The organism is Niastella sp. sgz303648, assembly GCF_059587045.1.
This window is the reverse complement of the sequence record NZ_JCAPSW010000001.1, coordinates 115,343-230,685: the sequence shown is the minus strand read 5'-3', so window position 1 is coordinate 230,685 and position 115,343 is coordinate 115,343. Positions and strand designations below refer to the sequence as shown.

Below are 115,343 nucleotides of genomic sequence, written 5' to 3'. Positions count from 1 at the left end.
GGCTGTAGCGAAGGTTTTTTCGGGGAACATAACCTTCAATCCACGGCTTTCCAGTCCGAGAAATGCAACAGGACTGGTTACTTCATGAATAAAATGCCGGTCGATAAACAACACATCGGGGCCATCTTCAATATGCCTGACCACATGTGAATCCCATACTTTGTCGAATAATGCAGCGGGGTTTTTACTCATTTTATATAATTTATAATCGAGCCGCAAAATTCTTAAAATATAGCCAGATAATAAGGTTTTTATGTGTATTTTTTCAAATAGATAGGTTAAAAATGTAAAAATCTCAAAATTCCGGCTGTATATGATGAAAGTTCAGCCAAATGGCTCATTATCATTAAAAATTTTGCAATGGAGTGTTGTATGGGTTGAACGGAATAATTGGGTTGATTGCCTTTGATAATCAGTTTTTTGCACATAAAAGGAAAAAATTCCGGCATTCGTCTGTTATCTTAGCGTTTCAGCACTATCTGATCAAATACGTAGTTAAACCATGCGACAGCTTTTACAGGAAATCTCTGAACGGGTTCTTTTATTGAACGAATCAGACTTTACCCCGGAGCAACTGCAATCAAAATGGCTCGGAGAACCTCCGGCTACCGATGAAGAGATCAACAAAGCCAAAGCGTTGCTTCAAACAGAATTGCCGGAAGATTATATTGAATTTTTGAAGATATCAAACGGTTTTAATCGACGCGATGAACTCCGTGTATCATTTTCACCGGTTTCGCAAATTGATTATTTAAGAAATATTGATGAAGATCTGGTTGAGCTATACAGTGATTCCCCGGTAACCGGACAGTTTCTTTCTGAGGGTATATTAATTGGCGGAGCATCGGAATATTTATTTATAGCAATTCCTCCCGATGCCGTTGAAACAAAATGGCGGTATGTGAAGTTTGCCACGTGGATGATGGGAGAGCTTGTGTTCAAAGATATCAGGGAATTTCTTGAATACCAGCTGGCCTTTATGAGAGAACTAAAAAAACAGTAAAGAAACTGCGCATCTGCTATACTGTTTATTTACACACCCACCGCTGGCGCCGTTTTTAAACGACACGCTTTTACATGTTATGGATAAAGAGTTCTCAAAGAACATCATAGATACCTATAAAAAAACAATTTGAAAACCCTTAATCGCATAAAATAAGGATTCTCAAAATTTTCCTATCTTCATGCCCTTCTAAGTTTCTCCCAACCAGCAACTTCATATGTAGCCCGTATTCCTTTTTCTCTTTTAAAACATTCAACTGTTTAAAACATGAAGTGTATTACGCTTGTCGTTAGCTGTTTTATCTTTTGTGCTACGCAAATTCATGCGCAACAACCCGTTTATAAAGATCCCAAACAACCGTTGGCCAAACGGGTGGCCGACCTGCTGTCGAAAATGACGCTCGAAGAAAAAGTGGCCCAGTTGCAAACCATGCATGCCGGCCGGCCGAAATTAAACGATCAGTTATTCAGCAACCCCGGCAAACTGGATTCATTATTTAAAAACGGCATGGGTATGATGAACCCGGCTTTTGATGAAACCATGGAGCAAACCATCAATGCCAGAAATAAATTGCAGGATTATTTCATAACCAAAACCCGTTTGGGTATTCCCATCATATTTATCGACGAAGCGCACCACGGCCTCGTGGCGCGCGAGGTTGATGTGTTTCCCCATGGCATCGGGCTATCCTGTTCATGGGATAAAAACCTGCTGGAGAAAATATATTCCCATGCTGCCAAACAGGCCAGTGTAAGAGGTACCAGTCTGGTGTTGGCGCCCGTGGTAGATGTTTGCCGCGATCCGCGCTGGGGCCGTACCGGCGAAACGCTGGGCGAAGATCCTTATTTATGCGGTACGCTCGGGAGTGCCATTGTAAAAGGTTTTCAGGGAAGCAGCAATGGTTCCATTGCACCGGGACATGTGGCTGCCACGCTGAAGCATTTTTCGGGACACGGACAATCGGAAAGCGGCAGTAACCAGGCGCCGGCAAACTATTCGCTGCGCGTTATTCGCGAAGCGCATATGGAGTCGTTCAGACTTTGTATAAACAATGCAAAACCCGCTGCCATCATGGCCTCGTACAACGAGATCGACGGCATGCCTTCTCACGCCAATAGGTGGTTGCTGAAAGATGTGTTGCGCAAAGAATGGAATTACGGCGGCGTAGTGGTGAGCGACTGGTTTGGCATCGACCAGTTATGGAATAAACATTTTATAGCGCCCGATCAAAAAGCGGCCGCGCTCAAGGCATTCAATGCCGGTGTAACCACCGATCTGCCCTATGGAGTCAATTACAGGCACCTGGTTGATCTTGTAAAGGAAAAAAAGATCAGCATGGCCTCGCTCGACAGTGCGGTAGCTACCATACTTGAATTGAAATTTAAACTGGGTTTGTTTGAACAGAAACCCATTGACCTTGAACTGGCCAAACAAAATGCCGCCAATACCGACGGACGGCAGCTGGCATTGAAAATAGCCGAAGAATCGATGGTGTTATTGAAGAATAGTCCTTTTGGCAATACCTCCTTCGGCGCCGCTCAGGGCAATTTACTGCCCGTTAAAAAAGATCAGTATAAAAAGATAGCCGTGATCGGCGCTTTGGCCGCCGCCAACTTACTGGGCGATTATTCGGGCCTGCCGGTAAAAAATGTTTCCCTGCTGAACGGAATCAAAAACAAAGTGGGCAATATGGCCGAGGTGTTGTATGCCAAAGGTTGCAACATAACCATGAATGGCGATACCATAAGTCAGAATAACTACCAGTATATTGATACCATCATTTTACCTTCGAAAGAAGAAAATGCACGCCTGATCGATGAAGCGGTAAAAACAGCGCAGCAGGCCGAACTGGTGGTGGTAGCAGTAGGAGAGAACGAGCAATTGTCGCGCGAAGCCTGGGGCCCCAATCACTTTGGCGATATGCCCGACCTGCGTTTGCAAAGCCAGCAGGAAGATCTGGTAAAAGCGCTTGTTGCTACGGGTAAGCCGGTGGTGGTTTACCTGATGCACGGACGTCCGCTGGCCATACCCTGGATCGCGCAAAATGTACCAGCCATTGTAGATGGCTGGTTTATGGGCGAAGAAGCCGGTAATGCTTTTGCAAATATATTGTTTGGCGACGCCAATCCATCGGGAAAGCTTACCATCACTTATCCCAGAAACACAGGGCAGATACCGGTTTATTACAATCATAAACCCAGCGCTCAGTATTTTGATTATGTTACTGAAGATAAAAAGCCATTATTTCCTTTTGGATATGGCTTAAGTTATACCTCGTTCGAATATTCAAAACCACGCCTTATATTACCTCCGCCCCCCAAAAAAACAGGACTGGCCTCATCGGAACCAACCGATGTATATGGTACCATTGAAGTAGATGTAACCAATACCGGTATTATGAAAGGCGATGAAATTGTGCAGCTTTACGTTCATCAAAAAGTAAGCAGCGTAACCAGGCCGGTAAAAGAATTAAAAGATTTTACCCGCATTACACTCGATCCCGGACAAAAGAAAACGGTAGCTTTTACCATCGACGCCTCGAAGCTGGCCTACTGGAATGCCGATATGCAATATGTTGTTGACGATGGCATTTTCGAAATCATGACCGGCAAAAATTCGAACGATGTGCAGAAAGTGGATCTGAAGGTGGGGAATTAAGATGTAAGGCACAAGGCCCAGGAAAAAAGTGTAATTATTGTAATTAGTATTTTTCAGCAAATAATTTTTTTATGTAACCCCGGTTGTTGCCGGGGTTATTTTATTATAGGCTGAATAATATAAATAGGCGCATCATATATCGCACAGTATCAATTACGAAAACGTTTTCTTAGATTTATAAACAGCCAGTGTAGTTGATCAGGTAATTTCATTGACGTTTTCACCAATTTTGATCTGTAATTGTCAAATCGGCAATTAATATAAAATCTGCTATAACGATACCCTCAGAAATTTTTTGTATTTGTGACACATAAAAACCCTTAGTGAACGTTATTTATTTAAACATAGCGCAATCGATTGCATTACAAAGGAAGCCCTATGGGCACCTTATAATAAATAGCAATTCGTACCCAATCTGCTACCATTACCACCAACCTGTTCCACCTTTATTCTATAGATTTTTCCAATACCTGTTTGATGTAGCAACAGCCGGATGCATCATTCAGGGGTTAAACAGCAAACCACCGTAATTGCCTGCGGATATGAAAAAGCGATAACGGTTTTGCCATCAAACCCCTAAAAACTAACCAAATGAAAAGATGCCTGTCTGTACTGGTTTTTGGCCTGATTGTAATTTTAAAATCCACCGGAACCTATGCTCAAAACACAATTGCAAAACAAGACGTAAGCTCTTTGATGACCTCGGTAGCGCCGGTGAATCCGATGGCCGCCTTTAAAGATGTTCACATCAGGGCGGTGAGAGATTTCAAAACCACCTATCATGAAGTAGACTATGAATCGTGGTATTTATTACAAAATGGTTATCGCGCCAGATTTGTAAGTGATAGCACCATTAATCTGATAACCTATAACAAAAGAGGCAAATGGTTGAACACCATTCGTCAGTACTATGAGTCGAAGCTGAACCGGGATGTAAAGGAGTTGGTGAAAACTGTTTATGCTGATTACAAAATTATTCTGGTAGAAGAAATTGAACAACCCAACAAGCCGGTAATATGGCTGGTACACCTTGAAGACAATGTGAGTTTGAAAAATATCATGGTCCGTGACAGAGAGTTGCAGTTAGTGCTTGATATTGTCAAACTGTAGCCCGTACCCGTGAAAACATTATTAGTAAGGTATAGGGCACTCTGTCAACGTCGGAAAAATATAATCCTGTGAAAGCCGACAATTTGAAAATGAAAACGATTGATCCGGATCTTCAAGGTAATGAACACGTACCTACCTTGTAAAACCTGATGGTACTACAGAAAACGGTATAACCTTCTGGTTTTTGAATGGTGATCCTGCCCTTGAATTTATTAAGCAGCCGGAACCGGCATCGAATGATGCCATGGTTCCGGCTCTTTTTTTGTCATTCCTTCAATCAGCTTTTGCGTATCTTGGCGCCCGAATTAAATTTTAACAACTGATGATCATTGATCTGTTGCAAAATGCCCCCCTTTATTATTCACTGGGCTCGCGGTTTAAAAAAGCATTCGAATACCTTGTCCAAACCGATTTTACAAAAGTTGAAAAAGGCAAATACGAACTTGACGGCACCAACCTGTTTGCGATTGTGAATGAATACGACACGGTAGACCCTTCGAAAGAACAAATGGAGTCGCATAAAAAATATATCGATATTCAATATATAGTGAGCGGCGCTGAACAAATTGGTCATGATTTATTGCAGCAGCAAATTCCTTCAAAAGCATATGACGCCGAAACAGATTATATGCTGTTTGCCGATAAGCCATCATTTTTTTCGACATTGCAGCAAAATATGTTTGCCATTTTTTTCCCACACGACCTGCATATGCCCAATTTAAAAATTGATAAACCCGGGCCGGTGAAGAAGGTGGTAATTAAAGTTGCGGTGAATGGATGATATTGAATTGATACTGACAGATTCGGATCATACAGAATTTCAACGGCTTGCTGCCGAACTGGAAAAAGAATTGTTTGATCGTGATGGCGACCTTGCCAACTTCAACCAGGAATTGAATAAAATTGATTTTCTTCCCGTTGTTGTATTGCTCTTTTCGGGTGATACAGCAATGGCCTGCGGGGCTTACAGGGAATATGATTTTGAAACTGTTGAGATCAAGCGCATGTATGTTATGCCGCATTGCCGCCGAAATGATTACGCTTCAAAAATTTTAGCTGCGCTTGAGTCTTTGGCGAAAGGCAACGAATACCGGTATTGTTTGCTCGAAACCGGAAAGAACCAACCCGAAGCCATTGCCTTTTATACAAAACACGGATATAAACAAATACCCAACTTCGGAAAATATACAGAAAGCAGTAACAGCGTGTGTTTCAAAAAAAAGGTGTAGCTTTTTTCACAATTCTCTCGCCAACTTTTTGGCCTTGTATTAATCCGTTTTCTATAGCATCCATAAAATGAATGCCACCATAAAAGCGACTGATGGCGGCTTCCTGAGCTGCCTGTTGAAAGGATGCGAAATGCCTGGGTGGTAATCCATATGATACCTCCACACTATCAGTATACGAAAATGAATTGCCGAAATAGTGCGACAAAATAGTGGCCGAACAGGATGATATAACCGAATGTCCGCTCAGGTATTCGGGAAACGGCGGTGTTTGCAGCAACGGCTGCCAGGCGGGATCGATGTATTTACGGATGGCCGTTTCAGGACGAATGCGGTTACTGCGGAATTTTTCGTCCCAGCAGCAAATAAAAGCATCCATTAAACCAACCGAAACAAGGGTATATATCTGCATGGACTGGTCAAAACTCTTTTTCGCTTTTTCGCAGGCAATACCGGTAATACCCAGCCAGTGAGCGCCCGGTGATATTTTTTTCTGACTTAGAATAAGATGGCCGTCGTCCTGCACGGCAAACGGATTGCAATCCCAGAATGCGGCAATGGCGCGGTATTCAACAGGCATTTGTTTACTGGTTTCATAATTCTGCAGCATCAGTTTGTAAAAGGCAGAATTTTTTTCTTTTGAGAATGGCGTAGGGGCCGGCGACAAAAACTGTGAACAGGAATCAAGCATAAAAGGCCGCACTGTTTTGAAATAAGGTTCTACTGCCGGCAGGTAAGCGGGTGGAGTAGGGTACCAGCATCCTTCGCGGTTAACCGGTGTGTACCGGGCATAATTACTGATCTTATTATAATTATCGGCTTTTGCATAGGCCAGTATTTTTTTACTTACGGCCATGGCATAGCGCTGCGAGTTTTGTACAATTTCATCAGTAAAGCCCGGCAGGCGGCTGCATGAATCGATCAGCTGTTGCTCATATGTATCCAGCAGCTTTCCCGAAGGCTGCATTTTCTTTGCCGTTTCGAGCATGGCGAGCACGGCAGATAGCGTTACGGAATAGTGTTGTATAGAATCAGGCTTTTGCAGGTGCGGATAACCGTTCAATACACCAATCATACTTTTAAGCGAAGGATTATTTTGCGCCACTACTTCATAACCCGATAAACAGGCATACGAAAAAAAACGCGTCGCCAGGGGAGGATTGGTAATGTCGTGTATCATTACATCTGTCATTCGGGTAATGACATTGCTGATGGCAGCAGGCGATAATTCAGGTTGTTTATGATGGCGGGAAGTACAGCCTGCGGCAATTATAAATAAAGCTACAATTAAACTGATTGTTCTTTTGTTCATTTCGTTCGAATAATTCGATTTCCAATGATTGAGCGTTTAACTTCAGATCATGCCGTTATGCATTGAATGTTGGTAGAAAAATCATTGCATGTTATTGACGTCCCGTAGGGACGATACGTTGGCGATTATGCGTTTCGTCCCTACGGGACGTTCTCATTATTGAATTTTTTCTACCTATATATTGCCCTAACGGAACATATGCTTTTACTGCCTGTTCATTGATGCCAAATAACAGCATCTGGTTGATGGGGAGAACACTGCGCACATCGCCACGTATATGAAAACCAGATTGCTGCTGGCTGATATAACTAAATTGTCCCTTTCCATTGCCCTGTAACAATATGCCGTAGCTGGCATCGTATTTTCCGGGCCGCAAACGCGCCCGGTTCATGTTGCCGCATAACAGCAGATCGTCGAAGCCATCGTGGTTGTAGTCGAGCCGCGTAATGGTATAAACCGGACTGTACTGCGCCTGTATGGGCAATTCTTTCAAATGGAATTTTCCTTTTGCGTCGCTTTCAAAATAAGCTGTTTGCAGATAATTGGCCTGCAGGCGACCGGCGGTTTTCAGGTCTGCTGAATTAAAAATATCGTTGATGCTCGCGTCTGCATAACTTTTATAATCAACGAAACGGGTGCGCATGATGCTGATCTGATCTAATAACTCGTCGCGGGTAAGATAGGGATACGATTTACCCTGTATGTAAAAGCAAAACACCGGGTCAACGGCGCCATTGTCGTCAAAATCTTTATAATACAGTTCGGCAGGTTCTTTATCGCTTACTCTGCATTGGGTATTTAAACCGAGGTTGCCAATGATGAAGTCGGGATGGCCGTCTTTATTAAAATCGCCGGTGATCAGTTTGTTCCACCAGCCTTTGTATGCCTTATCGAAATAATTATTGGTTTGGTCCTGCAGCGTATTGTTCACGTTTACAAAAACTTTCACCGGCATCCATTCGCCGCAAACAACGAGCTCTTTTTTAGCATCGTTATTCATATCAATCCAAACGGCATCTGTTATCATGCCTGCTTTTTGCAATTGCGGCGCAATAGCAGCCGTTTGATTGGTAAAATGTCCTTTGCCGTCGTTGATAAGTATAAAGCTTTCGGGTGTTTCGGGATACCGCCCCGGTATTACACGGCCGCCTACGAATAAGTCGGGATGCCCATCGTTATTGATATCGTTTACGCGCACACAGCCTTTGCTAACCGGCATGGGTGGCAGGGCGTTGTTGCTTTTGGTAAAATTGCCTTTGCCATCGTTCAGGTATAATCGATCGTTCAACAGGCCGTCGTTGGGCAAATAATTGTGATAACCGCCGCTGGCAACATAAATATCAGTAAACCCATCGCCATTGGCATCAAAGAAAACGGCATCGGCATCTTCGCTTTGTTTATCGGCTTCAAAGGCAGGTTGTGGTTTTTGTATAAAGCAGCCATCTTTTTGTTGCAGGTATAACATGGCTGCCTGTCCGCTTCCGCCGCCTGCATATATATCTTCCAGTCCGTCGCCGTTTACATCGCCTTTGGCAATACAGGGCCCTGCAGCCGACAGCGGATTGATCAATAATGGCTGCCGCTTAAAATCGTTCACATTGCTTACGGGTGCGCTGTATTTAATGGGCGATGTAATTTCTTTAAACAGAGAGGGCGCGGCTGCAGGTGTTTTGTATCTGGTAGTAGCGGCGCTTTCATTAATTAACAACAACTGATCGGCCTGCAGGTTTTGCAGCACCTGTTGTTTACCGCTGAGCCAGATGATGCGCAAAGAATCGATTTGGGTGGTGGCACCCAAACCAAAATGTAGTGTTGATGATACCGTAGACAAATATCCTCTTGCAGGCATTTGTTCAAGGTATTGTTGCCCTTTGTTGCTATACAAAATTACTTTGGCGCCGATGCCCTGTGTATTTCCGGGCAGGCCCTGCAGCATTACCTGCAGAAAATGATTACCGGTTTGCTGCCTTGCTTCGTTGCGGTATATAAAGGCGGGTTGATTGATGTTGTTAATAACAAGATCAAGATCACCGTCATTATCCAGATCGGCATAGGCCGCGCCATTGCTGTTCGACGGAATGGTGAAACCCCATTGTGCCGATACATTTTTAAAGGTGCAATTGCCGTTGTTTGAAAAAAGATAGTTTACCACATTTGAGGAGGGTATATGGTGTACCAGTTCCAATACATCTTCGCGCCGCAGTCTTCCCTTGCTTTGCACATAGTCGTTCATGTATTTGATGAAATCGAGATTCGTATAATCACGCAGATAGCCGTTCGTTACAAAAAGGTCTTTCCAGCCGTCGTTGTTGTAATCGGCCAGTAAGGGCGCCCAGCTCCAGTCGGTGTTGGAGACACCCGCAAGTTGACCCATCTCGGAAAAAAAGGCCGAACCGACCCTGCCGGCTCTACCGGCCCAACCTGCCTCCCCCTTTCCCCCTCCGGTGGAGGGGGGATTGGATACACCCCGAGTACTTGTGACAGGCTCTGTTTTTGAACCACCGAATTGACCGTTATTCAGATGCAACATGTTACGCATGTACTGATAATAAAATCCTGAACGCAGATTCAGGTCGAACTTTTCGTAATTGTCGGGAGCAAATAAAAGCTTCTGCCGGTGATTGTCTTCGGGCAGCATATCGAGGGTATAAATATCGGGCAGGGCATCGTTGTTGATGTCGGCAATATCGTTGCCCATCGAAAACTGACTGCTATGACCCAAACTTGTTTGCAGCCGATCGGTAAAAGTGCCGTTGTGGTTGTTGATGTACAGGTAATCGGGCACAGCATAGTCGTTCGAAATGTAAATATCCTGCCAGCCATCGCCGTTCAGATCGGCAATGCCGGCGCCAAGTCCATAAGTTAATGATGAACTGCTGATGCCTGCTGCATGCGTAATGTCGGTAAAATGGTTGTTGTCGTTGCGGAAAAGCCGTACGCCAATGGCCGGATCATCTTTTTTCAGTATGGCGGCAGTACTGGCTTCGTCGAGTACCGGTAACGAATTTGGATTGTGGTTTAATAAAAAAACATCGAGATCGTTGTCGCGGTCAAAATCGAAAAAATATGCCTGTGTGCTGTACGCTGAATCGGCCAGTCCATATTGCTGTGCCTGTTCGCTGAAGTGCGGGTAGCCTTTGGGGTCATTTCCTTCATTGATGAACAACTGGTTCATTCTTTTTTCGCCCCGCAGCTTTCCCGAATAACAAATGTATACATCCAGCCGGCCATCTCCATTTACATCTGCCATGGTTACACCGGTTTTCCAGGGGCCGGGCCGACCTGCGATGCCGGCGGCTTCTGTTATATCCTCAAAATGCAGGGCGCCTTTGTTAAGGTATAGCTTGTTATCGCCCATGTTGGCGGTGAAATAAATGTCAGCGAAACCATCGCCGTTTACATCACCGGTGGCCACACCACCGCCGTTGTAAAAGTATTCATACATCAGCACGTTGGTATTTAATCCTTCGGTCAACACGTTGCTGAATGTAACATGCGTACTATCTGGCGGCAACAGGGTAAACAAAGGATGGCCGGGCACGGATGGATTTTTTTTGTCATTATTGTTTTTACATGATACGAGTAAACATAAAATGCCTGTAATAACACAACTACAAAACAGTAAAGAATATTTAACGGGCATATTGTTGAATTAAATCATAGTCAGGAAGTCGGAGGTCTGAGGTCTGAGGTCAGAAGTCGGAAAGAACCCGTTAATTTATCCCCCTTTGCTTATTTGCACCTCATCCAATTACAATCTTCGGACTTCCTGCTTCTGACTTCCGACTTCGATATTTAATTATAACCTGGGTTTTGTATCAGCTTCAGGTTTGTATTCATTTCATCATCTGGTATGGGCCTGAAATACATTTTATCGTCCCATTTTCTGTTTTCCTGCGTGTTGTTCTCAACAGGGGTGTAGGTGTAATTATATTTTGTTTCATCGTGTTTGTAAGGAGCCGGTGAGGTAGCGCCGGGTTTCAGCATGGCGGTAACATCAATATATACCAGTTTCCGGCCAAGGGTGGCGGGCGCTATCATCCAGCGGCGGCAATCGTGGTAGCGCTGGTCTTCATAGGCCAGCTCTACTCTTCTTTCATTACGATACCGTTCTCTCAATGCGGCGCCGGTTTCGGTAATGGCGGGCATGCCGGCCCTGAAGCGAATTTTGTTCAACCAGGTAAGCGCTTCGGCGTATTCGCCTAATTCAATGCATGCTTCAACATAATTCAGCACCGCTTCGGTATACCTGAAAAATGGCCAGGGTATGGTTTGGCGGGTGGTATTGTCAACAATAGTGGGGTCGGGGTCGATGAACTTGCGCACATAATAACCCGTCCAGCTTCCGTTCCAGTTTTCAATGGAACTGTTTCGTGTATCCAGTCCTGCAAGGAACACACCGCCTCCCTGATCGTATTTACCGGTTTGTATCTGGTTGGCGGGGTCTACATTACCCGATATCTTGTCACGTGGTTTCCAGTCGGCCCCGTCGTACAATATGGTAGCATAAAAACGCGGATCGCGGTTGTCGTATGGTTTAGCCTTTTGGGTGGCATTGTTCCAGTCGAATTTTGTTCCATCCATCATTTCATAATCATCTACCAGTTGCTGTACCGGCGTATTGCCGGCCCAGTTATGATAACCATTAGGCCCATTGGTTAAACCCTGGTACATACCTGCATATTCATCTTTACTGCTTGTCCAGTAGCGGCCGAATAATATTTCGCTTTCTGCTGCTTTATCTATTTCGCCGAATTTACTGCCACCGCCCATGGCAAGTGACATATAATTCTTTTTTCCTTCTGCCGCCGAAACAGGCGCATTAAGATTTAGTTTGTAGCCTCTGGTTGAACCGGCATCCAGAACGGCTTTGGCTGCATTTTTAGCGGCCGTCCACCGGGTCGTACGATCGCCGCTTACCGAACCCAGTAACTCGGGATGTGCATAGCCGGCTATCACCGTTGATTTTGATTTGGCTGTTGGAATATCGTGCAGGTCGCTGGCAACGTACAACAATACACGCGACTTCAGCGCCAGCACAGCCAGCTCATTGGCCCTGCCTGCGGCCATGCTTACGCCTTTCAGCAGTAACAGGGCGCTGTCGCAATCTTTTAAAATAAAGTCAACGCATTCGTCCCAGGTATTGCGCGTTACACTGTAATCTTCACCAAGGCCATAGGTTCTGCTGATGATGGGCACGGCGCCGTAATACCGTATCAGCTGGTGATAATAGAAGGCGCGTAAAAAGTGCGATTCACCCTGTAAGCGGTTGTTCAGGCTTTTATCTTCAAAAGTAGCTGTGCGCAGATTTTCGAGGGCCAGGTTGGCCTGTCTGATCTTTGCGTACATATCATTGTTACCACCATCTTTACCCCAGCGGTAATTGGTATTTACCCATCCGATGTTCGATGGGTTTAAGGTGCCTTCATTTACGATGTTGATACCGCGGCCGGGGTGGGTGAACACGGCTTCATCCGATAAGGCGGCCAGCATCTGTTCATCAAATCCACCCTGTCCCAGGCCTGCATAAATGCCGGTTACAAATGCTTCTGCGAGCGCTCCGTCTTTCCATGCGTCGGTTGAATTAACCTGGTCAAGTGGTTTGGTATTTAAGAAGTCGCGGTCGCAGGCAGATAAAACATGTATTGAAAGTACTATGATTGCAAAACGTATGAGGATCTTTGTCATGGTCTTTCGGTTTTAAAAAGTTACTCTGGCGCCAAAGTTTAAAATTCTTGCCTGTGGATAATACTGGCCGTCGCTGCTGGTGCTTTCGGGATCCCAGATCTTCATTTTATCGAAAGTTATCAGATTGGTACCGTTTACATATAATCGCAGATTGCTGATGCCTGCCTTCTGGCCCAGCTTAGCGGGTAGATTATAACCAAATTCAAGGTTCTTCAAACGCAGGTAATTGCTGCTGCGCAACCAGTAGGTATTTACACCAAAGGCGCCGCCGGCATAATAGGTATTGCCCCGGTTGGCCAAACGCGGATCGCTGCTGCTGGGGTGTTCAACCGACCAGCGGTGATCGTATGAGTATTTTAAAAAGTTGCCGATGGTGCCCGATTCGGTACCGATGAACAATAAGCCGCCGGTTGCTCCCTGAAATAAAATAGAGCAGTCGAAGTTCATATATTGTAAATTGATGTTGACGCCGCCTGTAAACCAGGGATCGCGGTTTTTATCGAGCCGTATGCGATCGTCGGCATCAATTTTACCATTGCCATCCACATCTTTGATCTTCATATCACCGGGCAGCAGCGTATTGGTAGCAGCGCTGTAGTCGATTTTGTTTTTGTCGATATCTGCCTGATCAACAAATACGCCGTCGTATTCATATACAAGAAAAGCTGCTCCGTTGGTTCCGAACGTATGTCCTTTCGAAAACTGATGCGGAGCAAGACCCGGACTTTCGGGCAGCGTAATAATCTTATTTTTTGCATAGCCTCCATTCACGCTCACACTGTACCTGAAGTTGCCTGCCTGATCGTTGTAACCTATGTTGAATTCAAATCCGCGGTTCTTTACCTTGCCGAGGTTTTCAGGCGGCAGGTTCACACCTACCGACGCAGGCACTGCAGCAGAATTCTGCATCAAAATTTTGGAGCGTATATTATTGAAGTAGTCCGCTTCAAAAGTGATTCTGCCGTTCAAGGCCGATCCTTCGAAACCTACATTTGAATTGTTGGCAACTTCCCAGGTATAACCAGGATTGGGAAGACCCGATTCGATGAGCGTTTTTACCACATTATTGCCAATAATATAACTGTTGAATCCGTAAGTGCTCAGGTATTTGTATTCCTGCAGCACGTCATTGAAGATGATATTATCATTACCCATTTGCCCCCACGAAGCCCGCAGCTTCAGGTTGTCGATAAACTTTACTGTCTTGAAGAATTTTTCTTCCGAGATTCTCCATCCCACCAGTATTCCGGGGAAGAAACCAAAGCGATCGTTTTCGGGGAACATATACGAACCATCGTAACGCCACAAAAATTCGGCAAGGTATTTTTCCCGGTAGTTGTAATTCACCCGGCCGAAATAGCTTAAGCGGGCACGGTTAAAAGAGCTTCCGGTATTGTTCTTCTGGGCATCATCACCACCCGCGAATAACTGGTCGAGTGCGGTTGAAATATAATTTCTTCTGAAGGCATTGAAGTTGTTGTTTTCGATTGTTTCGCGTGTTACCGCTGCCAGCAGGTTGATGGTGTGCGGACCGATAATTTTGTCGTAATTAATAAAACCGCTGAGGTTGATATTCAGCTGATCTTCTTCCGACTCGGTTAAGCGTGGATCGGTGAATGTGGAACGTACCGATTTGGTTAATTTGGGAGTAACGCCATCGGCTTCATAGCTCACTTTATCCCAGAAATATAAATACCACGGCGTTTCCCATTTTTTATTGCGCTTTATGAATTTATCAATGGCTGCAAAACCGCTGAGCTTTAAACCGGGTACGCCGGGCACCAGCAATTCGAGGCGTCCGTTGGTTTGAATATAATCGCGTTTATCCCTGTTGAAACCGGTTTGGTTGGTGGTGATCACGATGGGGTTTTGTCCGTTTTCGATATCGGGCCCCGGTAAACCGTTGGGCCATACTTCCTGCTCGGTAGGTTTACCGCGCATGAGCATACGAAATATAGGTTGTGCGCCCACTGTAGGGAAGAAGCGGTATTCTTCGCGGGCTGTTATGCCTAAACTGGTGTTGATGTATTTGTTTACCCTGGCATCGAGGTTAAGCCGCATATCGTACTGTTTGTAGCCGGTGGCGGAATTTTTATAGTACCCATCCTGGTTTTGATATCCCAGCGATGCGAGGTATTTTACATTGTCTGATCCACCTGATAACTGCACATTATGTTTGGTTTGGGAAGACCATTTCTTCAGGGCTGTGCCAAACCAGTCGGTATTCGGATGGCCCCAGGGATCAGATCCGTCTTTAAATTTTTGTACATCGGCAGGATTGTAGGTGGCATCTACTTTCACATTATTATCTGTGCGGGTATAGGTTCCGGTTTGTTTAAAGGCATTCCATCCGGCTGACCACTGATTGGCCGGAACTTTTTCGAATAAGGTAAGTTCGTTAATGATTTCGGCGTATTGGGGTGCATCAGACATTTTGGGTATGCGGGTTGGTTGCGACCATCCCTGGTTGAAGTCGTACGACAATTGCGGCTTGCCGGTTTTGCCTCGTTTGGTGGTGATGAGTATAACGCCGTTTGCAGCACGCGAACCGTAAATGGCTGCTGCTGCATCTTTCAACACCGACATACTTTCTATGTCCTGCGGACTTAACCGTTCCAGGCCGCCGGCCCTGTCGGGAACGCCGTCTATTACGATCAGCGCGCCGCTGTTGTTGGGTGTGTTGGAGCCACGGATACGTATAGTTGAACCATCGTATCCCGGCTCACCGGTTGCTTGTATGGCGGTAACGCCGGGCATGCGGCCGGCCAGTGCGTTCGACAGGTTTATCGAAGGCGATTTGGCCAGTTCAGATCCTTTTACCTGTGCCACCGCTCCTGTTACGGTTACTTTCTTTTGAGTGCCATAACCTACCACCACAATTTCGCCTAATTGTCCGGTGCTTGCCACCATGGCTATAGTAACATTTGTTTTGCCCGATATATCAATTTCCTGTGTTTGAAACCCCACAGAAGAAATTACCAATATGGTTTTGCCTTCGGGAACATTTAAGGTAAAGGAACCATGTCCATCGGTATTGGTACCGGTGTTGGTGCCTTTTACGATAACACTTACGCCCGGCAGCGGATTGCCTTTTTCATCAGTTATTTGTCCTTTTATTTCCTGATCGGCCGCCGAAGTTAATTGTACCGATAAAACGGGTTCATCGGCATTGTCGGCCAGTGTAGTTGTTTGCGGCTTGTATAAAACGATGCGGTCTTTTATTAATTTATAGGTAATGCCAAAGGGTGATAATAATTCCTCCAGCACCTCGCTCAATTTTTTCTGGTTGGCTTTGATGGTTACTTTGCTGCCTGCCTGAATTGTTTTTGAACTGTAAACAAACCGGGCGCCGGTTTGATATTTTAAGGAAGAAAACACATCTTTCAACTGTCCTTTTTCAACAGATATGGTTACTACACGATCCAATATGCCCTGTGCTTCGGCAGCATAATCATAGGCATAGGAGCTCAGGAATAATGACAGAAACACCTGCAGAAACCCTATTCTCATTGCAATAGAAGTTTTTCTCATGCGACAATCGTTTTGGTTGTTACTAATAAAGTTGGTGTTCTCAGGATACGGGATGGTGAGGTCCGAAGTCTGAGGTCTGAGGTCAAAAGTCAGAAGAACCTAATTTTGGTACCTTGTTTATTATTACTCTGCTGCTATGCGAAGTTTCTGACTTCAGACATCCGACTTCAGACTTCCTGCTGCTCATTCGCAGCCTGTACCTTTTATAAGTATGCGTGTACCTCTTATTTCATACGTAGCCTGCACTGATGCGCAAATAATTTCAAGCTGGTCGTACAGGTCCTGGCCTTTGATATCGCCCGAGAAAAGGCATTTGGCCAGTGATTCATTTTCCAAAACCATTTCAATATGGTATGCCTGCTCAAGATGCTCCAGCACTTTTGCAATGGGTGTTTCTTCAAAAACAAAATTCAGTTCTGTTATTTTGTCTTCTGCATTTTTGCCGGTTAAAACCGGCAATGGCAGTTCAATAAGCGTAGTTCTGAAGTGATGGTCTTCACTGTTATAAATTACTTTCTGATTGGGTTTCAGAATTACGCCGTTCGATTCCTGGTTTTGTCTTTCTTTTATTGTTTCCTGTCCGTATTCATATACTGCCACTTTACCCGTTCTTACTGCTACTTCCACATTTTTCGTCAACGGATTACTCTTAACAAAAAAACTTGTGCCAAGTACCTGTGTAACAATGTTCCTGCTGTATACATAAAAGGGACATTTCGGATTACGGGTTACTTTAAAAAACGCATTTCCTTCAAGAAATACTTCGCGTTTTGAACCTTTGAAGTCTGCAGGATAATATAACCGGGCCTGCGGCTCAAGAACTACCATGGTGCCATCGGATAACAATAAGGTATCGTTAGCGGTAGTGCTGGTATTCGTTTTTTGCAATCTGGCTATATCGTGATGATCGTTATATGCATTACTGCTTTTTTTGTTGCCCGGCAGCCGGTACAACATCATGCATACTGCGCCGGTCACAATTGCTGCACCTGCCCACCGCAACCACATAGGTATAATGGCAGCTTTAGGCTGTTTATAGTTTTCAGTAAGTTGGGTTTGTGCCTGGATCTTTGGCCATAAACGTTGAAGGGTTTCTTTTATCTCGCCCGCAGGCATGGCAGGGTCCTGGTCTTCATCATCTCCCAATAATTCGTACCATTGCTCAACTAATTTTTTCTCTTCCTCCGTGCAATCCTCCTCTACATACCGTTTCAGCAAATGATAAAAGGCCTTTCGGTTCATGTAAAAAAAATTTGGGTTCTCCGGCCTGAAGGCCGGAGCTATAAATTAGTCGGTTCTGCGACCCGATACCCTAAATGATTGAAAAAAAATTTAAAACACTGTGGCGGAGAGCATGAATAACTCCATGATAATAAAATCTTTTAAATGCAGGCGCATGAACTTAAGTGATTGCGTTACGTGGTATTCAACGGCTTTTTCGCTCAGGTTCATGTATTGGGCTATTTCTTTTACCGAGCGTTTTTCGTAGCGGCTTAGCCTGAATATTTCCTGTGTTTTTTGCGGCAGCTTTTTAATGGTATTATCAATAGCGATAGAAAGCTCGTGCAATAATAACCTCGATTCGGATAAGTTTTCCTGCACTGCCATATGCTCGCGGGCCGACTGATAATATCGTTCCCTGATCATTTGCGACCTTATATAATCAATAACCTGATAGCGAATAGCGGTTTGTAGGTAAGATTGAAGATGTTGTATCTGCAAAGTTTCGCGTTTTACCCAAAGGCTGATAAAAAGATTTTGAACCAGTTCTTCGGCTATGGCTTTTGAGCGCAGTTTTTTTAAGGCGGCCAGAAAAACAGGTTCGCTATAGCGGACATAAATTTCCTGCAAAGCTGCTCCATCACCGGCTTTGAGTAATTTCAGCAGAATGGCATCGTCGAAAATTGTATAGTTCATATGGCTGGCAATACAAATATAATTAACCAATGCGAAAAAGTATTAAAGCAAATGTATACCGTACAATTTATCGTATTTGCACTTTCTCATTTACAGTAAGATGCAACCGTTGAGTGGTTAATTTCTGATAAACACCGGTGAATAAAAGTTTAAGTAGTTGAAAAGTTAACGGGTTGACAAGTTAACTGGTTAACTTGTCAACTTTCAACTTTATTATAAGGTGTGGCTCACAGTAAGATGAATTTCAAATTTCAGCGCATATTACCAGGTGATGCCTTTTTTCCCCATTATTCGCGTGGTATCGTGTTTGTAGGTATAGTGGCAAGCAAGGAGGTAATTATGAAAAGAACAGTGAATAATATCGATAAAGATAACGACAACGCTCCTGTATACACCTGGCCGAAATTCATTACTCAGGTTTTCTGGATCTTCATCATGTTGTTTGCGATGGGCTGGATAGTTAATAAGTTAACCGGTTAACAAGTTTACAAGTTTACACGTTGACTGGTTAACTTGTTAACTGATTAACTGATCAACTTTTCAACTCAGTACACGTTATATTAAAATAATTACTATATTAGTTGTCCTTTCGCGCTTCCCCGCTCTATTAAAACAAACAGTGCCCTGTTTATTTCATCACACTAAAACAACTACATATGAAAAGAATATTGCTTTTCGCATCGGCTCTGTTTATGCTTTCATTTCTTACGGCCGACAACAGCATTACGAAAAAAGAAAGGAACAATGCTGCCAAACTATTAAAAGACACTGAAAATGATGTTTTCAGTGAGGTAAAAGGACTCAGTGAAGCGCAATTGAAATTCAAACCCGGGCCCGATCGCTGGAGTGTGGAAGAATGTGTAAAGCATATTGCCATCAGCGAACAGATGCTGCGACAAATGCTGGATGGGGCGCTTAAAGAGCCGGCCGCTCCTGCCAAGCGAAGCGAAGTAAAGGTTACTGATGACGAGCTGATACAACGGATCGAAGACCGTTCGAAGAAAGTTAAAACCACCGAAAAACTACAACCTGAAAATACGCCCTATAAATCATGTGACGAAGCGCTCAATTCCTTTAAAGCCGACAGGGAAAAACTGATTTCGTATGTGAAGTCGACCGATGAAGACCTGCGTAATCATTTCGGTACTTTGCCTTTCGGGCCAATAGATGGCTATCAGCTGATACTGTTTATTGGCGCTCACAGCAACCGCCACACACAGCAGATAGAGGAAGTAAAGGCGGATCCGGGTTTTCCGAAAGAATGAGAAATAAAGGCACAAGGTCCAAGTTACAAGGCACAAGGTGCAGAAAATAAAGTTAAAAGGTCAGGGAGTTGCTCCTTTGACCTTTTTATTTTAATTACAGGGAAGGATTTTTTATTAATCCGGTAAATAAAATGGCGCCACTTGTTTTTTCGGTAATCACATACATGAAAGGACGATTGCAATTCATATAATTTATCTGCACAGCAGTAGTCCCTACTCCAATAGCTGTTACAGCTGCAGCTTCTGTTCCTTCTTCATTAACTTCAATAAAGGTTTTATGCAGGGCTTTGGTAATGTGTACCCCCGGTGTTGCATACATTTTTGTAAAATCAGCATCTTTTGTGAATGCAATACGCATGGGCCACAGCAGGTTTGCCATATCTTTCACCGCATACCCGTATTTGAACCTGGGTAAATTAAGCATAACATCAGCCGGCTTTAATAGCGACAGATAGTTTTTAAATGTTGGCTCATTGATGGCATATACAAAACCAGAGAAGTTAATATCGGCACGGGGTAATAACGCATACATATTAAAATTACCCTGGCCATAAGGCAACTGCACCATTTGCAATAAATTGTCCTGGTAATAATTCAATTTATCGCTTTGTAATTTCATAAAAGGTGTTGATACGGTATTGCCATTTGACAAAGTAAAGAGGGCATTCACCGTTGCATTTTTATCAAAGGAGTATTTCCAGGGCGCTTTGAAATATATAGTATTGATCAAATACATGAGGTCATACGGGTCGATCCTATCCAATATTCCGGTAATTTTTCCTTTTGTATTATCCGACACCCACTTGTTGATAGTTGATACCGCATTCGCGCTTTCGAAGTTAAGCGGGGTAACAGACGCATGATAAAATTCCTTGTTGGTATTTAAAAAGCTTTGCAAGGGCGAAACATCCTGTTTGTACCAGATTGAATTGGCAATGGCAAGGTTTACTTTACTGTCGGCATCAGGCATTTGTTCTATCAGCGCCTGGCAGGTTTTATTTAAATCGTCTATACCTGAAGTGAAGTCATCCAGCCATAGTGTAGCTCGTATGGCTTCCCGGGTAGTACTATCAGCGCCATTATATACCATGCTCAATGCCAGGTAAATGCTAAGGGGGGAAATGAGTTTATTGGTTTCGGTAGTATCAGCGTGATTAGCCAGATCTAATATGCTAAGCGCAAACCGGTTATGGGCTGTTATTATAGTTTGTCCGTTTTGAGGAAGGTTGATAGGGTTTACAAAATCGGGTTTTGCGTCATTGGATTTTTTGCAGGAAATAGCCGATATACAAAATACAACCAGTAACAGGAAAAGGGGTGTTTTCATTATTGTTTTTTGAAATGACAATCATCGCTTTTCAACCGTTGCCTGCTAAATGAAATAGTCAAGGCAACGAGGCATAAAAAAGGTCAAAGAAGAATTAACTCCTTCGACCTTTGGCTTGCATTACCCTACGTCTGGCTGTTATAATTTATATGACTACGTTTTCACTATTTCCAACCTGCATTTATTGCTGAGCCGGGGCGGGTAGCACAGGCGCCGGTTTCGGCTGTTCTGTTTTCAGCGGCTGCTCACTGGGCAATGGCTGACTACCTGTTGTGGTTGCCTTTCGCAAACTGCCTGTTGCAGGCCGGGTATTGCCGGTGCCGGCTTTAAATTTCATGCCTGCTGCCGTTCCCTTCCTGATCTGTGCAATCAGGCTTTCAGATTTATTAATGGTATTATTGCCGGCAGCCGCAGGCGTTGCAGGTGCCGTACTGAATTTCAGACCGGGAGCAGTTCCATTCATTAATTGAGTAACTAAACGGTCGCGGGTGTTTTCGGTTTGTGCCTGCGTTATATAACCAACACACAGCAAACCGAATAACAATATAACGGCTTTTGATTGTAGCATTTTCATGTTAAAAGCTTTTGGGGTGATTACTTACAGTTTACAAATACCTTTATTTTTTCAATTGCGTTTGCGTTATAATTCTCCAGCGCTTTGCCAATAACCTGACCGGGTTTTACTTTTTCTATATCGGCTTTCATAGCTACGCCCGGTGTTGAGGATGTTACCAGCAGATCGCCTTTTGTAATGGCGCCACCTTCGAGGCATACTTTGGTAGGAATAACGCCTATAACGCCCATCGGAACTTTATTGTTCATGTTGTTATCGATGTGTTCTTCGGTAAGCAATACGCCGGGTTGGGTGGCATAAACGCCCAATATAAGGGTAGAGTAGGGCCCGGCTGATTTGGCAACTGCTCTTTCTTTATCAATAGAAATCACCAGCACATCACCGGGTTCGTAATTATTAATGTTGCCTTCCACATCAAATGCTTCGGCAAGGTCAGCGCCGCTGTTCTGCGTACCTCCATTAAAAAAGCCTTTGCCGGTTGCATCGATTCGTGCCACATTTACGCCTGGGTTGCCTGCTTTAAAAAGGGCGATGCTGCCGGCGCTGTGTTGTTCTACTGTTAAAACCGGGTTTGTATTGGTAGTATTGTAATTTACAAGCCGTGCAGCCCGTCCTGTAGCAAAGCTGGGCGTCCACGCATACAGGGCATTGCCCGAACCATCGGCGCTTGTTTCAACGCCATCGCCCATATTGGTAGCATTGGCGGTAACACCATTGCCATTTCCGTTAGCAACAGCTATTAAAGCGGGCCCATTACCTGCCGGGTTAGATGCATAGAATAACCCGCCAAAACCGCCTGTGCCTGATGAAATGCCATAAATGCCGGCTGTGCCCCAGTTTGAGAATTGGGAATTTACTTCACCTTTTACAGCAGGCGAGGTACCGTTAACATTGTCTACCTTAAAATTACCCGCAGTACCATTTCCCACAGTGGTCACTGTTATTACATCGCTTGTGTTGGAAGAATTGTAAATATTGAATCGTCCTGCACGACCGGCAGCAAAGGAGGGTACCCATGCATACAGGGCATTTCCTGCACCGTCGATGCTGGTTTCTACTCCATTTCCGTTTTTAGCAGCATTGGCGGTGACGGCGTTGCCATTGCCTTCGGTGAAGGCCACCAGGGCAGGTCCATTGCCCGAAGCGTTGGATGCATGGAATAATCCGGCGAAGCCACCGGTGCCTGATGATTTGCCAAAGATGCCGGCTGCGCCAAAATTACCGAAGATGGTATTTACTTCTCCGCGCACTGCCGCAGCTACGCTGTTGCTGTTGTTTACCAAAAAAGAAGCGGCATTGCCCTGTGTATTATCAGGTATATTTCCATTGCCGTTGGTTTCTACTTCCAGCGTATTACCGGTAGTGTTAGTAGCATTGAGATTTTCAAAGCGTCCGGCACGACCTGTACTGCTATTCAAACCTACCTGACCGTACACGCCAATGGCGGTTCCCGCTGTGCTGGTAGAAATAAAGCCCCTTACACCATAGCCGCCTCCATCATTACGGCCTACTACTGCACCGGCGATATCGCTGGTGGTACGGCCAACCACTGCTTCGCCATTACCAGTGTTGTCGCCTACAATACCGGCCGAAGTTTGCGCGCTGGTAATGCCATGTACCGAAAACCCGGTGCCCGTACTGCTCAACACACCTGTACCACTACCCGAACCGGTAACGTTTATTACCGTGCCATTGCCCATTGTGCCGGCGCTAAGTACGTTGTTATTGTTGGCGTTATTATAAATTGATATGTTGGCTGCTGTTCCCGTGTTACTGGTGGCCTGTAGTCCTGTACCGGTGCTGCTGTTGGCATATACACCGAAGCCTCCGGCGCTTGAATTTCCATAAACGCCTATGCCGTTTGGTGTAACACCATACACGCCCCATCCGCCGCCGGCCTGTGATCCCCAAACACCAATGCCCAATCCGCCGGTGCCATTATTGACCCCTCTTACAGCTGTAGAAAAACCGCCGGGCGAGCTGGAAGACACAATGCCGCGTAAAGAACTAATGCTGCCGGTGGTGCTGTTGCTAACGCCTTCGAGTAAGGTGCCATCGCCCTGGTTGGTGATGGTAAATACAGTGCCCGGTTCATTCACCGTAGCACTGAATGGCAAACCCAATACACCGCCGCCATTATCAGTGCCGGGCGCCCAGTTGGTGCCGTCGAATTTCAACACTTGTTCGGCTACCGGTGCCGTGTTGGTAACCGGGCGGTTTTGAATGCCAATAACAGCAGGATTGGGATAGTTGCCGCTCAGATCGCCGCCGGCGGCGCCCGAAGGTGGTAGCGAAGCGGGAATAACCCCGGGTGCTAATTTAGCTGCTGTAATGGCTCCGTTTGCAACTGTTGGATTGGGGTAAGTGCCGGTTAAATCGCCGCCGGCCGGGCCATTGGGCGGCAATGCGGTTGGAATAACACCCGCCGCTATTTTAGCCGCCGTTACTTTTCCGTTGCCGATAGTTGGATTGGGATACGTACCGGTTAAATCGCCACCGGCAGTGCCGCCCGGAGCTGCCGATGCTGCGAATAAAGCATAAGGTACCGACTGCAACTGACTGGTACCCATATTAGTAAAGTTGTTGCCGTTTTCGGGGTCAATTTCTACCTGCAAAAATTTATTGCTGCTGCCCCAGTTAACGCCGGCCATGGTGCCGGTTACCGAAGTAGCGCCCGAACTGCCGATGGCCACGTTAAACAAACCAAAGCTATTGGTAGTTACCGAACGGGTTTCGCTGTATGCAGTGATACCGGTAGCGGTACCATCATGAATGGTTAATCGAAGTTTTATATTTTTAAACGGAAGGGCATTGCCACCGGGGTTGCGGGCCAGGCCCTGGTAATTGATTACTGCAGGGGCCTGCGCCAGTGTTATTGAAATGGTTGCAACACACGCTATGAGTGTTGTAAATAAAGATCTCATTGTTTGATGTTTACAGGTAATTAAAAAGTGTATGTGGTAATAGATCAGCGGGTTAAGTGTACGAGTTTGTAGGTGCCTTTACGCTGGGGCGCCGATGGGTCGGCCGGAGTAAGTACAATGCGAATAAAGTAAGTGCCGGCCGGAAAGCCCTGCAGATCGAGCTTTTCGATACGACCCACCCCGTTATATTCAAATTGCTTTGAAAATATCAGTTTGCCGGGCACATCGGAAAGCTTTATTTGTACAGTACCCGGTTGAGGTACCTGTACATCAACTTCGGTTACCGTGTATACCGGATTGGGAAAGACCATAATATCGCCGGTAGCAAAAAAATTGTTGGCATTGGATGGCTGCCCCGTGCCGGGATGCAGAAACCCGTTTTCGAGTATAAATGAGGGTTGGTTATAGCTATCGGTCAGGCACATTTCACCTACGCTCCAGTCGAACCGGTAATACCCGCTCATTGCCGAACCGCCTGTTACATTGATAACCCGGGGTGAAATATCCTGGGCATGCGATAGGAACGGACATAGTGATAGCATTAGAATCAATCGTGTAAAAGATCCTTTCATAATGAATGATGTTTGAAATTATTTAAACAATACTTTCCTGGTCGCGCTTCAGCGCGCGAAACAGAAGACTACGCTTCCAGAGTAACCGGCTTGTTAATGGATTTAATTTGTAGTAATTGCCGAACCTTTAATCAACGTAACATTGGACTGGCTTTTTCACGAGATGAATTCTGAAGAATGATTGGGCTGATAGCAACAGCATTGATGGTACAAAATTATCGTTAACCTGCTTATCAGCAATACTCTTTTAGTAGTATGAAATAATTTCTTAAAACATAACGTATTCTGTTTGTAGACAAAACAATGGGTCCGCAATACCCATATGAGTGATGTGTCTGTTACACTAACCGGGTATATGTTGCTTACCACAAGCTTCCCTGAATGTATGCGGGTATGCTTTTGCGTGCATTCTTTACCGGTATGTCTGTTGGTAGTGGCAGATTTGTTTGTGCATGTTCGCTTTTTGCCGGATGCACCTGGTAAACGGCTGTTTCTTCAAAACGGGAGGCAATAATGATCTGTGTTTCACCGGCATGGGCATTGAATAAATCCTGCACCAGCGTGGGTGAATTGTTGTCGCGCGATAAATGCGATAAAAAAAGATGGCTCATGAACGAAGGCCGGTGCTTTGTAAATATTTCGAGGGCCTGTTTGTTGGAGAGGTGACCCTGACCGCCGCGGATGCGGTTTTTTAAATGACGGGGATAGCTGCCCTGTTCAAGCATTTGTTCATCGTAGTTAGCTTCGAGAAAAGCAGCATGGCATTTTTGAAAATGCATGACCAGGTGATCGCAGGGAGCGCCGATATCGGTAAATACGCCAATATTTATGTTATTGCTGCTCACCACAAAGCTATGCGGTTCGGCTGCGTCGTGAAACTTGGGAAATGCTTTAACGGTGAGATCGCCAACCTGCACCGGTTCATATGCTTTAAAAGATAATACCTGCTCTTTGTTCAGCTGCAAACTGCCATGATGCATGGTGGCATCGGTGATGTATACCGGCAGTTTGTATTTTTTAGCCAGCACCGGAATGCCTGAAATATGATCGGTATGTTCGTGCGATACAAAAATGGCTTTTACCTTTTGCATCGACAGCCCGATGCGTTGCATACGCCGCTCTGTTTCGCGGCACGAAATGCCGGCATCTACCAGAACAGCTTCCTGGTCGTTGCCCACATAATAACAGTTTCCATTACTTCCCGAATTTAATGATGCAATAAACAGCGACATGGTGCGGCAAAATAACCGCATTTTATTCATTGGGCAATGGCGAATCGTCGATGGTGAATAATTAACTTTACATGCAGAACGCCGAATCTTGACGCTGAACGCCGAACGCAAAACGCAAAACGCTGAATCCTGAGGTGCGTTTTGCATTTAGCGTTAAGCGTTGCGCGTTCAGCGTTGGGCATTTTTATCATTAATCACTTAAACCTGCTTGCTATGGATGCTATTAATAACATTTCCGATACGGCGCTTTGGGTTGCCGTGTACAGGGCCGATGAAAGCGACCGGCCCGATGCTGTTTTTGTTGATCCTTTTGCGCGGCTGCTTGCCGGCGAACGGGGACAGGAAATTGCCAATGCCATTGAATTTGGTAAAAAGATCAGCTGGTCATTTGTTGCCCGCACCTGGTTAATCGATCAGTACATACTTCAACATGTTGCTGAAGGATTCGATATGATCATCAACCTCGCTGCCGGTTTGGATACCCGTCCGTACCGGATGCAGTTACCTGCCACTCTTACATGGATTGAAGTCGATTTTCCTGCCATGATTGTTTACAAAGAAAAAATGCTGGCCGATGAAATGCCGGTTTGCGAATTAAAAAGAATATCGCTCGACCTTTCGCAAAGGGATGCCCGGACTGATTTGTTTAAAGAATTGAATGATCTGAACAAAAAAACGCTGATTATAGCCGAAGGGCTGATCGGTTATCTGAGTGAAGAGCAGGCTGCCGATTTTTTTATTGATCTGTCGGCGCAGCCGAATTTCAAACGCCTGGTATTTGATCTTATTTCACCGGCCGTGCTGGCGGTGGCCAAAAAAGAAATGGGCGCATTTTTAAAAGACACTACCGAACTGAAATTTGCACCGAAAGAAGGCGAAGCATTTCTGGAACATTACGGCTGGAAATGGCTTGAATCGAAATCAATGTTAAAAACAGCTGCTGCGTTAAACAGATTATCGGGCGACATGCTGGCCTTTTCCGCCCTTCCCGAACCCGAAGGCCCCAACAAAGGCGATATACCGTGGTCGGGCGTTTGTTTGTTTGAAGCTAAGAGTTAATTAATCAAGTTAAGAAAATTTCGCGCCAAGGCGCAAAGCCGCAATGCTTTTTCTTTGCGCCCTTAAAGATCGCGAAGCGATAAACTTTGCGTCTTCTAAGATCAAATTTTATTAGTAGTTGGGTCATCTGCATGCGGGCAGGTGGCCCATTTTTATTGTACTACTTTATGCATAAAATGCCTGTAAGCGCAGGATGATAGTTTTGGCGCCCCTCCATTATTTTCCGACCGGCCGGTTTAATTCACCGATACAATTCCCAAATTCACCGAGGAACAGGCCTGTATGCCTGATTATCAATTAAACTTTACATAGAAATACGGTCAGAGGAATTAATCAGAGCTAAACAACTTAAACAATTTATTATGGAAAGAAAACATTTTTTGAAAAATGGATTAGCTGCTTTAGGTCTTGCCGCGATTGCGCCATTAGCCAATGCATGCAAAAAAGACACATCAGACAGTAGTTCAGATTCATCTTCCAGCTCGGGTACCGATTCCTCATCCGGTTCAGGTACATCAGGTTCAGGTACCTGTACTGCAACCTCATCCGAAACCGAAGGACCATTTCCCACCAAATCGCCCAGTACCCTTGTTCAAAGCAATATCGTAGGCGACAGAACCGGTGTTGCCTTTACTATTAAGATATATATAATGAATAAGAACAACAGTTGCGCTGCCTTATCGGGCGCCCTGGTAGATATATGGCATTGTGATAAGGATGGTTATTATTCCGAATACGGTGGTACCAGCATGCAAACTGTTGATTATACATCGTATCACTTTTTGAGAGGAAGACAAACTACCGATTCAAACGGACTGGTAACCTTTACTTCGATATTTCCCGGATGGTACACAAGCCGTGCAACGCATATTCATGTGCACGTTTATAATTCATCGGGCACTTCGTTGCTGGTTACACAAATCGCTTTCCCCGAAGGCAGCAGCAGCGCCGTGGCAACCGTGAACGGAAGCGGTGGTACTGCTTATGGTTATACCAAGGGTATGACCGGTTATACCTATAATGCATCTGATACTGTATTCACCGATTCAGTGAGTAACGAATTGGCCAGCAGTGTATCGGGCAGCCTTTCGGGCGGATATACGCTTACGCATACCATTTATGTATCAGCATAAAAATGTTACCGGTTACCAGTTACCGGTTTCCTGGCAACAGGGGGCTGGTAACCGGTAACAAATAAAAAAAGAAGCGCTATGCAAAAAGCCTTAATACGGTTGTGTTACCGCAAAATCATTGACAGCAGTGCTACGCGGCCCTGGGATAAATTTGTGTTTAATGATTCGTATACCGAATTTTTGATGCAATCGCAGTTGTATAACCAGGAAAAGAAGTATACCTCGTTCGGCGAGCTGATAACGCATGTGCCCAATGCCGAAAAACTGCATTTTCTGGTAAGCGCCGCCGTTATAGGCTATTTGCAACAGCTGCATGGCAAAATACCCGATCTTACTAATAATCTGGGCAGATTATTCCTGCCGTTCAAAAATTTCCGCTTCGAGATCATCAACTCTGATATAAAAGATAAATCAAAACATCAGGTTGCTATTAATTTTTTTACCGATCACCTGATTTGGCACGATACGATCAATAACCAGTTGCTGTTATCGGTTCCCGGCAATACCGAGAATGGCGAAATATTAACAGAGTTGTTTACACTGCCCCCGTTTGTGAGCATTTATTCAATAAAACCCGTTGACTGATATGATACAGCAAACAAAAGGAAAAATATTTCTGTCAGATGATCGTGGCCACAACGAAATGGACTGGTTCAGAAGTTATAACACCTTTAACTTCGGAAATTACCAGCATGAGCATAAAACCCCTTTTGGTCCGCTGTATGTATTGAACGATGATACGCTGGCAGGGGGCAAAAGTTTAACGATGACGCTCGAAGATGATTTCGACGTTCTTTTATTACCTGTGGTAGGCGCTGTTTCGTATAAGGATAGTTTAGGTAATAACAACATAGCTGAGGCCGGAGAATGCCTGGTAAGTTCGTTGCCAAAAGGAACAACCCTACAAATAGTCAACCCGTACAAAGATGAACTGGTTAATTTTTTACAGATCTGGATCAAAAGAACAACGGCCATCGTTGACACCAACCCTCAGGTACAGGCTTTCGACATCAACAACAATAAGAACCGGCAGATGTCAATTGGTTCCACGAACACGGCGGTAAAATATTCCATTGGTAAATATGCCGGGCGCGAAGAAGCGGTTTATGAATTGCAAAAACCCGGTAACGGATTGTTTACGTTTGTTATTGAAGGTGTTTTTGAAGTGCAATACCGCCTGTTGCATCCCCGTGACGGGCTGGCCCTGTGGGAAACCTCAGCAGCAGAGTGGGAGGCCTTATCGAATGATGCGATCATCCTGGTCATTGAATTTCCATTATAAAGAACCAAGGCACAAGGTACAAGGCACAATTCGTTAAATTCAGTCAGTCTGACTAAACCGCAAGACCTTGTGCTTTGTTTCTTGTATCTTGTGCCTTAAAAAAGCATGGGAAAGTTTTTTACAAGCATACAGGAACATCATAAAACATTTATAGAAAAACAAAAGCTGTTTTTTGTAGCAACAGCTCCTCTTAGCGATAAAGGTCATGTAAACCTTTCACCGAAGGGCTTAGATAGTTTCCGCATTCTTTCACCTACGAAGGTGGCTTATATGGATATTACAGGCAGCGGTAATGAAACATCTGCCCATATACTTGAAAACGGCCGCATCACTTTTATGTTCTGCGCATTCGACGGACCTCCGAATATATTACGACTGTATGGTAAAGGATATACAATTTTGCCCGGCGATTCAACCTGGACGTCATTGTCGGCTCATTTCACCCTGCAGCCTGCAACACGGCAAATTATTGTAGCCGATATTCATAAAGTGCAAACATCCTGCGGTTTCAGTGTGCCTCTGTATGAATATACCGGAGAAAGAGACCATGCACAAAAATGGGCCGATGCCAAAGGTGCAGAAGGCCTCGAGGCATACAAACAGGAAAAGAACCGGGTGAGTATGGATGGATTGCCTACTTCCTTATTTTAAGAAACATTAAAAATTATCAGGTTTTTATTTCTTCGTATTGGATCGATCAACATAATACACCAGCTTCCATATTTCAGAACGTATCATTGTACGCGCAGCCACGATTTGGGTGAACAGTGTATTCATATTCGTTTGCGGCATAACTTTTTTCATGGCATCTTCATAGCCGCCGCCTATTTTATCGAGGTTATCATAGAAGTTAACGGTAACAAATTCAAAGCCTGATCTTTCATCGGCAAACACTTTTTCATACAATCCCCAGTTTCGCAGGTAGCCCGATTTTATCCGTTCGGCATGCAGGGGCTTAACGGTTTCTTTTTCCAGTTTTATATAATCATCGGTTTTACCGGCAGCCGGATGCATCATATCTACTTCCATGTATTTTGCAGGAACCGGGTTGGATGTATCGCCTGTTTGAGCGCCTTCAACCGGCGTATACACTTCACGCCATATTACAATACGTGCCGAGTCGTACTTTGCCATCATATCGGCAATCATTTTATCATTCATTTCGGGAAATACTTTTTTTAATAAATCTTTCTGGTTACCAGGCGGGTCAAGCAGGTCGGAAAGGGAAGTGACTACATTCACTGCGGCATAATCATAATCGGCCGAGGCGCCTGATGGCATAAGTGTTTTGTACAGGTACCAGCCAAGCAGGTTTTCTTTTTTATAAAAATATTCATTGATCTTTTTACCGTATTTTTCTATCAATTGCTGGTACTGATCCTGTTTGCCCGGCCGAATTTTAATGAATGTAACCCCCACAAAAATTCTTTGCGGGTTAGTTTGCGCATAGCAGTTGTTGTTGGGTAACATTGTAGCGATAATAAAAGATACTACTACGATTTTTAATACCCGCTGAAGCATCGTTTGGTTCATGCAGTACATACTGTAGGTTTTTAGATGTGAAGAAAAAGAGAGGGATAAGTAATCATTCAACCGGGGAGGGATGTACTGCAATTTAAGTATAAGAGCGGGTAGTATAGCGTTAGCCTGTGAGTTGAAATGACAATTTTGATAGATTATGATTTATATCAATAAAAAAGGGTGAGCCATCCGCCAACCGGCGAATGACCCACCCTGCATGTTTTTCCTATCCTGGGCCCGCCAAAGCTTTAGCTGAGGCGGGTGCCTTGTGCCTTTTACTTTGCGAGCGGATTATTCTGCAACTCAACATCCGGTAAACCAAACAACAATTTGGTTGGCACCGGTTTGCGGGCCGGGAATTTAATCACTGCATTAACGCCATTGATCGCCTGCGCTACCCGGTTGGTGCGCACCATATCGAACCAGCGTTTGTCTTCTCCAATAAATTCATAACCTCTTTCACGGAATACCATATCATCAAATGCCGTTTGACTAAGCGCTGCAGGTAAATCGGCCGTAGCACTGGGCGTATTGGTGGGCACGCCATAACCACGGCGGCGTACCTGGTTGATGGCATCGTAAGCCGCAGCGGTAGGGCCATTGAGCTTATTCTCAGCTTCGGCAAAGATCAGCAGCACATCGGCAAAGCGAAACAAGTAAAAGTCGTTGCCATTACCGGTATCGATCGGGGCATCGGGGTCTTTGTATTTGCCCATGCGCAAATCGTAAATGTCTTTCTCTACTTCGGCTGCTGTTAACACCCCATTAATATAATAGCTGTTGTACAAGCTGAATTTTTTACGCAGGTCGTTATCGTCCCAGCCCTGAATAAGCGGGGCTACAGAAATAATGCCACCGAATTTATTACCGCTTACCGAATAACCGGCTAATTTGGCCTTTGAATCGGCCCAGTACGAAGCCATGAAGGCGCCTTTGTCGACGATCTGTGAAAATTTTAAGGAAAATACATCTTCCTTATTGGTGGCTAACGTGGGCGAATAAACGGTAGCCAGCAAAGGCTCGAGGTCGTACCCGTAGGTAGCTTTATTATCCAGCACTTCTTTGGCCTTAATGCGCGCATTCTGATAGTCCCCCATTGTAAGATATACATCGGCCAGAGCGGTTTTGGCAGCACCGGCGGTTGCCCGGCCCGGCGATTTGGTAGTGGCGGGGAGGGCAGTTTCTGCAAACTTCAGGTCGGTTTTTATCTGGTCGTAAATAGCCGGAATTTCTGATAACGCCAGCGCCACATCATTGGCATTAACAATGGGTTTCAACCTCATGGGCACTTTACCCCACACCCGCACGGCAAAATAATAACAGTTGGCGCGTACAAAAAGAGCTTCACCATACGCTTTCTTTTTTACTGAATCGCTAAGCGTGGTATTGGCGTCGAGATTGTTGATTAATGTATTGGCCCTTCCGATCGCTTCATATAAAGTTGTCCATGACTGGGCAAAGTTATTAGGCAGGTTCATCAGGTTATTGTAATTGCTCCAGTTCAGCTGGCTCGATCCGCCGTCGGCATATTCGCTCATTAATTCAAGCCCCAGTCCAACGGTCGATTCCCATAAACGGCCGCGGCTGCGGGTCATGGGTTCATACACGCCAATGATCGTTTGATCGAGGGTGGTAGCATCCAGATCGCCTAAAGTAGCGGTTGCTTTTGGTTCTTCTTCAAGCAACTTTTTACAGCTTGTATTGGCGACTGCCAGCAAAGCCAGAACAATGTATATGTAAAAGATATTATTACGTTTCATAAAAGCATTGTTTTATATTATTAGTGTGTTTGATCAAACAGGTATTTATTCACCATTGACCATTCACCATTCACGATTAAAATGTTATCCCAAATCCGAGGTTATACGTTTTGGCTGCAGGATAAGCGCCCAGGTCAACCCCCTGCCGGCGGTCGTTTCCGTTAAAGGTGTTCACTTCAGGATCGTATCCCGAGTAATGGGTGAACGTTAACAGGTTCTGTGCGCTTACATACACATTCAGGTTTTTGATCACTTTGCTGCTGCCCATGTTTACATTGTAATCGAGCCGGATATTGCGTAAGCGGAAGAATGATCCGTTTTCCATATACCGGTCGCTTCTGAAATGATAATTGGCTGCCGTAGCGCTGGGTGTGGGATAAAAATCATTCGCAGCTTTTAGCTTGTTATACTGGCCCACTACGGTTGGAATGGTAAGATCGAATAAGGCGGCATTGTTGATCTTTGAACCGCTAACACCGGCCCAAACCGAAGTAAGAGTAAATCGTTTATACCGTATGGTTGGGTTGATGCCGTAATACAGATCGGGGTAGGGGCTGCCGATGATCTGGTTGTCGAGTGCGTTGATAAGATCGCGGCCTGTATTGTCTTTATCGCCATTCAGGTTTTCGTGTAAGGGAACGCCGTCTTTATCAAGACCTAAAAATTTAGGACCGTAAAAAGCTGAGAGCGGTTCGCCCTGACGAATAATGCTGTTGGAACCTGAAGCGTCGTTACCACCGGCAATAGTTGGAATATCTTTACCGTCTTTTGTTTTGGTTACTTTGTTTTTGTTTTGCGACAGATTTACATCAATCGCAACCATCCAGTCGCCTTTATTCACAATGTTGGTACCAAGCGTTAACTCCCATCCTTTGTTTTGTACCTCGCCTACATTGTCGATGATTTGTCCGGGGCCAGAGCCTATACCGGCGCCAACACCTGCGCTGGGTGGCAATTGTACCAGCGCCAACAGATTGCTGGTTGTTTTGATATAATAATCGAAGGTGAGGCGAAATTTTTCATTGAATACACCGGCATCAACACCGATATCGGTTTGTGTGGTGGTTTCCCATTTCAGATTGGGATTGGGAAATGTAGGCGCCAATCCAACCGACAAGCCTGTGCCCGCACCCTGGCCGGTATTTACGGTTTGCCCTAACAGTAAGCTCTGGTAAGGCTTGATAGCCGGATTACCTGCCTGCCCCCAACTGGCTCTTACTTTCAGGCTCGATAACCAGTTTACATTTTTCAGGAAATCTTCTTCCGTTACGCGCCAGGCTGCAGAAACGGAGGGGAACACACCGTATTTATTATTTTCAGCAAATACCGAAGCGCCATCTCTTCTGATGCTGGCTGCAAACATATATTTGTCGTTGTAATTAAAACGCACCCGTGCAAAGGCGCTCAAAATCGTGTTCTCTGTAATATTCGTAAGCGGTTTACTAACCGAACTGGCCGAATTAAAGTTGTAGTTCTTTAACTGATCGGTACCAAATCCCGAAGCTGCCAGGTCAATGGTATTCAGTCGTTCTTTCTGATACGATACACCGCCAATGGCCTCTATGTAAGAGAGTGCCGACAGGTTGTATTTATATTCCAGAAAATCTTCGGCCAGTAAAGATGTTTTATCGTAGTTGCCCAGTTCGGCCGAGCCGATGTTATTACCCAAGCGGGGCAGTATACGAGGAAAATACAGGTCGCGGCGAATATGATAAAAGTCGCCCGATAAACGGGTGGTATTGGTAAGTCCTTTTATAATAGTGGTTTTAAAATCAACACCACCCTGTATACGGGTGGTGGTGTTTTGGTCAAGTACTTCATCGGCCATGGCCACCGGGTTTTCGGCATCGATACCATTAAAGCTGAACGGCGTAGCATCTGTATAGGTGCCATCGGCATTTTTTACCGGTACGGTGCTTATGGCACGCATAACCGAACCAATACCCGATTTACCAAAGTTGCGGGTATTATCGCCAACGGAAGGTGAGAAGCCGTTTTGTTTGGCCCGTGAAACGGTCATGCGCGACTGAATGGCGAAATGGTCGCTTACTTTGCTATCGATATTCAGGCGTATGGAACCGCGTTTGTAACCGCTGTTGCGAACAATACCCTGCTGATCGATATACCCGGTGGATATATAATAACGTGTACGTTCGTTTCCCCCTGAAACGCTGAGGTTATTGTTGGTGAGCAATGCGGTGCGAAAGACTTCATCCTGCCAGTCGGTGCTTACACCAGGTGTATAGGCGGTAAGATCGGCAGGGAATGCAATATTGGAGTTGGTATAAAACCGTTTTGAAAAATCAACATATTCCGCAGCATTCATCAGGTCGAGCTTTTTACGAATTTTCTGCACACCTACCGAACTTTCGAATACTACCCGTGCCTGGCCTGCACGGCCACTTTTGGTGGTAACCATTACCACCCCGTTGGCGCCGCGTGAACCATAGATGGCGGTGGCCGAGGCATCTTTCAATACTTCGATCGATTCAATGTCCGACGGATTGATAGTTGCCAATCCATTAGCGCCGCGAACATCGTCGTTGAACTGTGGCAATCCATCAATTACATAAAGGGGTTCGTTGCCTCCGGCGATAGACGATACACCACGAACGCGAACGCTGATACCCGCGCCCGGTTGCCCTGATGTTTGCTGTACCTGTACGCCGGCCAGCCGGCCCGAAACGGCTTGTTCAACACTAACAACCGGCATTTCGCGCAGCTTTTCATTTCGGATAGAAGATACCGAACCCGTGAGCTCGGTCTTGCGCTGGGTTCCATAACCCACCACTACCACATCGGTAAGGCCCTGAGCTTCTTCTTTTAATTCTACTTCAACGGGAACTCCGGCTGTAGCAGCAACTTCTTTGGCCTGAAAACCAACGGAAGAAAATACCAGCACCGCCTTATCAAGAGGCGATGACAGGGTGAACATTCCGTCGTTGGCTGTTGCTGTAGAGGTTTTGGCGTTTTTGATCTGAACCGTTACACCGCCAAGAGGCGATTTTTGTGCGTTGGAGACTTTTCCTGTAAACTGTTTGTTCTGTGCAAAGGCGAATGGGCCTGCAAATAATAATACAAGCACTGCAAGCAGCGAGCTGGTGTTTGGCATAGCAATAGTTTTAAATCGTGCAATTAGGAAGACAGTAATTTTAAACTAAATTCATATACAAGGGCAGGATTATTTACGGAAACGTTTGCAAAGCATACAAAAAACAACTAATATGTTGTGTGAATCTGCAAAACATACGAATTAATGATAATGTGATTTTGATGAAATAGATGTTTCCCGTCATGTATAATGGCCGGATAATTAATGCTGTTCAGTTGATGTTTTTTTATTTTTATACACAGATCCAAAAAATGGCCGTCAAATAAACAGGAAATTGTATCATTGCGCTGCTGACCTGAATGTTGGCAACCCCATAAGTATAGCCTCTGCACTTCCCGACCGGACCCCTTATTACCACATTAATCAGTAATCTGAGAAATAGCCGTAGTGTATTATTTCCATTGGTAATAAATGATGATTCGTATCTATGAAAAAAAATCTACCCTTAATTCTTTCCCTTACTATACTTTTTATTATTGGACTGGCATGTTCAAAAAGCAACACGGGTAAAAACTGCGCTGCCTGGACAGGCGATTATATTTATAAAGAAGAGCCTGTACCTACTGCAACCGGTATTAACCGCATCATGGAATGGGAGCTATCGGTGTCGCAACAGCGTGATACCTGCTGGGGCCTGCTCGAAATAACGGGGTTAACAACTTATGTGAAGTTATTAACCACGCTGTCGGGCGATTCTTCCAGAGTAGATGTTATTTACAACAAATACATCGATGGGGCAGAAGATTTCAGACCAGGCGATATTTTATTCAGTTTAAAAAAAGACAGCAGTAAAGTCATCACCTGCTGGAACACGCTGCAGCCAAAGCTCTCCGATTATCCTGCCGAAGAAGGGTTGTGCTTCAAAGAAAAAAAGAAGAAAAAGGCTTAACGCGCAACGCTTAATGCTTAACGCCTAACGCATAATGCTCAATGCATAAAAATGCAGCGCCCAGTGTTATGGGCTTTGCGTTTTGTGTTCAGCGTTCAGCGTTGAGCATTTCAGCGGCATTTCGCTTCAGCGTTCAGCTTCCTTCGGTATTTCGCTTTTTGCGTTCCGCATTAAGCGTTGAGCGTTGAGCATTTCACCGGCGTTCATCTTTCAGCGTTATTTAAGTATATTTAGGGTATTATTAAACCTAAATATTTATCCTTATGAGAAAGATGAGAATCCTTCTTCATGCATCTGCCATTATTGTAGCCGCCACAGCTGCCATTGCTTCATCTAAATCCCCTTACAAAGAAAGAGCACAATATTACTTACGCGGAGAAGACTATGTTCCTGCAGGCACTTATGGAGTTGATTATGTATGCGAAGCGGGTACAGGTGTATGTACCTATTATTACGATGAAACCAAAGCCGCGTTTGTACCCAGCAGAATTGGTAAGATCGCTTTTCTGAAATAAGCGCCTTACCAAACAAATTGTTTCAATTCGCTATACGAGGTCGAAGACTTCGTATAGCTACCAATCGGGCACATGGACGGCTTATATAGATGATGTGGAATGGCCCTCGAATTAATTTGTTGCTGGTTTGTGGTTTATGGTTTGTGGTTGCTGCCGCGCTTTGGAAATTCATTAGTAAATCCGGCAACTAAAAAATGCAACAGGATAATCATTACATGGGAAGTTTCACCGAAGAACCACAAACCACAAACTTCAAACCTCAAACCTCAAACTATTCCTAACGGGCCATCGTAATACTTTGAGTTACGCATATTGATCAACGCATGTTTAAAAAAAATATTATGGCTACCGTTTAAGACGTATAACACATTGGTATTTATTTTATAATGATTAAAAATCATACAAAAGCCCCTGGCGTTTTGCGGGTTACTGCCGGGGGCTTTATACTAATTTTATAAGTGTAAACGTTTACATTATCATAAAATTTATCATATAATTGTAGCTCAGGTAATTTAAAAATCTGTTTTTTTCACTAACACCCTGCTTGTGACAACCATGAAAAATCTGAACCCAAACAGTGCATATCACTGTCAGCAATTCCCTCCAGGCGGTATTCCCTATACCATGCGCCCTGATATTATCTCTGTATCTATTGCTGCACGTGTAAGTTAAAGGTGAAGATATATTACTGCTTACCATCCGGTGAATCACCGGAGCGATACCTGCTACCTGTTACTGATTATGAAATTCCAAACATGTAAAAAAGTAACGAAATAATATACCCTTATTAGTTAACCTTAAAACCAGACCTTATGTAACAATAACCATCATCCTACGCAAAAAAAAGAAGCCTGCAATGTTTGCTGCATTACAAGCTTCGCTATTATGCCTGTATCTGTTACCTGGAAAGTGCGATGCAGGCAGTTGATTCAATAACTATTAAAACCAACACTGCGAATTTATGAAAAATTATACTTTTTCATTAGTTAACGCTATTGTCAAATTTTATGGAATTCCGATAATGTTTTTGCTCACTTCGATCGGTTCTTTAGCCAACACAAAGGAACCACACAAAGCCGCTACACCACCCACTAAAATTACAGGCAAAGTAGTTGCTGAAGATGGCTCGCCGATTGCCGGCGCCAATATTGTGATCAAAGGAAGCCTCAGAGGCTATTCAACCAACAAACAGGGCTTTTTTGAATTTGGTATAAATGATGAAGACCAGACGCTGGTAATTACGGCCATGGGCTTCGAAAAAAAGGAAGTGCTCATCGGCAGCGAAACCACCTTTGTAATTACCCTCAAACCCGATGTGGTTGGTTTGGATGATGTGGTGGTGATAGGTTATGGCTCACAAAAACGAAAAGATGTAAACAGTTCGATCTTTTCTATCAGGGCCGACGATTTCAAAAACCTTCCGCAAACCGGCATCGATCAGATGCTGCAGGGAAAAGCTTCGGGCGTAACAGTAACTCAAAACTCAGGAGCACCCGGCGGCGGTGTTTCGGTTAAAATACGTGGTATATCAACATTTGCCGGCACCGAACCTTTATACGTTATCGACGGCGTGCCCATGGATGGCAACAATAATAAAGACGCTATATCATTTGCAGGCGATGGCGAGTCGAATATGAGCGCGCTGAGTTTTTTAAATCCCAATGATATTTTATCGGTTGATATTTTGAAAGATGCTTCTGCTACTTCAATTTACGGTAACCGCGGCGCCAACGGCGTTATTATTGTAACCACCAAAAAAGGAAAGGCCGGCGATGGCAAAATTACCTTCGATGGATATTACGGCGTTTCAAAAATTAATAAATACCTCGACCTGCTCGATCTGAAAGGATATGCAGCCTATAAAAACAGCATAGCCGATTTCACCGGTCAGGAACGGCAGCCGCAGTTTAACAATATCGATCTGCTGGGATCGGGAACCAACTGGCAACGCGAAATATTTAAACCGGCCAACGTACAAAATTATCAGCTGGCTTTGTCGGGAGGCAAAACAGGTGTTACCTATTATATTTCCGGCAATTACTACGATCAGGAGGGCATTGTAATAGGCTCGGGTTTAAAACGCAAAACACTACGCATTAACCTCGATAACCAGGTGAAGCCCTGGTTAAAGCTGGGCATCAATGGAAGCTATGGCAGCACACAACAGGGCATTACCCTAACCAATAATGCCAACAACGGCTATGGCAATGTAATATCCATGGCCATTCAGCAATCGCCCGATGTGCCTGTACATAATCTCGACGGAAGTTATGGCGGGCCAAGCGATATTGCCGGGCTGGGCGCCATGAGCGGAGGTAACCCTGTGGCACAGGCGAACTCATGGATGACGCAGCTTACCAAAAATAAACTGCAAAGCAATGTGTACGGACAAACAACCTTTTTAAGAGATTTCACTTTTCGCAGTGATTTCGGTAGTGATTTGAACTGGAATACCGGCGATGCCTTTATGCCCACCTTCGCCTGGGGCCGGTCGATCAACAGCCTTAATACCTATAAAATACAGAACAGCAAAAGCACGTACTGGAACTGGAGAAATGTTTTGACCTGGCAAAGAAGACTGGGGAAGCATGATTTCAATATTATGGCGGGACAGGAATCGCAGAAAAGCGAATGGAACATCATTACTTCGTCACGATCGAAATTTGCATCGAACGATTTATACTCGTTAAGCCTCGGCGATCCATCAACCGCCAGCGCCATGCAAAGCGTAGGACAAAGCACACAGGAATCGTATTTCGGCCGTATCATTTATTCGTTCGATAACCGCTATTCTTTCACAGCCAATTTACGACGCGATCGTACCTCGAAATTCGCTCCCGGAAAACAGGTGGGCTATTTCCCCGGATTATCGGCCTCGTGGACTGTTTCGAATGAATCATTTTTTGAAGGCCTCAAAAGATCGGGCGTGATCGACTTAATAAAATTCCGAGGCGGGTATGGCGAAATTGGTAATCAGAACGTGCCAAATTACGTATACGGGTCAACGCTGAGCCCCGTATTTATCAACTCAACTGCTTTCGGAAGTGGCCTGGGACAATACATCAGCAATTATGAAAACCCCGATGTTACCTGGGAACATCAAACCCAAACCAACTTCGGGGTTGATATTGGTTTAGGCGGCCAGTTTAATATTACGCTCGACTGGTACAATAAAATATCAGATAAGTTTTTATTCTCAGCCACTTATCCCGCCTTTACCGGTATTGGTATTCCCAACAGCGGTACTGTAGGGATAGCAGCGCCCTATGTGAACTTTGGTAAAATGCAAAACAAAGGGTACGATATCAGCATCATGTACCGCACGCCAAAATCATTGCCATTCGTTTGGAAAAGCACGCTCATTTTATCACATTACGAAAACGTAGTGAAAGAGCTGAACAGTCAAACATCCAACATAACCCAAACCCTGGCTGTAAATGGCAACCCGCCAATTACCAAAACAGTTGTAGGACAACCGGTAGGTTTGTTCTATGGCTATGAAACAGCTGGTTTATTTCAAACAGTAGATCAGTTGTACAGTTCGGCCATTCGCCGCAATAATGCGATCGATGCAAAAACAGGAACTTATTTAGGCGACATTCAGTTCCGCGACCAGGATAAGAACGGTGTGATCGATGGCGACGATCGTGTTATCATTGGTAACCCCAATCCGAAATTTACCTATGGTTTTACCAACAACTTCAGCTTTAAAGATTTTGATGCTTCGGTATTTATAACCGGCAGCTACGGCAATGATATCTTCAACTATACCCGCATATGGGGCGAGGCCATGACCGCAACAGCCGGCAACCAGATGGCCAGCGTAAAGAACCGGTGGACGTTCGATAATATCAATACCACCATGCCCCGGTATGTAAACGGCGACCCCAATGAAAATTCAGGCATATCGAACCGGTTCATCGAAAATGGTTCGTACCTGCGTATACAAAATATAACGCTCGGGTACAACCTTTCTACTTTGATCAAAAGAAGGTTCAGCGCCATTGCCAGAATGAGGCTTTATGTAACGGTGCAAAACCTGCACACCTTTACCCGCTATTCAGGATATGATCCCGAAGTTGGTCCGCTTAATGGCAACGTTTTCCTCAATGGAATTGATATGGGCCGTTATCCCGTACCACGGACTTTCATCGGCGGTATAAACGTTGAGTTTTAAAAATATCCTATCCACTATAAAAAATTACTGATGAATAAGCATATTAAAAGAACAACCTGTGTTTTGGGAGCCGTGCTGGCTGTATCGGTGATGGCGGGCTGTAAAAAATCTTTCTTCGACGGAACACCAACCGGACAATATACAGTAGATAACTATTTTACTTCCACGGCCGAAGTTGAAGCCGCTACGGCGGCTTTATACGGCGCTCCCTGGTATAACTTTAACTGCACCTACAGCATGAGTATCGGCGATGTATACTCGGGTAATTCAACCGGCGACGCCAATGCTGCCATGATACAGTTTCAGAACATGAACGTTACCCAAAGCAACGAATACCTGTATAAAGGCTGGGCCTCGTTGTTTTCGGTAGTAGGGCAGGCCAATGCCAATATTAATAATATAAATAAAAACGCCTCAGTACTAAATACAGCTACCATCAATACCGCATTGGGTGAGTGTTATTTCATGCGGGCAGCCGCCTATTTTTATCTCGTAAGGAATTACGGCGCTGTACCTATTGTTGATGAAAAGGCCAACTTCAGTGTAAACTACCAGTTGCCCCGCCACATGGTAGCAGATGTATACAAGTTCATTATAAACGACCTGCAGTCGGCCGAAGTACTTTTACCGGTAAAAGGCGCTACGCCCGGCCGCTTATCGGCAGGGGCCGCCAAAGCGCTACTGGCTAAAGTGTATCTTACCAACGACGACTTTGCCAATGCCAAAGCCAAAGCATGGGAGCTCATCAGCAACGAAAGCACATACGGATATGGCTTAATGGATAATTATTCCGATCTTTTTTATACCCGCAATAACAACAACAAAGAATCGGTTTGGGCCCTGCAATGGAAAGCCAGCAATGCCGATGGCGCCTATGGCACCGGAAATGTTACGCAGGCTTATTGTGCCCCATACGGACAGGAGCTAACCGGCCAAAGCGATGGCTGGGGCAGTTTTAAACCAACCCTCGATTTGCAGAGAGACTCCATAGCCGGCGATTTAAGAAGAAAGCCCACTTATATGCGGCCGAATGATTATTATGCTGAGCTACTGCAGGCAAGAGGCGGCTATACCTATCCCGGGTGTAAATCAAGAACAGGCTCCAATGTAAAAAAATACGTGGTAGGCAATTTTGAAGACAATGCAGCTACCGGGGGCGTATACATGATGAGCACGGGTATTAATACCTACATGATCAGGTATGCCGATGTGTTGCTCACCTATGTTGAGGCCGTGATCGGTAACAATACCAGCACCACCGATGCAACCGCCATTCAGCAGTTTATGCGTATCAGAACCCGAGCCGGTTTAGGCGGTATTGCCGTAAGCAGTATTTCAACTGATGACCTGCTGCGTGAACGAAGGCTCGAGTTTGCCTTTGAAGGCCAGTACTGGTACGATATATTACGCCTGCCCCAGGATAAAGCGCTTACTAAATTGAGCAATATCGAAAGAGGCATGTATGACGGCTGGTGCGGAACTGGCTCCTTTACAACAAATAAAATAACAGTGACTGCCAACATGCTGCTGTTTCCGATACCGCAATCGGAAATAGACAGCGATCCCAAACTGAGCGAAGCTCCGGTACCTTATTATTAAACTAAAAACGGACGCATCATGAAAAAAGGCATTACAAGCTGCACCGTGCTTTGCCTGCTGACAGCTTTATTATATATCGGTTGTAAAAAAGATAAAACCGGTTCGCCCGCCAATTTAACGGTGAGCCCTGCATCGGCTCTTCCCGGCACATTTATAACCATTTCCGGAAGCGATATTCAGAATATTGAATCGATAAAATTCGATACAGCTACGGCTTCCTTCAGTTCGGTGTTCAATACATCAACAGACATTTTTACCGCTGTACCCACCGCTGCCCGTTATGGCGACCAGGTTATTACCATCACCAATAAATCTGGCGAAACAGCGCAGGTAAACTTTACAGTTATACAACCGGCCCCGGTTATTACCGGTTTTAATCCCGCCAATGCACCGGTGGGGGATACCGTAACAATAACCGGCAAAATGTTAACGGGAATCATATCAGTTTCCATCGGTTCTATACCCGCACAGGTAATTGATGCATCTTCGGCTTATCAAATAAAAATTATAGTACCGGCCGGGGCATCGTCGGGCCTGTTTAACATTGTAACACCCGGTGGCACGGCCACCAGCGCTTCGGTATTTACCGTAGGCGAAAGGGCCCTGCTGATAGCCGACTTCGATGGGGCCGGAATAAGGCCAAACGGCAGCAGCTGGTATTCATACGGCGATATAAATACGAAAACAGTAGCCAATGCCAATCCTGCTCCGCAGAACGGATACTTTTTAAAAGCTATTCCCAATACAACCAGTTCCAACGGTTACGCAGGTATCAGTACCTATGCGTTGGGTACAGGCACTGAAACATTCGGACTAACATCAACCAACGCCGCCACCACCTTGAAATTTGATGTGAACAATAATGGTAAAACCAGTACCTCTTTGCAGGTAATTGTACAGGAAAGCACTACCGACAACAGTTCGACCAATTTTGCAAAAACGGTAAGCATCAACGGTACCGGATGGAATACCATCAGCATACCGTTGTCGACCATGTTTAACAACTACGGAGGTGGCACGCTAACGCCAACGCCTGCGAATATTACAAAGGTGAAATTTCATTTCAGCGGGTATAACGGCGTGGCCATGGAAGCCAATATCGACAATATAAGATTTGCATATTAAGGTACAAGGCACAGGTTAATTCTCCTGTGAATGGTATCCGGATATCATTTGAAAATTAAAAGTTATTTCAATGAAACTGATAAATATATTATTTCCTGGTATGCTTGTGGCAGCAGCCTGTGCGGCTGGTTGCCAGAAAGGTATCAATGAACAGCAACCATCACAACCCGATACAGAACTGACCCTGCACAGTGCAGCGCCTTTTCCACTGGGCGTGGCAGTAGGGTATGATTCCATAATGGCAGACGGAGAATATTCCAAAACGGTATTATCGCAGTTCAGCAATGTTACCGCCGGCTACATTATGAAACACGGCGCTATTGTACAGAACAACGGCAGCTATAACTTTTCCAAAGCCGATGCTATGGTAAGCAAGGTTACCGCCGCGGGACTGGATGTTTACGGACATACGCTTTGCTGGCACGCGAACAACAATGGTAACTATTTAAGAAGTTTGCTCGCCCTGGCAGGCAGCGCCCCCAATAATCCCAGTTTGATTGTGAACGGAACCTTTGAAGCCGGCAGTGGCAGCAGTTTCAGCAACTGGAGCGTATGGAACGGAGGAACTTATGTAAGCGCTGGTACAGCAGCGGGTGAAATGTACGAAGGCAGCCGCTCGTTAAAAGCAGCGCCTGCAGCCAATGGTAACCCCTGGAATGTGCAGATCGTAAGTGATGCCATTACCATGACTTCGGGTACAGCCTATAAAGTTCGCTTTTACGCCAAAGCCGCCAATGCAGGTGGAAAATTCAGGTTGTCGAATAATGGCGGTACGGCGCAATATTCTGCAGATTATTTTCCCACTACCAACTGGGCAGCCTACGAATGGACCTTTACATCAAACAACACCAGCAAACGCATTTGCTTAGATATGGGCTACCTGGCCAATACGTATTATATCGACAGTGTGAGCGTAACGCTGGTGAGTCCGCCTGCCTCGGCCGCCACCTTTGCCGAACAGCAAAAGCGTATAGACACCACGCTGAATAACTTTATAACAGCAATGATCACCCGGTACAAGGATAATGTACATGCCTGGGATGTGGCCAACGAGGTGCTCGACGATAACGGCATTTTGCGTACCGGTACCAGCAGCAGCGATATTTTTTATTGGAGTGATTACCTCGGCGACCGGGCAACTGCCGGCGGCACGGCTATCACCAATGGCGACAGCTTACTGACCAAAGTGTTCAGGTATGCGCATGCCGCCGACCCCACCGCCAAATTATTTCTGAACGATTACGGGCACGAAACCAATCCGCGTAAAATGGATTCACTCATTGCCCTCGTGACCCGATTAAAAGCAAACGGAGTACCTATCGATGGCGTAGGGTTGCAAATGCATATGTCGTACCTGGCGCCCACTACCGGCATCGATAATGCATTGATGAAAATGGGACAGCTGGGATTACTGGTAAGGATCACAGAACTCGATATCAGTGTAAACCTCGGCAATCAAACTGATCCTGAAACCGCCAATTTTGTGGTGGGGGCAACGATGTTCCCCCAGCAGGCGGCCAAATATAAATATGTGGTTGAATCGTATTTCCGCAACATTCCACAGGCTCAACGTTATGGCATAACCGTTTGGGGTGTAAGCGACAGCGATTCATGGTTGCGTAACAGGCTGCCGTACCATACAAAAGATTACCCCTTGTTATGGGATGAGAACTATAATAAAAAGGAAGCATACAACGCATTTATAACCGGGTTGCAGTTGAAGTAACGACACAATTGATAATTCTTTTTTAAGGGGGTAATTATAATGCAATAACCTTGTGAAAAACACAACAGGAGGTCCCGTAGTCTTGCGGGACCTTATTCCTGTTGCCAGCGTATTGAAATTTGTTTGCTAAAGCGAAATAGTAAATAACTGTTATAAAACGATTACATGTATGCAATACATTTCTTATTTTCGATTTCTGAAATTGATTGAAAACTGCTTTGTAAGCGTAAAGAACGATCTGCTGCCATAATGAGAAGTTTTGACAATACCAGTGAAGACCTCTGGAAACAATTCCTGCCGGGCGACCATAATGCATTGGACGCCATTGTAAAAAAGCATTATAATTTACTGTATCAATACGGTTGTAAATTTACCCGCGATACCGGTTTGGTAAAAGACTGCATACAGGACCTGTTTTTATATTTATGGCAGAAAAGAAGCTCCATTAACGAAACCGCTTCTGTTGAACACTACCTCATGAAATCGTTGCGCCGCCGGCTCGAAAGGGCGCTTTCCAAAACTGCCGCATTTTCAAATGGCATCAGTCAGCTTGAGTTTGCCGACAGCGAAGCTACTGCCGACAATAAAATAATTCAGCAGGAACAAAGCAATGCCCTGGCTAATAAAGTAAAGAAAGCCATTGCAGGTCTTTCAAAACGGCAGCAGGAAATTATTTATCTGCGTTTTTACCTCAATGCCAGCCCCGCCGAAATTGCCGATATCATGCAGTTAAAACCGCAGTCGGTATACAACCTGCTGCACGATGCCCTGAACGAACTGCGCGACATTCCCGGCCTTTATTTTAAACCACTGATGGCGATTACTATAATATTATTAGTGCTTAGCCAATTATAAATTCAATGTCGTTTAGTTAGTTCCCGGCTCCGCCTTCCAATTGTAGTTTATCATTTTTTTATTACCCCTTAGCTACTTCCCGGTTACCCCAGAGCTACCCCTTGTTTGGGTTTAGATTACCAATATCCCGTACATATCCCGTATATATTCTGTACATGTCCCGTACATATTCCGTTCCTATATAAGTACAGGACATGTACAGGATATCTGCGACACAAAGACCGGTTAATTAGGTGACACAGGTAATGTAAGGGTAACGCAAAGGTTGCCTTTGAGTAAAGTCAGGGGTAAACAAGCAGTAAATGAAAGTGAGATTGAAATAAGCCTGTGAGTGAGATTGCGGGTGAATATGATAGCGAAAGATACAAAAAAAGCAGGAAGCAAAAAATCTGATGTAGGAAGTATGAAGTAAGTCAGAACCCGATTTTAGAATGTGGAAATGTAGAACAAAAAGGGCATTCGGCGTTGAACGTTCATTATTCGAAATTTTTTAAAAAAAACTTTTCAAAAAGCCAGTAGATTTTTCAATCTGCTGTGTATTGGTATTATTACGGGGTACAGCAACATTGTTGTACCTGCAACCTTAGCCTTTAAATGTAACAAATGAAAACACCGGAAATAAATAGCGTAGACGATTTACTGGCCAGTGGATTGTTCAGAAAATGGATTATTGAAAAAGATATAGAAGCTGAAATTTTCTGGAGCCAATGGATTAACGAAAACCCCGCGCGGCTTGAGTGGGTGGCTGCTGCCAAAGCTATTATTGAAGCGCTTACTGCCGGCACATCGGCCTTATCGGAAGAAGAAGTGAACAGCGAGGCGGCTTTAATACAACAGCGAATTGTAACGATAAATAAAGATCCGTATTCTATTGAAGAACCCGGATACCTGGAGAACAAGGACGGTTTGGAGCAACCTTCGAAGGGTATCCTTTTTTTAACACGTACCCGGCAAATAGTGGCGGTGGCTGCTTCGCTTTTGCTGATAGCAATAGCCGGTTTTTTCTTCTACCAGAAAAAACTGCCCGCTGCGCAGACCAACGCATATAAATCATTTCTGCAGGAAACGAAGAACAAAAGCTTCGAGTACAATAACAATTCCGATGGCGGGCAACGCATCGTGTTGTCAGACGGCAGTGAAGTAGTGCTTGAAAAGAACAGCCGTTTAACCTATGCGGCCAATTTTTCATCGGGAAAAAGAGAAGTATATCTCGAAGGCAATGCATTTTTTAACATCACCCGAAATCCTGCACGGCCTTTTATTGTGTATACGCAAACAATAGTTACCAAAGTATTGGGTACCAGTTTTTATGTAAAGGCCATGAGCAGCGAAGCCACCGCCAGTGTGGTGGTGAAAACGGGAAAAGTATCTGTTTTCAAAAGAGAAAATTTTACGAATACAGATGCCGGCTCATCAACCTTAAAAGGCATGCTGGTAACGCCTAATCAGCAGGTGGTATACGATATCAGCAATGAGCAAATGAGCAAATCGCTGGTTGAAAAACCGGTGATGGCCAAAGAAGCAACAACCAATTTTGAATTTGACGATACACCGGCCACCGAAGTATTTAAAAAGCTGCAGGATGCCTATGGTATTCCTATAGTAATGGATGAAGAAGTAATGACATCGTGCACTATATCTGCCTCGCTGGGTAATGAACCGTTTTACGAAAAGCTGCGCATTATTTGTAAGATCATCAATGCAGGCTATGAGGTTATCGATGGCAGTGTGATCATTAGTTCGAAAGGATGCTTAAAATAATAGGCAATAAGCAATAGACAACAGGCAAAAAGCAAGCACCAATAAATAAAATTATTTAACCAAAACTAAACCCACATGTAGTTACCCGATCCGGTACAAAAAAAAGGAAGCCTGTAATGTTGGCCCATTACAAGCCTCCCCGAATTACCTGTATCAGATACTATTCGCACAGTGCGATACGGGCCGTTGTTTTCAATTACTTAAAACCAACGATTGCAATTTATGAAAAATTATGCTTTTTCATTAGCGCTCGCCATTATGAAAATCTCCGCAATACCAATTCTGCTGCTTCTTACTTCATTTTGCGCCATAGCCGGCAATATGAAGGCGCAGGACGTATTATCGAAAAACGTAACCATTTCGGTGGTAAACAAAGAACTAAAGGCGGTTCTGAAAGATGTAAGTAAAATGACCGGCGCCCGTTTCCTCTACAGCCGGGAGATTATTCAGGCAGAACGCAGAATCTCTGTTTCCGTTAAAGACAAACCCCTGTCGGAATTTCTTACCCTTGTGCTCACACCGCTGCGCATCAGTTTTGAATTAGATAAGAACGGTTATATATTTCTCAATACTGCAGCAGCCCCAACAGCCTTTGCTGAACCGGTTGAAGAAACCGTTTCAATCAACGACGTACCCATGATGCCGCCCGGAAAAATTTCGGGCAAAGTGGTGTCGGAAGAAGGTGGTGCGCCGGTAGATGGTGCCACGGTGCTCATTAAAGGAACTTCAAAAATAGTAGCTACCAACAGGGAAGGATTGTTTGAACTAAGCATTAACGACAACGATAAAACGCTGGTGATCTCTGCCACCGGGTACGAAAAAAAGGAAATACCCATTGGCAGGGAAACCCGTTTTTTGATTCTGCTTAAACAGGTAGCCATTAGTCTTGATGAAGTAGTGGTAATTGGTTATGGTGTGCAAAAGCGAAAAGATGTAAACAGCTCTATTGTTTCCATAAAGGCCGAAGACCTTAAAAATCTTCCGCAAACCGGAGTTGATCAGATGCTGCAGGGTAAAGCATCCGGGGTATCGGTAACTCAAAACTCCGGTGCACCCGGTGGCGGTGTTTCGGTTAAAATTCGTGGTATATCAACCTTTGGCGGTACCGAACCTTTGTATGTTATCGACGGCGTACCTCTGAGCGGCAACAACAATAAAGACGCCATTTCTTTTGCCGGTGACGGTGAAACCAATATGAGCGCACTCGCCTTTTTAAATCCAAGCGATATATTATCTATTGATATTTTAAAAGATGCCTCCGCTACTTCTATTTATGGTAACCAGGGCGCCAATGGCGTTGTCATTATTACCACCAAAAAAGGAAAAGCCGGTGATGGTAAAATTACTTTCGATGCCTACAATGGCGTTTCCAAAATTTATAAATATCTCGACCTGCTCGATCTGAAAAGTTATGCAGCTTATAAAAATAGCATAGCCGATTTCACCGGAGTAGAACGCCAGCCCCAGTTCAATAATATCGACCTGTTGGGAAAAGGCACCGACTGGCAACGCGAGATATTTAAAAATGCGAAAGTTCAAAATTACCAGATGGCATTGTCGGGCGGCCGGCAGGGAAGCACCTACTATATTTCGGGCAATTATTATAACCAGGAGGGTATAGTGATCGGATCGGGGTTAAAACGCAAAACAGTACGCGTAAACCTCGATAACCAGGTAAAGCCCTGGCTGAAGCTGGGTATCAATGGCAGTTACAGCAGCACCAATCAGGCAATTACCCTAACCAATAATGCCAACAACAACTATGGTAATGTAATTGCGATGGCCATTCAGCAATCGCCCGATGTGCCCGTGCATAATATCGATGGAACATTTGGCGGACCAAGCGACATAGAAGGATTAGGCGCCATGAGCGGAGGCAACCCCGTAGCACAGGCTACCACCTGGCATACACAGCTTACCAAAAACAAATTGCAAAGCAATGTATATGGCCAAACGACCTTTTTAAGAGATTTTACATTCCGCAGCGATTTCGGAAGTGATCTGAACTGGAATACGAGCGATGCCTTTATGCCCACCTTTGCCTGGGGCCGTTCAATCAACAGTCTTAACTCATATAAAGTACAAACCAATAAAAGCACCTACTGGAACTGGCGAAATGTGCTCACCTTTCAAAGAAAATTTCAGTTACACGATCTTACCGTAATGGTAGGACAGGAAGCGCTGAAAAATGAATGGAATATTGTTACTTCGGCCCGTTCAAAATTTGCTTCTAACGACTTGTACTCATTAAGTCTTGGCGACCCGTCAACTGCCAGCGCCACCCAAAACATTGGTCAGTCAACCCAGGAGTCTTATTTCAGCCGTATCATTTATTCGTTCGATAACCGGTATTCATTTACCGCCAATATACGACGTGACCGCACCTCGAAATTTGCACCCGGTAAACAGATAGGCTGGTTCCCCGGTATTGCAGCCTCGTGGACAGTATCAAACGAAAAATTCTTTGAACCGGTGAAGCTGGTCGACTATCTGAAATTCAGGGTAGGATATGGTGAAATAGGTAATCAGAATGTTCCAAATTACGTATATGGCTCAGCGCTAAGCCCCGTATTCATCAACTCCACTGCCTTTGGCGCCGGTTTGGGACAGTACATAAGCAATTATGAAAATCCCGATGTAACCTGGGAACACCAGGCGCAAACCAACTTCGGTATCGACATAGGTATTGCCAAACAATTTGAAGTCACCGTTGACTTGTATAATAAAATCTCTGATAAATTCTTATTCGCGGCAACTTACCCCGCGTTCACCGGTACCGGCATACCCAACAGCGGTACACTGGGCATGGCTGCTCCCTGGGTAAACTTTGGTAAAATGCAAAACAAAGGGTACGACATCAGCATAGTTTATCACACGCCAAAAAATACAGTATTCGGCTGGAAAAGCACCCTTGTATTTTCGCATTACCAGAATACCGTTAAAGAACTCAACAGCCAAACTTCAAACATAACGCAAACGCTGTCGGTAAACGGTAACCCACCTATTACCAAAACTGTAGTGGGCCAGCCGGTTGGTTTATTTTATGGATACGAAATGGTGGGCCTGTTTCAAACACCCGATCAGTTATATGCATCAGCTATTCGCACCAATAATGCGCGCGATGCCAAAACAGGTACTTATCTGGGCGATATTCAGTTCCGCGACCAGGATAAAAACGGGGTAATAGATGGCGACGACCGCGTGATCATCGGTAATCCAAATCCGAAATTCACATTCGGCTTCACCAACAACTTCAATTATAAAAACTTTGATGCCAGTATATTTTTAACCGGCACCTATGGCAACGATATCTTTAACTATACACGCGTTTGGGGCGAGGCCATGACCGCAACGGCCGGCAACCAGATGGCCAGTGTAAAGAACCGGTGGACATTTGAGAACATCAATACCAGTATGCCCCGTTATGCAAACGGCGATCCCAATGACAATGCAGGCATATCGAACCGGTTTATAGAAGACGGGTCATACCTGCGCATTCAGAATATTACGCTCGGATATAATCTTTCTACATTAATGAGAGGACGTTTCAAAGCCATCTCACGCCTGCGGGTATATATGTCGGTACAAAACCTGCACACATTTACCCATTACTCGGGTTATGATCCTGAAGTTGGGCCGGTGAACGGCAATATATTCCTGAATGGTATCGACCTGGGGCGCTATCCTGTTCCACGAACCATTACAGGCGGTATAAATGTTGAGTTTTAAATATCCTTAGCCACTTAAAAATATTACGAATGAAGAGGAATTTCAAAAATACAACCCGTGTTCTGGGAGTAGTGATGGCGCTATCGGTGATGGCTGGCTGTAAAAAATCATTCTTCAACGGAACACCAACCGGACAATATACGGTAGATAATTATTTTACTTCTACAGCAGAAGTGGAGGCAGCCACAGCAGTCTTATACGGCGCTCCCTGGTTTAACTTCAACTGTACCTATAGCATGAGCATTGGCGATGTATATTCAGGCAATTCAACCGGTGATGCCAATGCCGCAATGATACAGTTTCAGAACATGAACGTTACCCAAAGCAACGAATACCTTTACAAAGGCTGGGCGTCGCTGTATTCGGTGGTAGGCCAGGCCAATGCCATCATAAAAAATGTAAATAAAAATGCATCGATGCTCAGTGCCGCCACCGTTACTACTGCATTGGGCGAATGTTATTTCATGAGGGCGGCCGCTTATTTTTATCTCGTAAGAAATTACGGCGCTGTTCCTATTATTGATGAAAATGCCGACTTCACTGTAAACTACCAGTTGCCGCGGCATATCGTTTCCGACGTATACAAATTCATTATAAACGACCTGCAACTGGCCGAAAAGGCGCTGCCTGTTAAGGCATCCGTTCCGGGACGCGTTTCAGCCGGTGCTGCCAAAGCCCTGCTGGCAAAAGTGTATTTAACGATCGACGACTTTACCAATGCCAAAACCAAAGCCTGGGAAGTGATCAGCAACGAAAGCACATACGGCTACGGGTTAATGGATAGTTATGCCGATCTTTTTTATACCCGCAATAACAACAATAAAGAATCGCTGTGGGCGCTGCAATGGAAGGCCAGCAATGCCGACGGCGCCTACGGAACCGGTAATGTTACGCAGGCCTATTGCGCACCTTACGGACAGGAACTTACCGGGTCAAGCGACGGATGGGGCAGCTTTAAGCCAAGCATTGATTTGCAAAGCGACTCAATAGCCGGTGATCTGAGAAGAAAGCCTACCTATATGCGCGCAGGTGATTATTATGCCGAACTGCTGCAGGCAAGAGGCGGTTACACCTATCCTTCGTGCAAATCAAAAACCGGCGCCAATGTAAAGAAATACGTAGTGGGCAATTATGAAGACAATGCCGCTACCGGGGGCGTATACATGATGAGCACAGGAATTAATACCTATATGATCAGGTATTCCGATGTACTGCTTACTTATGTTGAAGCCGTGATCGGCAACAATACATCAACCACCGATGCCACCGCCATACAACAATTTTTGCGGGTTAGAACAAGGGCCGGACTGGGAGGTATTCCGGTAACCAGCATCAGTACAACTGATTTGTTAAGAGAACGAAGACTGGAGTTTGCCTTTGAAGGACAGTTCTGGTACGATGTGCTGCGTTTGCCGCAGGATCAGGCGCTTACCAAATTAAGCAATATCGAAAGAGGATTGTACGTAGGATGGTGCGGAGGCGGTGCGGTGGTTTCGAGCAAAGTGAATGTAACCGCTGCCATGCTGCTGTTCCCGGTTCCGCAATCAGAAATAGACAGCGATCCAAAACTGGCCGAAACACCGGTGCCTTATTATTAACCCGAAAATTTGTGCCATCATGAAAAAATGTATTGCGAGTTGTACAGTAATCTGGTTACTGGCAACTATACTATATACCGGTTGTAAAAAAGATACAACCGGTACGCTCAATAACCTCAGCGTTAATCCCGGCTCGGCATTGCCCGAAACGTTTATCACCATCAGCGGTCAGAATATGGATGATATTGTATCAATTAAATTCGATACAACCACCGGGTCGTTCAGCTCGGTATTCAATACGAGTTCCGCTATTTTTACTTCGGTGCCAACCAATGCAAAATATGGCGATCAGATAATAACTCTTACCAACCGGTCGGGGCAAATTGCCACTGTAAATTTTACAGTAATACAACCGGCGCCTGTTATTTCGAGCTTTAACCCGAGCAATGCGCCCGAAGGCGATACCGTAACCATTACCGGTAAATTGTTCACCAATATAAAATCAGTACTCATTGGAAGCACTGCGGCAAAAATCGTAGACTCATCGAGCCGCACGCAGATCAAAATTGTGATACCAACAGGTGCCTCATCGGGTTTGTTAAGTATTATAACGGCAGGTGGCACCGCCTACAGCGCTTCATTGCTTACAGTAGGTGAAAGAGCTTTGCTGGTAGCCGATTTTGATGGAGCAGGCGTAAGACCCAATGGCAGCTCATGGTATTCGTACGGTGATATGGATACGAAAACCGTAACCAATACCAATCCCGATCCCAAAAACGGTTATTTTCTGAAGGCCTATCCCAAAACCACCAGCACCAGCGGGTTTGCCGGTATTAGCACCTATACCGTAGGAACCGCAACAGAAGTATTAGGATTAACATCAACTACCGCTGCCACCAAATTAAAATTCGATGTAAACAATAATGGCAAAACAGCCACTCAGTTGCAGGTGATTGTGCAGGAAACCACAACCGATAATAATACCAACAATTACGCAAAAACAGTAAGCATTAACGGTACGGGCTGGAATACCATTACAATTCCGCTAACGGAAATGTTCAACAACTACGGAGGCGGTACAGCCAATCCCACACCGGCCAATATTACCAAAGTGAAATTTCACTTCAGCGGTTATAGTGGAGTGTCGATGGAAGCCAATATTGACAATGTACGGTTTGCCTATTAAGAACCTAAAAAGTTATTTACATGAAACTCATCAACATATTATGGCCTGGTTTGCTGGCAACGGCAGTATGTACAACAGCCTGTCAGAAAAATATTAACTATGACCCGCAAACCGTAAAGGCTGATACGGCACTCACTTTAAAATCGGCGGCACCATTTGCATTGGGTGTTGGGGTCGATTACGACTCGCTCATGGCCAATGGCATGTATACATCAACGGTATTATCGCAATTCGCCAATGTAACGCCCGGTTATGTTATGAAGCATGGCGCTATCGTACAGGCCAACGGCTCTTACAATTTTGCTAAGGCCGATGCCATGGTAAACCTGGTTACAGGCGCCGGTTTGGGTGTATACGGCCATACGCTTTGCTGGTATATGAACAACAATGGTACTTATTTAAGAAGTTTACTTGCCCAGGCTGGCTCCACACCGCCCGCTAACCCAAGCCTGATTGCAAACGGTACTTTTGAAGCCGGCAGCGGCAACAGTTTCACCAACTGGAGCGTTTGGAATGGTTCATCCTACGTTACGGCCGGAACCGCTACCGGCGAAATGTACGAAGGCAGCCGTTCGCTGAAAGCAGCGCCAACAGCAGCTGGTAACCCCTGGAATGTGCAGGTCGTAAGCGATGCCATTACCATGACATCGGGAACTACTTATAAAGTTCGTTTTTACGCTAAATGCGCCACTGCCGGTGGTAAATTCAGGTTGTCGAACAATGGTGGTACTGCTCAATATTCAGCCGATTATTATCCAACAACCAGTTGGGCGGCTTATGAATGGTCGTTTACTTCAAACTACACCAGCAAACGCGTGGTGTTCGACATGGGCTATCTGGCCAATACCTATTATATCGATAGCGTTAGCGTAACGCTGGCCAATCCGCCCGCTTCGGCGGCTTCCTTTGCCGAAATGCAATTACGTATCGATACCACCTTAAAGAATTTTATCACTACCATGGTTACCCGGTATAAAGATAAAGTGCATGCCTGGGATGTGATCAACGAACCGGTTGATGAAAACGGCCTGCTGAGAACAGGCACCAGCACCGGTGATGGATTTTACTGGGGCGATTACCTGGGCGACAGGGATGCGAGCGGCAACCTGCTTAGCAATGGCGATAGTATGATTGCCAAAGCCTTCCGCTATGCGCATGCGGCCGACCCAACCGCCAAATTGTTCCTGAACGATTATAACCACGAAACCAATGCGCGTAAGATGGATTCGTTAATAGCCATCGTTACCCGCTTACGGGCAAACGGCGTACCCATCGATGGCGTAGGTCTGCAAATGCATATGTCGTACCTTGTTCCAACTACCGGTATCGATAACGCGCTGATGCGAATGGGGCGGCTGGGTATACTGGTAAAGATCAGCGAGCTGGATATGAGTGTGAACCTCGGCAGTCAAACCGATCCTGAAACAGCCAATTTTGTATTGGAGCCAACCATGTTCCCGCAACAGGCCGCCAAATACAGGTACGTGGCAGAATCATATTTCCGCAATATTCCCGAAGCGCAGCGATATGGTATAACTATTTGGGGTGTTAGCGACAAAGATTCGTGGTTGCGAAACAGGTTGCCTTATCATACCAAAGATTATCCTTTGTTGTGGGATGAAAGCTATAACAAAAAACAGGCATATACTGAGTTTATAACCGGATTACAATTGAAATAATAAAATAGGCTCGCGCGAAGTCAGGGTTACAGGTTTCAGGTTCCAGGTTACAGGGTCCCTTATGCGGCAGCATTCAACCTTGTGACGTGTAACTTGTAACCTGTAACTGTATTTTGCGCTTTAGCGCCTTTGCGCGAATTTAGTGTTTCGAAAACGTTTGCCTATGATCAAAAAATCAGTGTATCGGGCACTTATATTTCTGTTGCCTGTAATACAATCTGTATCTGCCCAGGTAAAAGTTACCAACCCCGTTCTGGCAGGCTTTTATCCCGATCCCAGCATTTGCCGTGTTGGAAATGATTATTATCTCGTCAACAGCTCCTTTGCCTATTACCCCGGTTTGCCTTTGTTTCATAGTAATGATCTTGTAAACTGGAAGCAGATAGGTTTTGCCATGAACCGGCCCGAACAACTCGATCTGGATGGGGCAGGCGTGTCGCGCGGATTGTTTGCGCCTGCCATTCGTTATTTCAAAGGCACCTATTACATAACCTGTACGCTGGTTGAAAAAGGCGGCAATTTTATAATAACAGCCCGTGATCCCAAAGGGCCCTGGAGCAATCCCATCTGGCTGCCGGCAGTGCAGGGTATCGATCCTTCTTTATTCTTCGACGACGATGGAAAATTATACATCGTATATAACAGTGAAGCGCCCGATAATAAACCATTGTATGAGGGCCATCGTACCATTCGTATGTACGAGCTGGATATAAACACCTTTCAACCAAAAGGTGAGCGAAAATTACTGGTAAACGGCGGATCAGATATTTCGAAAAAACCGATCTGGATCGAAGGCCCGCATCTATATAAATACAAAGGATTTTATTACCTGATGTGCGCCGAAGGCGGAACCGAGTTCAATCATTCGGAAGTTGTTTTCAGAAGCAAAAAGGTCGAAGGTCCGTTTGAGTCTTATACAGGTAATCCCATTCTTACACAACGCCATTTTGATCCCAACAGGAAAAAACCGGTTACTTCAACAGGTCATGCCGACCTTGTAGCCAAAAGCGACGGCACCTGGTATGCGGTATTTCTGGGCTGCCGTCCTTATAAAGATGATTATTACAATACCGGTCGCGAAACGTTTATGGCGCCGGTTGAATGGAAAGATGGATGGCCGGTGATTCTTTCGGGAAATGATGCAGTTCCTGCTTCATTTGATATGCCCGGAGCAACCAGTAAAAGCGATGCGCAATTCAATGGTAAATATTTGTTCAAAGATGAGTTTAAAAGCGTTGAGTTAAGTCCGCGCTACCAGTTTTTACGAACAGTGCGCGAACCCTGGTATCATGTAAACAATGTAACCGGTTCCCTGACCGTTAACCTGAAACCTGCCACCTGCAGCGATAAAGAAAATCCGGCGTTCATTGGTTTCAGACAATCGCATCAGAAAGGTTATGGCGCTGCTGCAGTAACGTTTACCCCTGCCGGTGAAAATGAAAAAGCCGGCTTGCTGATCTTTCAGAACGAAAATCATTATTACCTGCTGTGCCAGTCGCTTCAGGACAACCAGCCGGTTGTGCAATTATATAAAGGGCCGGGCAAAGAAAATGCCGGTAAGCAACCCGAATTGCTGGCTACACAAAAAATACAAACCAACAGTCGCTCGCCATTGCAACTGAAGATTGCGGCCAATGGTGGCTCTTATTCATTCTTTTATAACGATAATAACAAAGGATGGAAGCTTTTAAAGGGAAATGTAGATGCTACGTTTCTGAGCACCCATTCAGCCGGTGGTTTTGTAGGTTGTATGTATGCCATGTATACCACTTCTAACGGAAATCCTACCACTAACAAGGCTGTATTTAACTGGTTCGAAAGTAAGAGCGAAGATGAGTAAATAGTCCGGAAGTCCGATAGACCGAAAGTCAGAAAGTCCGAAAGAAAGTCTCCAAAAAATGAGCTTCTTCCGGACTTTCTGACTTTCGGTCTTTTCAAACTGCTATGGATCAACCAGTACATCAAAACGAATATTCAGCAGGCTGCTCCATTCAATTTCTACCCAGGCAAAAAAGCCGCCGTTAAAAGGAGCTACATTGTAAACGTTCATTCTGGCTGCGCCGATAAAACGGTTAACACGAGCGTCGGTGCTGAATTCACTGATAGATACAAACACCCTTGAATTGGCATTGATGGCCGGATGATTGAATCGTACATTTCTGAATACACCATTGGCACGCCAGGTATAAAAAGTCGAAAACGAACTGGCGCTCAGGTCGGCATGCTCCTCCTGTCCGTTACCCAATACTTTTTCTGACCCTTTTACATGCTTTGGTGCTTCATACGCTTCTTCGGGCAGGTTGCTACCTGCTTCGATCTTTGGCTCTTTTGTCAGTGTTGACATGATGCTAAATTTTAATGGTTAATGATCTGATTGCAAATCCTGAGCAAAGGTGCGTTTAAAACAAGCTTCCTGCCAATCGCTCATTGTGACGAATTGAAGCGCGGTTAACTTCAAAAAACGATTAGGCAACCGGGTTACCTGTGTATATATGATCTTATAAAATGCTTATAGCAACCAACCCCTTTTTAGATGATACCACTTAGTGGTATTTCAGGCAAATAAGTAGTACTACGTTTGTTACAACCCTTTAGAGTTAGTAGCTTCGGTCAATGTAGGGGAAGCAAAGAACTGGAGTGAAGAAATGAATATGAAGTAATGCTCATTTGCTTATAGCTGATTATCTATTGCCAATTGATCTCCGCACCCATCTGAAATAACAAGGTATACCCCGGATTAAGATTTTCCAACCAACAGCAGTTGCCAATTGCCGATTCACGATTGATCATTGACCATTGACCATTCACCATTCACAATAAACCATATGATCCAATTCGACAAAGGGCCGGGCGCTTCGTTTGCCAAACACTTTGCAGCGCTGCCCGATCATGCTGATATCAAAGACAACTTCTGGTTCGACTGGGGACCGGTATTTTACCGCGGACGCCTCGATGGCAGTGCCAAAGTGATTTGCGTGGCATCTGATCCCGGACCAACTGAACGCATTGCAGGACGCACGTTGGTTGGCAATGCCGGTCAGCGGGTACAGGGCTTTTTACAAAAGATAGGTTTAAATCAGTCGTACATATGCGTAAATGGATTTGCATATGCGTTGTTTCCGAGCCATCTTGGCGATGGCATAAAACTGTTAAGCCGGCCCGAATTAACTGCCTGGCGCAACAAGCTGTTCAATATGCTCAAAAAGCCAAAACTGCAGGCCATTATTGCATTTGGCGATGTGGCTCAAAAAGCGGTGCAGCTGTGGGATACAAAAGGCAACCTGCCTGTTTTTGAAACCTATCACCCAAGCTATCATTCGGGTGGAGCAGCCGGTGAAAAAAAGATGCTGACCGACTGGAACAGGGTACTAACCGCCTTACGCGACATCGTTACACCCGATACCGGAGTGAAAACAGATCTTCCTTTATACGGTGATACATTTGCTGAAACCGATTATGCCGCTGTACCACGTGTTGACCTGCCTTTTGGCGTTCCCGACTGGTTTGGCGATGATGCCTTCTTTCGCAAAAATCATGGTATGAACAGCGTAAGCCGTCCGTTTCCCGATGACCGGCATACACTATTATGGAAAGCCCCCAAACTAAATTAAGATGGCGAAAACACCCCCCGCAGACCCGCTGGAGAGCGCTGAGTATGGCCTGCAGGGCCTTATAGTAACCATGACGGCACCCGGTGACATTATCAATGGCACCATTTACATAAAAGCAGCGCGAATTGCCGCTGTCATTCCGCAGAATGAACCGGTGCCCGATGAATTTTCAAAGTATAAAGTATATAAAACCAACGGCACCATATTCCCCGGTTTAATAGAACTACACAACCATTTAAGCTATAATTGTCTGCCTTTATGGAATGTGCCCAAACTGTACAGCAACCGCAATCAGTGGAGCGGTATACCCGAATACCAGCAACGCATCAGCTACCCCATGAACATATTGGGTAAAACGCCAGGCTATGTTGAAGCCATTGTTCGGTATGTTGAATGCAAATGCCTGGCCGGCGGTGTGACCACCTCACAAGGCATAATGTTATTCAGTAATGCAGGAATTAAAAAATATTACCGGGGCATTGTACGCAATGTTGAAGATACCGATGATGTTGATTTACCCGATGTGGATGCCCATATACCCGATATCGCCGCCCGTGATGCAGAACGGTTTTTTAAACAGCTGCAAAAATCTTCGTGCTTACTGTTACATTTAAGCGAAGGCACCAATGCATCGGCACGTAAACATTTTGAAGACCTTAAATTCAATGGTAACAATTGGGCTATTACGCCCGCACTGACAGGCATTCATTGCGTAGCCCTTACGGCAGCTGATTTTGACATTATGAAACAAAAAGGCGCTTCGATGGTGTGGTCGCCATTCAGTAACCTGTTATTGTATGGAAAAACAGCCGATATCAAAAGCGCCAAAGCAAGTGGCATCAGCATTGCGCTGGGATCCGACTGGTCGCCCAGCGGCAGTAAGAATTTATTGGGCGAACTGAAAATTGCCAAACTGTACAGCGATGAAAACGGGCAGTTGTTCAATAATTATGAATTAGTTGCAATGACCACTAAAAATGCAGCCGCTATTATTAAATGGGATAAGGAATTGGGTACGCTCGAAAAAGGGAAACGCGCCGATCTGCTGGTGATTGGCAAACAGGATGAAGCAGATCCTTATAGCACCTTATTACATGCATCAGAAAAGAGTATTTCGCTGGTGGTGATCAACGGTGCGCCACGCTATGGCGATACAAAGCTGATGAGTAAATTCGATGGCTCTGTTGAAAAGAAAAAGATCGGCAGCAAAACCAAAATATTCAACCTGCAGCAGGCAAGTGCCAACCCGGTTACCGGTAAATTAAAATTAGCCGATGCAGAGAGCACTTTAAAAAAAGGATTGATCAATATAAAAAAACTGGCTGCCCGTACACCGCCGTTGCGGGGTGTGATGGATAAAAAAGGAAACCGTTTTTTGTTGCCGTTAAAAGCAATGACCACTACCGAACCCGAATGGGTATTGGTATTAGATCACAATGAAGATGAAGGCGAAGCCCTGCGTACGCATTTCGATGGAAGTGGTAAACCCGGTATTGCGTTTAAGAAAATAGCTCCGATGGATGTGCAACCCGAAGTACTGATTCCAATTCAGCTCGATGCACTTACCGTAGCGGGCGATAAAGAATTTTTTAAGAAGGTAGAAGCCCAGCAAAATCTTCCGGATTATATTAAAACCGGGTTGAAGAAAATGTATAGCGATTTATAATGCCATTACAATTGACGCAGATGTATCATTACAAGCATAAACGTATCGTACATGGTATGAAAGAAGATCACATACCATAAATTGCCTTTGTAAACGCGGTATACTAGTGAAATCACCAGCGAAAACACAAAGGCATTCAGTACGCCTGCTGCTCCCTGCTGAAAATGATACATAGCAAATAGCAAACTGGTGATAAGTACACAAATGCCATAACGCCATTTACCTTTGATCATAGCCCGCAGCCGGTTAAAAATAAAACCACGAAATACGATCTCTTCATAGGGTATTGCAAGAAGCCAGGCAATGACAAGAATATATAGCAGGTTAAAAATGCTGTTCCGCACAAAATAAAAATCAGCAATATTCGCTTTACGCAAACCGATAATATGGATCATGAATGGCCCCAGCAGCCAGTAATCCAAAATGGCATAACCAAGCCCTATGGCGCTTCCGATCATAAATGGCTGCCAGCCGAGTTGGGAAAACCGGAAGCCGATATCTTTAAACTGTTCTCCATTGAGCTTCAGATAAAGCCATACAACAAACAATACCACAAAAGGATAGATATAAATGGGCAGCAGGCCGAGGTGTGGAAATATCCAAATAAAACCGATCATCAAAATATCGGTTACTGTTCTTAACGGGCTGGATTTTTTCATACAACAGCACAAATAAACGGTATAATTCCTATGTGAAAAAGAAAATAAAGCAAACAGTTATGTTCGTCATACATATAAGCCTGCACAAACAGGCATGAAAGGCTTTTGCATACAAAAATAGCTGTCGGGCATTGTTAATTACAGTACTTTAAATACTTTCGCATGGTGAATGATATTGTAAAAATATTCTACTCCTATCTCGCCTTCCTGCGCAGCGCCTGCGCAAACGTGCCATAGTCCTGAACGCCACACGGGATAGGGCCGAACCGGATTGACCCTGAGCGTAGTCGAAGAGGCTTTCTTTGATACCGGGTGTAGTCGAGGGATCTAACTTGGACCTCATTTCCCAATCTATCTTACTTATTTATCATTACCTTATTATCTGAACCATGTTCAGATAGTCCGATTCATTAATTATTTAATCATTCCTACTCATAACAGTATGAAAAATATTGCAGTTGTTGGATTGGGAAAAGTGGGCTCCCTTGTTGCCACTTTGCTCAATGATATTTTTACCGTTACCGGTGTTGATCAGCATGCACCGGCCGATATGCCATTTAAAATAGTTACCGGCGATATAAATGATGCACAATTCATTGAACAGTTACTGGCTACACAGGACGCCGTGGTATCGTGTTTACCTTATAACCTGAATTTGCCGGTGGCAAAGGCGGCGTTTAAATGCGGCATTCACTATTTCGATCTTACCGAAGATGTTCCAACTACCAGCGCTATACGCGAAATGGCCAAAACGTCGAAAGGCGTAATGGCGCCCCAGTGCGGACTGGCGCCCGGCTTTATTGGCATTGTGGGAGCTGATCTGTGTCACCGGTTTACCAAACTGCGTGATGTTGAATTGAGGGTAGGGGCGCTGCCACGGTATCCAAACGGGTTACTGGCCTATTCATTTACCTGGTCGCCTGCCGGCGTTATTAACGAATACATCAATGACGCCGAAGTAATTCATAATGGTATGCGTAAAATGGTGCCCTCGCTCGATGGCATTGAACAAATCAATATCGAAGGACAGGAATTTGAAGCCTTCAGCACCAGTGGCGGACTCGGCACTTTATGCGAAACGCTCGAAGGCAAAGTTGATACGCTGAATTATAAAACCATTCGCTATCCCGGTCATGCCCGGTTGATGCGTTTTTTATTATACGAACTGATTCTGAAAGACAAAAGAGAGCTTACTGAAAAAATATTAACAGAAGCTAAGCCGCCGGTTCGCGAAGATGTGGTGTATGTTTATGCCGTAGTAGAAGGATGGAAAGGCAATGACCTTGCACGCGAAGAATTTTACCAGGCCTATCATCCGATCACTATTCATGGAAAGGAGTGGAGAGCTATTTCATGGACAACAGCCGCTTCCGTAGCTGCCGTGGTTGAAATGGTGGCTGCCAAACATTTGCCGCAGCAGGGTTTTATCAAACAGGAAGATATTTCGTTTGAAAAATTCTGCAATACAAAAAATGGTAGTTTGTATATCGCTAAGGTGTAATTATTTCTTTGCGCCTTAGCGCATTTTGCGCGAACTTACAACCACAAACAACAAACAAAACATGTCTGTTATACTCGAAAACGTTCTATCCGGTTTAATGATCCGTTACCAGCAACGGGTACCCGATGTTTCGGCCATTATCAATGCCATGATAAAGGAGAACATCATTCAGCATGCCGGTGACATTGAAAATGATCATATTGCCTTTCGTACCATGGGCGTTCCGCACCTCGGTATTCAGTCGCTTGAAAAAATATTCCTGCATTACGGATACGAAAAAAGAGATTACTATTATTTTGCCGAAAAGAAACTGGATGCATTTTGGTATGCACCACCTTCGCCCATATATCCACGCATTTTTATCAGCGAATTGCGCATAAAAGATCTGTCGCCCGACGTACAGCAGATTATTACCAGCTATACCAGCGAAGTAACGGCCGATCCGGTTGATCAGCTGAATCTTGGTGATGCCGCTGCCGTTGATGCGTTTTTACACAGTGGCCTCTGGCGTTTACCCACCTGGGCCGATTATCTTACGCTGGCGGCTCAAAGTGAATATGCAGCCTGGGTAATTTACAATCGTTATTACCTGAACCATTTTACCATAAGTGTACACAACCTGAAAGAAGGGTATAACACCATTGCGCAGTTCAATGCATTTCTTGAACGAAATGGTTTTGTGTTGAATAATGCCGGTGGCAAAATAAAAACCAGTCCTGATGGCGCCCTGCTGCAAAGTTCAACTGTAGCCGAAATGATCGATGCGCAGTTTGCTGATGGCGATACGCATGCTATTTCCGGCTCTTATATTGAATTTGCCGAAAGAAAAGTATTGCCTCAGTTTGCTCATTTACCCAAGGATCAGATACAGCGCATCCATCGCCGTGAAGGTTTTGAAGCCGGCAATGCCGATAAAATTTTTGAAAGTACCTACTCGTCGCAAACGCAGCGCAGTTAAGTCCGAATGTTCGCAAGTCAGAAAGTCCGAAAGAATTACCCCAGGTTGTATTTTCTTTCGGACTTCCGGTCTTCCGGTCTTTTGTCGACTTTTCCGTCTTCCGGACTTTCGGTCTTTTTTACTAACTTCCCTGCTGCATTGTACCAAACCGTTACATCATGAAAAAAACGATATTGACCAGCCAGATGAAATTTGTATTCACCGCAGCACTTGCATTGATCGTAACTGCAACAGCCACAGCCAAAAACAAAGTGCTGGTATTTTCCAAAACAGCAGGCTATCACCACAAATCAATTGATGCCGGTATAAAAGCCATTCAGCAACTGGGCGCTCAATATAATTTTGATGTAGACACTACCACCGATTCTACTGTTTTTGTATTAAATAATCTGAAGAAATATGCGGCTGTTATTTTTTTAAGTACCACAGGCAATGTGCTGAACGATGAACAGCAGAATGCTTTTCAGCAATACATTCAGCAGGGCGGCGGTTTTTTGGGCGTGCATGCCGCTACTGATACCGAATACGACTGGCCCTGGTACGGTAATCTTGTTGGCGCTTATTTCATTAAACATCCTAAAGTGCAGGAGGCTGTATTGGTTATCAACGACAGCACCAATATTGCCACCAAACATTTGCCCAGGCCCTGGAAGCGTACCGATGAATGGTACAATTTTAAATATGTTGCAAGCGATCTGCATGTGCTTATTTCGATAGATGAAACCAGTTATTCGGGTGGCACCAACGGCGCCAACCATCCCATGAGCTGGTATCATACCGTTGATGGCGGCCGTTCTTTTTACACGGCTCTGGGGCATACTGATGAATCCTGGTCTGATCCGTTGTTTCTGCAACATCTCTGGGGCGGTATACAATATGCCATGGGAAAGGGCAGGGCATCAAAACGGTAAGCCTCGTTACGCCTACAGTCGCGCTAAGATGGCCTCGCTACGCTCAGCCAGGTTATGCAGTAGCGCTAAGAGCATAAAGGAGAAAAAGAGATAAAAGAGAAATCATTTATTTGTTTCTCTCAAAGCAATTGTGCAAGCCTAATAATCAATTATTATTTACTTAAACACGTTGAACTGCTAAAATATTTTTAGAGAGAAGAAAAAATCAACAACTCTTTTTTCTCCTTCAACTCTTATACCCTCTTAGCGCAACTGCAGAGATGAGCGTAGCGAATCTCGTCTTTTCGCTTTCCCCATCAACACATCGGCTATTTGCTTTGAAATACCAAAATCGCACAATACATCGATCCAGAAGTATTCTCCTGCTGCATTTATTTCGAGGAAGTAGTATTTGTCATCGGGTGTAAGTATCAGGTCAATGGCGCCGTAGTTGATGTTGTACGAATCCATGAATGATAATAATTGCTTTTGTATAGTTGCCGGCAATTCATAAGGCTGCCAGTGGTGCAAAAGCGTATCGCCTTCTTTTCGCCAGTCGACCTGCGCGTTTTTATTTTTTTGCGAATCGATGGCGAAGACAAAACATTGTTCCCCAACGATGGTCACCCGCAGTTCAAGCTTTTTTTCAATGCGTTGCTGAAATACCATGGGACAATATTGCAACGAGCCCAGTTCATCATACGAATCGGGTTGTATTTCATTGGTGAATACCACCTGTTCTTCCTGTCCTTTATAAACGGCAAACGAGTGTTGCATTTTTGTGATCACCGGGCCGGTTTGTTGCTGCAGAAACTGCTTTACCTGTTCAGCATCATTGCTGATGCAGGTGGCCGGTACCAGCAATCCGTTTTGTACGGCCACTTTCAGTTGCTCTTCCTTACTATCGAGCCGCCGGTAGGTGCTGAAGCGTTCCATATGAAAACAGTTCAATCCTTCGAGCATGCCGAATAAAGTGCGTTTCGCTTCTGTTATGGCAGGCGATAAAAATTCTGGTTGAATGACCTGTTTTAATCCATTGCCGAGGTTATAGCTTCTGCGGTACCAGACGCCCGTAACATCGTGCAGGTTGTGCACGGTAGTGCCGTCGTTAAATAAAATAGTCCATTGGTTATTGATATAAATAGTAGAAAGCTGCAACGAAAGCGGATAGCAATCGGTATTGAATCGAATGACCTGGCCTCCTGCTGCCTGTATGCATTCAATCACTTTGCTTACACCTTCGTTATCCTGTGAATGGGTGATGATCAGTATTTTTGGATTGTTCACGTGTGTATACGATTTATAAGTTTTTGAGCAATGGTTTCTCCTATCGGGAACGAAAGGTGTTTTTGCAACATACCCCATTCACCAAACGGGTTTACTTCAAGAAATACATAATCTCCATTGGTGTGCCTGATCATGTCAATAGCGCCGAAAGAAAGTTGAAGCGCCTGCATGAGCTCACTTATCTTTTCCTGAACAGGTACAGGCAGTTCGTAAGGCTGCCAGTTGATCGGTGCACTGACAATGGTGCGCCAATCGGTTATATCTTGATGTTCGCCGGGAATTTTTCCGGTAAAAAAGGTTCCGTCTATGTACACGATCCTTAATTCATACATTTTGGGAATGTATTGCTGAAAGATCATCGGGCAATAGGCCAGTGTTTGCAGGTGCGCCAGATCGGCCGCCGCCAGCCGGGTCGTAGGAAATGAGGGGCCGTCGCCTTTCATGCTTCGCGATAAAGCATTGTGCAGTTTCATCACCACTTCGCCATTGCATTGATGAAAAAACACCTGTACGGCATCAGGATCGTTGCTGAATATTGTTTTGGGAACAGATAATCCTGCTGTCTGCGCTGCTACCAGTTGTTGCAGTTTATCGTTGCAAACAGCGCGGGCAGCGTGCATATCGTTTATCCACGGAACGTGACAAAGCGCATTCAAAAACAGTTGCAGGTGCGTTTGGTATTCCCTGGTAAAGATGGGTTGCCAGGCGGTATCCAGGTCGTTTGGCACCTGTAGCTGCCATAGTTTGCGGTACCATACACCCATAATTTGCGAAGCATAAATGGTTTTGCCATCTGCCTGCAGGGCATATGCTGCCTGCGATGCCTGCAATGTATAGGTTAGCTGATAGCGAAGGCCAAATTCATCGGTGTTCAGTCTGAATACCGGTACACCCTGCTGTTGCAGCGCCTGCTGTACTATGTCGATGGTATAATAATCGCCCGAATGGGTAAGGCAAAGAATCATGGGAATGCTATAAAAGAACAAGCAATAGTATGCACTATTGCCTGTTCGGGGATAATTGTTAACTGAAAAAACTTACCGGTACATGTGAACGTTAAATATCATCCTCGTCGCTGTCTGAAGGGAACTTTTGCGTTTGATCAAAGTCGTCCTTTACTTTTGAGGTTATGGGCCAGATACCAAAACTGTTTTGGGTACCGGCCTCGTTGGTTTTTTGCGTTTCAAGAAAGCGGGCGAAGAAAGGTTGTTTTAATACTTCATTTTCTTTCATAAATAAGATAAAATTTAACAATTAGGAAAATGGTAATAGGTTATACCTAATCGTTAAATTTAGGTAAGAAATTAATTGAATCAAAAATAATGTGAGCAGCGGTTTGCTACTTTGGAGTATACCTGCGACCTGATTGCATGGCGCGACCGGGTTTTATGAAAGAGAATTATCCACCTGTTTAAATCAGGGGCTGCAGATCTGCAGATTGGTTACCTTTTACCTTGGTTGCGGTCGTATCGGGTGCCCTTAAAAGCGCACTTTGTTACCCCTGTGCGGGCTTTGCCTTAACCTGAAAGCCAGGGGAATCAAACGAATCTCTTGCTCATATGAAATATTTAAGGCAATTATATATTAGTTGGGACAAAAATATTAATATAAAGTAATGGGATTTATGTCATTAGAAAAATATGGGTTTAAAAAAATAGAAATTGCTTCCCAAAAAGAAGCATATGAAAAAAATGTTGGGTTGTGGACTTTTAGAATAATTTTTGATGATTCAATGATATCAATAGATGGGTTTGATAATTTATCTGATTCGTTTGTAGAACCTTTTTTAAGGGATTTTAAAATTAAGAGTACCGACGAAATACCCTACTTATTATCTGGGTTTAACTTGATATAACCTCTTTCAAGAACAGATTGACAATCTTCTGCAACCTTTATTGCTACTGGTTTATATTGTTCAAAATATTTCCTTGCATTTTTATTTAAGATAACGTCATTTTTATCTGTTTTATATTCATGTATTTTGGCTGCATGCCTAATTCTATTGTTAAGATTGTTAATTATATCAGCAGCAGTGTTATTATTCGATTCATCTGAATTAATATAATAAGATAATTGGGCTTTAAGTTCATTTAACAATCCTATTATTTCATAATTACTTTGCCAGTTTGTAAAGTACACCTTTGATATTTTTGATATGGTTTCATTAAAGTCTAATATCATATACATGTATGGTTTTAATTCTACTAAAAACGCCCTCTCTAACTTAGAGAGGGCGTTTTAAAATTAATGAATTAAATCATACACCACTCTATTATAGATTTTAAATACGTAAATGGGGGGAGGATAGAATATGTCTTTCTTTTTAACACTTTGAATCGATATTACTAAAACATATTTTTTATTCTTATAGACTTTTACAATTTCATCTTCCTTTATTTCAGAAGAAGTCCGTCTAAATTCTAATATTCTTAATTCAGATATCATTTTTAAGTATTGTTCTTTATTATGTAATTGATAAAATATATCGTGATAAATAATACCGATATAAGAATATGTAAACCATGCTTCAGCCTTATCTTCTATTGATTGATGTCCATAAGACCAACTAATATGTATTTTCTTCCCTTTGTCATCTTTTTCGTAAAAATCCCATCCTTTATTTTCTAAAAATTCTTCTATTGTATCATACGGAGAATCTTGTAATACAATTAGTTTTTTTATCGAAATATTTTGGCAGAAGATATGTGAGAGGGGGGTAATTATTATCAAAAAGATTATTGTTTTCATAAGGTTAATCTTTTATACATCTTATCGATAATCCTTCATTTTTAGGCCCAGTACCTTGAGAAGCATTATAGCCAACACGGCTTACTGAATAACTATAAGGGTATCCATATCCATTTTTTGTAGATGCCCACCATTGTCCAGTATATCTAAGATTAATAAATGAATCTCCATTTCGGTATCCGCTACCCCTTCCAGAAAAACAGACGCTGTTTGTTGATGTATATGAACTTGGCTCCCAATAAACTACGCTTATTTCTCTTATTTTCCCACCTGCAACAGTCTCGCCTCCTAAATAATTAACGAAAATTGCCCACTCAGTATCAGATGGAATATGCCAACCCTTTGGGGCCAATCCTTTTGAATCTGCGACTGCAAACCAATTGTATAATTTGCCATATCCATTATTGTATTGTGGATCATTACTGTAATAGCACCAGCCTCCGGATGTAATAGAACCCCATTGAGTACCATTCGTAATGTTGGGAATAATAGTTCCATCCCGATATCTTGTAACTTTTAGGTTTTCTGCCATCCATTCCTGGTTACCTATTTTTACTGTCGAATACTTATTGCCGTCAATATCGACAACTCCATTTCCGTAAATACATTTAAATGTTGATGAATTAGAAGAGGATTTCTTACAACTACAAGACATAATTATAAATCCTGATAAAAGCAGCATTCTAAATCTCATAAATAATAGAGGGTGAATAGTGTACCTGAAGTCCCTACAGATAGCGGGTAAATAAAAAAAGCGTGGGACATATAGCTATTGTGAAGTTGGTACTGCGAAGAACCATTGACCCAATAGACAAATAAGCCCACGCCAGAGCGTGAGCGTCTTTGCTATAATTCTTGGGTCAAAAGGAAAATTCGCAGTTTTACTTCACCTGAATTAAGCTAAACGCTAATATGTTATATCGGGCCAAATATTAGGAGAATACCCGATATGTGCAATAAGAAGATTACTTTTTAACCTTTTTTGGGGACTTCTTTTGATTTTGATCAACTGAAACCTTAATAACATCTGAAAAATTGCCCTTAATGGCAAACTTTTCATCGTATTTAGATGCTTTCTTTTTAGATTGTTTCTTTGCCATATTCCACAAAAATACATACTTTTACAAATAGCAAAACCCTGCTATTTTTGACAGACGTGATCGTGGTAAGATATTGCTGTCAATTTCGCAAGGTTGCTATTTGGAGTACGGTTGAGGTCTTTCACACCTCATCTAAGATCAGGGTGCCACCTGATTTTATCAGCTAATGAGACCGTCCTCGACCCATACCATCTTTTTATATTAATTGTCCCGCTTAGGCGGGATTCTTAATTTTCAAGAATATAATATATTCCCTTTTTCCCTTCTAAATCACCTCCCAAATAACCATCTATTTGTTTCAAGTTCGAAGCTGTTACACCAATCCTCTTTTTTAAAAATTTATCATCTTCCTTAGCGCCTAATTTTTTAAGGTGTTTAATGATATCATCTACTGATCCCCGTTTGATTTCCGATAATGCAAATAACACTTTTTCTTTCCATGTTAATTTTTCATTATCGTATTCCTTCGGTATGTCTGTATTAATTGAGGGTATAACATTTTTTGTTTGCGTAATTCCTTTTTCTCCATTTTGAAAAAGAGATATAGTAGATTTCACCCCTTCCCATTGTTTAAATAAGGGGGAAGCCTCCAATTTAAGGCGAAGTTCCTTTTCTTTATCTATTAATGCTTTTAAAAAATCATCCATTGTAAGGGTGTTTGATCACTCAAAAATATGATACTTTATCATATACCAAAAATATTTTTGGATGTTCTATTGAAAATAATAGAACATGTCATAAAAAAGTAGTAGATTCGTTTTTATCCAAAAACGAAGCAGGATGAATTTCAAAACTATCATACAGTTATTTGATTACTTCAAGGATGAAAAAACTTGCTTAGACTATCTTGAGCAACAAAGATGGAATGGTAATCCTGCTTGTCCTTTTTGTAATGTTGATAAACCGTATAAGACCAATAGAGGCTACAAATGCCGCAATAATGAATGCCATAAGAAGTTCACTGCTAAAGTGGGCACCATTTACGAAAACTCAAAAATTCCACTCAGAACATGGTTTGGGGCTGTATATCTCTGCACGGCAAACAAAAAGGGAATTTCATCTTGTGGGCTGGCGAGACAGTTGGGGATTACTCAGAAAACAGCATGGTTTGTTCTGCATCGCATTCGTGAAATGCTCAGAGATAAGGCACCCCAAATGCTAACAGATGTGGTGGAAATTGATGAAACGTTTATTGGTGGTAAGAACAAAAACAGGCACGCGGATAAAAAGGTGCAAGGCAGTCAGGGAAGGAGTGTAAAAGATAAAACCCCTGTTTTTGGAGCTAAACAACGGCATGGAAAATTGGTAACTAAAAGCGTTCCTGATACAACCAATGCTACCCTTATCCCACTCATAAAAGATATGGTAAAAGATGGTTCTATTATGGTTTCAGATGAATGGTATTCACCCAAAGTATTATCGCCTACTTATAAGCATGTAGTGATAGAGCATAAAGTAGGCGAATACGTTCGGGGAGCATTCCACACCAACGGTATAGAAAACTATTGGAGCCTGCTAAAAAGAGGTATAATTGGTGTGTACCATCAGGTAAGCGTAAAGCACCTACAACGCTACTGCGACGAATTTACCTCCAGATACAACAGCCGCGAAATAAAAGACCACGAACGGTTTAAACAGGCAATAAAGAGCAGTTCAGGCCGATTAAAGTATAATGACCTGATTCAGAAAGAAAAAAAGGAGGCCCAATAGCCTCTTTTTTTTATATTTGTATTGTCCCAACTCATATGTAATTACCATATTTAAAATATATTACAATGGATCCCGTGCGTCGGCTTCGCCTTTCCCCAAACCTGAAACTGAATTGAAAACCCGGAACTTATAACTGAAAACTCATAACTGAGTTGAATTGCTTATTTTTGTTTCAACTTAACGGATCAGTATGCAGGACAACATCATTGACCTAAGGCACGTAAATATTTATCAGGGGAACAATCTCGTTTTGCAGGATGTAAATTTTAAAGTACAAAAGAGTGAATTCGTTTACCTGGTTGGGAAAACCGGTACTGGTAAATCGAGTTTGTTAAAGACCATGTACGGCGACCTGAGATTAAAGGAAGGAGATGGGACTGTAGTTGGCTTCAACCTGCGTGAAATGGACTGGAAAAAAGTTCCCTTCCTTCGTCGTAATCTGGGCGTTGTTTTCCAGGATTTTCAGTTGCTTACCGACCGCAACGTAAACGACAATCTGCGTTTTGTGCTTCGGGCTACCGGCTGGAAAGACGAAAAGCTGATGGATGAAAAAATCCTCGACGTGCTCGACAAAGTGGGCTTAAAAGCAAAAGGGTTTAAAATGCCTTTTGAGCTGAGCGGCGGCGAACAACAGCGTGTTGATATAGCCAGGGCATTGCTCAATTCGCCCAAACTGATCCTTGCCGACGAACCTACCGGCAATCTCGATCCTGAAACTTCTGATGAAATCATGCAGTTGCTGTTCCACATTTCGCGCGATTACGGAACCGCCATTGTAATGGCCACACACGATTATATTGTGATCAATAAATACCCCGCCCGCACGGTTCGCACCGAAAGAGGCCGGGTGATCGACAACGCTAAAATATCCATTGAATAAGGCGTTGCGCATTGCGCTTGTTATCGAAGGTTGAAAGCAAAAGGGCTTTTCGCAACCTGATCTCCTCTTCGGCAAATGGCTGCCGGTATAACTGCATTATCAAACTTTTAAAGGCCGTTGCATTGCTACCAATGTGGCAGGCGCTTTCTAACCCCGTGCTGTGCACCGTAGCATCGTTAACCAGGCAATGCCGTCCATTGAACAGGGCGTTCAGTAATTTCAGCTTAATACCCGTATTGTTAAAAGAGGGCAGTATGTTTATCTGTGCCTTACCGATCATATCCTGCATTTCCTGTTCCGAAGGATCGGCTACCACACAGGTGCTCGGATGCTGCTGAGCGATATGTTGCAGTTTGGAAGACGGGTTTTTACCAGCTATTACAAGAGGAATCTTCAAATCGTTAAATACTTTTTTCAACAGCCAGATAGCCGCTTTTTCGTTTTCGGTTACCGACAGGTTTCCATGATATAAACAAAAACAGCCGACGCCTTCGGGTGCACTTACTTCTGTATATGGTAAAAAAACCGGCAGGGTGGCTATGTTGCGGGCACCGAAGTCGTTCCGGTAACTGTTTACATCCTGATCCGAAACAGCCAGTATCAATGCTTTATTAGCAATGTTTTGTTCGAACTGTTTCAGCAATTTGCTTTCGTGCAGGTAATAGATCTTTCGAAACAGCGAATGGCACGAATGATACAACTGCCGGTAATATTTATGCTCAACATTGTGCAGCCGCAATATGAATTTGCGGTTTTTGAACCGTTCATCGAGCAACAGGTACGAGCAATGAATGCCTTCTATCAAAATCGGGTGATCATCTTTCAGCAAAGTGGCTTCCATTTCGGCGTTCGTTCGCGAAGCCACTATATAAGGCCATTTGTGCGAAAAGCCTTTATGGCCGCACTGCCGCGGGTAATAGCGAACTTCGGTACAATACTCTTCCAGTTCGGGCTGCTTTTCGCGACCGTATTCGAAACAATGCAAATGAATTCGAACGCCCTGCCGGTAAAGTGCTATCAGTTTATAAAAAAGATCAAAATAGCCGCCATGCACAACAGGGTAGGGTACATCGAAGGATATTATATGCAAATGTTTTTCCAATGGCTACAATATGTTTTTATAAAAAAGCAACAATTTCTTTTCTTCTTCCTGCCAGTTCAATTCCTGACGAGCCCGTAAACAATTTTGTTGCAAAAGAGAATATAATTTTTCGTTATTCAATATTTCATTCAATCCCCCGGCTATGGTTTCAGGGAGCAGATCGTTAATAAGAACAGCAACAGTATGCTTATTGTTTATTTCGCGGTAAGCCGGGTAATTCACACATAACTGAGGCAAGCCCGCATTGAGGTAGTCGAAAAACCGGTTCCCCAGCGAGTGAAAATTGTTCATTCCGTTGTTTTCGAACAGGGTAACACCGGCCCATGCCAGGCGGGTATATTCTTTAAGCTGAGCCGGTAATATTTTGCCTTTAAAAATTACTTTTTCCTGCAGCTGGTGTTGTTGTACCAGTTGTTGCGCCTGTTGCATAAAATTGCCGTCGCCACAAATGATCAGGGGGGCATTTACCAGCTTCATAGCCGGAATAAGGGTTTCAAAGCTTCGTCCTTCATTCACGGCGCCCTGGTATAAAATGTATTTTTCGGGTTTGGCAGGCACAGGCTGGGGCTGCATTACCGGCAGGTTGCGGATCACTTCATATTGTACACCGTACAACTGGTTAAATTCATCGGCAATAGCTTTATTTACGGTATATCCGTGTCTGAATTTGGGCACCGTAAAGCGTTCTACCCGTTTCCAGATGCGGTAAACAACAGGCCGGGTAACTACTTCTTTCATTTCGCAAAACAGCTCATGGGCATCGTAAATACGGGGAATGCCTTTTAAAACCGAAACAAAATAAAAGGGTAGAATGGTGTCGAGGTCGATGGCGCAAACCGCATCTGCTTTTTGAAACAATAAATACAGGAACAGCCGTATATTATACTCGAGGTAGCTTAATTTTCCTTTCTTAAAAAAGCAAAGTAGTTGCTTTTGCCGAAAAGGCTGGGAGGGGGGCGCAAAGGTATTTAGCCACCGCCGGCCAATAAGGGTTACGCTATACCCGGCGCCAGCCAGGGATGTACAAATACGAATCATGCGCTGATCGTAGCTCAAATCGTTGGTAACAGCAAAAATCAGTCGCTTCATGAGGCCGGGTCGGGTTTAATTTTTATATCTGTTTGTAAATTAAATAGTTACCTATTTCCGGTTGCCGGTATCCGGAATCCGGTAATTAATAACAGGCATTTGATAATCAACTTCAAAAATAGGACTTTTAAAAAAAATGGCCCCGCTTAAACATTCAATAAGAATTTATTACATACCTTTGCCGGCAATTTAAGAAGATAATTTTTGGATGTTTTTAAAAAAATTGAGATGCCTTATTTAACAAAAGAGAAAGTTTCAGGCTTATTTGCACAATATGGTGGCAAAGCTACAAACACAGGCTCAATAGAGGGCCAGATTGCGTTGCTTACAGAACGCATTAACCGCATTTCGGAACACCTGCAAAAAAACAAGAAGGATTTTTCTACACACCGTGGATTAATGACGATGGTGGGTCAGCGTAAACGCCTGCTCAACTACCTGAGCAAGCACAACCTGCAGGGTTACCGTGCATTGATTGAAAAACTTGGAATCAGAAAATAAGTATGTATTTTAATAAACAACTATTCCCAACTGTATGCCGGTTGGGAATAGTTGTTTTTGATCTACTTTTTTTTCATAAACAAGTTGTTTTTTAACCTGGTTGCTGAACGCCCGGCTCTTTTTCCCACCTTATGCAGGATGTGTTGGCGGCCATAAACTTCAAATTGATATGCTCTCTCAACCAATTAGTGTAACGTTTGATATTGGGGGCGGACGCATGGTTTCTATCGAAACCGGCCGCCTGGCCCGTCAGGCCGACGGAGCCGTTACCGTACGACAAGGCAATTGTATATTATTAGCCACTGTTGTTGCCAATAAAGAACCCAGGGAAGGACAGGAATTCTTTCCGCTGGTAGTTGATTATATGGAAAAGTTTGCGGCTGCAGGCCGTATTCCCGGTTCGTTTTTTAAACGCGAAGGAAAATTAAATGATTATGAAGTGCTCATCAGCCGGTTGATCGACCGCGTTTTGCGACCACTTTTCCCCGAAGATTATTTTTGCGATGTGCAGGTGCTGGTGACCCTCGTTTCGAGCGATGCCGAAGTAGTGCCCGATGCACTGGCCTGTTTGGCTGCCTCTGCAGCACTCGCTGTTTCGGATATTCCCATTAAAGAAATCATTTCTGAAGTACGCATAGGCCGTGTAGAAGGCGAGATGATCGTAAATCCCAGCCGCTCACAACTGGCCAAAGCCGATATGGACTTTATCATTGGCGCCACCGACAAAAACCTGATGATGGTGGAAGGCGAATCGGAAGAATGCAGTGAAGAAGACCTGGTAAAAGCACTCGGAATGGCGCATGAAGCCATCCGCATTCAGATCAAAGCCCAGGAAGAACTGCGCGCCAAAGTAGGGGTTAAGGGTAAAAGAGATTATACCAAACCCGTACAGAATGAAGAGCTGCGTGAAAAAGTAACAGCCTTTGCGAAAGATAAAATTTACCAGATATCACGTGCTGCTTCTGCTAAACACGACCGCAGCGATGCTATCGATAAACTGAAAGAAGAGCTGATCACCAGCCTCGGTGAAGAAGCTGAAGATGATGTAAAGAAACAGGCAAAGAAATATTTCGACGACCTGCAATGGGAAGTGGTTCGTAACATGATCCTCGACGACCGCATTCGCCTCGATGGCCGTGCGCTCGATCAGGTTCGTCCGCTGAACATGGAAGTTGATATTTTACCTTCTCCTCACGGTTCAGCCCTTTTCACACGTGGTGAAACGCAATCGATGACAACCGTTACCCTGGGTACGCCTTTGGATGAACTGTTGGTTGAAAGCGCTGCCACATCGGAATATTCAAAGTTCATTTTACACTATAACTTCCCGCCGTTTTCGACCGGTGAAGTAAAGATGATGCGCGCACCCGGCCGCCGCGAGGTAGGTCATGGTAACCTGGCCATGCGTTCGCTGAAACAAATGATGCCAGGCAGTGAATATCCTTATACAGTTCGTATCGTAAGTGATATTCTTGAGTCGAACGGATCTTCTTCAATGGCTACAGTATGTGCCGGTTCGCTGGCATTAATGGATGCTGGTGTTCCTTTTCCGAAACACGTGAGCGGTGTTGCCATGGGATTGATCACCCGTTCAACAGATGGTAAGAATGCCATTCTTACCGACATCCTGGGCGATGAAGATCACCTCGGCGATATGGACTTTAAAGTTACCGGTACACGCGAAGGTATTTGCGGTGTGCAAATGGATATCAAAATAGATGGTTTAAGCATGGATACCATGCGCGAGGCTTTGGAACAGGCCCGCAAAGGTCGCCTGCACATTCTGGATGCTATGTATGAAGCTATGCCTGAAGCAAGGGCTGAGGTGAAACCACATGCGCCAAGAATGGAAAAACTGTTTATCGACAAGGAATTTATCGGAGCAGTGATCGGGCCCCAGGGTAAGATCATTCAGGAAATTCAGCGCGAAACAGGTACAACCATCAATATTGAAGAAGTTGGAAATTATGGCGAAGTAAGCGTGTTTAGTCCGGCTAAAGAAGGCCTCGAAAAAGCTGTTGGCTGGATCAAGGGAATTGTTGCAGTTCCTGAAGTGGGCTCTGTTTACGAAGCCACTGTTAAGGGCATTAAAGAATTCGGTGCTTTTGTTGAATTCTTACCTGGTAAACAAGGCTTGCTGCACATCAGTGAAATTTCGTGGAAGCGTCTTGAAACGATGGAAGGTGTGTTGAAAGAAGGCGATAAGCTGAAAGTGAAGCTGATCGGCATCGATCACAAAACCGGCAAATTCAAGCTCAGCCGTAAAATACTGATGCCAAAACCCGAAGGTAAAAAGCCTGAAAGTCCGGCGTCGTAATCGTGAGTCGACAAACGGCAAACGTGAAATTGAATCTGATTTTTGTTTCGCGTTTCACTTTTTGAGATTTCACAATAAATAACTCAAAAGGTCTGTACCAACTACAGACCTTTTTTATTTCATATGAGGAATTATATACACATTCGTTTTCAACCCGTTACCAAAGAACAGCAGGAAATTCTGATTGCTCAGCTGGCTGAACTGGGGTTTGAAGGATTTGAAGAAGGGTTGAATTTTGTTTCTGCCTATATAACTGAAGATCAATATAATGAAGATGATACTTTGAGTTTAATAGCCGGTACAGACATTTCTTCCACAAAAGAAGTGATCCTTCCCCGTAACTGGAACCAGGAATGGGAGCAAAACTTTCAACCGGTAATTATTGATTCATTCTGCGCCATCAGAGCCCATTTTCACGCACCGGTAGCCGGTGTGCAGCACGAAATAATCATCACACCCAAAATGAGCTTTGGCACCGGACATCATGCCACTACTTATTTAATGATACAAAGCATGGAGTCCTTACCATTTGCAGGCAAAAAGGTGCTTGATTTTGGAACAGGCACTGGTATATTGGCCATACTGGCCGAAAAGCTGGGTACAGGCAGCATTACGGCTATCGATAACGATGAATGGAGCATTGAAAATGCTGCAGAGAACATTTCGCTTAATCACTGTTCAAAAATAAGCCTGCAGCAGGCAGACAGCCTGCAAATGAACGAAGTTTTTGATGTGATTTTAGCCAATATCAACAAGCACGTATTACTTGCAAATATGAACGCAATAGAACAACATTTGGCTGATGAAGGCGTTGTTCTTATGAGTGGCTTATTAACAGGCGATCAGCCTGATATAGAAAAATCGGCTTTAAACAATAATTTAAAAGTTTTTAAACGAATTGAAAGGGAAAACTGGCTTTGTTTGATGCTAAAAAAAATTTAGGCACAATTAATTGATTGTTATCATTTAATTAACTTTTTTTCCATATTTTCGTTATCCAACTTCAACCAATTCTATTCAATGAAAGAAGCGTTACTCATTGTAATAGCATATTTGATCGGCTCTATTCCAACAGCAGTTTGGGTTAGTAAAGCATTTTTTGGAATCGATATCCGTGAATACGGCAGCGGTAATGCCGGCGCCACCAATACTTTTCGTGTACTTGGATCGCGCTGGGGCACCTTTGTTATGATCATAGATGTATTAAAAGGTGTAGCCGCTACAAGTTTATACATTTTACTACCTTATTATACAACCAGTGAATGGGACCGCACCAACTTTATGGTGGGTTTGGGACTGGCGGCAGTGCTCGGCCACATATTTCCCATCTGGGCCGATTTCAGGGGTGGCAAAGGAGTAGCCACACTGTTTGGAATGATCCTCGCCATTCAGCCTTTAGTAGCGGTTTGCTGCGTTGGTGTGTTTCTGCTGGTATTATATCTCACCCGTTTTGTATCTCTCAGTTCTATATTAGCCAGTATTGCTTTTGCGGTTTTCATTCTCATTATCTTTAATGAAAAAGAACCTTTGTATCGCGCGTTTGCTATTGCAGTGGCTTTACTGGTAGTACTTACCCATCAAAAAAACATTACCCGCCTGTTACGGGGCAGCGAAAGCAAAGTGCCCATTTTAAAGTATCGCGACCGTCGCCGCGAAAAAAGACGTAGCAAATAAAATCAAGGTTAGGAAACAAGGCTAAGGCGCAAGCCGGGAGCAAGCTCCCCTGCCTGTCATTTATATGAACTGGTAAGGGCGTTCATTGGGGCTGCAATTTTTCGTAATCGTTGATTTTTAGGGAAATATATTGTTAATTTTTCTATTGTTTTGACGGTGCCGTTTTCATTTAATAAGTTTGTGCCTAATAAGTTATAACCCATTATGCATGGTTTGGTGAACATATTTTTGACTTTGGGGTTGGTATAAGGATTGTTTAAATAATTGAGTAAAACATACGGAAATGAAACCAGTCATGAATAAACTTATCGTTGCTGCGATAGTAGCCTTGGGCATTGCTTCGTGCGCACAAAATGCCATTACAGGGCGAAATCAATTAGCCCTTTATAATGAAGCCGATATACAATCAATGGCGGCTCAGCAATACACGCAGTTTTTAAGTCAGAATAAAGTTGTAAGCACCAGCTCGAACAAAGACGCTGAAATGGTGCGCAGGGTAGGGCAAAGGCTTACCAGCGCCATAAATCAATATTATACCGCCCAGGGCTTATCAAAAGAGCTGGAAGGGTATAAATGGGAATACAACCTGGTTGATTCAAAAGAAGTGAACGCATGGTGTATGCCGGGCGGAAAAATTGTGGTGTATACCGGTTTATTGCCCATTTCTCAAAATGAAGCCGCCCTTGCAGTAGTATTAGGTCACGAAATTACGCACGCGCTGGCGCACCATGGTAATGAGCGTATGAGCCAGTCTGCAATACAACAGATAGGCGGTCAGGCATTATCAGTAGCGATTGCCAATAAAAGCGCGGCAGCTCAAAACGTGCTGCTCAGCGCTTATGGTATCGGTTCAAATGTTGGCGCCTTATTGCCCTTTTCGCGCAAGCAGGAGCTTGAAGCCGACCATTTTGGTTTGATATTCGCCGCTATGGCCGGATACAATCCGCAGGAAGCAATTCCTTTATGGGAACGCATGAAGGCTGCCGGCGGCGGATCACATCCACCCGAAATTTTAAGTACGCACCCGGCCGAAGATACCCGTATTGAAAAGTTGAAAGAATTAATGCCTGAGGCATTGAAATACTACAAACCGGTAAAATAGGTTTGTTAAAAATAATTTAAGAGTGTCCCGCCGAAACGGCGGGACGCTTTTTTTATGAACGATATAACAAAATACATTCAAAAAAGTATTTTATATAAAATATATTGTATTGCTGTTTATAACTTTTATAGTTGATTAAATGGACTATCAAAATAAATCTCATCCGTTTTCGTCTTTTTTCGGTGGTCTTATAGTTTGCGGACTGTGTCTTGTTGTTGTTTATCTTTTGGTATTATTATTGACTTTTGACCTTGGAGGAGGCGAGACTCTGCAACAGGTAGAGAACCAAAGAGCAGCTTTTTTAATATTCACACTTTTCCTTGCAATACTGGCTGGTTATATAGTTCGGAGATTTTTAAAAAGTGGCAAAAAATTTACTGCATATGGAATTAGTATTTTGCCTATAATAGTTGTTGTAACCGTTACGGTTTATTATATCAATAACCTGCATTCTCATACGAAGTTTGACCGATCAGTTTGGGAACAATCAAATTGGAAACCACTCGATATGTCTGTATCATTAGTGAAGGAGAAAAAACTAATCGGTTTAACAAAACAGCAGGTAACAGATATGTTAGGTGCGGGTGTAAAAGATGGTAGTTCAATACAGTATATGGTAAATGATGATTGGACTATGACTGTTTATTTTGAACAAGACAAAGTCATAAAAACTGAATTGCGACTCCCATGGCTTGGCGTTTAATAAAAGACCGCACAAACATTAAAATAGAACCGGAACATCTTTATATGTTCTACTAATTCTCTCAACTTATCACCAGTACTTATACTATTCTTTTCCGTAATAACTGCTAATTATCGATTGTGCTGATATCAATCAGCCTTGTTTTATATACCCATTCACCCTGTTTGTATAGCAAATAATAAATGTGGCACATAGCTTGTTTTCTACCACATGAATTTTGTAAGCAACTTCTCCCATAGGCAGTCAAATCCAAATCCACCTTTGTTTATCAGATCGGGAAAGCACTAACACTGTATAGCTGAACAAAAAATCTTTTGATATAACGGCTTGTATACATCGTATACAGGTACCGGTTGCCTTGCTATTCTATTCATTTAAACCCATTAACAACTATGAGAAAGGGTCGATTGATTATACTAACTGCGGTGGGAATATTGTTTCATTTGGTTATAAGGGCTCAACAGCAAACTATCCTGGGACTTGATACCTATTTTGAAGAAGCATATTGGCGTTATCCTAATATTCCCAAAGGTGTGCTGGAAGCAGCAGCTTATTCGGCATCGCGTATGACAAACCTGCAACCAGCAGATAACGATGTAAATAATTGTGCAGCTATGCCTGCACGGTACGGGCTGTTTGCTTTGGTCGAAAACGGACGCGGCTATTTTAAAAACAACCTGTTGATCGTTTGCAATTCCAGTAATATTACGCCCGACGAATTTAAAAAAGATGTGCGTCTGCAGGTGCTTACAGTTGCCAAATTCCTCAGCCGCGAAGCCAGCATCAAACGAATGGATGCGAGCGTTCGCGCCGAAGCATTTGCCGAAGTATTTGATAAACTGTCTGAAATTCCCGATGACAGCACATCTATTAACAAATACGCGTTGTCGTTATACAAGTATGATATTTACGACCATCTGCAAAAAGGCTTCTCTACGCCATCGCTTAAACTTGCGCCGGTGGATATTCAGATGGACCAGATTTTTCCGGCTCCTTTATTGCGCAAATTAAAAGCGCCCGATATCGAGATCAATTATGATAAGGATTCTGTTTTGCTCCGCAACAGCGGTCAGGCCGATGCTTCGGGCAACAGTTTATTAAACAACGCACGATTAACCGGCGTTGGCAGCGTTAACGATGTATATGATGCCGCTGCAGCTGATTATCCTTCGGCCATTTATGTGCAGGCCAATGCGAATAATTATCAAAAAGGGCGTAATGGCACTAAGATCACCAATGTAGCAATACACACAACGCAGGGAAGTTATGCAGGTACCATTTCGTGGTTCAAAAATCCCAGCGCCATTGTATCGGCGCATTATGTGGTGAGGTCGTCTGACGGACAAATTACGCAAATGGTAAAAGAGACCGATATGGCTTATCATGCCCGAAGCGCCAATTCCTACACCATTGGTATTGAACATGAAGGTTTTGTTGACCAGGGCACCAAATGGTATACCGATAAAATGTATAAAGCTTCGGCTGCCCTGGTACGTAATATATGCAGCCGCCGCTCGATCGATGAAACCACCTGTTTCAAAGGACCTGCAACAGCAGGCACCAATTTTTTACCAATCACTGTGCGTATAAAAGGTCACCAGCATTACAGCGGTAATACCCATACCGACCCGGGTAAATACTGGAACTGGGGCAAATATGCCGATCTGCTGATCGATAAAAGCACGCCCGATCCCGATCCCGAGCCGCAATTTGTAACGATACCAGATGGGGTTTACCGCGTAAACAATGCGGCCAGCAGTAAAGTGCTGAATGCACGTGATTGTTCGGGCAATCAGGGAACCAAAATAACACAGCTAACCTGGAGCGGTAAGGATTGCCAGCGCTGGCGTTTTGAAAATGCCGGAGATGGTTGGTATAAAATCACCAATCAGATAAGCGGTCGGGCGCTTGATGTGCCCGCCTGTTCAAAAGATAATGTGCAGGTGCAATTGTATGATTCAAAAAACAACAATTGTCAACTGTGGCGGTTATACGCCGAAGGTAGTAAAGGCGAAATGCGGCTGGTAAACAGATCGAGTGGAAAATTATTGGAAATTGTGTCGGGCTCAGCTGCCAATGATGCGGGTGTACAGCAGGGCGCCTGGAATAATAAAAATTATCAAAAATGGTTATTGACAGCGGTAAGTCCGAACGCTATTCCCAATGGCATTTACCGTATGCGTATTTTACAAAGTGGTAAAGTGCTGCAACCTTCGGCATGCAATAATTCGGCAGGTGCGGCCATGCAACAGTGGGACTGGAAGGGGCTCGACTGTCAGCGATGGGAGGTAGAAGCCACATCCGACGGTTATTTTCGTTTGGTGCAACATGCCAGCAAACTAATATTGAATGTTGACAAATGCAATAAGGATAAAGGCGGCAATATAGTGCAGAGTGCCGGGCAGAACAATGATTGCTACAAATGGTCTTTTGAAAAAGTTAGCGACAGCACATATAAAATAATATCAAAAAGCAGTGGTAAAGTGCTTGATGCTGCTGATAATAATGCAGGTGCGGCGGTATATCAATGGGACTGGAATGGCGGCAAAAGTCAGCAATGGGTATTTGACGCGATCATTGGTGAAGATAGTCTGGTTGTAGCCCCCAATCCGGTAACCAGCGATGAATTAAAGATCAATTACTATTTAAATAATCCGTCGCAACACGCTACCATGATGTTGTCAGATTCCTATGGGCGCATCCTTATCAAACAACGGATATTATTACAACAGGGAAGCAACCGGTTTACGATGAATACCAGTATGCTAAAATCAGGCGTATTTCTCGTGATTTTTCATCCCGATTCAACCGGGGTGAGGGTGGTGAAGAAGGTATTAAAACCGTAATCGTGAATGGTCAGTGGTGAATGGTGAATAGGATTTTGCTATAATTGTATATATGATATTTATAATAATATGATTATCAATCGGGGAGTTGTTGTGTTTGTAGCGATTGACCATTGACCATTCACCATTGCCCAATTGATTTAATTCAATTTTTTGATACTTTTTTGCATAAATCTTAGTCAGATGGAGTAATATCAAAAAAATTTTTATCAGGTAAGCATCTTTTACTACCTTTGCAATCCCGTCTATTTTTTATAACCTGATAAAGCTATTACTAAAACCTCCTAAGGCATGTCGCAAAATTTGTTAGAAAAGCTTCATTTACAGGAAGAAAAAAACATACTGATTCAGGGTTTACCTTCCTCCATTGAGAAGCAATTTGTCAAATTATCGTTTGCCAAAAATGTAACGCCGCTGTTGAAATCGCGTAAGATCGATTTCGCGCTGGTGTTTGCAGTAAACGAAAATCAGTTGAACTGCATTTTACGGGAAGTTCTTCCCGCCCTGCAGGAAGAAAGTAAGTTTTGGATTGCTTATCCGAAAAGCACTTCAAAAATTGCTACCGACCTGAACCGGGAATGCAGTTGGGATGGCGTTCGCAATGCGGGTTTTGCTGTGGCCGATGAAGTGGCCCTTGATCATGTATGGACCGCTATGCGATTCAACAAGGCCACCACAGTTAAAAGCAGCGGTAGAAAAAGAGTTGCCGCTATGGTTGATTAATTTTTTCCGTGCATTTTTTACTAATGTATGTAAGCTATCTCATCACGATAGCCAATTAAATTTATTTGCGTAACCCCGAAAAGTTGAAGAATAAACAACTTCGCACTTTTCGGGGTTTTTTGTTTTTATGTAGCACAAACGAAACTTAGTTGTTGCACATTATAGAGTCTTGCAATTACATGAAGTACATTCCGCACCTGTATTCGACAAATTGCATATTGCGTTCAGTGAAAGTTTGAAAATGATTCAAATACGATTATTAAATAACCACAATAAATATTCCTGTTTGCCAGTTAAATAAAAGAATGTATGCGTTGGAAATAACCGCCGGGTCAAAAGTAAATATCCGGAAGATTGTAAAAAATTAAAGCGATTGTTGCCAGATGATTGAACATATTCCGGTCACATAAGAAAAGCAAAACCCTGGTAGCAATCGGTTTAATGATTTGCCGGAACTGCTATCGGGGTTTATTAATTTCACCACAACTTGTCCGGGCTATCGGAATGGCGCATGAATGATGTCAACACACAGGAAAAACCCAGAATCCTTTGTGATTTTGTGTGTGTTTCGAAAAGATCGGGGCAGGTTGTGGTGAAGCCTTAATTGTTTGCCATTAGTTTGCTCCACTCAAGCAGGTCGGCTTTTTCGAATGTATCGATCACAAGGTCGGCCTGATGCAGCAAATCGGCCGTGTGCGTAGTTGCAATGGCCACACATTTCATATTGGCATTTTTGGCAGCTTTTACGCCATTTATGGTGTCTTCAACCACTATACAGTCTTCGGGAGATAATTGCATTCGCTCAGCTGCCTGTAAAAAAATATCGGGAGCCGGTTTTCCGTGATGAACCTCTTCACCGGTAACAATCACATCAAAGAATGGCAGGAACTGAACTTTCTCCATTAAAAGTTTCATTTTCTCTCTTCGCGAACTGGTAGCCAGTGCAATTTTTACAGGATATTTTTTCAAATTTTTGAAAAGTTCATCTGCAAAAGGCACGATTTTGATACCATTATTAGTGACCACTTCTTTAAAATAGGCCATTTTTTGTTGCAGCGCTTTGGCGAGTTCTTCATTGTTGAGTTTCAGCCGTGCATTGATTACATCAACGCTTTTTATACCCAGCATCGGCTGGTATTCCTGAAAAGTAAATGGTATATTATGGTCTGCAAAAAGCCATTTCCATGCAAGATAGTCAGCTTCGGTACTTTCGATCAACGTTCCATCCATATCCAGTATTATTCCTTTAAACGGAAGGGCAACGGTTGTATGGGTATTTTGAGAAACGGGCTTTACGCTCATAGTTTGATTTAATTATAATTTACAGGTGATATCGCTTTTACAGCCGGGCGTATTGGCAAAACTTTTTTGAGAAAGATTTTCTACAACCGTTGAATAGCAATCAAATAAACTGATTTGTCATGACATTATCGCTAACAATATAGGCAATTTATTGTTTCGCGAATGTAAGAACATAAAGGCACAAATTCATCTTAGTGAGCGTTTCATCTGTACTGTATAAAAAACGAAGAATTTTCTACGAGGGAGATCATTGGCAGAGTTCAGCATTTGAGTGTTGACAAGTTGTTAAGTTAAAAAGTTTCAATGGCGCTAATTCTTCCTAATCACAGTACCTGTCAGTTTTGTTATTTCCATTTCCATTTCTTTAATATGCATATGTGGAGGTAATAGTTCTTTTAATTTTTCATAAGTGTTGTTCGCTTGTAATTCTATTTGATTTTCTTCCATGAGGCGTTTGATTTTCCTCAATTTCAGTTGTTGCAGGGTAGATATCACATCATCTTTAAAACCTTTTTCTTCTTTTACAAGCGGTTTATGCTTGTATTCAATACCCATATATTTTCTGAAGCCCTGCTCCAGTACCGAGAACACCTGTTTCTCGGCCAGCCAGCGTTCGCTTAATTCGTACGGCGTATTTAAAATTGAAACTACAAGGGTGCTGATATCGTTCTCCTGCGAAAAAATGAAGTCTTTATCAGTGGGTTCTTTGTTTTCCTGCAACATAGCCCGGTATTGCTGCAGCAATTTGCTCACGGTTAAGTTTTCGATCATTTCTTCAACGATCGACTCATTAAAAATATACTCAGCTATTTTTTGTTTGCCATCCCAGTCTTTTAACCCATGTTCAAGCAATATTTTTATAAGTGCTTTTTCATGCAGTTCATCTTTAAAAATGAGGTTAAAGCTTTCATCGCTGTAATCGGCTGCGGCGCCCTGTTGCGCATTATTTTCATAATACTTAGCATCTTCGGCTGGCAGTTTATGTTCTTCTTTAGCTACTTTTTCGCGTATGAATTTATTAACGAGGGCAACCAAACCACCTTCTTCGATGCGCAACAACTCGGCGCATTTTTTAATATAATCCTGCTGTTTGGTGAAATCTTCAAGCTTATTGATCTTCGAAAGGGTTTCGGCCACCTGGTTTACCACAGCTGCCTTTTTGGTGGTATCTGTACCGGCATCTTTCATTTGCACTTCGAGCTGGAACAGGATGAAATCTTTCTTGTTCTTATCAATAAATTCCCTGAAGCTGGCAGCGCCCACTTTATGAACATAACTATCGGGGTCTTCCTTATCGGGTATCAGTACCAGTTTTACATTAAGGCCTTCTTCAAGCGCCATGTCAAGACCGCGCAATGCTGCTTTTATACCGGCTGCATCGCCATCGTAAATGATGGTGAGGTTATTGGTGTATTTTTTAATAAGCCGCAACTGATCCATGGTAAGCGAGGTGCCGCCCGATGCCACTACGTTTTCGATACCGGCCTGGTGTAATGAAATTACATCGGTATAGCCTTCTACCAGCAAACATTCATCGTATTTGTCAATGGCCTGCCGGGCAAAATAAGTACCGTATAATATTTTACTTTTTATGTATACTTCATTCTCGGGCGTGTTAATGTATTTGGGCGCTTTATCGCTTTTTCCAATGATACGGGCGCCAAAACCTATGATCTTGCCCGTTTGATTATGCACCGGAAAAATAATACGCCCCCGGTAGTTGTCGAATGGCTTTTCGTCGCGAACTATTACGAGCCCGCTTTTTTGCAAAAATTCGAGGTTATACTGAGCTGCCAGGGCCGTTTGTACAAAGGCGTCGCGGCTTTGTAAACAATAGCCCAGCTGAAAGCGGTTAATGATGTCTTCCCTGAAACCACGCTCTTTAAGATAGCTTAACCCGATGTCGAGCCCTTCGTCGTGCTCAAACAGGTTTTTGGTAAAATATTGCTGTGCAAAACTGTTGATGATGAATAAGCTGTCGGCCGCCTGCTGTAGTTGCTTCATTTCGGGGCTAACGGCGGTTTCTTCTACCTCAACATTATATTTTGCGGCAAGCCATCGCAATGCTTCAACATACGAATACTTCTCATGCTCCATAATGAAGCTGATCGTATTGCCGCTACGGCCGCAACCAAAACATTTATAAATTTCCTTTGCAGATGAAACTGTAAAAGACGGTGTTTTTTCGTTATGAAAAGGACATAGGCCGAGGTAACTGGCTCCCCGTTTCTTCAACTTTACAAAGCCGCCGACGATTTCGATAATATCGATGCGGCTGAGTATCTGCTGTATGGTTTGCTGAGTGATCATTTGTTGTAAACCAACAAATTTACGAATCAGAAGTTAAGCATTCAAATATAGAATTGATATTGGACAAGAAATTGGGAGAAAGGGGAATAAAAAGGGAGGGGAGGAAAGGTAGTTGTGAAAGAGTGCTTAAATTGGTGTATGGGAAGCAAATTTGCGGTACGATTGCCAGGATTTGATGAAATGATCAATTATTATGGACCATTTTTGGGGCTGGTATTATCGCTCATTATACTAATTCTGATACTGCAGTTTATTTGGTTCCGCAGAATTCTGAAAGCAAAAAATGAAGAAATAAAAAGGCTGGCAAAAAACGAAGAGAAACTTACCGAAAGAATTTTGCATATGATTGATGCAGAAATAGGGTTTGGAGAGAAAATTAAATAAAGTATTCTATGTTATACTATATAATCACCTTGCTTGTTTTAATTGCCATAGCAGTTTACCAGTATTTTACCTTCATAAGAATTTATTACATAGGCAAATCGCTCGAAACTTTTCGCGAAATACGGCATTCAGTTACGTTGTTATTGTCGAACAATGCAAAAGATCTTCCGGTTGAAGAGGCCATTGAATACCGGCAATTTTTATCACACATAAATACCATTGTTAAACATTTTGGCCGCATTAAAACCGAGCTCACGAAATTCAGTTCTGTAAAAAATATTTATTTAAATATTCTGATGTCATCTGCAAGCCTCGTGATGCAATCGAATGAAACCACAGGTGTAAACGAATATAAAGAAAAAGCCTGTGAAGGAATTGTAACCGCTTTTAAAGCTATTCCATTTTACAAGGCAAGGTTGTTTATCTTCTGTTTAAAAATTATGGCTTTCGTTTCTTTTCTTCTTGGCATCAAAAAATATGTTATTTGGTTTAAACGCATCGAAAGGATTCACAAAATTGAAAAAGACCTGCTCAGGAACAATGGTATGCACTGCAACTGATTCCCTGAAGGTAAGTCCGTAAAAAAGTCATATAAATCGGGAACGTCAAATTAGACAAAAACTACATGAATTAACCACGTAGCCCTGCTTTTAAAAAGCGGGGTGTTTTATTTAATGTAAGTGAGTGTTTTAGAAACCGTTGTGAGCGACCAAAGAATACAAAAGATACGCATAAAGGCTATTTTTTCCAACTGATATCTGTCAGCACCGGGTGCATAATTTTTAACGCGGTTATCGTTTTATTTCAACAATTCTTTATTAATTTACATCATTACTTCGAATCCAGCCCCTTAACAGCCGCATTAAGAAGAAGCTCTTTTATTTATTTTTATTCATTTTTTAAATTTTCTCCCATGGTAACTACAGATATCGCACAGCTTTCACAAGAATGCAATGCCTGGAGGGAGACATTGCGTTCTTACAGAGACGAATTCGGTCAGCTTAAAAACCACCTCCAGGAACTGGCCGGAAGTCAAACAAACAGAGACGTTCTTTTGGAAATTGAACATCTCGACAATCAGTTCCACATCCAGCTTATCAACATTCACGATCTCAAGCGGTCTATCAAAAATCACCACCGCAAATTAAACTCCGAGATTGCCGAAACCAGTGGTCAACTGACCGACGAAACTACCACCGATCACGAAAACCTTTACACCGAATACCAACGACTTGAAAATACACTGCATGAAGTAAAGCAGGAGTTTTCTGATTTCGCCAGCCACATACGATAGCTGTGTATCGCTTGTGATTTGCTTTCAGGTATTTAAGTAGCTTAGCTCTCTTACATACCACGTGCACTATTTGGGTGCTATCGCTATATAGAACTTATTATTATGAATCTGCATCATATTGCTTTTTGAATTTCAAAAGCAATAGGTGACGATTGCAATTGCCGATGCTTCATTGACAATTTTTATCGCCCCCTTCTCAGCCACATCCATACCCCCGGTATGAAATATCGAATGTTGAAGTCGGATACTTCAATATTTATTTTAAAAACGAACCATATTCTTCACTATTTAAATTGTTTGCTATGGCTGAATTTGATACCTCACACGTAAAAAATGTAGTCTTGCTGGGCCACGCCGGCTGCGGTAAGACAACATTAGCGGAATGCATGCTTTACGAAGCAGGCCTCATTACCCGCCGCGGCACCATTGCCGAAAGAAATACCGTAGGTGATTACCATGAACTGGAACAGGAACGCGGTAACTCAATCTTCTCAAAATTATTACACACCAAATGGCGGGGTTATAAAATCAATATTATCGATACACCGGGTTACGACGACTTTGTGGGTGAAGTGATATCGGCGCTCCGCGTTGCCGATACCGGTGTTATGCTGTTAAATGCCGTAATGGGCGTAGAAGTAGGTTCCGACATTATCTGGGATTATACCGAAAGGTTTAAAACCCCTTTGATATTTGCCGTTAATAAGCTCGACGAAGACAATGCCGATTTTGATAAAACCGTGCGCGAAGCAAAAGCTCATTTTGGTAACAATGTGGTGGTAGTGCAATACCCGCGACAACAGGGTTCCGGTTTTCACGAGATCATTGATGTGCTTCGCATGACGATGTATAAATTTAATGATGCCGGCGGTAAACCCGAAAAGCTGCCTATCCCTGAAGAAGAGCGCAGCCGGGCCGACGAACTGCATAAGGAGCTGATAGAAGCTGTGGCCAGTAACGACGAAAGCCTGATGGAAAAATATTTTGAGAAGGGAGAACTTGATGAGGATGAAATGAAATCGGGGCTGAAAAAAGCCATGATCAACCACGATCTGTTTCCCTTATTCTGTTTATCGGCCGAGCGCAATATGGGCAGTGGCCGCTTAATGGGCTTTATCGACAATGTTTGTCCCAGCGCCAATGAAATGGCGTCGCAACTAACCCGAAGTGGCCAGCAGCTTGCCTGCGATGCAAACGGTCCCGCCTGTATATTTGTTTTCAAAACCATCAGTGAACCGCACGTAGGCGATCTGTCGTTCTTTAAAGTGTATTCAGGAACTGTGCAAAGTGGTATGGAGCTCGAAAATGAATCGACCGGCGTTTCTGAAAAATTAAACCAGCTGTTTCTGGTCGAAGGTAACCGCCGTACCAACATCAGCGAGCTGGTGGCAGGCGATATCGGCGCCACATTAAAATTGAAAAATACCCATGTTAACAATACACTTCACGTAAGGGGCAGGAATTACGAATTGCTTCCCATTGAATTTCCGCAACCTAATATGACGGTAGCAATTGAAACGCTGAAAAAAGGCGAGGAAGAAAAGCTGTCGCTGGCATTGCACCAGTTACGTGAAGAAGATCCCACACTGATCGTTGAAGTATCATCTGAATTGAAACAAACGCTGATACATTGTCAGGGCGATATGCATCTGGCAGTGGCCAAATGGAAAATTGAGCGTTTGCATAAGGTAGAAGTGAAATTTATAAAGCCACGCATTGCTTATCGCGAAACGATTCGCCGTATGGCCGAAGCCAATTACCGGCATAAAAAGCAGAGTGGCGGCGCCGGTCAGTTTGGCGAGGTATTTCTGCGTATTGAACCCTGGTACGAAGGCATTCCCGATCCGCATGGTTTAACCGTTCGCGGCAGGGATACCTATGAACTTGACTGGGGTGGTAAACTGGTATACTATAACTGCATCGTGGGCGGTGCGATAGACAATCGTTTTCAGCCTTCGATCTTAAAAGGGGTAATGGAAAAAATGCAAACAGGTCCGCTCACAGGATCCTACGTACGGGATGTACGGGTTTCCGTTTATGATGGTAAAATGCATCCGGTCGACAGTAATGATATTTCGTTCAAGATCGCGGGGCTGATGGCTTTTAAACAGGCTTTTCAGCAGGCCGATCCGCAAATACTGGAACCGATTTATCAGGTAGAAGTATTATGTCCTGATGACCTTACCGGCGCCGTTATGGGCGATTTGCAAAGCCGCAGGGCTCTGGTAGAAGGTATCGATACACAAGGGCATTTTCAGAAAGTGATCGCCAAAGTGCCGCTGGCCGAAATGGATGGGTATTCTTCATCGCTACGGTCAATTACACAGGGCAGGGCTAAATTCTCAATGAAGTTTTATGAGTACAGTCCTGTTCCATTCGAAGAACAACGGCGCCTGATCGATGATTACACGAAAACGGCGAAAGAAGAACTTGTTTGAGAAGGTACAAGGCACAAGCTACAAGAAACAGGAAATACAGGAACTCTAAACAAATCGAACCAACTGGCCCTACCATAAATAATAGCTACCTTCGGGTGGCTATTTTCTTTTTAATGAAATTGCCTGCAGGATTATTAAAAAAAGCAATTATTTATTCCTTCTATGGAGGCAAATACCCTGAATAAACAGGACTTTTTGCATGGGGGCGGCGAAATGGGGGAACAGATCCGTTCTGTTAACTGGACGGCTACTGCAATTGGCCCGCCCAATGAATGGCCGCAAAGCCTGAAAACCGCCATCAGCATCATGCTGCAAACACCTGTTCCTATGTTTATAGTATGGGGCCCTGCATTGACCTTCTTTTGTAACGATGCATATTATTCACTGCTTTTGGACCGGCATTTAAATATCATTGGCCGCAACGCTTCGGAAATATTTGCGAAAGAGTGGCATACCCTTGAACCGGTATTTAACGATGTATTGCATGGCAAGGCGGTAACACTGGCTGATGTACCTGTGACCATTGAACGAAAAGGTTATTCGAAAACAACATATTATACGTTGACATATGTGCCGTTGTGCAGCGAATCGGGATCGGTGAACGGAGTATTTGCAACGGCAACTGAAAATACCGAAAAAAGCGAATCGTATTTTCGCCGGCTGGCCGATACGATTCCGGTTATGCTTTGGATGACCCGGCCCGACGGCTATTGTACCTATGTAAATCAGAAATGGTACGATTATACCGGACAAATGCCCTCAGCAACCATCGGGCAGGGTTGGATTTCGGTTGTGCATCCCGATGATATGCCACAAATGACAGCCGGCTTTAGTGAAGCCAATGCCAGTCATACGCCTTTTTACCTCGAATACCGCATTAAAGGAGCCGATGGCCAATACCGGTGGATACTCGACTCGGGTTCGCCCATGTTTGACGACGATGGGGTTTTTGAGGGGTATATAGGTTCGGTGATCGACATTCACACACGAAAGCTGGCCGAAGATGCCGTACGGGAAAGCGAAAAACGGTTCAGGCAACTGGCCGATTCAATGCCGCAGATTGTATGGACTGCCAACCCCGAAGGGTACACTGATTACTATAACAAACAATGGTACCTGTTCATTGGCGAAGAAGGTCAGTTTGGCGACAGCAGTTTTCTTTACCATATTCATCCCGATGATCAGCAACGCTGTTACGAAAGCTGGTATAAATCTGTAAAATCGGGTGAGCCTTATGAAATAGAATACCGGTTTAAAGTAAAATATCCCGTTGAAGCTTACAGATGGTTTCTGGTGCGTGCGCTGCCGATTAAAAACGACATCGGGCAGATCATTAAATGGTATGGTACCTGTACCGATATCGACGATGTAAAACGCATTCAGCAATCGCTGCGCGAAAGCGAAGAGCGGTTCAGGGTAGTGGCCAATTCGGCGCCGGTAATGGTTTGGATGTCGGACACCGATAAAAAACTTACTTTTTTTAATAAAAGATGGCTTGAATTTACCGGCCGCATCGCAGAGCAGGAACTGGGTAATGGCTGGCAGGAAGGCATTTTACAAGACGACCACCCCCAGACATTGAGTGCTTACCACGAAGCCTTTGATGCCCGGCGCGATTTTGAAATTGAGTTTCGCCTGCGGCGACACGACGGTCAGTACAGGTGGATCGTAAGCCATGGTATTCCCCGGTATTCCTACGACGGCCATTTTTTAGGATATATTGGTTCCTGCATCGACATTCATGAACGTAAAAACATACGCCTGGAGCTCGAAAAAAGAGTGGCTGAAAGAACCATCAAGCTCGAAATACGAAACGAAGAACTTCGCCAAAGTGAAGAACGTTACCTGCGCATGACCACTGAAGTAGAAGATTACGCTATTATTTTATTGAGCAAAGACGGTTATATCGAAAACTGGAACAAAGGAGCCGAAAAGATCAAAGGGTATACAACAGATGAAATTATCGGAAAACACTTCCGGCTTTTTTATAGTAATACAGATCAGCAGGAGGGGGTACCCGAAAAACTGATCGGGGAAGCGACCCTTAATGGAAAATCAACCTACGAAGGATGGCGCCTGCGAAAAGACGGCTCAACCTTTTGGGGATATACCGTAATAACGGCATTGCATAACGACAAAAACGACGTGATCGGTTTTTCGAAAGTTACCCGCGATTTAACAGAGCGTAAAATGGCCGAAGACCAGTTGAAAATATATGCTGAACAGCTTGAGCAAAAAAACCGTGAACTCGAACGCAGCAACAGTGAACTAACCTCTTTCAGCTATGTAGCCAGTCACGATTTACAGGAGCCACTGCGTAAAATACAGGCATTTGGCAACCTCATACAGGCACGCGATGCCGAAAACATGAGCGAGGTGAGCAGGGATTATTTCGACCGCATGGTAAAAGCGGCTATCCGTATGCAAAATCTGATCGATTCGCTGCTTGAGTTTTCGAGAACCACTACCGCCCGGAAAAGCATTGAGGTTACTGATTTAAACGGGCTGCTCGATGAGGTTAAAAAAGAACTGGCCTACCGCATCGAAGAAAAAAAAGCATCGATTGTATCGGCGCATTTGCCCATGTTACCGGTTATTCCGTTTCAGTTCAGACAATTGTTATCGAACCTGATCAATAACTCGTTGAAATACGCCCGAGCCGGGGTTCATCCTGTTATAGAAATCAAAGCAACCTATGTTCGCGCAAAGGAAATGAATGAAAAGGCGGCTATTGCAGGAAAAGACTATTATAAATTCAGTGTAACCGACAATGGAATCGGATTTGAGCAGGAGTATGTCGAAAGGGTATTTGAATTGTTTCAGCGGCTGCATGGCCGTAATGAATACGGCGGCTCAGGCATTGGGCTGGCCATTTGCAAAAAGATCGTTGAAAATCACAATGGCTTTATGCGTGCAGAAAGCGAACCCGGTAAAGGAGCTACGTTTTATTTCTGTATTCCGGCTAAGTAAGTTATATGTTGTAAGTAATAAGTTTTAAGTTGCAAATACAGTTCCTGCATCTTACTTATAACTTATTACTTACAACTTAATACTTCTATCGTTAGTATTTCGCGCATTCCTTCAATTCCTTTTCTGAGTACGACAGGCCGTATTGCTTCAGCACATCGTCGGGCACGCCATTCCATTTATTGGGGGCGTTACCGACATAGCCGAGATCTTTTACGCCAATTTGCGAGGTATAAAACCCCGAGGCCGTAAAGTCGCGCATGAGGTTGAAAAAGGCAACGCCCTGTGCCATTTCGGGTTTGGCTTTTTTAGGCCAGGCAATTTCATCTACCATCGACATGCGTTCCTGTTCACTGCAATCAACAAACGATTTATCGAAGCGTTTCAGACATTGTACATCTAACCAGCGTAAACCGCCCCGCATGGGAATTTGATTTTCGGGCCGGTCTTTCACCATAAATTCAATGAACTCCGGCACTTTGGCATCTGAAGCGCTGCCGCTGATCTCATCGCGCGGGATGATAATGTCGGCCAGTACAGTGATAGTGGCCATTTCGTGCGCGTCGAAAAAAGTTTTTGACACCAGTTCTTTTTCCCGTTCCAGTTCTTCTTTGGCGCGGTCGAGACTAAGCCCGTTGTTTTGTTCGGGCGCTTTGGCCTCTGCCTCTTTTTTATCACCGGATTTGCAGGCATCCAACAACACACCGGCCGATAAGGTGCCTACAGCTATAGCTTTTATTGATTTTCTTCTGTCCATTGTAAGTTCTAAGTTTTAAGTTCTGAGTTGCTTGTTTTTCGATTAAGCTGTTCTACTTGTTAACTGATCAACTTATTAACTGGTCAACTTCTCAACTTATATATTTCTCTTCTTCATCTCATCTATAATATACTCCGATGTTCGCATCGATAACGCAAGGATCGTCCAGGTGATATTTTTATCGGCCTGCGATACAAACGGACCGCCATCAACACAAAACAGGTTTTTACAATCATGGGCCTGGCTCCATTTGTTCAGGGGCGACCGTTTTGGATCGTTGCCCATACGAACGGTACCGGCTTCGTGAATGATATTACCGGGTGCATGTAATCCATAATTGTTTTCAGGTTTATCATCATCGCCCGATGTAATGATAGCGCCCATGGCATGAAATATTTCCCTGAAAGTTTCTTTCATGTGTTTGGCCTGCCTGATCTCGTATTCGGTAGGTTTTACATTGAAGCGCAAAACAGGAATACCGTATTTATCTACTACCGTAGGATCAATTTCGCATAAATTGGTTTCTACCGCAACAGCCTCACCACGGCCAGCCATGCCTACCCGGGCTCCAAAAAAGTAACGGTAATCTTCTTTGAGCGATTTTCCGTATCCACCGGCTTCTTTTTGTTTGCCATGAACGGTGAATTGTCCGTTCATTTTTTCAATACCGCGGCCAAAGCCATAAGCAGGAGGTGTAAACCCGCCCCAGTATTCAATATGATAACCGCGGGGAAAATCAAGTTTTTTATTATCAACCCACCAGGGGGTGTAAATATGAGCGCCGCCAACACCGTCTTCATTATAGCGTTTACGGTCGAACAGTTCGGGTAATACGCCACCCATATCGGCGCCGGTTGAGTCGTGCAGGTATTTGCCCACCACATTGCTGTTGTTGGCCAATCCGTTCGGATGCCGGGCAGATTTAGAGTTCAACAACAAGCGGGCCGATTCGCAGGCGCTGGCAGCCAGTATCACCGTACGGCCAAGCACCTGATATTCCTGCATGTCTTTTTTATTTACGTACGATACGCCGGTAGCCAGTCCTTCTTTATTGGTAAGCACTTCACGGGCCATTGCTTCTGTGATCACATCAACATTTCCGGTTTCCATGGCTGGTTTTACCAATACCGAGGAAGAGGAGAAGTCGGCATAGGCATAGGAGCAGGCCCGGTTACATTGCCCGCAGTAAATACATTCACCACGCGATTTGTTGATCGATTTGGTGAGTATCGACAGCCGTGAAGGGATTACCGGAATGCCAATGCTGGTAGCTGCTTTTTTGATCATCAGCTCGTGCAAACGGGGTTTGGGCGGGGGCAAAAAAATGCCGTCGGGATCATTTTCCAAACCTTCATTGCTGCCAAAAACACCAATGAGTTTATCTATTTTATCGTAATACGGTTTTACATCTTCATAACCAATCGGCCAGTCATCACCCAGGCCATCGATGCTGCGCCGTTTAAAATCTTTAGGACCAAAGCGCAGTGAAATACGGCCCCAGTGGTTGGTACGTCCGCCGATCATTCGGGCACGCCACCATTCCCACTTTGTATTATCTGCATGAGTATACGGTTCGCCATCAATTTCCCAGCCCCAATAGCAGGCGTCGAAATCGCCAAAGGGGCGAAATTTGGTGCTGGCGCCGCGCCGGGGCGATTCCCATGGATTTTTCAACTGTGTTACATTTGTTCTTGGATCATACATAGGGCCGGCTTCAATCAAACATACTTTCAATCCCGCATGCGACAATACATAGGCTGCCATACCCCCTCCGGCACCAGACCCTACGATTATTGCATCGTATTGTTTGGCATTTTTTTTAACCTGAAGATCCCCCATAATAGAAGTGAGTTTAAAATTGATGATTGGTTTAGAGGTATAAATGTAACGGTTTAGCTTTTTTGACCAAGATTTACTCTTGTATTTTTTATGTGTGGCTGAATAACCTTCCTTTTGTACATTCCTGAAAATCAGTTGATGCAAGAATGTGCTTTCATTGTCAATCCAAAGCTGATTTCAGGTGGTGAGGGCATTAAAAGACAGCAGAGCAGATACCTGTTCCCTGTTCCCGGTTACCGGTTGCCTGGTAACTGGGAACTGGTATCTGGTAACCGGAAACTTTTTGGTTGAAGGCAATACAAAATCCTGTTTTGCTAAAAAGGACCCCGATAGGTATTATTATGTATTACCGATCCCTGAAATCTACTAACCTTTTGATTCGGATTAAAAACCGGCTGTTACAACCTGCTAAATGGCGGTCACTTATTAGCAATTAACCAGGATCAATATTTTCCTGGATTTCCTGATTTGAGTGTTTAACTTTTAAATTATTACCAATTTATGCTATGGATAAACCCTTATTTATTAAAAAATTGTTTGGAGAATCGCAAAAAATTTATTTTTTGCACGCAATTTTACGCACCAAATCCCGTTAATTTAATGTTACTTTATTCTGTAAAAACCTATAATCTGATATCCCTATGACCCCGTACATTCAAAATGAAACAGATTACCTGGCGGAGAAATTCATGATCCTTGAATATCACATCGCCCATGCCAGCAAAATAGCCCTCCTGAAAATTCAGAGTTGGAAATTTGCCGTTAAAAATCCCGAAGTTGGTACCCGTTACCAGATGGCTGCAGAAGATATGGTACGCCAATCTTTACTGAGTTTTGTTTCCAATTCGCATGTTTTAAGTGAAGAGGGTTTTTACTTCAGACCGATTTCTAACTAAATCATTATAAGTTTTGTTTGCAGTAAGTCGCTCCGTTTTGGAGCGACTTTTTTTGTTACCAGTTTCCAGTTACCGATTCCCCGGAAACCGGCAACCGGTAACTGGTAATCCGACTTTGTCACATGTGCAAATTTTAATTTTAAATATATAACAGAAACTGATTAATGATAATTTCTTCAGCCAGAAATACTAACGTTTTGGGATGCTGGATTTTTAGTAGTTGCTGTTAATGGTTATTCTGTATGAAATAATGGTAAAGAAATTGAAAATATTTTTTTTGAGAAAAAACATTCAAAAAGTCCTTCTTATATTTGTTTTGGCATCACTAATCAGGTGAGAAAGAAATGGCGAGGCAGGAATAGTAGCCAACGCACAACAACCTTATCCAATGGACTGGAAGCAACAATTTAAACCACTTCTTCTCTTTTTCTCTCATTCTATTATCTATTATGCCAGCAGGTATTATTGGTGTACCTGGTCACGATGTACATTTTCAGGTGATCCGTACCACTGGCAGTTTTCAGGAAATTTTGTAACGCACCGGAAAAAGTTTACAGGCTTTATGCGGGCGCCCGAACAAAACCGCCAAAGTGCGTTTATTCATGTTAGTGAATATGTGCCTTAGGTTTTACCGGCACATACGTGTTGCAGCGGGCAGCATATGCACGGGTAGCAACACACCTGTACGAACATTTAACAAAAACGGATAGCAGCAACTCCCCATTGACCAATGGATTTGTTGCGCCATGCGGCGCGACAGATGCCATACAACCAACTATTGTTTACTATTAAAACAGTAACTCATGTTACCATCAGTAAGGCGTTTCCCGGCCGCTGACCTGTATTTGTTTTGCCCGGGGCTATCAGATTGCCATAATCATTGTTTGTAGCATTAAACCAGATCTTATGAATTTGAAAAAAGCGGATATCGAAAGGATCAGTCTTGCCAAAGAACTACTTGCAAAAAATCGCCGGTATCATATTACTATCGACGATTTAAGTCGCGAAACAAAAGTGAACCGTACCAAGCTTCAGTTTGGATTTAAAGAATTGTTTGGGATAAGCATAGACGATTATCGAATTACCCTGCGGATGGAAAAAGCAAAAGAACTATTGGAGGAAACTGAAAAAAGCGTAAAGGAAATTTCTACGCTCGTAGGTTATAGAAGTATGGGAAGCTTCAGTACCATGTTTAAAAAAACTTTTATGAAGTCGCCCAGTGAATGGAGAAACGGACAGGCTTGATGAAAAAAAATATCGCTAAAATCAAATTGTGCAAATAGAAGAAATAATCGGTTGTATATTGCGTATAGGTTAAAAAACGGACGGTTTCTTTTTTATACATAGCCGGGTAAAGGCAGTGGCGATATAATTTTCGGATATACGGCATGCCCTCAGGTTAACTTTTACGAAGCTTTACAGGCCATAGGTATCGCACTGCCAAAACCAGGCTTTGTTCAATTTGGAGAAATTTGATTTTAATAGCGTCTGACAACAGTCCCCTGACCCTAACCGTATGAAAAAAGAATCAGGGTACAAGCGTTGAGACTGAAAACAAAATTGAAACAGAAAAATATTAATGCAATCCCGATAGTTATCGGGAGTCGACTGCTTTTCATGGCTATCCGGTATGCCGGCAGCTTAGTTTGGTGTGAAGGAAACGATATTTCAGGAGGGTCAGTATCCAACACATCATAACGGCGGGAAAAATCTGATCGCTACCACCGGTTCTTCCAATGCCTGGTAATCTTATCAGGCAAAGCCGGCTCCGGATTTTTTATTACAATACATAAAACTGCTTCATGCCATTCATACCTGCAGGCGCAAAATACTATCAGTCCCGCCTTGCGGGACGCTTCAATTTTATAAGCTAAGAGCTAAAAGGAGAAGAAAGAGAAAAAAGAGATATTGTATTTTTCAAAGATCCTTGTATATACAGCAGTCTATTTTTTTTAAATAATATCAACAGCTCTTTATTCTCCTTATCTCTTTATGCTCCTGGCACTACTGCAGTCAGGCGCTGGCGCTCGTATAAGAAGTAAAAAGAGAGATTTTTTGTCTTGTCAAATTCAGGTTGCAACAAATTATCAATATTTTAAAATAATTACAGTAACTCTTTTTTCTCCTTTAAACACTTAGCGCTACTGCAATCAGGGCGCTTGCGCCCACTAAAAAGAAAACTTCAGGAAATAAATTTAAACAGCTTCTAAGAAGGTGAGCAAAGCAGGGGTGGCAAAATGCCCGGCTGAAATCCCCGTCCGGATGCCTGCCGTTTAATACGACTGGTTTAGGCGGGCGGGGCTTCAGGAGGCGGTGTCAAAAAAAAGCGTCATCATCAGAGTAATTTTTGTTTCCGCGAAACAAGGATATTTGTGGGAGTTGCCCGGTGGTCTCACACTCAGAGTCGAACTGAACCCAATGTTACTTTGAGGTAACAGAGTCACACGTTATATATGGACGCATTTATCTTTCTTTTAGCTGCATCAATATTCAAACCATGCATTATATTTTTTTGCCCATTTAATTGCTGGTCTTCCTACGTCCTGGATTCCTGTGCCCTGGGCGTTGCCCTTTGAGTCTTTCTTCTTGTTCCTTGTTTCTTAACGCTTTATCTTTACCCGCATGAAAAAAATGTTTCCATGGCTGCTGTCAGTAACGCTGATCTTAGTTGATGTTACTGCTTCATTTTGCGCTACGGTAGATACCGTTCTCACGTTCAGCCCTTCCATGAAAAAGAATATTAAGGCCGTTGTAATTAAGCCCGATAGCTATGCCAAAGGCAAAGAACTGCCGGTTGTATACCTGTTGCACGGATACAGTGATAATTACGGGGCCTGGGTTACCAAAGCGCCGAACGTAGTTAAGCTGGCCGATGTGTACAATGTTTTGATCGTTTGCCCGGATGGCAATTTCTCAAGCTGGTATTTCGATAGTCCGGTCGACACCACCTGGAAATACGAAACCTATATTGTTAAAGAGCTGGTGCCCTGGGTAGATGACCATTTCAAAACCATTAAAAACCGCAACGGCCGGGGCATTACCGGTTTAAGCATGGGCGGACATGGTGCTTTATACCTTTCTTTTAAACATCAGGATGTTTTTGGGGTAGCAGGCAGCATGAGCGGTGGTGTTGATATGCGGCCATTTCCACTGAACTGGGACATTGCAAAACGCCTGGGTAAGTATTCAGAATATCCTGAGCGCTGGGATGCCAACAGCGTGATCAATTGCACGCATCTTTTAACACCCGGTTCGCTGTCGCTGATCATCGATTGCGGCTCAGAAGATTTCTTTTATAAAGTAAATTGCAGCCTGCACGAAAAATTGCTTTACAATAATATTCCGCACGATTTCATCAGCCGCCCGGGTAAGCATAACTGGGAGTATTGGGCGAATGCCATCAATTACCAGTTGCTGTTTATGAGCAGGTTCTTTTATAAAGAATAAAGTAGATATATACACGAATAATTATTACTGGCAGCCGTGGAGCAATTGTGCATAACGGATGTTGTAGAACATAATTAATTCGTTAACTTTAGTCACCTATGGATTTCGGGGGGCTAACTGATGAAATACTGCTACGACTGTTAAAAGCCGGTGACGAGCGGGCTTTTAAAGAAATCTATTCGCGTTACTGGAAGGTATTGTTTGAAGCTGCCTACCGCAGGTTGGCCAGCAGGGAAACTGCCAAAGAACTGGTACAAATTGTATTTCTTCGCATCTGGGAAAAACGGCAAACCGCTTATATCAATCATCTGCAGAGCTATTTGACCACTTCCATTAAAAACAGCGTTATCAATTATATTGAATCAACCGTAGTACATAAAAAATACATGCAGCATGTAATAGATACTACCACAGGTGATTGCCACACGGCCGCATCAACCCTTAGTTTTAATGAACTGTCGCAGGCTATTGAAAAAGCCGTTGGTATGTTGCCCGAAAAAACAAGGCATATTTTTCGTCTTAGCCGGTTTGATAATTTGTCGATTCGTGAAATTGCCGCCAACATGAATATTTCAGAAAAGGCCGTTGAATATCACATCACCCAATCATTAAAAACACTGCGTTTATACCTGAAAGAATACCTGGATTTTGCGTTGTAAGGCTCCCAGGGCTCGCGCTTCGCGCTTCGCCGTATGCAGTTGCGCTAAGAGTGTATAAGAGTTGAAAGAGAATAAGGAGTCTTACTTTTCTTAGCTGCTTATAAATAATTAAGTTGTCGCATCTATAAGATTCTTTTTTCTCCTTTTTCTCTTATAACCTCTTAGCTCGTTTAGGGTATTGCCCCACTTGCCTGTCTATACCTTCTGAGCCATAAAACGATGATGCAATGGACCGCACCGCTTTCAGGGAATTATTAATGCGATATGTTGATGGAACCGCTACGGGCGATGAACGAGCCCTGGTAGATCATTGGTATGAACTGCTGTACGATACCGGGTTGCCTTCATTACAAAAAGACGAGCTGGATAGTATTGAACAGGAGATGTGGGCGCATATTGAAAAGCACGGAAATATTTCTATGGATCACAGCACTGTTATGGCGAAACCCAAAAGCCGCAGACTGTTGTATTATGCGGCTGCAGCGGCCATAGGGATCGGTATTACTGCAGGCATCTGGTCGATATACCGATCGCAGGCAAAACCATTTTCTTATACAGCAAGCTTACAGCAGAATCATTTGCCGGAGGCCGCTAATAATACAGAAACAGCTCAAAAAATTAATCTCGAAGACGGCAGTTACGTGCTATTGCAACCGCATTCAAAAATTGCTTATCCAAAAACTTTTGATGCCGGTAAAAGAGAAGTGTATATGGAAGGCGCGGCCTTTTTTCAGGTAGCAAAAGATGCTTCAAAGCCCTTTTATGTATATGCCAATGAACTGGTGACAAAAGTACTGGGCACCAGCTTCGATGTACAGGCATTTCCGAACGAGGGCACCATAAAAGTAATTGTGCATACCGGCAAAGTAACCGTGTACCAGCGAAAAAATAACAGTACTGAACAGGATGCGGCCCGGTCGAACGCTACCATAATTACGCCCAATCAGCAAATACTATTCAACCGCAACGCAGCCATTATTACAAAAACAATTGCCGTACAACCGCAGGTGCTGATTAAAAATGATGATAACATCAAAAGTAATCAGCAGGTATTTGTTGATATTCCGGCTTCGGAAGTTTTGCTGTTGCTTCAAAAAACGTATGGAATAAATATTGTGTTTGATGAAGAACTGCTGGCCCATTGTTCTTTTACCGGCACATTCACCAATGAAACATTTTTTGAAAAGATCAGTCTTATTTGCAAAGCCATTGAAGCAACGTATGAGCAAACCGACGGACAGATAATTATTACAGGTCATAATTGTGAACCATAACTGTTTACCCGATTAAACCTTTTTCTATGATCGATTCAACATAATGCATAAAAAAGCCGGCGATGTTAGCGCATCACCGGCTAATAAAAAAATCCCGTTGTTGTAGTTCATGCTTCTTTTAGCGAAGAAGCAGGGATTGCTTTTGACCATTCGTAATAATCAAAAAACGCTCAAAGGTATGAGAAAAATAGCTGCGCCCCAGCCTTCATTCTGGATCAGGGCAATAAAGTGTACTGCTGCACAATTACTACTTTCCCTTCTTTTTGTGGTTATAACATATGCCGGTACAAGCCGCGGTCAGGGCGTGCTTGACCGTGAAGTAACGCTGAACATAAAAGAAAAAAAGCTGGAGTTTGTATTGACTAAAATCGAGGAACAAACAAAGGTTATGTTTGTATTCAGCCCAAAGCTTATTCAAAGTAACCGGCTGGTGACCATCAGTAAATCAAAAGAAAAACTGGCGGTGGTATTGGATGAACTGGCCGGCCTGTTAAAGCTCAACTATGAAGTGATTGGTGATAAAGTGATTTTAAAACGAAAATTTAATACCAATACAGGACCGGCAACTATTACTGCAGAAGAAAATGCACCGGCGCCCATCACCGGTAAAATCACCAATTCAAAAGGTGAACCACTGAGTGGCGTGAACATTATCATTAAAGGAACCAACAGAGGCACTACTACCAATGCCGGTGGAAATTTTACCATTGAAGCCAATGAAGGCGATGTGCTGGTAATTTCCAATATAGGTTTTGCAACAAAAGAAATAACAATAAGCAGTCAGCACGAAATCAGTCTCAATCTTGAGGAATCTGTTGCAGAGTTAAGCACTGTTGTGGTTGGTTCGCGTTCGTTGCGTCCACGAACAAATGTTGAATCGCCGGTACCCGTAGATGTGATCTCATCAAAAGACCTGCTGGCCACCGGACAAATTGAACCTGCTCAGCAAATTCAGTTCACGGCTCCTTCTTTTGTGTCGAACAGGCAAACCATTGCCGATGGAACCGACCATATTGATCCTGCTTCGTTGCGTGGCCTTGGGCCCGACCAGGTATTGGTGCTGGTAAACGGAAAGCGCCGGTATAATACCGCACTGGTGAACATCAATGGAACGGTAGGAAAGGGTTCGGTAGGCACCGATCTGAATTCAATTCCATCCGGTTCTATTGAACGCATTGAAGTGTTGCGCGACGGTGCTGCTTCGCAATATGGATCTGATGCCATTGCAGGCGTTATAAACGTGGTATTGAAAAAGAAAACAGGTACACAGGTAACTGCACATGCCGGCCAGCAATATGCCGGTGATGGCGCCAACCTGCAACTGGGCGTTAACCGGGGTTTTAAATTGGGCCATAAAGGCGGTTTGTTAAATCTTACGGGTGAATTCAGGCATCGTCAGCCAACCAACAGGGCAGGTGAGTACCTCGGCACCGTGTATACCGGCAATGCAACACAGGATGCCGATTCAATTGCGAAGTACGGAGGATGGGACAGAAAGAATAATATGTACATCGGTAATTCAAAACAATTAAACGGCTATGGCGAAGCCAATCTTGAATTGCCCATTACGGCAAATACCAAATTTTATGCAACCGGTATGTACAGTTACCGCAAAGGCAAAGCAGCCGGCTTTTACCGGTATCCTAAACAAACCACACAGGTAGTAGCATCTTTATATCCGCGTGGATTTTTACCTTATATAGAATCTACCATTAACGACTATTCAGGTATCATTGGTTTTAAAGGAAAAACGCACAGCGCCTGGAACTGGGATGTAAGCAGCACCTATGGCGGCAACCAGTTCAGGTTCGATATTTCCAATTCGAACAATGCCAGCATGGGTGCTTCGTCGCCCACCGAATTTTATTGTGGTAAACTGGCTTTCAGACAAAGCACCTCCAATGTAGATTTTTCAAAAGATTTCGGTGCGAAAATGAATCTGCCTTCATTCAACGTGGCGCTGGGAGGCGAACTGCGGGTCGATATGTTTAAAATAACACCGGGACAGGAAGAATCGTGGAAAAACTATGATCAGTCAAAAGTGGGCGGCGCACAGGTGTTTCCCGGTTATCAGCCATCCAACGCAGTAGATAAAAACAGAAGTGTTGTTAGCTCTTATGTAGATTTGGAAACTGATCTTACAGAGAAATTTTTGATGAATGTGGCCGGCCGTTTTGAGCATTACAGCGATTTTGGCAATGCACTTGCCGGTAAGCTGGCTTTGCGGTATAAACTAACAGATGCTATATCAGTGCGCGGCGCCATCAGCAATGGGTTCAGGGCTCCTTCTATTCACCAGTATTATTTCAATAACCTCAGTACTCAATTTATAAATATTGGTGGCACATTATCGCCCAGTAACACCTTAACAGTTCGCAATAACGATAGCATAGCGAAAGCATTGGGTGTTCCTGATCTGAAAGAAGAAACATCGGTGAATTATAGTATAGGCCTTACAGTTAAGCCGGCACGCAATATCAGCATTACGATCGACGCCTACCGCATCGATATCAAAAACCGGATTTTACTGGCAGGGCCATTCAAAAGAACCACTGCAAACAATACAATCGTTGACACAGTATTAAATGCTGCGCATATATCGAACGATGTAAAAGTGGTGCAGGCTTTTGCCAATATTATCGATACAAAAACACAGGGTATCGATGTGATCGTTACCGCCAGTCCTAAAGTTGGGCGGGGCAATCTTGATCTAACCCTGGCCGCCAACTTTAACGAAACCACCATTCAGAAAGTAAAAGGCACCGATAAAATTCCGGCAAAACCTGATTCTGTTGGCAATTACTTTTTCTTCGACCGGGCCGAACAATCGCGTGTTGAACGGGCCAATCCCAAAAACAAAATATCTGCGTCGGTTAATTACCAGTATAAAAAGGCAGGTGCTATGGTTCGGGTAACGCGGTTCGGAAAAGTTTCATCCTGGAACAGCGATCCGCGGCTTGATGAAACTTATGGCGCAAAAGTGGTAACCGACGCAAGTGTCAGTTACAGTATTTTGCCACAGGTTCGGGTAACCATTGGCGCAAATAATTTATTTGATGTTTACCCCGATAAACTGCAATGGTTCAGAACGGGTAATAACGATAAATCGAACACTTATTATGCCAATACATCCGACGGCCGTTTTGTTTACAGCCGTAATGCCACGCAGTTTGGTATGAATGGCGGGTATTATTATATCAGTCTTTCGGCCAGCTTTTAATTAAGTCGGGAAGTCCGAAAGTCCGTAAGTCCGAAAGAATCTTCGCGCTATTGGGGGCTTTCTTTCTGACTTACGGACTTCCCGTCTTTCGGACTTTGCTTATATTTGAGCATATGATTGTGGTTATTCAATGTAAAGACCAGGTAGGACTGGTGGCGGCTATCTCGGGCGTGCTGGCAAAGGAGCAACTGAATATCGTTTCGTTGCGTGAGCATGTTGATAAAGCGGAGAACCGTTTTTTTATACGTATAGAAGTTGAACAGGAAGCCGATGCTATTGCACTTGAAAAAAAACTGCATCAGGTGTTGCCACCGGATGCTGTAATTACGGTAAACCCCTTGCCCGAAAAAAAAGTGGTGGTAATGGTTACCAAAGAATACCATTGCCTGGCCGATATTTTGATCAGGTATTATTTTAAAACGCTGGGAGCGCAGGTGCAGTGCGTAATTGGTAATCACAGTACGCTGCAGGATATATGCAGGCGTTTTGATATTCCGTTTTACCTCGTTTCGCACGAACAGATCAGCAGGGAAGAATTTGAAAAACAGATCACAAGCCTTGTTTATAAATTTTCGCCCGATTATGTTGTGCTGGCGAAATTCATGCGCATTCTTTCTCCCGATTTTGTTGCGCAGTTCAGCGGGCGGATTATAAATATTCACCATTCGTTTTTGCCGGCCTTTGTAGGCGCAAATCCATACCGGCAGGCATTTGAACGGGGCGTAAAATTAATCGGCGCCACGGCGCATTTCGTTACCAATGAACTTGACGAAGGGCCCATCATTGCGCAACAGATCATTCCGGTGACCCATTCATATACGGCCGCCGATATGATGAAGGCCGGGAAAGAAATTGAAACATCGGTACTGGCCAAAGCACTTCGCTTAGTATTTGACGACAGAGTAGTGCTGTACAGGAATAAGACAGTAGTATTTGAATAATAATCCTCATAGTTGGGTTCAAGATCCCGGTTACCTGTTGCCGGGAACCGGGACCTGGTAACAGGTAACAATTATTTTACAAGGTGCCCATCAAAACCCATTTCTACCAGTTGCTCCCAGGCGTGCCATACATCGGCGGGGATTTTCTGAGGTATCTGAAATCCTTTTTCGGGATATATTTTAATCCGTTGCAGATCGCCCACCATAATATTGATCACTCTTTCGAGCGGAATTTCATTACTGGGATATTCTTCAAATGATAACAGGGGCGATGTAACCAGTAATTCTTTTTCGGGCCAGTGTTTTTTAAAAGTGGCGTAGCTGCGTCGCTCCATATATGGTTTTTGTACAACAATAAAGCTTTTCGGATCGAGTCGCTTATCCTGCAGCAGGCGTTGTGTAAATAAAATATTTTCACCCGTATTGGTGCTTTTGTTTTCGATAAAGATGGCTTCGCGTGGCACACCTTTATCAAGGGCGATCGTGGCAAACAGATCAGCTTCTGTTTCCGTCCACATATCTTTGGTTAAATTGCCCAGGCCTCCTGAAAAAATGATAAATGGCGCCAACCCCTGCAGGTAAATATCGGCGCCGCGTTCGGCTACGCGCAAATCATGACTGCCCAAAACCAATATACAATCTGATTTTTCAAGGGTATGATGCATGTGGTGGTAATCCCACAGCTTTTTTGCCAATGTAATCGCTTCCTGGTTTATCATTTTTGTACGGTTGAGTTTATATTACCCTGCACATTAGCAAGAAATCTGCCAACATGAAAGCCATCCATTAAACAATGGTTAACTTCAACAGAAACAGGCAGTTTTATCTGATTGTTTTCTGTAAAATATAGTCCAGGGGCTACCGACGAATATATATTAAAAAAATGATCGTCTAAACATTCGACACAAACGGAACATTATCGGTTTTGGCGCTTACATCAATATGTTTGCTTAGCTTATGCAATTCAAGCACGGTACCTTTTGCCGTTTCCCTGTACATAGGAATAAATTTACGGTTGAAGTGAATTTCCTGGTAAGTATAGGACGTGCGTTGCAGTACATTGTTACCATATACTTCATTGAACCCACGCACCAGTACATATAATTCCACATCGATAGCAGCAAAATCTTCCTTTGTAAAACCTGCCAACGGACTTTTTTCATCAATGGGATGAACAACCGTCCAGTTCATAGGCATGCTTTCGATTTTACTGCGTTCCAGCGGAAGTTCATAGTACCTGTATTTGGGTTCTCCGTTTTCCTGTATAAGCATGGCAAGGTTTACCTGAACTGTAACATCGGTCAATGCATGATTTTGTTTATAGCAGGCAAAGCGAAACATCAGGGCAGTTTTGTTGCGATAAGGCGCTATTATGGCATGATCGCTGAATGCCAGATGCGCGCGCGGTCGTGCAAACCGGCCATAAATAAGACCGGTTACCAATGCAAAGGAAAGAAAGCCGCTCATAGCCTCAATGGCTGCCACCATGTTAGCGGCATCGCCAATAGGGTTCACCCTGCCATATCCTACCGTTGTAAAGGTTTCGGTACTGAAAAAATACAGTTCTTTGAATATGCCGTTTTTTGAATTGGACAAAAAGCCGGTGAACTGCCCGGCGCCTATCCATAAATAAATACCTGTATATAACAGGTTAATGGCAAAAAAGAAAATAACAATAGTACTTATGAATTGCCAAAGTTGTAATGAGATCAGGGTATGATAAATACTGAAACGGTCCCAGAATGGCCATCCTTTCTTTTGCAGGTTAAAAGTGCCGTCGCGATTAATAAACCGGCCACCATTAACAACACCCGTGGTGCCAAAGCCCGTGTCGTTATTCAATTTCGGAACTGGATTAATTTCTTTCGTTGCAGGCATAGTTATTAGTTTACGCTGCAAATTTACTCAAAACCATTTACCGGTTTTCCTGTCCCACGTGGTAATACCTATTTTAAACTGAACCGGGTTATGAAAACGATTGGCGGCAGAGCCTACAACATATACACCTAATTTAAATTTGGTAAGCGGATTGAAGGGCCATTTAAAAACGCGTTCTATACCGGCAAAACCTTCGGCATAGCGAAGCGACCGTTCGGGTGCAATTAAAAAACCTGCGCCGGCCACTTCGCGTAACTGCAGTTTTTTGAGCAGTGGAATTTTATTGATAAAAGCCCCATTGAACTCATGCACATAGTGCCCCTGATAATTGCGATGAAATACCGGAAAGGTTGAATCCAGAGCCTGAAAAGCTTCATTGGGGTTCATGAACAAAACAGGATCACCACGCCGTTGAAACTGGTAATCGACCAGGCGCAGATCTTTCTGATTAAAAAAACTGCCTGTTTTTATTTTATACGATGAAATGCCTAATAAGCCCAGTTTAATTTCCTGTTCCATTCCAAATTCAAGGTAATCGAAATCAACTTTACTTTGTATAGGGCCCGGTATGCCTTTTCGCCAGGTAACATAAAAGGTAGGCCAGGCCGAACCGAGTATTACTTTTTCTTTCGGCTCCCGTATATAACGTTGCCAGGGTGTATACTGAAGGCGTATTTTACCGTAGGCGGCATTGTACGATTCAAAATCTACTGCCCGGTTGTTGGTGAGTATATTGCCAAATAAACTATCCGAAAGAGGATTGGTTTTATAATCGCTTACTGAACGGCGAAAGGCGAGGTCTATATCGGTATAAAGAAATAAGCCATTTACCAGTTCTAATCCATGCCCGATTTTCAGGAAATGATTCAGGTAAACATTATTCCGCTTTAACTGGTTGATCCATGCATCACCTGCGAAAATAAGGTCAAAGTCGCGGCCTCCTTCAAAATACAAAACGCCGCGATTAAAGGGATTGTACATTCGCCGTACGTTCAACCGGCCGTTTACATCGTGGTTACGTATGCCATAACTGATCTGCGGATTCAACTCCAGTGTTTTTTTTGAAGGATAGGTTTTCGAGTACCAGCCCGTAAACAAAATACGTGTGCCTCCAAACTGAATAGGCTGGTATAAAGAAGGCAATGGCGGTAATGACCAGTGGCGTTCTTTTTCATGGTCATTAAATTGCTGGCCGCTCCATAACCATTTCTTCCAGGTAATTTTATTGATGACCCCGTCTACCGAATCGAGATACACTTTTGTGTGGGTGGCGTGGTATATGCTGTCTTTATAATGAATGAACCGTAATTCTTTTTCGGTTAATGGTTCGGTGCGGTTGGCCTGCCAGAAGCTGCTGTCGCGTTCGTAGGCTTCCTGCGTAGTGGCACTTACTTCTGTTCCGAAATACCTTTTTTCAAATTGTTTATTCAATTCAAAATGGTTGTATGTAGCGGTGGTGGCGCCTGATTTTTTTGCTTTATTGCTTTTTGAATAATAGGTGAACTGCTGCCGGGTTATCATCCATGCCGTATCTGATATGAAATGGTACTGCTGGTCTACTTCAAAATAATCATATTCGGGCAGGTGATACACCGGCAATGTAAAACGGGTATGTAAAATCACCCACAGGCTGTCGGCAATCGAAATCTCTCCTTCAACAGTGGCATTGCTGATTTGCCGTGGTTTTACGCTTATAACAAATACCTTTCGGCCATCCTGGCGTTCTGTTCTTATGATCTTAAAACGATAGGCGAGTAGCCCGCTGTAACTTACAGGCGACAAAAACGGTGTTTGCGATAGAATGGGTGTTTTAATAAGGTTGTTATAAATATTAAAATCGGCCTGAGTAGTTGATAAATAAAATAATCCGTCGGTATTTCCTTTTTGGGTAACACCGAGGCGTTCTTCTTTGGTGCCCTGGGGCGCATGGTCGAGCTGCAACAAAATTTCAGCCATCGCCATGTTGTCTAATGCTGCATTTTTATTGGCGGTTAGTAAAGTATCTGTCTTTTCGCGTTTCTTTTTTCGTTTTGCCGTTGTTGAATCTTCCTGCACCGCTTTGATATATACCTTGCATGAATAGGCGCCTGCGGCTGATTGAATGGCTTCTTTATTACGGATAACATTTCGTATGATCTCTTCCGATCTATCGCGCACTTTTCCTTTTACCACCACCTCCGAAAGTCCTTTTGAATCGCCTGGCTCCATGATGATGTTTTGCATGTAATTGGCCTTCTGTACAATAACGGTAATGATCTGTGTTTTGTAACCCACCATACTAACCACCAGATCGTATTTTCCTTCGTACAACTGCAATTCATACATGCCGTTTTCTTTGGTAACGGTGCCGTGTTGCCATTCTTTTACCTGAACGGTAGCAAATGCCAGTGGCTCAAGCCTGTTGTTGGTGATTTTTCCGTATACTTTAAATGTTTGCCCCTGCGTAAAGGAACAGGATAACATGATAAGGCAAATCGATAGCAGGCTTTGGTTCATGCAAACGGGGTGATTGGTACAGAAAAATACTGTGTTCCTGCATGAACGGGAAGGAGAGGGAAGTACTTTAGTTCTTATTTAACAAGCAGTATGCCGGAAGCCGGAGGTCCGAAGTCTGAAGTCAGAAGACTCCGAAATATGAAATTGTTGAGCAAAATCGAACCGCAGGTTCTTCCGACTTCCGACCTCCGACATCTGACTTCTTACTTCGCTTTATCAAATGCCATTTTAGCGGCCAGGCCGGTAAGCACACTTGCCATAAAATATTTTTGAATACGTATCCATTTGGGATTTGCCGCAAACCATCGTGCAACCTTTGCAGCTACCAGCACAATAATAAAATTAACGGTAAAGCTAACCAGTATCTGCGCAATACCGAGGGTGATGCTTTGTGTAAATACATCTCCGTAGGCCGGTTTGATAAATTGAGGAAAAAACGACAGGTAAAAAACGGCTACTTTAGGGTTCAATACATTGGTAAGAAATCCCATCCTGAATAATTTCAACGGTGAATCGGCCTTTAAATCAGTACGCGGTTCAAATACATTTTTACTGCCCGGTTTTATGGCCTGCCAGGCGAGGTATAACAGATAGATAATGCCGGCTGTTTTTAAAATAGCATAGGCATAAGGTATTGTAAATAACACCGCCGTTAAACTAAAAGAAACCATAACAATATGAAAGAAAAAGCCGCAGATAACACCGGCGAGGGAAATAAGTCCGGCTTTTTTGCCTTGTGTAATTGATCTTGAAATAAGATAGATCATATTGGGACCCGGGCTGATAACCAGTCCGAATGCAGCGAGCATAAAAAGCAATAATTCATTTACAGGAATCATAGTTAGTCCGTTTATGCAATAATAACCGATGGCAGTTACTATACCAAACCGGCCCCCTGACTATTATTCAACCGGCACCCCATACTTTTTCGCCTGTTCGCGAATGAAAAGGTCGGCATCCCGGCTGCCATCGGCACAGATCAGGTCCATCTTTTTTTTGAATTTTGAAACCAGTACAGGATTGTTAACCACTTCTACCTCGGTATCGTCTACCGGTACGGTAATGGTAGGTACACACGATGAATCGCCAAATGAGGGAACTTCTTTTGGATTAGTAATATAAGATCCGCCCATACCGCCATGTGAAGTGTAAAAGAAACGTTCTTCGGCCTGACCACTAACCCCTGTGT

The 115,343-nt window shown here is 43.7% G+C and carries 90 protein-coding genes (2 of these 90 running past the window's edge); 53 read left to right on the top strand and 37 right to left on the bottom strand.

The window, feature by feature from the left end; translation table 11 throughout:
• Positions 1-192, bottom strand: partial view of a 3-isopropylmalate dehydratase large subunit gene (gene leuC, locus AC59IL_RS00850; RefSeq protein WP_496550168.1) — the 5' portion only. Its footprint begins 1,212 nt before the window's first position; 192 of the gene's 1,404 nt are visible here — the first part of the coding sequence; it begins with the start codon at positions 190-192; its stop codon lies beyond the left edge, outside the window.
• Between the two features lie 310 nt (positions 193-502).
• Here leuC and AC59IL_RS00845 point away from each other — a divergent pair, with 310 nt between their 5' ends.
• From AC59IL_RS00845 to AC59IL_RS00825, 5 genes are all read left to right on the top strand, one after another.
• The gene (locus AC59IL_RS00845; RefSeq protein ID WP_496550167.1) at positions 503-1,003 is read left to right on the top strand and encodes an SMI1/KNR4 family protein; all 501 of its coding nucleotides are present in this window, start codon (positions 503-505) and stop codon (positions 1,001-1,003) included.
• Between the two features lie 267 nt (positions 1,004-1,270).
• Positions 1,271-3,661, top strand: a complete 2,391-nt coding sequence (locus AC59IL_RS00840) for a glycoside hydrolase family 3 N-terminal domain-containing protein (RefSeq protein WP_496550166.1) — start codon at positions 1,271-1,273, stop codon at positions 3,659-3,661.
• Positions 3,662-4,252: 591 nt separating this feature from the next.
• Positions 4,253-4,771, top strand: coding sequence for a hypothetical protein (locus AC59IL_RS00835; RefSeq protein ID WP_496550165.1), 519 nt, complete (start codon positions 4,253-4,255; stop codon positions 4,769-4,771).
• Between the two features lie 322 nt (positions 4,772-5,093).
• Positions 5,094-5,552, top strand: coding sequence for a NanQ anomerase/TabA/YiaL family protein (locus tag AC59IL_RS00830; protein ID WP_496550164.1), 459 nt, complete (start codon positions 5,094-5,096; stop codon positions 5,550-5,552).
• Positions 5,545-6,000 (top strand): GNAT family N-acetyltransferase, encoded by a 456-nt coding sequence (locus AC59IL_RS00825; protein ID WP_496550163.1) that lies wholly within the window; start codon positions 5,545-5,547, stop codon positions 5,998-6,000. Before AC59IL_RS00830 ends, AC59IL_RS00825 begins: the two co-directional genes overlap by 8 nt.
• Here AC59IL_RS00825 and AC59IL_RS00820 read toward each other — a convergent pair.
• The 6 genes from AC59IL_RS00820 to AC59IL_RS00795 all read right to left on the bottom strand — a co-directional run bounded on the left by AC59IL_RS00820 (position 5,984) and on the right by AC59IL_RS00795 (position 18,445).
• Complete coding sequence (locus AC59IL_RS00820; RefSeq protein ID WP_496550162.1) at positions 5,984-7,309, bottom strand: vanadium-dependent haloperoxidase; 1,326 nt, start codon at positions 7,307-7,309, stop codon at positions 5,984-5,986. The genes AC59IL_RS00825 and AC59IL_RS00820 overlap by 17 nt on opposite strands.
• 91 nt (positions 7,310-7,400) lie before the next feature.
• Positions 7,401-10,952, bottom strand: coding sequence for a VCBS repeat-containing protein (locus AC59IL_RS00815; RefSeq protein ID WP_496550161.1), 3,552 nt, complete (start codon positions 10,950-10,952; stop codon positions 7,401-7,403).
• A 152-nt stretch (positions 10,953-11,104) separates the two neighbouring features.
• Positions 11,105-12,997 carry a RagB/SusD family nutrient uptake outer membrane protein gene (locus AC59IL_RS00810; RefSeq protein ID WP_496550160.1) on the bottom strand — a complete coding sequence of 631 codons (1,893 nt, stop codon included), beginning with the start codon at positions 12,995-12,997 and terminating at the stop codon, positions 11,105-11,107.
• Positions 12,998-13,009: 12 nt separating this feature from the next.
• Entirely contained in the window at positions 13,010-16,528 is a 3,519-nt protein-coding gene (locus tag AC59IL_RS00805; protein WP_496550159.1) for a TonB-dependent receptor, read from the bottom strand.
• A gap of 183 nt (positions 16,529-16,711) precedes the next feature.
• Complete coding sequence (locus AC59IL_RS00800; protein ID WP_496550158.1) at positions 16,712-17,770, bottom strand: FecR family protein; 1,059 nt, start codon at positions 17,768-17,770, stop codon at positions 16,712-16,714.
• A gap of 90 nt (positions 17,771-17,860) precedes the next feature.
• On the bottom strand, positions 17,861-18,445 hold the full coding sequence (locus AC59IL_RS00795) for an RNA polymerase sigma-70 factor (protein WP_496550157.1): 585 nt from the start codon (positions 18,443-18,445) through the stop codon (positions 17,861-17,863).
• 237 nt (positions 18,446-18,682) lie between these two features.
• On the opposite strand from AC59IL_RS00795, the gene AC59IL_RS00790 reads away from it, so the two are divergent.
• Together AC59IL_RS00790 and AC59IL_RS00785 are read left to right on the top strand one after the other, a co-directional pair.
• The gene (locus tag AC59IL_RS00790; RefSeq protein ID WP_496550156.1) at positions 18,683-18,925 is read left to right on the top strand and encodes a hypothetical protein; all 243 of its coding nucleotides are present in this window, start codon (positions 18,683-18,685) and stop codon (positions 18,923-18,925) included.
• A 176-nt stretch (positions 18,926-19,101) separates the two neighbouring features.
• On the top strand, positions 19,102-19,710 hold the full coding sequence (locus tag AC59IL_RS00785) for a DinB family protein (protein WP_496550155.1): 609 nt from the start codon (positions 19,102-19,104) through the stop codon (positions 19,708-19,710).
• A gap of 94 nt (positions 19,711-19,804) precedes the next feature.
• Here AC59IL_RS00785 and AC59IL_RS00780 read toward each other — a convergent pair whose 3' ends face one another.
• The 5 genes from AC59IL_RS00780 to AC59IL_RS00760 form a co-directional block, all read right to left on the bottom strand.
• Entirely contained in the window at positions 19,805-21,037 is a 1,233-nt protein-coding gene (locus AC59IL_RS00780; RefSeq protein WP_496550154.1) for a serpin family protein, read from the bottom strand.
• A gap of 181 nt (positions 21,038-21,218) precedes the next feature.
• Positions 21,219-21,611 carry a hypothetical protein gene (locus tag AC59IL_RS00775; protein ID WP_496550153.1) on the bottom strand — a complete coding sequence of 131 codons (393 nt, stop codon included), beginning with the start codon at positions 21,609-21,611 and terminating at the stop codon, positions 21,219-21,221.
• A gap of 20 nt (positions 21,612-21,631) precedes the next feature.
• On the bottom strand, positions 21,632-24,535 hold the full coding sequence (locus tag AC59IL_RS00770) for a beta strand repeat-containing protein (protein ID WP_496550152.1): 2,904 nt from the start codon (positions 24,533-24,535) through the stop codon (positions 21,632-21,634).
• Positions 24,536-24,579: 44 nt separating this feature from the next.
• Complete coding sequence (locus AC59IL_RS00765; RefSeq protein WP_496550151.1) at positions 24,580-25,107, bottom strand: T9SS type A sorting domain-containing protein; 528 nt, start codon at positions 25,105-25,107, stop codon at positions 24,580-24,582.
• A gap of 362 nt (positions 25,108-25,469) precedes the next feature.
• Positions 25,470-26,339 carry an MBL fold metallo-hydrolase gene (locus AC59IL_RS00760; protein WP_496550150.1) on the bottom strand — a complete coding sequence of 290 codons (870 nt, stop codon included), beginning with the start codon at positions 26,337-26,339 and terminating at the stop codon, positions 25,470-25,472.
• 213 nt (positions 26,340-26,552) lie between these two features.
• Between AC59IL_RS00760 and AC59IL_RS00755 the strand changes: the two genes are divergently transcribed.
• The 5 genes from AC59IL_RS00755 to AC59IL_RS00735 all read left to right on the top strand — a co-directional run bounded on the left by AC59IL_RS00755 (position 26,553) and on the right by AC59IL_RS00735 (position 30,464).
• The gene (locus tag AC59IL_RS00755; protein ID WP_496550149.1) at positions 26,553-27,398 is read left to right on the top strand and encodes a class I SAM-dependent methyltransferase; all 846 of its coding nucleotides are present in this window, start codon (positions 26,553-26,555) and stop codon (positions 27,396-27,398) included.
• A gap of 362 nt (positions 27,399-27,760) precedes the next feature.
• Positions 27,761-28,531: a dioxygenase family protein gene (locus tag AC59IL_RS00750; protein WP_496550148.1), complete on the top strand. Its 771-nt coding sequence runs from the start codon at positions 27,761-27,763 to the stop codon at positions 28,529-28,531.
• A gap of 78 nt (positions 28,532-28,609) precedes the next feature.
• On the top strand, positions 28,610-29,116 hold the full coding sequence (locus tag AC59IL_RS00745; protein WP_496550147.1) for a hypothetical protein: 507 nt from the start codon (positions 28,610-28,612) through the stop codon (positions 29,114-29,116).
• Position 29,117: 1 nt separating this feature from the next.
• Entirely contained in the window at positions 29,118-29,813 is a 696-nt protein-coding gene (locus tag AC59IL_RS00740; protein WP_496550146.1) for a pirin family protein, read from the top strand.
• Positions 29,814-29,918: 105 nt separating this feature from the next.
• A complete protein-coding gene (locus AC59IL_RS00735) occupies positions 29,919-30,464 on the top strand; it encodes a pyridoxamine 5'-phosphate oxidase family protein (protein WP_496550145.1) in 546 nt (181 codons plus the stop codon).
• 24 nt (positions 30,465-30,488) lie between these two features.
• On the opposite strand, the gene AC59IL_RS00730 is transcribed toward AC59IL_RS00735, so the two are convergent.
• The 3 genes from AC59IL_RS00730 to AC59IL_RS00720 all read right to left on the bottom strand — a co-directional run bounded on the left by AC59IL_RS00730 (position 30,489) and on the right by AC59IL_RS00720 (position 36,206).
• Entirely contained in the window at positions 30,489-31,346 is an 858-nt protein-coding gene (locus AC59IL_RS00730; protein WP_496550144.1) for a hypothetical protein, read from the bottom strand.
• A gap of 263 nt (positions 31,347-31,609) precedes the next feature.
• A complete protein-coding gene (locus AC59IL_RS00725) occupies positions 31,610-33,094 on the bottom strand; it encodes a RagB/SusD family nutrient uptake outer membrane protein (protein ID WP_496550143.1) in 1,485 nt (494 codons plus the stop codon).
• A 76-nt stretch (positions 33,095-33,170) separates the two neighbouring features.
• On the bottom strand, positions 33,171-36,206 hold the full coding sequence (locus tag AC59IL_RS00720; RefSeq protein WP_496550142.1) for a SusC/RagA family TonB-linked outer membrane protein: 3,036 nt from the start codon (positions 36,204-36,206) through the stop codon (positions 33,171-33,173).
• A 427-nt stretch (positions 36,207-36,633) separates the two neighbouring features.
• Here AC59IL_RS00720 and AC59IL_RS00715 point away from each other — a divergent pair, with 427 nt between their 5' ends.
• From AC59IL_RS00715 to AC59IL_RS00655, 13 genes are all read left to right on the top strand, one after another.
• The gene (locus AC59IL_RS00715) at positions 36,634-37,095 is read left to right on the top strand and encodes a DUF5991 domain-containing protein (RefSeq protein ID WP_496550141.1); all 462 of its coding nucleotides are present in this window, start codon (positions 36,634-36,636) and stop codon (positions 37,093-37,095) included.
• Between the two features lie 263 nt (positions 37,096-37,358).
• Positions 37,359-37,610 (top strand): hypothetical protein, encoded by a 252-nt coding sequence (locus AC59IL_RS00710; protein WP_496550140.1) that lies wholly within the window; start codon positions 37,359-37,361, stop codon positions 37,608-37,610.
• Between the two features lie 961 nt (positions 37,611-38,571).
• Entirely contained in the window at positions 38,572-41,787 is a 3,216-nt protein-coding gene (locus AC59IL_RS00705) for a SusC/RagA family TonB-linked outer membrane protein (RefSeq protein ID WP_496550139.1), read from the top strand.
• 30 nt (positions 41,788-41,817) lie between these two features.
• Complete coding sequence (locus AC59IL_RS00700; RefSeq protein ID WP_496550138.1) at positions 41,818-43,386, top strand: RagB/SusD family nutrient uptake outer membrane protein; 1,569 nt, start codon at positions 41,818-41,820, stop codon at positions 43,384-43,386.
• A gap of 18 nt (positions 43,387-43,404) precedes the next feature.
• Positions 43,405-44,511 carry a glycan-binding surface protein gene (locus AC59IL_RS00695; protein ID WP_496550137.1) on the top strand — a complete coding sequence of 369 codons (1,107 nt, stop codon included), beginning with the start codon at positions 43,405-43,407 and terminating at the stop codon, positions 44,509-44,511.
• A gap of 70 nt (positions 44,512-44,581) precedes the next feature.
• A complete protein-coding gene (locus AC59IL_RS00690; protein ID WP_496550136.1) occupies positions 44,582-46,237 on the top strand; it encodes an endo-1,4-beta-xylanase in 1,656 nt (551 codons plus the stop codon).
• Between the two features lie 249 nt (positions 46,238-46,486).
• Positions 46,487-47,092, top strand: coding sequence for an RNA polymerase sigma factor (locus tag AC59IL_RS00685; RefSeq protein ID WP_496550135.1), 606 nt, complete (start codon positions 46,487-46,489; stop codon positions 47,090-47,092).
• Positions 47,093-47,695: 603 nt separating this feature from the next.
• Positions 47,696-48,853 carry a FecR family protein gene (locus tag AC59IL_RS00680; protein WP_496550134.1) on the top strand — a complete coding sequence of 386 codons (1,158 nt, stop codon included), beginning with the start codon at positions 47,696-47,698 and terminating at the stop codon, positions 48,851-48,853.
• A 222-nt stretch (positions 48,854-49,075) separates the two neighbouring features.
• Entirely contained in the window at positions 49,076-52,582 is a 3,507-nt protein-coding gene (locus tag AC59IL_RS00675; protein WP_496550133.1) for a SusC/RagA family TonB-linked outer membrane protein, read from the top strand.
• A 29-nt stretch (positions 52,583-52,611) separates the two neighbouring features.
• Positions 52,612-54,180 carry a RagB/SusD family nutrient uptake outer membrane protein gene (locus tag AC59IL_RS00670; protein WP_496550132.1) on the top strand — a complete coding sequence of 523 codons (1,569 nt, stop codon included), beginning with the start codon at positions 52,612-52,614 and terminating at the stop codon, positions 54,178-54,180.
• 19 nt (positions 54,181-54,199) lie between these two features.
• Complete coding sequence (locus AC59IL_RS00665) at positions 54,200-55,306, top strand: glycan-binding surface protein (protein ID WP_496550131.1); 1,107 nt, start codon at positions 54,200-54,202, stop codon at positions 55,304-55,306.
• A 20-nt stretch (positions 55,307-55,326) separates the two neighbouring features.
• The gene (locus AC59IL_RS00660; RefSeq protein WP_496550130.1) at positions 55,327-56,985 is read left to right on the top strand and encodes an endo-1,4-beta-xylanase; all 1,659 of its coding nucleotides are present in this window, start codon (positions 55,327-55,329) and stop codon (positions 56,983-56,985) included.
• A 163-nt stretch (positions 56,986-57,148) separates the two neighbouring features.
• Positions 57,149-58,825, top strand: coding sequence for a glycoside hydrolase family 43 protein (locus AC59IL_RS00655; protein ID WP_496550129.1), 1,677 nt, complete (start codon positions 57,149-57,151; stop codon positions 58,823-58,825).
• 102 nt (positions 58,826-58,927) lie between these two features.
• Here the strand turns inward: AC59IL_RS00655 and AC59IL_RS00650 are convergent, their stop codons facing one another.
• Positions 58,928-59,329, bottom strand: coding sequence for a hypothetical protein (locus AC59IL_RS00650; protein ID WP_496550128.1), 402 nt, complete (start codon positions 59,327-59,329; stop codon positions 58,928-58,930).
• Positions 59,330-59,810: 481 nt separating this feature from the next.
• Between AC59IL_RS00650 and AC59IL_RS00645 the strand changes: the two genes are divergently transcribed.
• Both AC59IL_RS00645 and AC59IL_RS00640 read left to right on the top strand, forming a co-directional pair.
• On the top strand, positions 59,811-60,596 hold the full coding sequence (locus AC59IL_RS00645; RefSeq protein ID WP_496550127.1) for a uracil-DNA glycosylase family protein: 786 nt from the start codon (positions 59,811-59,813) through the stop codon (positions 60,594-60,596).
• Position 60,597: 1 nt separating this feature from the next.
• Entirely contained in the window at positions 60,598-62,262 is a 1,665-nt protein-coding gene (locus AC59IL_RS00640) for an amidohydrolase family protein (protein WP_496550126.1), read from the top strand.
• Between the two features lie 5 nt (positions 62,263-62,267).
• Here the strand turns inward: AC59IL_RS00640 and AC59IL_RS00635 are convergent, their stop codons facing one another.
• A complete protein-coding gene (locus tag AC59IL_RS00635) occupies positions 62,268-62,921 on the bottom strand; it encodes a CPBP family intramembrane glutamic endopeptidase (RefSeq protein ID WP_496550125.1) in 654 nt (217 codons plus the stop codon).
• Positions 62,922-63,363: 442 nt separating this feature from the next.
• Between AC59IL_RS00635 and AC59IL_RS00630 the strand changes: the two genes are divergently transcribed.
• The 3 genes from AC59IL_RS00630 to AC59IL_RS00620 all read left to right on the top strand — a co-directional run bounded on the left by AC59IL_RS00630 (position 63,364) and on the right by AC59IL_RS00620 (position 66,291).
• Complete coding sequence (locus AC59IL_RS00630) at positions 63,364-64,422, top strand: saccharopine dehydrogenase family protein (protein ID WP_496550124.1); 1,059 nt, start codon at positions 63,364-63,366, stop codon at positions 64,420-64,422.
• Between the two features lie 61 nt (positions 64,423-64,483).
• The gene (locus AC59IL_RS00625; protein WP_496550123.1) at positions 64,484-65,380 is read left to right on the top strand and encodes a DUF1338 domain-containing protein; all 897 of its coding nucleotides are present in this window, start codon (positions 64,484-64,486) and stop codon (positions 65,378-65,380) included.
• 158 nt (positions 65,381-65,538) lie between these two features.
• The gene (locus AC59IL_RS00620; RefSeq protein WP_496550122.1) at positions 65,539-66,291 is read left to right on the top strand and encodes a ThuA domain-containing protein; all 753 of its coding nucleotides are present in this window, start codon (positions 65,539-65,541) and stop codon (positions 66,289-66,291) included.
• A 243-nt stretch (positions 66,292-66,534) separates the two neighbouring features.
• Here AC59IL_RS00620 and AC59IL_RS00615 read toward each other — a convergent pair whose 3' ends face one another.
• The 3 genes from AC59IL_RS00615 to AC59IL_RS00605 form a co-directional block, all read right to left on the bottom strand.
• Positions 66,535-67,557 carry an MvdC/MvdD family ATP grasp protein gene (locus AC59IL_RS00615; RefSeq protein WP_496550121.1) on the bottom strand — a complete coding sequence of 341 codons (1,023 nt, stop codon included), beginning with the start codon at positions 67,555-67,557 and terminating at the stop codon, positions 66,535-66,537.
• Complete coding sequence (locus AC59IL_RS00610) at positions 67,554-68,522, bottom strand: MvdC/MvdD family ATP grasp protein (RefSeq protein WP_496550120.1); 969 nt, start codon at positions 68,520-68,522, stop codon at positions 67,554-67,556. Before AC59IL_RS00610 ends, AC59IL_RS00615 begins: the two co-directional genes overlap by 4 nt.
• Positions 68,523-68,613: 91 nt before the next feature.
• Positions 68,614-68,790: a microviridin/marinostatin family tricyclic proteinase inhibitor gene (locus tag AC59IL_RS00605; protein ID WP_496550119.1), complete on the bottom strand. Its 177-nt coding sequence runs from the start codon at positions 68,788-68,790 to the stop codon at positions 68,614-68,616.
• A gap of 391 nt (positions 68,791-69,181) precedes the next feature.
• Here AC59IL_RS00605 and AC59IL_RS00600 point away from each other — a divergent pair, with 391 nt between their 5' ends.
• Entirely contained in the window at positions 69,182-69,412 is a 231-nt protein-coding gene (locus tag AC59IL_RS00600) for a hypothetical protein (RefSeq protein ID WP_496550118.1), read from the top strand.
• On the opposite strand, the gene AC59IL_RS00595 is transcribed toward AC59IL_RS00600, so the two are convergent.
• The 5 genes from AC59IL_RS00595 to AC59IL_RS00575 all read right to left on the bottom strand — a co-directional run bounded on the left by AC59IL_RS00595 (position 69,382) and on the right by AC59IL_RS00575 (position 72,052).
• Positions 69,382-69,738 carry a hypothetical protein gene (locus AC59IL_RS00595; protein WP_496550117.1) on the bottom strand — a complete coding sequence of 119 codons (357 nt, stop codon included), beginning with the start codon at positions 69,736-69,738 and terminating at the stop codon, positions 69,382-69,384. The two genes, AC59IL_RS00600 and AC59IL_RS00595, sit on opposite strands and share 31 nt — an antisense overlap.
• Before the next feature lie 63 nt (positions 69,739-69,801).
• Positions 69,802-70,305, bottom strand: coding sequence for a hypothetical protein (locus AC59IL_RS00590; RefSeq protein WP_496550116.1), 504 nt, complete (start codon positions 70,303-70,305; stop codon positions 69,802-69,804).
• Between the two features lie 4 nt (positions 70,306-70,309).
• The gene (locus AC59IL_RS00585) at positions 70,310-70,999 is read right to left on the bottom strand and encodes a fibrobacter succinogenes major paralogous domain-containing protein (protein WP_496550115.1); all 690 of its coding nucleotides are present in this window, start codon (positions 70,997-70,999) and stop codon (positions 70,310-70,312) included.
• A gap of 271 nt (positions 71,000-71,270) precedes the next feature.
• Entirely contained in the window at positions 71,271-71,405 is a 135-nt protein-coding gene (locus tag AC59IL_RS00580; RefSeq protein ID WP_496550114.1) for a hypothetical protein, read from the bottom strand.
• Between the two features lie 227 nt (positions 71,406-71,632).
• Positions 71,633-72,052: a hypothetical protein gene (locus AC59IL_RS00575; RefSeq protein WP_496550113.1), complete on the bottom strand. Its 420-nt coding sequence runs from the start codon at positions 72,050-72,052 to the stop codon at positions 71,633-71,635.
• 133 nt (positions 72,053-72,185) lie between these two features.
• Between AC59IL_RS00575 and AC59IL_RS00570 the strand changes: the two genes are divergently transcribed.
• Complete coding sequence (locus AC59IL_RS00570) at positions 72,186-73,115, top strand: IS1595 family transposase (protein WP_496550112.1); 930 nt, start codon at positions 72,186-72,188, stop codon at positions 73,113-73,115.
• A 190-nt stretch (positions 73,116-73,305) separates the two neighbouring features.
• Positions 73,306-73,995, top strand: coding sequence for a cell division ATP-binding protein FtsE (locus AC59IL_RS00565; protein WP_496550111.1), 690 nt, complete (start codon positions 73,306-73,308; stop codon positions 73,993-73,995).
• Here AC59IL_RS00565 and AC59IL_RS00560 read toward each other — a convergent pair.
• Positions 73,976-75,097, bottom strand: coding sequence for a glycosyltransferase (locus AC59IL_RS00560; protein ID WP_496550110.1), 1,122 nt, complete (start codon positions 75,095-75,097; stop codon positions 73,976-73,978). The genes AC59IL_RS00565 and AC59IL_RS00560 overlap by 20 nt on opposite strands.
• Positions 75,098-75,100: 3 nt before the next feature.
• Positions 75,101-76,186 carry a glycosyltransferase gene (locus AC59IL_RS00555; protein ID WP_496550109.1) on the bottom strand — a complete coding sequence of 362 codons (1,086 nt, stop codon included), beginning with the start codon at positions 76,184-76,186 and terminating at the stop codon, positions 75,101-75,103.
• A 204-nt stretch (positions 76,187-76,390) separates the two neighbouring features.
• Here AC59IL_RS00555 and rpsO point away from each other — a divergent pair, with 204 nt between their 5' ends.
• The 8 genes from rpsO (at position 76,391) to AC59IL_RS00515 (ending at position 86,052) form a co-directional block, all read left to right on the top strand.
• On the top strand, positions 76,391-76,687 hold the full coding sequence (gene rpsO / locus AC59IL_RS00550) for a 30S ribosomal protein S15 (RefSeq protein WP_496550108.1): 297 nt from the start codon (positions 76,391-76,393) through the stop codon (positions 76,685-76,687).
• Positions 76,688-76,856: 169 nt separating this feature from the next.
• A complete protein-coding gene (locus AC59IL_RS00545; protein ID WP_496550107.1) occupies positions 76,857-79,004 on the top strand; it encodes a polyribonucleotide nucleotidyltransferase in 2,148 nt (715 codons plus the stop codon).
• Positions 79,005-79,127: 123 nt separating this feature from the next.
• Entirely contained in the window at positions 79,128-79,946 is an 819-nt protein-coding gene (prmA, locus tag AC59IL_RS00540; RefSeq protein WP_496550106.1) for a 50S ribosomal protein L11 methyltransferase, read from the top strand.
• A 78-nt stretch (positions 79,947-80,024) separates the two neighbouring features.
• Positions 80,025-80,678, top strand: coding sequence for a glycerol-3-phosphate 1-O-acyltransferase PlsY (gene plsY, locus AC59IL_RS00535; protein WP_496550105.1), 654 nt, complete (start codon positions 80,025-80,027; stop codon positions 80,676-80,678).
• 283 nt (positions 80,679-80,961) lie between these two features.
• On the top strand, positions 80,962-81,780 hold the full coding sequence (locus AC59IL_RS00530) for a M48 family metallopeptidase (protein ID WP_496550104.1): 819 nt from the start codon (positions 80,962-80,964) through the stop codon (positions 81,778-81,780).
• Positions 81,781-81,919: 139 nt separating this feature from the next.
• Positions 81,920-82,483 (top strand): hypothetical protein, encoded by a 564-nt coding sequence (locus AC59IL_RS00525; RefSeq protein WP_496550103.1) that lies wholly within the window; start codon positions 81,920-81,922, stop codon positions 82,481-82,483.
• Between the two features lie 392 nt (positions 82,484-82,875).
• Positions 82,876-85,329, top strand: coding sequence for an RICIN domain-containing protein (locus AC59IL_RS00520; protein WP_496550102.1), 2,454 nt, complete (start codon positions 82,876-82,878; stop codon positions 85,327-85,329).
• 291 nt (positions 85,330-85,620) lie between these two features.
• Positions 85,621-86,052, top strand: coding sequence for a hypothetical protein (locus AC59IL_RS00515; RefSeq protein ID WP_496550101.1), 432 nt, complete (start codon positions 85,621-85,623; stop codon positions 86,050-86,052).
• Positions 86,053-86,652: 600 nt separating this feature from the next.
• Here the strand turns inward: AC59IL_RS00515 and AC59IL_RS00510 are convergent.
• On the bottom strand, positions 86,653-87,354 hold the full coding sequence (locus tag AC59IL_RS00510; protein WP_496550100.1) for an HAD family hydrolase: 702 nt from the start codon (positions 87,352-87,354) through the stop codon (positions 86,653-86,655).
• Positions 87,355-87,663: 309 nt separating this feature from the next.
• Positions 87,664-89,664 carry a DNA primase gene (dnaG, locus tag AC59IL_RS00505; RefSeq protein ID WP_496550099.1) on the bottom strand — a complete coding sequence of 667 codons (2,001 nt, stop codon included), beginning with the start codon at positions 89,662-89,664 and terminating at the stop codon, positions 87,664-87,666.
• A 138-nt stretch (positions 89,665-89,802) separates the two neighbouring features.
• Here dnaG and AC59IL_RS00500 point away from each other — a divergent pair, with 138 nt between their 5' ends.
• From AC59IL_RS00500 to AC59IL_RS00480, 5 genes are all read left to right on the top strand, one after another.
• Positions 89,803-90,048: a hypothetical protein gene (locus AC59IL_RS00500; RefSeq protein WP_496550098.1), complete on the top strand. Its 246-nt coding sequence runs from the start codon at positions 89,803-89,805 to the stop codon at positions 90,046-90,048.
• Positions 90,049-90,056: 8 nt separating this feature from the next.
• On the top strand, positions 90,057-90,608 hold the full coding sequence (locus AC59IL_RS00495; protein WP_496550097.1) for a hypothetical protein: 552 nt from the start codon (positions 90,057-90,059) through the stop codon (positions 90,606-90,608).
• Between the two features lie 353 nt (positions 90,609-90,961).
• The gene (locus AC59IL_RS00490; RefSeq protein ID WP_496550096.1) at positions 90,962-91,342 is read left to right on the top strand and encodes a hypothetical protein; all 381 of its coding nucleotides are present in this window, start codon (positions 90,962-90,964) and stop codon (positions 91,340-91,342) included.
• A 302-nt stretch (positions 91,343-91,644) separates the two neighbouring features.
• A complete protein-coding gene (gene fusA2 / locus AC59IL_RS00485; RefSeq protein ID WP_496550095.1) occupies positions 91,645-93,780 on the top strand; it encodes an elongation factor G2 in 2,136 nt (711 codons plus the stop codon).
• A gap of 162 nt (positions 93,781-93,942) precedes the next feature.
• The gene (locus AC59IL_RS00480; RefSeq protein WP_496550094.1) at positions 93,943-96,750 is read left to right on the top strand and encodes a PAS domain-containing sensor histidine kinase; all 2,808 of its coding nucleotides are present in this window, start codon (positions 93,943-93,945) and stop codon (positions 96,748-96,750) included.
• A 91-nt stretch (positions 96,751-96,841) separates the two neighbouring features.
• On the opposite strand, the gene AC59IL_RS00475 is transcribed toward AC59IL_RS00480, so the two are convergent.
• Both AC59IL_RS00475 and AC59IL_RS00470 read right to left on the bottom strand, forming a co-directional pair.
• Entirely contained in the window at positions 96,842-97,504 is a 663-nt protein-coding gene (locus AC59IL_RS00475; RefSeq protein ID WP_496550093.1) for a gluconate 2-dehydrogenase subunit 3 family protein, read from the bottom strand.
• Between the two features lie 96 nt (positions 97,505-97,600).
• Entirely contained in the window at positions 97,601-99,343 is a 1,743-nt protein-coding gene (locus AC59IL_RS00470; RefSeq protein ID WP_496550092.1) for a GMC family oxidoreductase, read from the bottom strand.
• A gap of 641 nt (positions 99,344-99,984) precedes the next feature.
• Between AC59IL_RS00470 and AC59IL_RS00465 the strand changes: the two genes are divergently transcribed.
• The 7 genes from AC59IL_RS00465 (at position 99,985) to purU (ending at position 109,780) form a co-directional block, all read left to right on the top strand.
• Positions 99,985-100,239 (top strand): hypothetical protein, encoded by a 255-nt coding sequence (locus AC59IL_RS00465; protein WP_496550091.1) that lies wholly within the window; start codon positions 99,985-99,987, stop codon positions 100,237-100,239.
• Positions 100,240-101,145: 906 nt separating this feature from the next.
• Positions 101,146-101,484: a helix-turn-helix domain-containing protein gene (locus AC59IL_RS00460; protein ID WP_496550090.1), complete on the top strand. Its 339-nt coding sequence runs from the start codon at positions 101,146-101,148 to the stop codon at positions 101,482-101,484.
• Positions 101,485-102,861: 1,377 nt separating this feature from the next.
• Positions 102,862-103,686, top strand: coding sequence for an alpha/beta hydrolase (locus AC59IL_RS00455; RefSeq protein WP_496550089.1), 825 nt, complete (start codon positions 102,862-102,864; stop codon positions 103,684-103,686).
• Between the two features lie 98 nt (positions 103,687-103,784).
• Entirely contained in the window at positions 103,785-104,345 is a 561-nt protein-coding gene (locus AC59IL_RS00450; protein ID WP_496550088.1) for an RNA polymerase sigma-70 factor, read from the top strand.
• A 227-nt stretch (positions 104,346-104,572) separates the two neighbouring features.
• On the top strand, positions 104,573-105,619 hold the full coding sequence (locus AC59IL_RS00445; RefSeq protein WP_496550087.1) for a FecR family protein: 1,047 nt from the start codon (positions 104,573-104,575) through the stop codon (positions 105,617-105,619).
• A gap of 178 nt (positions 105,620-105,797) precedes the next feature.
• Positions 105,798-108,839 carry a TonB-dependent receptor gene (locus AC59IL_RS00440; RefSeq protein WP_496550086.1) on the top strand — a complete coding sequence of 1,014 codons (3,042 nt, stop codon included), beginning with the start codon at positions 105,798-105,800 and terminating at the stop codon, positions 108,837-108,839.
• A 113-nt stretch (positions 108,840-108,952) separates the two neighbouring features.
• Complete coding sequence (purU, locus tag AC59IL_RS00435; RefSeq protein ID WP_496550085.1) at positions 108,953-109,780, top strand: formyltetrahydrofolate deformylase; 828 nt, start codon at positions 108,953-108,955, stop codon at positions 109,778-109,780.
• 71 nt (positions 109,781-109,851) lie between these two features.
• On the opposite strand, the gene AC59IL_RS00430 is transcribed toward purU, so the two are convergent.
• The 6 genes from AC59IL_RS00430 to AC59IL_RS00405 form a co-directional block, all read right to left on the bottom strand.
• On the bottom strand, positions 109,852-110,499 hold the full coding sequence (locus AC59IL_RS00430) for a YdcF family protein (RefSeq protein WP_496550084.1): 648 nt from the start codon (positions 110,497-110,499) through the stop codon (positions 109,852-109,854).
• Positions 110,496-110,654, bottom strand: a complete 159-nt coding sequence (locus tag AC59IL_RS00425) for a CatA-like O-acetyltransferase (RefSeq protein ID WP_496550926.1) — start codon at positions 110,652-110,654, stop codon at positions 110,496-110,498. The genes AC59IL_RS00430 and AC59IL_RS00425 overlap by 4 nt, the downstream gene beginning before the upstream one ends.
• Before the next feature lie 17 nt (positions 110,655-110,671).
• The gene (locus AC59IL_RS00420) at positions 110,672-111,658 is read right to left on the bottom strand and encodes an ion channel (protein ID WP_496550083.1); all 987 of its coding nucleotides are present in this window, start codon (positions 111,656-111,658) and stop codon (positions 110,672-110,674) included.
• A gap of 27 nt (positions 111,659-111,685) precedes the next feature.
• Positions 111,686-114,154 (bottom strand): DUF5686 and carboxypeptidase regulatory-like domain-containing protein, encoded by a 2,469-nt coding sequence (locus AC59IL_RS00415; RefSeq protein WP_496550082.1) that lies wholly within the window; start codon positions 114,152-114,154, stop codon positions 111,686-111,688.
• A gap of 203 nt (positions 114,155-114,357) precedes the next feature.
• A complete protein-coding gene (locus AC59IL_RS00410; protein WP_496550081.1) occupies positions 114,358-114,993 on the bottom strand; it encodes a LysE family translocator in 636 nt (211 codons plus the stop codon).
• Between the two features lie 63 nt (positions 114,994-115,056).
• Positions 115,057-115,343, bottom strand: the final stretch of a protein-coding gene (locus AC59IL_RS00405; protein WP_496550080.1) for an alpha/beta fold hydrolase. Its footprint extends 640 nt past the window's final position; only the last 287 of its 927 coding nucleotides appear in the window; its start codon lies off the right edge, out of view — the gene reads right to left on this strand; its stop codon occupies positions 115,057-115,059.

Coding starts and splice junctions, on each gene's coding strand:
- AC59IL_RS00620 (WP_496550122.1), top strand. CDS start 65,539: ATGAAAAAAACGATATTGACCAGCCAGATGAAATTTGTATTCACCGCA.
- AC59IL_RS00570 (WP_496550112.1), top strand. CDS start 72,186: ATGAATTTCAAAACTATCATACAGTTATTTGATTACTTCAAGGATGAA.
- AC59IL_RS00685 (WP_496550135.1), top strand. CDS start 46,487: ATGAGAAGTTTTGACAATACCAGTGAAGACCTCTGGAAACAATTCCTG.
- AC59IL_RS00530 (WP_496550104.1), top strand. CDS start 80,962: ATGAAACCAGTCATGAATAAACTTATCGTTGCTGCGATAGTAGCCTTG.
- AC59IL_RS00680 (WP_496550134.1), top strand. CDS start 47,696: ATGAAAACACCGGAAATAAATAGCGTAGACGATTTACTGGCCAGTGGA.
- AC59IL_RS00705 (WP_496550139.1), top strand. CDS start 38,572: ATGAAAAATTATACTTTTTCATTAGTTAACGCTATTGTCAAATTTTAT.
- AC59IL_RS00515 (WP_496550101.1), top strand. CDS start 85,621: ATGTCGCAAAATTTGTTAGAAAAGCTTCATTTACAGGAAGAAAAAAAC.
- AC59IL_RS00690 (WP_496550136.1), top strand. CDS start 44,582: ATGAAACTGATAAATATATTATTTCCTGGTATGCTTGTGGCAGCAGCC.
- AC59IL_RS00700 (WP_496550138.1), top strand. CDS start 41,818: ATGAATAAGCATATTAAAAGAACAACCTGTGTTTTGGGAGCCGTGCTG.
- AC59IL_RS00745 (WP_496550147.1), top strand. CDS start 28,610: ATGCAAAAAGCCTTAATACGGTTGTGTTACCGCAAAATCATTGACAGC.
- AC59IL_RS00510 (WP_496550100.1), bottom strand. CDS start 87,354: ATGAGCGTAAAGCCCGTTTCTCAAAATACCCATACAACCGTTGCCCTT.
- AC59IL_RS00765 (WP_496550151.1), bottom strand. CDS start 25,107: ATGAAAGGATCTTTTACACGATTGATTCTAATGCTATCACTATGTCCG.
- AC59IL_RS00545 (WP_496550107.1), top strand. CDS start 76,857: ATGCTCTCTCAACCAATTAGTGTAACGTTTGATATTGGGGGCGGACGC.
- AC59IL_RS00585 (WP_496550115.1), bottom strand. CDS start 70,999: ATGAGATTTAGAATGCTGCTTTTATCAGGATTTATAATTATGTCTTGT.
- AC59IL_RS00590 (WP_496550116.1), bottom strand. CDS start 70,305: ATGAAAACAATAATCTTTTTGATAATAATTACCCCCCTCTCACATATC.
- AC59IL_RS00740 (WP_496550146.1), top strand. CDS start 29,118: ATGATACAGCAAACAAAAGGAAAAATATTTCTGTCAGATGATCGTGGC.
- AC59IL_RS00580 (WP_496550114.1), bottom strand. CDS start 71,405: ATGGCAAAGAAACAATCTAAAAAGAAAGCATCTAAATACGATGAAAAG.
- AC59IL_RS00420 (WP_496550083.1), bottom strand. CDS start 111,658: ATGCCTGCAACGAAAGAAATTAATCCAGTTCCGAAATTGAATAACGAC.
- AC59IL_RS00810 (WP_496550160.1), bottom strand. CDS start 12,997: ATGACAAAGATCCTCATACGTTTTGCAATCATAGTACTTTCAATACAT.
- AC59IL_RS00720 (WP_496550142.1), bottom strand. CDS start 36,206: ATGCCAAACACCAGCTCGCTGCTTGCAGTGCTTGTATTATTATTTGCA.
- AC59IL_RS00480 (WP_496550094.1), top strand. CDS start 93,943: ATGGAGGCAAATACCCTGAATAAACAGGACTTTTTGCATGGGGGCGGC.
- AC59IL_RS00600 (WP_496550118.1), top strand. CDS start 69,182: ATGTCATTAGAAAAATATGGGTTTAAAAAAATAGAAATTGCTTCCCAA.
- AC59IL_RS00760 (WP_496550150.1), bottom strand. CDS start 26,339: ATGTCGCTGTTTATTGCATCATTAAATTCGGGAAGTAATGGAAACTGT.
- AC59IL_RS00595 (WP_496550117.1), bottom strand. CDS start 69,738: ATGATATTAGACTTTAATGAAACCATATCAAAAATATCAAAGGTGTAC.
- AC59IL_RS00490 (WP_496550096.1), top strand. CDS start 90,962: ATGGTAACTACAGATATCGCACAGCTTTCACAAGAATGCAATGCCTGG.
- AC59IL_RS00695 (WP_496550137.1), top strand. CDS start 43,405: ATGAAAAAAGGCATTACAAGCTGCACCGTGCTTTGCCTGCTGACAGCT.
- AC59IL_RS00775 (WP_496550153.1), bottom strand. CDS start 21,611: ATGAAAATGCTACAATCAAAAGCCGTTATATTGTTATTCGGTTTGCTG.
- AC59IL_RS00520 (WP_496550102.1), top strand. CDS start 82,876: ATGAGAAAGGGTCGATTGATTATACTAACTGCGGTGGGAATATTGTTT.
- AC59IL_RS00795 (WP_496550157.1), bottom strand. CDS start 18,445: ATGAACTATACAATTTTCGACGATGCCATTCTGCTGAAATTACTCAAA.
- AC59IL_RS00755 (WP_496550149.1), top strand. CDS start 26,553: ATGGATGCTATTAATAACATTTCCGATACGGCGCTTTGGGTTGCCGTG.
- AC59IL_RS00710 (WP_496550140.1), top strand. CDS start 37,359: ATGAGAAAGATGAGAATCCTTCTTCATGCATCTGCCATTATTGTAGCC.
- AC59IL_RS00555 (WP_496550109.1), bottom strand. CDS start 76,186: ATGAAGCGACTGATTTTTGCTGTTACCAACGATTTGAGCTACGATCAG.
- AC59IL_RS00820 (WP_496550162.1), bottom strand. CDS start 7,309: ATGAACAAAAGAACAATCAGTTTAATTGTAGCTTTATTTATAATTGCC.
- AC59IL_RS00735 (WP_496550145.1), top strand. CDS start 29,919: ATGGGAAAGTTTTTTACAAGCATACAGGAACATCATAAAACATTTATA.
- AC59IL_RS00750 (WP_496550148.1), top strand. CDS start 27,761: ATGGAAAGAAAACATTTTTTGAAAAATGGATTAGCTGCTTTAGGTCTT.
- AC59IL_RS00715 (WP_496550141.1), top strand. CDS start 36,634: ATGAAAAAAAATCTACCCTTAATTCTTTCCCTTACTATACTTTTTATT.
- AC59IL_RS00785 (WP_496550155.1), top strand. CDS start 19,102: ATGAAAAGAATATTGCTTTTCGCATCGGCTCTGTTTATGCTTTCATTT.
- plsY (WP_496550105.1), top strand. CDS start 80,025: ATGAAAGAAGCGTTACTCATTGTAATAGCATATTTGATCGGCTCTATT.
- AC59IL_RS00645 (WP_496550127.1), top strand. CDS start 59,811: ATGATCCAATTCGACAAAGGGCCGGGCGCTTCGTTTGCCAAACACTTT.
- AC59IL_RS00640 (WP_496550126.1), top strand. CDS start 60,598: ATGGCGAAAACACCCCCCGCAGACCCGCTGGAGAGCGCTGAGTATGGC.
- AC59IL_RS00495 (WP_496550097.1), top strand. CDS start 90,057: ATGTTATACTATATAATCACCTTGCTTGTTTTAATTGCCATAGCAGTT.
- AC59IL_RS00630 (WP_496550124.1), top strand. CDS start 63,364: ATGAAAAATATTGCAGTTGTTGGATTGGGAAAAGTGGGCTCCCTTGTT.
- AC59IL_RS00450 (WP_496550088.1), top strand. CDS start 103,785: ATGGATTTCGGGGGGCTAACTGATGAAATACTGCTACGACTGTTAAAA.
- AC59IL_RS00460 (WP_496550090.1), top strand. CDS start 101,146: ATGAATTTGAAAAAAGCGGATATCGAAAGGATCAGTCTTGCCAAAGAA.
- AC59IL_RS00670 (WP_496550132.1), top strand. CDS start 52,612: ATGAAGAGGAATTTCAAAAATACAACCCGTGTTCTGGGAGTAGTGATG.
- AC59IL_RS00845 (WP_496550167.1), top strand. CDS start 503: ATGCGACAGCTTTTACAGGAAATCTCTGAACGGGTTCTTTTATTGAAC.
- AC59IL_RS00605 (WP_496550119.1), bottom strand. CDS start 68,790: ATGAAAGAAAATGAAGTATTAAAACAACCTTTCTTCGCCCGCTTTCTT.
- AC59IL_RS00840 (WP_496550166.1), top strand. CDS start 1,271: ATGAAGTGTATTACGCTTGTCGTTAGCTGTTTTATCTTTTGTGCTACG.
- AC59IL_RS00790 (WP_496550156.1), top strand. CDS start 18,683: ATGAATTTCAAATTTCAGCGCATATTACCAGGTGATGCCTTTTTTCCC.
- purU (WP_496550085.1), top strand. CDS start 108,953: ATGATTGTGGTTATTCAATGTAAAGACCAGGTAGGACTGGTGGCGGCT.
- AC59IL_RS00730 (WP_496550144.1), bottom strand. CDS start 31,346: ATGAACCAAACGATGCTTCAGCGGGTATTAAAAATCGTAGTAGTATCT.
- AC59IL_RS00575 (WP_496550113.1), bottom strand. CDS start 72,052: ATGGATGATTTTTTAAAAGCATTAATAGATAAAGAAAAGGAACTTCGC.
- AC59IL_RS00430 (WP_496550084.1), bottom strand. CDS start 110,499: ATGATAAACCAGGAAGCGATTACATTGGCAAAAAAGCTGTGGGATTAC.
- AC59IL_RS00525 (WP_496550103.1), top strand. CDS start 81,920: ATGGACTATCAAAATAAATCTCATCCGTTTTCGTCTTTTTTCGGTGGT.
- AC59IL_RS00635 (WP_496550125.1), bottom strand. CDS start 62,921: ATGAAAAAATCCAGCCCGTTAAGAACAGTAACCGATATTTTGATGATC.
- AC59IL_RS00650 (WP_496550128.1), bottom strand. CDS start 59,329: ATGTCAACACTGACAAAAGAGCCAAAGATCGAAGCAGGTAGCAACCTG.
- AC59IL_RS00665 (WP_496550131.1), top strand. CDS start 54,200: ATGAAAAAATGTATTGCGAGTTGTACAGTAATCTGGTTACTGGCAACT.
- AC59IL_RS00770 (WP_496550152.1), bottom strand. CDS start 24,535: ATGAGATCTTTATTTACAACACTCATAGCGTGTGTTGCAACCATTTCA.
- AC59IL_RS00410 (WP_496550081.1), bottom strand. CDS start 114,993: ATGATTCCTGTAAATGAATTATTGCTTTTTATGCTCGCTGCATTCGGA.
- AC59IL_RS00675 (WP_496550133.1), top strand. CDS start 49,076: ATGAAAAATTATGCTTTTTCATTAGCGCTCGCCATTATGAAAATCTCC.
- AC59IL_RS00830 (WP_496550164.1), top strand. CDS start 5,094: ATGATCATTGATCTGTTGCAAAATGCCCCCCTTTATTATTCACTGGGC.
- fusA2 (WP_496550095.1), top strand. CDS start 91,645: ATGGCTGAATTTGATACCTCACACGTAAAAAATGTAGTCTTGCTGGGC.
- AC59IL_RS00625 (WP_496550123.1), top strand. CDS start 64,484: ATGTCTGTTATACTCGAAAACGTTCTATCCGGTTTAATGATCCGTTAC.
- prmA (WP_496550106.1), top strand. CDS start 79,128: ATGAGGAATTATATACACATTCGTTTTCAACCCGTTACCAAAGAACAG.
- AC59IL_RS00500 (WP_496550098.1), top strand. CDS start 89,803: ATGGGAAGCAAATTTGCGGTACGATTGCCAGGATTTGATGAAATGATC.
- AC59IL_RS00455 (WP_496550089.1), top strand. CDS start 102,862: ATGAAAAAAATGTTTCCATGGCTGCTGTCAGTAACGCTGATCTTAGTT.
- AC59IL_RS00475 (WP_496550093.1), bottom strand. CDS start 97,504: ATGGACAGAAGAAAATCAATAAAAGCTATAGCTGTAGGCACCTTATCG.
- AC59IL_RS00415 (WP_496550082.1), bottom strand. CDS start 114,154: ATGAACCAAAGCCTGCTATCGATTTGCCTTATCATGTTATCCTGTTCC.
- AC59IL_RS00470 (WP_496550092.1), bottom strand. CDS start 99,343: ATGGGGGATCTTCAGGTTAAAAAAAATGCCAAACAATACGATGCAATA.
- AC59IL_RS00465 (WP_496550091.1), top strand. CDS start 99,985: ATGACCCCGTACATTCAAAATGAAACAGATTACCTGGCGGAGAAATTC.
- dnaG (WP_496550099.1), bottom strand. CDS start 89,664: ATGATCACTCAGCAAACCATACAGCAGATACTCAGCCGCATCGATATT.
- AC59IL_RS00610 (WP_496550120.1), bottom strand. CDS start 68,522: ATGATTCTTTGCCTTACCCATTCGGGCGATTATTATACCATCGACATA.
- AC59IL_RS00780 (WP_496550154.1), bottom strand. CDS start 21,037: ATGAAAACACCCCTTTTCCTGTTACTGGTTGTATTTTGTATATCGGCT.
- AC59IL_RS00660 (WP_496550130.1), top strand. CDS start 55,327: ATGAAACTCATCAACATATTATGGCCTGGTTTGCTGGCAACGGCAGTA.
- AC59IL_RS00800 (WP_496550158.1), bottom strand. CDS start 17,770: ATGAACCGAAAGGCCTTTTATCATTTGCTGAAACGGTATGTAGAGGAG.
- AC59IL_RS00655 (WP_496550129.1), top strand. CDS start 57,149: ATGATCAAAAAATCAGTGTATCGGGCACTTATATTTCTGTTGCCTGTA.
- AC59IL_RS00565 (WP_496550111.1), top strand. CDS start 73,306: ATGCAGGACAACATCATTGACCTAAGGCACGTAAATATTTATCAGGGG.
- AC59IL_RS00440 (WP_496550086.1), top strand. CDS start 105,798: ATGAGAAAAATAGCTGCGCCCCAGCCTTCATTCTGGATCAGGGCAATA.
- AC59IL_RS00725 (WP_496550143.1), bottom strand. CDS start 33,094: ATGAAACGTAATAATATCTTTTACATATACATTGTTCTGGCTTTGCTG.
- AC59IL_RS00805 (WP_496550159.1), bottom strand. CDS start 16,528: ATGAGAAAAACTTCTATTGCAATGAGAATAGGGTTTCTGCAGGTGTTT.
- AC59IL_RS00825 (WP_496550163.1), top strand. CDS start 5,545: ATGGATGATATTGAATTGATACTGACAGATTCGGATCATACAGAATTT.
- AC59IL_RS00445 (WP_496550087.1), top strand. CDS start 104,573: ATGGACCGCACCGCTTTCAGGGAATTATTAATGCGATATGTTGATGGA.
- AC59IL_RS00815 (WP_496550161.1), bottom strand. CDS start 10,952: ATGCCCGTTAAATATTCTTTACTGTTTTGTAGTTGTGTTATTACAGGC.
- AC59IL_RS00835 (WP_496550165.1), top strand. CDS start 4,253: ATGAAAAGATGCCTGTCTGTACTGGTTTTTGGCCTGATTGTAATTTTA.